This window comes from Streptomyces nogalater, assembly GCF_039532885.1.
In the GTDB taxonomy this organism is placed as follows: domain Bacteria; phylum Actinomycetota; class Actinomycetes; order Streptomycetales; family Streptomycetaceae; genus Streptomyces; species Streptomyces nogalater.
The window spans coordinates 105719-219275 of sequence record NZ_BAAASM010000010.1; the positions used below are offsets into that span (position 1 = coordinate 105719).

The 113557-nt window shown below is 71.3% G+C and carries 99 protein-coding genes, 1 pseudogene and 1 riboswitch; of the genes and pseudogenes, 56 read left to right on the forward strand and 44 right to left on the reverse strand.

The window, feature by feature from the left end; translation table 11 throughout:
• Positions 1-53: 53 nt before the first annotated feature.
• The gene (locus ABD350_RS10135) at positions 54-284 is read right to left on the reverse strand and encodes a DUF7455 domain-containing protein (protein WP_030785372.1); all 231 of its coding nucleotides are present in this window, start codon (positions 282-284) and stop codon (positions 54-56) included.
• Positions 285-725: 441 nt separating this feature from the next.
• On the opposite strand from ABD350_RS10135, the gene ABD350_RS10140 reads away from it, so the two are divergent.
• A complete protein-coding gene (locus ABD350_RS10140; RefSeq protein ID WP_344347532.1) occupies positions 726-2849 on the forward strand; it encodes a DNA gyrase/topoisomerase IV subunit B in 2124 nt (707 codons plus the stop codon).
• 238 nt (positions 2850-3087) lie between these two features.
• Here the strand turns inward: ABD350_RS10140 and ABD350_RS10145 are convergent, their stop codons facing one another.
• The 4 genes from ABD350_RS10145 to ABD350_RS10160 all read right to left on the reverse strand — a co-directional run bounded on the left by ABD350_RS10145 (position 3088) and on the right by ABD350_RS10160 (position 7763).
• Positions 3088-3768, reverse strand: coding sequence for a response regulator (locus tag ABD350_RS10145; RefSeq protein ID WP_344347533.1), 681 nt, complete (start codon positions 3766-3768; stop codon positions 3088-3090).
• On the reverse strand, positions 3768-5414 hold the full coding sequence (locus ABD350_RS10150; protein ID WP_344347534.1) for an ATP-binding protein: 1647 nt from the start codon (positions 5412-5414) through the stop codon (positions 3768-3770). The genes ABD350_RS10145 and ABD350_RS10150 overlap by 1 nt, the downstream gene beginning before the upstream one ends.
• Positions 5415-5511: 97 nt before the next feature.
• Positions 5512-6453: a ferredoxin family protein gene (locus ABD350_RS10155; RefSeq protein WP_344347535.1), complete on the reverse strand. Its 942-nt coding sequence runs from the start codon at positions 6451-6453 to the stop codon at positions 5512-5514.
• A gap of 53 nt (positions 6454-6506) precedes the next feature.
• On the reverse strand, positions 6507-7763 hold the full coding sequence (locus ABD350_RS10160; RefSeq protein ID WP_344347536.1) for a citrate/2-methylcitrate synthase: 1257 nt from the start codon (positions 7761-7763) through the stop codon (positions 6507-6509).
• Positions 7764-7979: 216 nt separating this feature from the next.
• On the opposite strand from ABD350_RS10160, the gene ABD350_RS10165 reads away from it, so the two are divergent.
• Complete coding sequence (locus ABD350_RS10165; protein WP_382466718.1) at positions 7980-9062, forward strand: CobW family GTP-binding protein; 1083 nt, start codon at positions 7980-7982, stop codon at positions 9060-9062.
• Positions 9063-9078: 16 nt separating this feature from the next.
• On the opposite strand, the gene ABD350_RS10170 is transcribed toward ABD350_RS10165, so the two are convergent.
• Positions 9079-11535: a DNA gyrase/topoisomerase IV subunit A gene (locus tag ABD350_RS10170; protein ID WP_344347538.1), complete on the reverse strand. Its 2457-nt coding sequence runs from the start codon at positions 11533-11535 to the stop codon at positions 9079-9081.
• A 327-nt stretch (positions 11536-11862) separates the two neighbouring features.
• Here ABD350_RS10170 and ABD350_RS10175 point away from each other — a divergent pair, with 327 nt between their 5' ends.
• The 4 genes from ABD350_RS10175 (at position 11863) to ABD350_RS10190 (ending at position 16681) form a co-directional block, all read left to right on the forward strand.
• Entirely contained in the window at positions 11863-13266 is a 1404-nt protein-coding gene (locus ABD350_RS10175; RefSeq protein WP_344347539.1) for a M16 family metallopeptidase, read from the forward strand.
• A complete protein-coding gene (locus tag ABD350_RS10180; RefSeq protein ID WP_344347540.1) occupies positions 13263-14651 on the forward strand; it encodes a M16 family metallopeptidase in 1389 nt (462 codons plus the stop codon). The genes ABD350_RS10175 and ABD350_RS10180 overlap by 4 nt, the downstream gene beginning before the upstream one ends.
• A 227-nt stretch (positions 14652-14878) precedes the next feature.
• A riboswitch (cyclic di-AMP (ydaO/yuaA leader) is annotated at positions 14879-15039 on the forward strand.
• 12 nt (positions 15040-15051) lie between these two features.
• Complete coding sequence (locus tag ABD350_RS10185) at positions 15052-15798, forward strand: M23 family metallopeptidase (protein WP_344347541.1); 747 nt, start codon at positions 15052-15054, stop codon at positions 15796-15798.
• A 196-nt stretch (positions 15799-15994) separates the two neighbouring features.
• A complete protein-coding gene (locus ABD350_RS10190) occupies positions 15995-16681 on the forward strand; it encodes a GntR family transcriptional regulator (protein WP_344347542.1) in 687 nt (228 codons plus the stop codon).
• A 235-nt stretch (positions 16682-16916) separates the two neighbouring features.
• On the opposite strand, the gene ABD350_RS10195 is transcribed toward ABD350_RS10190, so the two are convergent.
• The gene (locus ABD350_RS10195) at positions 16917-17198 is read right to left on the reverse strand and encodes an HPr family phosphocarrier protein (RefSeq protein ID WP_030609104.1); all 282 of its coding nucleotides are present in this window, start codon (positions 17196-17198) and stop codon (positions 16917-16919) included.
• 176 nt (positions 17199-17374) lie between these two features.
• On the opposite strand from ABD350_RS10195, the gene ABD350_RS10200 reads away from it, so the two are divergent.
• The 4 genes from ABD350_RS10200 to ABD350_RS10215 all read left to right on the forward strand — a co-directional run bounded on the left by ABD350_RS10200 (position 17375) and on the right by ABD350_RS10215 (position 23134).
• Positions 17375-20560, forward strand: a complete 3186-nt coding sequence (locus ABD350_RS10200; RefSeq protein WP_344347544.1) for a bifunctional acetate--CoA ligase family protein/GNAT family N-acetyltransferase — start codon at positions 17375-17377, stop codon at positions 20558-20560.
• A gap of 96 nt (positions 20561-20656) precedes the next feature.
• Positions 20657-21244 (forward strand): DUF5998 family protein, encoded by a 588-nt coding sequence (locus tag ABD350_RS10205; protein WP_234335867.1) that lies wholly within the window; start codon positions 20657-20659, stop codon positions 21242-21244.
• Complete coding sequence (locus ABD350_RS10210) at positions 21244-22440, forward strand: alkaline phosphatase family protein (protein WP_344347546.1); 1197 nt, start codon at positions 21244-21246, stop codon at positions 22438-22440. The genes ABD350_RS10205 and ABD350_RS10210 overlap by 1 nt, the downstream gene beginning before the upstream one ends.
• Before the next feature lie 43 nt (positions 22441-22483).
• Positions 22484-23134, forward strand: a complete 651-nt coding sequence (locus tag ABD350_RS10215) for a thymidine kinase (RefSeq protein WP_344347547.1) — start codon at positions 22484-22486, stop codon at positions 23132-23134.
• Between the two features lie 36 nt (positions 23135-23170).
• On the opposite strand, the gene ABD350_RS10220 is transcribed toward ABD350_RS10215, so the two are convergent.
• Positions 23171-23962 carry a VOC family protein gene (locus ABD350_RS10220; RefSeq protein WP_344347548.1) on the reverse strand — a complete coding sequence of 264 codons (792 nt, stop codon included), beginning with the start codon at positions 23960-23962 and terminating at the stop codon, positions 23171-23173.
• Positions 23963-24280: 318 nt separating this feature from the next.
• On the opposite strand from ABD350_RS10220, the gene ABD350_RS10225 reads away from it, so the two are divergent.
• Positions 24281-25132, forward strand: coding sequence for a sulfurtransferase (locus ABD350_RS10225; protein ID WP_344347549.1), 852 nt, complete (start codon positions 24281-24283; stop codon positions 25130-25132).
• A 99-nt stretch (positions 25133-25231) separates the two neighbouring features.
• Here ABD350_RS10225 and sepH read toward each other — a convergent pair whose 3' ends face one another.
• A complete protein-coding gene (gene sepH / locus ABD350_RS10230; RefSeq protein WP_344347550.1) occupies positions 25232-26272 on the reverse strand; it encodes a septation protein SepH in 1041 nt (346 codons plus the stop codon).
• 479 nt (positions 26273-26751) lie between these two features.
• Between sepH and ABD350_RS10235 the strand changes: the two genes are divergently transcribed.
• Complete coding sequence (locus ABD350_RS10235; RefSeq protein ID WP_344347551.1) at positions 26752-27534, forward strand: hypothetical protein; 783 nt, start codon at positions 26752-26754, stop codon at positions 27532-27534.
• Here ABD350_RS10235 and ABD350_RS10240 read toward each other — a convergent pair.
• Together ABD350_RS10240 and ABD350_RS10245 are read right to left on the reverse strand one after the other, a co-directional pair.
• Positions 27458-28777 carry a D-arabinono-1,4-lactone oxidase gene (locus ABD350_RS10240; protein WP_344347552.1) on the reverse strand — a complete coding sequence of 440 codons (1320 nt, stop codon included), beginning with the start codon at positions 28775-28777 and terminating at the stop codon, positions 27458-27460. The two genes, ABD350_RS10235 and ABD350_RS10240, sit on opposite strands and share 77 nt — an antisense overlap.
• The gene (locus ABD350_RS10245) at positions 28737-29975 is read right to left on the reverse strand and encodes an MFS transporter (protein ID WP_344347553.1); all 1239 of its coding nucleotides are present in this window, start codon (positions 29973-29975) and stop codon (positions 28737-28739) included. The genes ABD350_RS10240 and ABD350_RS10245 overlap by 41 nt, the downstream gene beginning before the upstream one ends.
• 198 nt (positions 29976-30173) lie before the next feature.
• On the opposite strand from ABD350_RS10245, the gene ABD350_RS10250 reads away from it, so the two are divergent.
• Together ABD350_RS10250 and ABD350_RS10255 are read left to right on the forward strand one after the other, a co-directional pair.
• Positions 30174-31301 (forward strand): ferrochelatase, encoded by a 1128-nt coding sequence (locus ABD350_RS10250; protein ID WP_344347554.1) that lies wholly within the window; start codon positions 30174-30176, stop codon positions 31299-31301.
• 8 nt (positions 31302-31309) lie between these two features.
• A complete protein-coding gene (locus ABD350_RS10255; protein WP_344347555.1) occupies positions 31310-32125 on the forward strand; it encodes an inositol monophosphatase family protein in 816 nt (271 codons plus the stop codon).
• 88 nt (positions 32126-32213) lie between these two features.
• Here ABD350_RS10255 and ABD350_RS10260 read toward each other — a convergent pair whose 3' ends face one another.
• Positions 32214-32387: a hypothetical protein gene (locus ABD350_RS10260; protein WP_344347556.1), complete on the reverse strand. Its 174-nt coding sequence runs from the start codon at positions 32385-32387 to the stop codon at positions 32214-32216.
• A 409-nt stretch (positions 32388-32796) separates the two neighbouring features.
• Between ABD350_RS10260 and ABD350_RS10265 the strand changes: the two genes are divergently transcribed.
• The 4 genes from ABD350_RS10265 (at position 32797) to ABD350_RS10280 (ending at position 36327) form a co-directional block, all read left to right on the forward strand.
• Positions 32797-33450, forward strand: coding sequence for a response regulator transcription factor (locus tag ABD350_RS10265; protein ID WP_085566949.1), 654 nt, complete (start codon positions 32797-32799; stop codon positions 33448-33450).
• 5 nt (positions 33451-33455) lie between these two features.
• Positions 33456-34709, forward strand: a complete 1254-nt coding sequence (locus ABD350_RS10270) for a sensor histidine kinase (protein WP_344347557.1) — start codon at positions 33456-33458, stop codon at positions 34707-34709.
• 393 nt (positions 34710-35102) lie between these two features.
• Positions 35103-35399, forward strand: coding sequence for a DUF4193 domain-containing protein (locus ABD350_RS10275; protein ID WP_005481602.1), 297 nt, complete (start codon positions 35103-35105; stop codon positions 35397-35399).
• 13 nt (positions 35400-35412) lie between these two features.
• Positions 35413-36327: a hypothetical protein gene (locus tag ABD350_RS10280; protein WP_344347559.1), complete on the forward strand. Its 915-nt coding sequence runs from the start codon at positions 35413-35415 to the stop codon at positions 36325-36327.
• Between the two features lie 67 nt (positions 36328-36394).
• Here ABD350_RS10280 and ABD350_RS10285 read toward each other — a convergent pair whose 3' ends face one another.
• Positions 36395-36859: a DUF3093 domain-containing protein gene (locus ABD350_RS10285; RefSeq protein ID WP_344347560.1), complete on the reverse strand. Its 465-nt coding sequence runs from the start codon at positions 36857-36859 to the stop codon at positions 36395-36397.
• A 57-nt stretch (positions 36860-36916) separates the two neighbouring features.
• Here ABD350_RS10285 and ABD350_RS10290 point away from each other — a divergent pair, with 57 nt between their 5' ends.
• The 7 genes from ABD350_RS10290 to ABD350_RS10320 all read left to right on the forward strand — a co-directional run bounded on the left by ABD350_RS10290 (position 36917) and on the right by ABD350_RS10320 (position 43579).
• Complete coding sequence (locus ABD350_RS10290) at positions 36917-37501, forward strand: PaaI family thioesterase (protein WP_344347561.1); 585 nt, start codon at positions 36917-36919, stop codon at positions 37499-37501.
• Positions 37498-38049, forward strand: a complete 552-nt coding sequence (gene dut / locus ABD350_RS10295) for a dUTP diphosphatase (RefSeq protein WP_344347562.1) — start codon at positions 37498-37500, stop codon at positions 38047-38049. Before ABD350_RS10290 ends, dut begins: the two co-directional genes overlap by 4 nt.
• Before the next feature lies 1 nt (position 38050).
• Positions 38051-38812, forward strand: a complete 762-nt coding sequence (locus ABD350_RS10300; RefSeq protein WP_344347563.1) for a DUF3710 domain-containing protein — start codon at positions 38051-38053, stop codon at positions 38810-38812.
• A gap of 263 nt (positions 38813-39075) precedes the next feature.
• Complete coding sequence (locus tag ABD350_RS10305) at positions 39076-41631, forward strand: ATP-binding protein (RefSeq protein WP_344347564.1); 2556 nt, start codon at positions 39076-39078, stop codon at positions 41629-41631.
• Positions 41628-42314: a response regulator gene (locus tag ABD350_RS10310; RefSeq protein WP_344347565.1), complete on the forward strand. Its 687-nt coding sequence runs from the start codon at positions 41628-41630 to the stop codon at positions 42312-42314. The genes ABD350_RS10305 and ABD350_RS10310 overlap by 4 nt, the downstream gene beginning before the upstream one ends.
• Before the next feature lie 59 nt (positions 42315-42373).
• Positions 42374-42772: an OB-fold nucleic acid binding domain-containing protein gene (locus tag ABD350_RS10315; RefSeq protein ID WP_078844252.1), complete on the forward strand. Its 399-nt coding sequence runs from the start codon at positions 42374-42376 to the stop codon at positions 42770-42772.
• A 3-nt stretch (positions 42773-42775) separates the two neighbouring features.
• Complete coding sequence (locus tag ABD350_RS10320) at positions 42776-43579, forward strand: DUF3159 domain-containing protein (RefSeq protein WP_344347566.1); 804 nt, start codon at positions 42776-42778, stop codon at positions 43577-43579.
• Positions 43580-43809: 230 nt separating this feature from the next.
• Here the strand turns inward: ABD350_RS10320 and ABD350_RS10325 are convergent, their stop codons facing one another.
• Positions 43810-44478 carry a potassium channel family protein gene (locus ABD350_RS10325; protein WP_030609167.1) on the reverse strand — a complete coding sequence of 223 codons (669 nt, stop codon included), beginning with the start codon at positions 44476-44478 and terminating at the stop codon, positions 43810-43812.
• A complete protein-coding gene (locus tag ABD350_RS10330; RefSeq protein WP_189997226.1) occupies positions 44478-45149 on the reverse strand; it encodes a potassium channel family protein in 672 nt (223 codons plus the stop codon). The genes ABD350_RS10325 and ABD350_RS10330 overlap by 1 nt, the downstream gene beginning before the upstream one ends.
• Positions 45150-45532: 383 nt before the next feature.
• On the opposite strand from ABD350_RS10330, the gene ABD350_RS10335 reads away from it, so the two are divergent.
• Both ABD350_RS10335 and ABD350_RS10340 read left to right on the forward strand, forming a co-directional pair.
• Entirely contained in the window at positions 45533-47581 is a 2049-nt protein-coding gene (locus ABD350_RS10335) for an APC family permease (protein ID WP_344347567.1), read from the forward strand.
• A 211-nt stretch (positions 47582-47792) separates the two neighbouring features.
• The gene (locus ABD350_RS10340; RefSeq protein WP_344347569.1) at positions 47793-49133 is read left to right on the forward strand and encodes a class I SAM-dependent RNA methyltransferase; all 1341 of its coding nucleotides are present in this window, start codon (positions 47793-47795) and stop codon (positions 49131-49133) included.
• Between the two features lie 249 nt (positions 49134-49382).
• Here ABD350_RS10340 and ABD350_RS10345 read toward each other — a convergent pair whose 3' ends face one another.
• Complete coding sequence (locus ABD350_RS10345; RefSeq protein WP_344347570.1) at positions 49383-49970, reverse strand: sigma-70 family RNA polymerase sigma factor; 588 nt, start codon at positions 49968-49970, stop codon at positions 49383-49385.
• Positions 49971-50416: 446 nt separating this feature from the next.
• On the opposite strand from ABD350_RS10345, the gene ABD350_RS10350 reads away from it, so the two are divergent.
• Together ABD350_RS10350 and ABD350_RS10355 are read left to right on the forward strand one after the other, a co-directional pair.
• Positions 50417-51844, forward strand: coding sequence for an NAD(P)/FAD-dependent oxidoreductase (locus ABD350_RS10350; RefSeq protein WP_344347572.1), 1428 nt, complete (start codon positions 50417-50419; stop codon positions 51842-51844).
• A 77-nt stretch (positions 51845-51921) separates the two neighbouring features.
• Complete coding sequence (locus ABD350_RS10355) at positions 51922-52494, forward strand: TetR/AcrR family transcriptional regulator (protein ID WP_382466720.1); 573 nt, start codon at positions 51922-51924, stop codon at positions 52492-52494.
• An 11-nt stretch (positions 52495-52505) separates the two neighbouring features.
• Here ABD350_RS10355 and ABD350_RS10360 read toward each other — a convergent pair whose 3' ends face one another.
• Both ABD350_RS10360 and ABD350_RS10365 read right to left on the reverse strand, forming a co-directional pair.
• On the reverse strand, positions 52506-54587 hold the full coding sequence (locus ABD350_RS10360; RefSeq protein WP_344347574.1) for an ATP-binding protein: 2082 nt from the start codon (positions 54585-54587) through the stop codon (positions 52506-52508).
• A gap of 324 nt (positions 54588-54911) precedes the next feature.
• Positions 54912-55616, reverse strand: a complete 705-nt coding sequence (locus tag ABD350_RS10365; RefSeq protein ID WP_344347575.1) for a type 1 glutamine amidotransferase domain-containing protein — start codon at positions 55614-55616, stop codon at positions 54912-54914.
• Between the two features lie 106 nt (positions 55617-55722).
• Here ABD350_RS10365 and ABD350_RS10370 point away from each other — a divergent pair, with 106 nt between their 5' ends.
• On the forward strand, positions 55723-56631 hold the full coding sequence (locus ABD350_RS10370) for a LysR family transcriptional regulator (RefSeq protein WP_344347576.1): 909 nt from the start codon (positions 55723-55725) through the stop codon (positions 56629-56631).
• A 169-nt stretch (positions 56632-56800) separates the two neighbouring features.
• Here ABD350_RS10370 and ABD350_RS10375 read toward each other — a convergent pair whose 3' ends face one another.
• A complete protein-coding gene (locus tag ABD350_RS10375) occupies positions 56801-57457 on the reverse strand; it encodes a TetR/AcrR family transcriptional regulator (RefSeq protein WP_344347577.1) in 657 nt (218 codons plus the stop codon).
• Between the two features lie 178 nt (positions 57458-57635).
• Between ABD350_RS10375 and ABD350_RS10380 the strand changes: the two genes are divergently transcribed.
• Both ABD350_RS10380 and ABD350_RS10385 read left to right on the forward strand, forming a co-directional pair.
• On the forward strand, positions 57636-58667 hold the full coding sequence (locus tag ABD350_RS10380) for a medium chain dehydrogenase/reductase family protein (RefSeq protein ID WP_344347578.1): 1032 nt from the start codon (positions 57636-57638) through the stop codon (positions 58665-58667).
• A 302-nt stretch (positions 58668-58969) separates the two neighbouring features.
• A complete protein-coding gene (locus ABD350_RS10385; protein ID WP_344347579.1) occupies positions 58970-59536 on the forward strand; it encodes an ester cyclase in 567 nt (188 codons plus the stop codon).
• 155 nt (positions 59537-59691) lie between these two features.
• On the opposite strand, the gene ABD350_RS10390 is transcribed toward ABD350_RS10385, so the two are convergent.
• From ABD350_RS10390 to ABD350_RS10405, 4 genes are all read right to left on the reverse strand, one after another.
• Positions 59692-60789, reverse strand: a complete 1098-nt coding sequence (locus ABD350_RS10390; RefSeq protein WP_344347580.1) for a CU044_5270 family protein — start codon at positions 60787-60789, stop codon at positions 59692-59694.
• Positions 60786-61505, reverse strand: a complete 720-nt coding sequence (locus ABD350_RS10395) for an RNA polymerase sigma factor (RefSeq protein WP_344347644.1) — start codon at positions 61503-61505, stop codon at positions 60786-60788. Before ABD350_RS10395 ends, ABD350_RS10390 begins: the two co-directional genes overlap by 4 nt.
• A 182-nt stretch (positions 61506-61687) precedes the next feature.
• Entirely contained in the window at positions 61688-62683 is a 996-nt protein-coding gene (locus ABD350_RS10400) for a YdcF family protein (protein WP_344347581.1), read from the reverse strand.
• A 57-nt stretch (positions 62684-62740) separates the two neighbouring features.
• Positions 62741-63223: an RICIN domain-containing protein gene (locus tag ABD350_RS10405; protein WP_344347582.1), complete on the reverse strand. Its 483-nt coding sequence runs from the start codon at positions 63221-63223 to the stop codon at positions 62741-62743.
• A gap of 174 nt (positions 63224-63397) precedes the next feature.
• Between ABD350_RS10405 and ABD350_RS10410 the strand changes: the two genes are divergently transcribed.
• The gene (locus tag ABD350_RS10410) at positions 63398-63859 is read left to right on the forward strand and encodes an acyl-CoA thioesterase (RefSeq protein ID WP_344347583.1); all 462 of its coding nucleotides are present in this window, start codon (positions 63398-63400) and stop codon (positions 63857-63859) included.
• 56 nt (positions 63860-63915) lie between these two features.
• Here the strand turns inward: ABD350_RS10410 and ABD350_RS10415 are convergent, their stop codons facing one another.
• Positions 63916-64446: a sigma-70 family RNA polymerase sigma factor gene (locus tag ABD350_RS10415; protein WP_344347584.1), complete on the reverse strand. Its 531-nt coding sequence runs from the start codon at positions 64444-64446 to the stop codon at positions 63916-63918.
• 417 nt (positions 64447-64863) lie between these two features.
• Here ABD350_RS10415 and ABD350_RS10420 point away from each other — a divergent pair, with 417 nt between their 5' ends.
• Positions 64864-66684 (forward strand): ATP-binding protein, encoded by a 1821-nt coding sequence (locus ABD350_RS10420; protein ID WP_344347646.1) that lies wholly within the window; start codon positions 64864-64866, stop codon positions 66682-66684.
• 128 nt (positions 66685-66812) lie between these two features.
• On the opposite strand, the gene ABD350_RS10425 is transcribed toward ABD350_RS10420, so the two are convergent.
• From ABD350_RS10425 to ABD350_RS10435, 3 genes are all read right to left on the reverse strand, one after another.
• Positions 66813-67193: a hypothetical protein gene (locus tag ABD350_RS10425; protein WP_344347585.1), complete on the reverse strand. Its 381-nt coding sequence runs from the start codon at positions 67191-67193 to the stop codon at positions 66813-66815.
• Between the two features lie 95 nt (positions 67194-67288).
• Positions 67289-68188 carry an SGNH/GDSL hydrolase family protein gene (locus tag ABD350_RS10430; protein ID WP_344347587.1) on the reverse strand — a complete coding sequence of 300 codons (900 nt, stop codon included), beginning with the start codon at positions 68186-68188 and terminating at the stop codon, positions 67289-67291.
• 188 nt (positions 68189-68376) lie between these two features.
• Positions 68377-68976 (reverse strand): VanZ family protein, encoded by a 600-nt coding sequence (locus ABD350_RS10435; RefSeq protein WP_344347588.1) that lies wholly within the window; start codon positions 68974-68976, stop codon positions 68377-68379.
• Between the two features lie 150 nt (positions 68977-69126).
• On the opposite strand from ABD350_RS10435, the gene ABD350_RS10440 reads away from it, so the two are divergent.
• Both ABD350_RS10440 and ABD350_RS10445 read left to right on the forward strand, forming a co-directional pair.
• Positions 69127-70329, forward strand: coding sequence for a sensor histidine kinase (locus ABD350_RS10440; RefSeq protein WP_344347589.1), 1203 nt, complete (start codon positions 69127-69129; stop codon positions 70327-70329).
• Between the two features lie 8 nt (positions 70330-70337).
• Positions 70338-70988 (forward strand): response regulator, encoded by a 651-nt coding sequence (locus tag ABD350_RS10445; RefSeq protein ID WP_344347647.1) that lies wholly within the window; start codon positions 70338-70340, stop codon positions 70986-70988.
• 63 nt (positions 70989-71051) lie between these two features.
• On the opposite strand, the gene ABD350_RS10450 is transcribed toward ABD350_RS10445, so the two are convergent.
• Genes ABD350_RS10450 through ABD350_RS10460 form a run of 3 tightly spaced genes read right to left on the reverse strand, consistent with a single transcriptional unit; the run spans position 71052 to position 73305 of the window.
• Entirely contained in the window at positions 71052-71612 is a 561-nt protein-coding gene (locus tag ABD350_RS10450) for a CGNR zinc finger domain-containing protein (RefSeq protein WP_344347590.1), read from the reverse strand.
• A gap of 35 nt (positions 71613-71647) precedes the next feature.
• Entirely contained in the window at positions 71648-72841 is a 1194-nt protein-coding gene (locus tag ABD350_RS10455; RefSeq protein WP_344347591.1) for a MalY/PatB family protein, read from the reverse strand.
• Entirely contained in the window at positions 72838-73305 is a 468-nt protein-coding gene (locus tag ABD350_RS10460; RefSeq protein WP_344347592.1) for a DinB family protein, read from the reverse strand. Before ABD350_RS10460 ends, ABD350_RS10455 begins: the two co-directional genes overlap by 4 nt.
• A gap of 344 nt (positions 73306-73649) precedes the next feature.
• Here ABD350_RS10460 and ABD350_RS10465 point away from each other — a divergent pair, with 344 nt between their 5' ends.
• From ABD350_RS10465 to ABD350_RS10490, 6 genes and pseudogenes are all read left to right on the forward strand, one after another.
• Positions 73650-74357: a DUF4232 domain-containing protein gene (locus ABD350_RS10465; protein ID WP_344347593.1), complete on the forward strand. Its 708-nt coding sequence runs from the start codon at positions 73650-73652 to the stop codon at positions 74355-74357.
• A 325-nt stretch (positions 74358-74682) separates the two neighbouring features.
• The gene (locus tag ABD350_RS10470) at positions 74683-76026 is read left to right on the forward strand and encodes a carotenoid oxygenase family protein (protein WP_344347594.1); all 1344 of its coding nucleotides are present in this window, start codon (positions 74683-74685) and stop codon (positions 76024-76026) included.
• Between the two features lie 145 nt (positions 76027-76171).
• A pseudogene (locus ABD350_RS10475) lies at positions 76172-76285 on the forward strand (hypothetical protein); the annotation flags it as partial.
• Positions 76286-76373: 88 nt separating this feature from the next.
• Positions 76374-77561 (forward strand): MFS transporter, encoded by a 1188-nt coding sequence (locus ABD350_RS10480; RefSeq protein WP_344347595.1) that lies wholly within the window; start codon positions 76374-76376, stop codon positions 77559-77561.
• A gap of 72 nt (positions 77562-77633) precedes the next feature.
• A complete protein-coding gene (locus ABD350_RS10485; RefSeq protein WP_344347596.1) occupies positions 77634-78074 on the forward strand; it encodes an SRPBCC family protein in 441 nt (146 codons plus the stop codon).
• Positions 78075-79102: 1028 nt separating this feature from the next.
• Positions 79103-79228: a hypothetical protein gene (locus ABD350_RS10490; RefSeq protein WP_344347597.1), complete on the forward strand. Its 126-nt coding sequence runs from the start codon at positions 79103-79105 to the stop codon at positions 79226-79228.
• Positions 79229-79276: 48 nt separating this feature from the next.
• Here the strand turns inward: ABD350_RS10490 and ABD350_RS10495 are convergent, their stop codons facing one another.
• Both ABD350_RS10495 and ABD350_RS10500 read right to left on the reverse strand, forming a co-directional pair.
• Positions 79277-83170, reverse strand: coding sequence for a caspase, EACC1-associated type (locus tag ABD350_RS10495; RefSeq protein ID WP_344347599.1), 3894 nt, complete (start codon positions 83168-83170; stop codon positions 79277-79279).
• A gap of 6 nt (positions 83171-83176) precedes the next feature.
• Positions 83177-83560: an effector-associated constant component EACC1 gene (locus ABD350_RS10500; protein ID WP_344347600.1), complete on the reverse strand. Its 384-nt coding sequence runs from the start codon at positions 83558-83560 to the stop codon at positions 83177-83179.
• Positions 83561-83973: 413 nt separating this feature from the next.
• Here ABD350_RS10500 and ABD350_RS10505 point away from each other — a divergent pair, with 413 nt between their 5' ends.
• The 6 genes from ABD350_RS10505 to ABD350_RS10530 all read left to right on the forward strand — a co-directional run bounded on the left by ABD350_RS10505 (position 83974) and on the right by ABD350_RS10530 (position 92324).
• Positions 83974-85443, forward strand: coding sequence for a hypothetical protein (locus ABD350_RS10505; protein ID WP_344347601.1), 1470 nt, complete (start codon positions 83974-83976; stop codon positions 85441-85443).
• Positions 85444-85504: 61 nt separating this feature from the next.
• Entirely contained in the window at positions 85505-86770 is a 1266-nt protein-coding gene (locus ABD350_RS10510) for a GmrSD restriction endonuclease domain-containing protein (RefSeq protein ID WP_344347602.1), read from the forward strand.
• Complete coding sequence (locus tag ABD350_RS10515; protein ID WP_344347603.1) at positions 86767-87915, forward strand: AAA family ATPase; 1149 nt, start codon at positions 86767-86769, stop codon at positions 87913-87915. The genes ABD350_RS10510 and ABD350_RS10515 overlap by 4 nt, the downstream gene beginning before the upstream one ends.
• A gap of 31 nt (positions 87916-87946) precedes the next feature.
• Positions 87947-88879 (forward strand): hypothetical protein, encoded by a 933-nt coding sequence (locus ABD350_RS10520; RefSeq protein WP_344347605.1) that lies wholly within the window; start codon positions 87947-87949, stop codon positions 88877-88879.
• A 582-nt stretch (positions 88880-89461) separates the two neighbouring features.
• A complete protein-coding gene (locus ABD350_RS10525; RefSeq protein WP_344347606.1) occupies positions 89462-90895 on the forward strand; it encodes an endo-1,4-beta-xylanase in 1434 nt (477 codons plus the stop codon).
• Positions 90896-91025: 130 nt separating this feature from the next.
• Positions 91026-92324 (forward strand): RICIN domain-containing protein, encoded by a 1299-nt coding sequence (locus tag ABD350_RS10530; RefSeq protein ID WP_344347648.1) that lies wholly within the window; start codon positions 91026-91028, stop codon positions 92322-92324.
• Positions 92325-92511: 187 nt separating this feature from the next.
• On the opposite strand, the gene ABD350_RS10535 is transcribed toward ABD350_RS10530, so the two are convergent.
• Positions 92512-92943, reverse strand: coding sequence for an ATP-binding protein (locus ABD350_RS10535; protein ID WP_344347607.1), 432 nt, complete (start codon positions 92941-92943; stop codon positions 92512-92514).
• A 100-nt stretch (positions 92944-93043) separates the two neighbouring features.
• Entirely contained in the window at positions 93044-93406 is a 363-nt protein-coding gene (locus ABD350_RS10540) for an STAS domain-containing protein (RefSeq protein WP_344347608.1), read from the reverse strand.
• Positions 93407-93613: 207 nt separating this feature from the next.
• On the opposite strand from ABD350_RS10540, the gene ABD350_RS10545 reads away from it, so the two are divergent.
• Together ABD350_RS10545 and ABD350_RS10550 are read left to right on the forward strand one after the other, a co-directional pair.
• Positions 93614-94057: an ATP-binding protein gene (locus tag ABD350_RS10545; protein ID WP_344347609.1), complete on the forward strand. Its 444-nt coding sequence runs from the start codon at positions 93614-93616 to the stop codon at positions 94055-94057.
• Positions 94058-94509: 452 nt separating this feature from the next.
• A complete protein-coding gene (locus tag ABD350_RS10550; protein ID WP_344347610.1) occupies positions 94510-95934 on the forward strand; it encodes a non-reducing end alpha-L-arabinofuranosidase family hydrolase in 1425 nt (474 codons plus the stop codon).
• A gap of 105 nt (positions 95935-96039) precedes the next feature.
• Here the strand turns inward: ABD350_RS10550 and ABD350_RS10555 are convergent, their stop codons facing one another.
• Entirely contained in the window at positions 96040-97080 is a 1041-nt protein-coding gene (locus ABD350_RS10555) for a hypothetical protein (protein WP_344347611.1), read from the reverse strand.
• A 246-nt stretch (positions 97081-97326) separates the two neighbouring features.
• Between ABD350_RS10555 and ABD350_RS10560 the strand changes: the two genes are divergently transcribed.
• Positions 97327-97833: a hypothetical protein gene (locus ABD350_RS10560; RefSeq protein WP_344347612.1), complete on the forward strand. Its 507-nt coding sequence runs from the start codon at positions 97327-97329 to the stop codon at positions 97831-97833.
• 58 nt (positions 97834-97891) lie between these two features.
• Here ABD350_RS10560 and ABD350_RS10565 read toward each other — a convergent pair whose 3' ends face one another.
• The 3 genes from ABD350_RS10565 to ABD350_RS10575 form a co-directional block, all read right to left on the reverse strand.
• Positions 97892-98347 (reverse strand): DUF3618 domain-containing protein, encoded by a 456-nt coding sequence (locus ABD350_RS10565; protein ID WP_344347613.1) that lies wholly within the window; start codon positions 98345-98347, stop codon positions 97892-97894.
• Positions 98344-98772, reverse strand: a complete 429-nt coding sequence (locus ABD350_RS10570) for a phage holin family protein (RefSeq protein WP_382466723.1) — start codon at positions 98770-98772, stop codon at positions 98344-98346. Before ABD350_RS10570 ends, ABD350_RS10565 begins: the two co-directional genes overlap by 4 nt.
• A gap of 90 nt (positions 98773-98862) precedes the next feature.
• Positions 98863-99318 carry an ATP-binding protein gene (locus ABD350_RS10575; RefSeq protein WP_344347614.1) on the reverse strand — a complete coding sequence of 152 codons (456 nt, stop codon included), beginning with the start codon at positions 99316-99318 and terminating at the stop codon, positions 98863-98865.
• A 168-nt stretch (positions 99319-99486) separates the two neighbouring features.
• Between ABD350_RS10575 and ABD350_RS10580 the strand changes: the two genes are divergently transcribed.
• Both ABD350_RS10580 and ABD350_RS10585 read left to right on the forward strand, forming a co-directional pair.
• A complete protein-coding gene (locus tag ABD350_RS10580) occupies positions 99487-100356 on the forward strand; it encodes a helix-turn-helix domain-containing protein (RefSeq protein ID WP_344347615.1) in 870 nt (289 codons plus the stop codon).
• On the forward strand, positions 100353-100538 hold the full coding sequence (locus ABD350_RS10585) for a DUF397 domain-containing protein (protein ID WP_344347616.1): 186 nt from the start codon (positions 100353-100355) through the stop codon (positions 100536-100538). Before ABD350_RS10580 ends, ABD350_RS10585 begins: the two co-directional genes overlap by 4 nt.
• Before the next feature lie 44 nt (positions 100539-100582).
• On the opposite strand, the gene ABD350_RS10590 is transcribed toward ABD350_RS10585, so the two are convergent.
• Positions 100583-101455, reverse strand: coding sequence for a GDSL-type esterase/lipase family protein (locus ABD350_RS10590; protein WP_344347617.1), 873 nt, complete (start codon positions 101453-101455; stop codon positions 100583-100585).
• Positions 101456-101472: 17 nt separating this feature from the next.
• On the reverse strand, positions 101473-102561 hold the full coding sequence (locus ABD350_RS10595; RefSeq protein ID WP_344347618.1) for a dienelactone hydrolase family protein: 1089 nt from the start codon (positions 102559-102561) through the stop codon (positions 101473-101475).
• A 358-nt stretch (positions 102562-102919) separates the two neighbouring features.
• On the opposite strand from ABD350_RS10595, the gene ABD350_RS10600 reads away from it, so the two are divergent.
• From ABD350_RS10600 to ABD350_RS10610, 3 genes are all read left to right on the forward strand, one after another.
• On the forward strand, positions 102920-104809 hold the full coding sequence (locus tag ABD350_RS10600; protein WP_382466724.1) for a rhamnogalacturonan lyase: 1890 nt from the start codon (positions 102920-102922) through the stop codon (positions 104807-104809).
• A 300-nt stretch (positions 104810-105109) separates the two neighbouring features.
• Positions 105110-105550 (forward strand): MarR family winged helix-turn-helix transcriptional regulator, encoded by a 441-nt coding sequence (locus tag ABD350_RS10605; RefSeq protein WP_344347619.1) that lies wholly within the window; start codon positions 105110-105112, stop codon positions 105548-105550.
• 82 nt (positions 105551-105632) lie between these two features.
• A complete protein-coding gene (locus ABD350_RS10610) occupies positions 105633-106718 on the forward strand; it encodes an FAD-dependent oxidoreductase (RefSeq protein ID WP_344347620.1) in 1086 nt (361 codons plus the stop codon).
• A 111-nt stretch (positions 106719-106829) separates the two neighbouring features.
• Here ABD350_RS10610 and lpdA read toward each other — a convergent pair whose 3' ends face one another.
• From lpdA to ABD350_RS10630, 4 genes are all read right to left on the reverse strand, one after another.
• Positions 106830-108230, reverse strand: a complete 1401-nt coding sequence (gene lpdA, locus ABD350_RS10615; protein ID WP_344347622.1) for a dihydrolipoyl dehydrogenase — start codon at positions 108228-108230, stop codon at positions 106830-106832.
• Positions 108231-108328: 98 nt separating this feature from the next.
• The gene (gene meaB / locus ABD350_RS10620) at positions 108329-109333 is read right to left on the reverse strand and encodes a methylmalonyl Co-A mutase-associated GTPase MeaB (protein ID WP_344347624.1); all 1005 of its coding nucleotides are present in this window, start codon (positions 109331-109333) and stop codon (positions 108329-108331) included.
• Positions 109334-109337: 4 nt separating this feature from the next.
• Positions 109338-111512 carry a methylmalonyl-CoA mutase gene (gene scpA, locus ABD350_RS10625; protein WP_344347625.1) on the reverse strand — a complete coding sequence of 725 codons (2175 nt, stop codon included), beginning with the start codon at positions 111510-111512 and terminating at the stop codon, positions 109338-109340.
• Positions 111512-113326 (reverse strand): methylmalonyl-CoA mutase family protein, encoded by a 1815-nt coding sequence (locus tag ABD350_RS10630; RefSeq protein ID WP_344347627.1) that lies wholly within the window; start codon positions 113324-113326, stop codon positions 111512-111514. The genes scpA and ABD350_RS10630 overlap by 1 nt, the downstream gene beginning before the upstream one ends.
• Positions 113327-113557: the final 231 nt, after the last annotated feature.

The window sequence follows — 113557 nt, forward strand, 5'->3', positions numbered from 1 at the left end:
CGGCCGCCCGATCACCGGCCTGTGCCGGGGCTGGCTCGTCGTGTGTGCGAGATTCAGCGCTCTTCTTCGGAAGCGGTGCCCGGAACGGACGTCAGTCGCTCGGTCTCGTCCTGTATCTCAGCGGCGATCTTCTTGAGTTCCGGCTCGAACTTGCGACCGTGGTGGGCGCAGAAGAGCAGTTCTCCGCCGCTGAGCAGGACGACGCGCAGGTATGCCTGGGCGCCGCAGCGGTCGCAGCGATCGGCGGCCGTCAGCGGGCTCGCGGGGGTCAGAACAGTAGTCACGTCGCCTCTTCTCTAGCTCGACGAGCTGTCGTACCAGGGTCAACATCCAACCAGCCCGAAAACGTTCCCGCTCGTGGCCGTTTCGCGAAAATTTTTTCCGGGGACGGTTGTCTGTTGCCCGTTGGCGGCGAATGTGCCGTATTGCGTGTCTTGTATGCGGTACGGGTTCGCGCTCTCTTGCTGTCTCGTCCTCCCGGCTGGGTTGCCGGTTGTTCATGAGGACGTGCCCGGAGCCTAAATGGTTCATGCCCCAAAGGGAACGTGATATGTGCTTCACTCCATCGAGGGATCGAACAAGCATGCGAGGCTGGACTAGTGTGAGGTGCCGCCGAGGGTGGCGTTACACCGGCTCTACCAGGGCTCGGTACCCTCTGAGCGGCGACCGAAGCCGCCCCCTTACCCAGAGGGGGGCCATCTGAAATTCAGCGAGGAGCGAACCGCGTGACCGCCGACACGTCCGTGCCGTCCACAGCGCTGCTGGCAGGAGCAGACCGCGACGGTTCCAACTACACCGCGCGGCACCTGCTCGTCCTTGAGGGCTTGGAGGCCGTGCGCAAGCGCCCCGGCATGTACATCGGCTCGACCGACAGCCGCGGTCTCATGCACTGTCTGTGGGAGATCATCGACAACTCGGTGGACGAGGCCCTCGCGGGGGTCTGCGACCGCATCGAGGTGATCCTCCACGACGACGGCTCCGTGGAGGTGCGGGACAACGGCCGCGGCATCCCCGTGGACGTGGAGCCGCGGACCGGCCTGTCCGGCGTCGAGGTCGTCATGACCAAGCTGCACGCGGGCGGCAAGTTCGGCGGCGGCTCCTACGCCGCCTCCGGCGGCCTGCACGGCGTCGGCGCCTCCGTGGTCAACGCGCTCTCCGCCCGCCTCGACGTCGAAGTGGACCGCGGTGGCCACACGCATGCCATCAGCTTCCGGCGGGGTGTGCCCGGCGCCTTCGCCGCCGACGGCGCGGAAGCGAGGTTCGAGGCCAAGAGCGGCCTGCGCAAGACCAAGAAGATCCCCAAGACGCGCACCGGCACGCGTGTGCGCTACTGGGCCGACCGCCAGATCTTCCTCAGGGACGCCAAGCTCTCCCTGGAGACCCTGCACCAGCGCGCCCGGCAGACCGCGTTCCTGGTCCCCGGCCTGACCATCGTCGTCCGCGACGAGTTCGGTCTCGGCGAGGGCGGCAGCAAGGGGGAGGAGTCCTTCCGCTTCGACGGCGGCATCAGCGAGTTCTGCGAGTACCTGGCGAACGACAGGGCCATCTGCGACGTCCTCCGCTTCTCGGGCAAGGGCACCTTCAAGGAGACCGTCCCGGTCCTGGACGAACACGGCCAGATGACCCCGACCGAGGTCACCCGCGAACTGGGTGTAGACATCGCGCTGCGCTGGGGGACCGGCTACGACACGACGGTCAGGTCGTTCGTCAACATCATCGCCACCCCCAAGGGCGGTACGCACGTCGCCGGTTTCGAACAGGCACTCACCCAGACGCTGAACGACGTCCTGCGCGCCAAGAAGCTGCTGCGCGTGGCCGAGGACAACGTCGTCAAGGACGACGCCCTGGAGGGCCTCACCGCCGTCGTCACGGTCCGTCTGGCCGAGCCGCAGTTCGAGGGGCAGACCAAGGAGGTGCTCGGCACCTCGGCGGCCCGCCGCATCGTGAACAACGTCGTCGCCAGCGAGCTGAAGGCATTCCTGACGGCCACCAGGCGGGACGCCGCCGCCCAGGCCCGGGTCGTCATGGAGAAGGTGGTCGCCGCCGCCCGGACCAGGGTCGCGGCCCGCCAGCACAAGGACGCCCAGCGCCGGAAGACCGCCCTGGAGTCCTCGTCCCTGCCGGCCAAGCTCGCCGACTGCCGCAGCGACGACGTCGACCGCAGCGAGCTGTTCATCGTCGAGGGCGACTCCGCGCTCGGCACGGCCAAGCTGGCGCGGAACTCCGAGTTCCAGGCCCTGCTGCCGATCCGCGGCAAGATCCTGAACGTGCAGCGGTCGTCGGTGACCGACATGCTCAAGAACGCCGAGTGCGGGGCGATCATCCAGGTCATAGGAGCGGGCTCCGGCCGCACCTTCGACATCGACCAGGCCCGGTACGGCAAGATCATCATGATGACCGACGCCGACGTGGACGGCTCGCACATCCGCTGCCTGCTGCTCACGCTGTTCCAGCGTTATATGCGGCCCATGGTCGAGGCCGGCCGGGTCTTCGCCGCCGTGCCGCCGCTGCACCGCATCGAGCTGATCCAGCCGAAGAAGGGCCAGGAGAAGTACGTCTACACGTACTCCGACCGCGAGCTGCGCGACAAGCTCATGGAGTTCCAGAGCAAGGGCATCCGGTACAAGGACTCCATCCAGCGCTACAAGGGCCTGGGCGAGATGGACGCCGACCAGCTGGCCGAGACCACGATGGATCCGCGCCACCGCACCCTGCGCCGCATCAACCTCTCCGACCTGGAGGCTGCCGAACAGGTCTTCGACCTGCTGATGGGCAATGACGTGGCTCCCCGCAAGGAGTTCATCTCCAGCTCGGCGGCGACGCTGGACCGGTCCCGCATCGACGCGTAACCGCCGCGCCGGTCATCGGCCGACAGGGCGGAAACGGCTCGCCGCTGGACGTGAAGCGGCTCGGCCGACGGGGGGAAGCGCCTGAGCGGCGGGGGCTGGTGACTGGCGGGGCGGTGGAGGGCCTGGCCGGGAGCGGCCGGGCCCGCCCGAGGCCGCACGGTCAGGGCCGGGCAGGGGGCCGGGGCCGGGGGCGCCGGACGGCACCGTGTGGGTCACGTGACCGCCGTCCGCCTCGCGCTCAGGCGCGGGTCGCCCATACATAGCGGTGTTCCGGGCGGCCCGCGTCGCCGTACTTGAGGGTCAGCCGGGCCCGGCCGGTGCGCTCCAGCAGCTTCAGGTACCGCTGGGCGGTCTGCCGGCTCACCCCCGTCCGTTCGGCGATCTCCTGCGCGGACAGCGGGCGTTCGGCGCTCAGCAAAGCCTGGCGTACCAGCTCGGCCGTCGTGGGCGAGTGCCCCTTGGGCAGCTCGGGTTCCGACGGGGCGGACAGCGCGCCGAAGATCCGGTCCACCTCCGCCTGCTCCGCCTCGCCGCCGCCGTCCAGGGTGCGCCGCAGCTCGGCGTACGCCTCCAGCTTGGCCCGCAGCCCCGCGAAGGCGAACGGTTTCACCAGGTACTGCAACGCCCCCTGCCGCATGGCCGCCTGCACGGTCGACACGTCCCGCGCCGCCGTCACCATGATCACGTCGGCCTGGTGGCCGCGCCGCCGCAGCTCCCGGACCACCGCGAGACCGGTGTCGTCGGGCAGGTAGTGATCCATCAGGACCAGATCGACCCGCGGCAGGCTCTCCACCCGACGCAGCGCCTCGGCCGCGCTGTGCGCCTCGCCCGCCACGTGGAAACCGGGCACCTTCTCGACGTAGGCGGCGTTGACGCGGGCCACGCGGGTGTCGTCGTCCACGATCAGGACCTCGATCATCACGCCTCCTCCTCGGAACCCGCGGGCACCGGTTCCGGCTCGGTCAGCGCCTCGGGCAGCACCACGGTGAACTCCGCGCCGCCGCCGGCCGCCGGTCCCACGGTCGCGCCGCCGCCCTGCCGTTCGGCGAGCCGCCGGACCAGGGAGAGCCCGATGCCCCGCTTGCCGTGCGCGGGCGGCTGCTTGGTGGACCAGCCCTCCGTGAAGATCAACTCGCGTTGCTCCGCCGGCACTCCGGGTCCCGTGTCGCGCACCTCTAGGACGACCGTACGGCCCTCGGTGCGCAATTCGACCTCCACGCGCGCGTGCGGGGTGCCCGCGACCGCGTCGAGGGCGTTGTCCACGAGGTTGCCCACCACCGTGACCAGTCCCCGCGCATCGATCAGCCGGTCCGGGAGCCGGGTGCGCTCCGACACCCGCAGGGCGACCCCGCGCTCCGCCGCCACGGTCGCCTTGCCCACCAGGAGCGCGGCCAGCAGCGGATCCTGGATCCGCTCCGTGACCTGCTCGGCGGTGGCCCGGTGGTCCCCGACCACCTCGCCGACGAACTCCACGGCGTCGTCGTACATCTCCAGCTCCAGCAGCCCCAGCAGGGTGTGCATGCGGTTGGCGTGCTCGTGGTCCTGGGCGCGCAGCGCGTCGATCAGCCCACGGGTGGAATCCAGTTCGCGCCCCAGCTGCTCCAGCTCGGTGCGGTCGCGCAGGGTGGCCACGGCACCGCCGTCCCCGGTGGGCATGCGGTTGGCGATCAGGACGCGCTGGCCGCGCACGGTGAGCAGGTCGGTGCCGGTCACCCGGCCGGCCAGCACATCCGTCGTACGGCCCGCGCCGAGCGCCTCGTCCGGGGTCCGTCCAAGGGCCTCGTCACCGATTCCCAGCAGCCGCCGTGCCTCGTCGTTGAGCAGCCGGATACGGCCGCCCCGGTCCAGCGCGACCACCGCCTCCCGGATGCCGTGCAGCATCGCCTCGCGCTCCGCGAGCAGCGCCGAGATGTCGGAGAAGGCCAGGTCCCGGGTCTGCCGCTGGACCCGCCGGGAGATCAGCCAGGCGGCCAGCGCGCCCACCGCCAGGGCACCGCCGGCGTACGCGAACAGCCCCGGGATGGCACTGATCAGCCGTGCCCGCACACTGTCGTAGGCGATGCCGACCGACACCGCGCCGACGACGTGGTGCCCGGCGTCGTACAGCGGCACCTTGCCGCGCGCCGAGCGGCCCAGGGTGCCCCGGTCGATCTCCATGACCTCCTTGCCGGCCAGGGCGTCGGAGGGGTCGGTGGAGACGCGCCGGCCGATCTCCGAGGGCGTGGGATGCGACCAGCGCACCCAGTTCCGGTCCAGCACCACGATGTACTCGGCGTGCGTGGCCCGCCGGATCCGCTCGGCCGCCCGCTGCACGGGGCCGTTCCCGTTCGGCGCGGTGGTCCGCACGCCCTCGGCGATCCGCGGGTCCTGCGCCGTGGTCTCGGCGATGGCGAGCGCCCGCCGCATCGCCTCCTGGTCCAGCTGCTTGCTCAGCGGCGCCAGGAAGAGCCCGGTCGCGAGCACCGCGACCCCCGCGGCGATCGCCACCTGCATCAGCAGCACCTGGGAGAACATCCGCCGGGGCAGACCGAGGCGCAGACGGCGTACGGGGGGAGTGGAGCGCATACCCATGACGGTACGTGGGACGGCCGGAAGCCCCCAGCGGGTGTGGTGTGGATCTCTTGATCAGCTATTGATCAACATTGACGGCGTCGTGCCCTGGTCAGCTCGCCAGCGCCGTCGGCCGCAGTGCGCGCACCTCGACCACGTCCATCCGCGCGGGCGTGCCGAGCACCTCCGCGCCGCAGCTCTCCGGGCGGGGCGGCAGCGACGTGCCCTGTGCCACGGTGACCCGCCACCGGCGGCCGTCGGCGTGGGTGACGGTGACCTCCCAGCGCGGCGCCGCGCCCTCGGTCCGTGCGACGCTCAGCACACCCGCCCGGTACTCGTCCGCGGCCGTCCGTACGGCCAGCTCCGCCGCCTGGCCGGGCCGCTCCCACGCGGAGCACCCCCGGCACCCCTCGACCAGCACACGTCCCTCCTGGGCGCCGTGCAGGGCCTCCTTCACGGTGTGGGCCCCGGCGCGGCCGTAGGCGTAGCCGTACGGCAGGACGAGCACCGTGGGCGCGAACCGATGACCACCCAGATGGGTGACCTCCCAGACACCGGGCACCCCCGAGGCGACCAGCTCCGTGGCGAGGGGGCGGCCCAAAAGGGCGCAGCAGCGGTCACGCTTGCCGTTGGTGCACACCAGTGCCAGTGGCTCACCCCGGTGGGGCCGCCCGCCGAGCACCGCGCCGAAGGACCGGTGGTCGCCCGCGCCGAGCGCGGCGAAGTCCAGGTCCAGCAGGCGCCGCGGATCGACGGTGGTGGCCCCGTGCAGCCACACCCGCCCGGGGACGGTGTGCGCGGCGTACACGTGCCGCACCGGAGGCGGGCCGGGATCGGCGTGGCGCCCGGGGCGGCGGATCAGCGCGATCCGCACGCCGGTGCCGTCGGCGGCGGCCTCCAGCGCGCGGCCCAGCGCGGGGTCGAGATGGCTGGACGTGAGCGCCCTGGCGCCCCACGGGCCGGGCTGTTCCAGCAGCAGCCACGTCGTCGCCGTGGCAGCCGTACCGGAAACCGGCTCGTCGAGTCCGCGGGAGACGGTCGCACACCTACTCACACAGGTGAGCCTAACCTGACTTGCCCCGCGGTGACTTGCGGGCCCGCCGTGCCCTACTCCGCCAGGGCCCGGGGCGGGCGCGGACCGACGTAATGGCCGCTGGGGCGCATGCGCAGCGGGCGTTCGCCGTACTCCTCCAGGGCGTGCGCGATCCAGCCCGCGGTCCGCGCGACGGCGAAGATCGTCTCGGCGGCCGTGGCCGGCATGCCGCAGGACGCGGTGAACACCGCGAGGGCCAGGTCGACGTTGGCGTGCAGCGGGGTGTGCCGGGCGGTGGTGGCGACGATGTCGCGGGCGGCGAGCAGCGCGGACTCAGCGCGCGGGATCCGCTCCAGCAGGTCGAACAGCGCCCGCGCGCGCGGGTCCTCGCCGGTGTACAGCCGGTGGCCCAGACCGGGGACGCGGCGGCCCGCGCGCAATTCCTCGGCGATCACCGGGACCGCCGTGCCCTGGTCGAGCACGTCCAGGAGCATCCGGTGGGCCAGGCCGCCGGCCGCGCCGTGCAGCGGGCCCTCCAGCACGCCGAGCCCGGCCGAGACGGCCGCGTACGCGTGCGCGCGGGCCGAGGCGGCGACCCGGACGGCCAGGGTGGACGCGGCCAGGTCGTGGTCGGCCAGCAGGGCCAGCGCCGTGTCCAGCACGCGCAGGGAGGCGTCGTCGGCCGGGCGGCCGGTCAGCCGCCCCCACAGGCGGTGGGCCAGCGGGCCGTCGTCCCTGTGGTCGTACCGGACCGGCGGCAGCGCGGCGACGAGGGTGGGGACGAGGGTGCGCGCCGTGTGCAGCACGGCCTCCTCGGACAGGTCGAAGCGCAGCGGGTCCTCGGCCGCCGCGGCGATCGCCGCCACCCGCAGCCGGTCGACCGGGGAGGCGTGTTCGGACAGGGCGTCCACCGCGCGGCGGGCGACCTCGACGGTGGCCTCGGGCGCGGTGAACGCCGCTCCCGGCGCGGGCCGGCCGGTCCACAGCCACTCCGCGACCTCCTCGTAGGAGTGGCGGGCGGCCAGCTCGACCGCGTCGACACCGCGGTAGTAGTACCGGTCCTGCTCGATCAGCGTGATGCGGGTGCGGACGGACAGGTCCCCGCCGGTGCCCGGACTCCCGGCGGCCTCCCGGCGGTTGCGGCGGGCGAGCGCCTCGACCTCCCCGGCCTCGAAGGTGCTGGCCCGGCCGCCGGGCTCGCGTCTGCTGCTGAGCAGGCCGCGGCTCACATACGCGTAGACCGTCTCGGGCTTCACACCGAGCAGTTCGGCGGTCTCCTTGGTGGTCAGCCGGCGCCCGGGGCGGTGGGGAGCGGTGTCGTGATCGCGCATGGGGGCCACCGTAGCCGCGTCCGCACATGTTGACGGCCATCTATTGAGCCGAGCAACGTTGATCGGGAAGTGATCGAGTCTTGACGGTGGGATCAAGTATGGGGGCGCGGGCCCGGAGGGGTTGACGAGCCGCTCGTATCCTGGACGCTCCGTCCATGCCCGTCCGCGCACCGGGCACGAGCCGTGTGCGCACTGGTACGTCTGAGAGGTCGCCCGTTGGGGAACAGCTTGGCAAGCGGCGGCAGCCCGCAGCAGATCCCGGTCGTCGTACTCGCCGGTTTCCTGGGCTCCGGGAAGACCACGCTCCTCAACCATCTGCTGCACCGCAGCGGAGGCAGCCGCATCGGGGCCATCGTCAACGACTTCGGCGCCATCGAGATCGATGCCATGGCCGTCGCCGGAGCCCTCGGCGACTCGACCGTCTCACTCGGGAACGGCTGCCTGTGCTGCGCCGTGGACACCGGCGAACTCGATCTGTACCTGGACCGGCTCGCCGCACCCGCCGCCGGTATCGACGTGATCGTCATCGAGGCCAGCGGGCTGGCCGAGCCGCAGGAACTCGTGCGCATGGTCCTCGCCAGCGAGCACCCGGACATCGTCTACGGCGGTCTGGTCGAGGTGGTCGACGCCGCCGAGTTCGACGACACGCGCGCCAAGCACCCGGAGATCGACCGGCACCTCGCCCTCGCGGACCTGGTCGTCGTCAACAAGCTCGACCGCGCCGGCGACGCCGACCGGATCCTCGGGCTGGTCCGCTCGCTCACCGACCGCGCGGCCGTCGTCCCCGCCACCTACGGCCGCGTCGACCCCGAGTTCCTCTTCGACTGCCGGCCCACCGAGGAGCGCGTCGGCCAGCTGTCCTTCGACGACCTGCACGACCACGACGACCCGGACCACGCCGGCCACCTGCACACCGGCTACGACAGCCTGTCCTTCACCTCCGCCGTCCCCCTGGAACCCCGGCGGCTCATGCGGTTCCTGGACAGCCGGTCCGAGGGGCTGTACCGGATCAAGGGCTACGTCGACTTCGGACCGTACGACGCGGTCAACCGCTACGCCATGCACGCCGTCGGCCGGTTCCTGCGCTTCTACCCCGAACCCTGGGCGCCCGGCGACGAACGGCTCACCCAGCTCGTGCTGATCGGCTCCGGCATCGACGCGGACGCCCTCCGCAAGGAACTGGAGGCGTGCGGGAACGACGCCCCGCACGCCGACGAGCACGGCATGTGGGGCGTCCTGCGGTACGTACAGGGACCGGACGAGCCGGAAGCCGGCCTTGAGGAGCCGCCGCCCGCCTAGCCCCTGCCCGGACCGGCTAGAGCACCGGCCCCGCCACCACCGCCACCGTCTTCGGCAGCGACGTGCCCGAGCCGTCCCGGCGCGGGTCCGGCTCCGGCAGCTCCACCGGGGTGCCGTTCTTCTGCGCCGCCCGCGCCGGCGCCGGACCCGCCCAGGCCAGCGACAGGCAGTCCTCACCCTTCAGGAACCGCTGGCAGCGCACGCCGCCCGTGGCCCGGCCCTTGCGCGGGTACTGGTCGAACGGGGTCAGCTTGGCCGTCGTCTGCACCGAGTCGTCCAGCGTGCCGCGCGAGCCCGCCACCGTGAACACCACCGCGTCGGCGGCCGGGTCGACCGCCGTGAAGGAGATCACCTTCGCGCCCTCGGCGAGCTTGATGCCCGTCATGCCGCCCGCCGGACGGCCCTGCGGGCGGACGATGGAGGCCTGGAAGCGCAGCAGCTGCGCGTCGTCCGTGATGAACACCAGGTCCTCCTCGCCGGTGCGCAGCTCCACCGCGCCGACGATCCGGTCCCCCTCCTTGAGCGTGATGACCTCCAACTCGTCCTTGTTGGACGGGTAGTCGGGCACCACCCGCTTGACGACACCCTGCTCGGTGCCGAGCGCCAGGCCCGGCGACGACTCGTCCAGCGTGGTCAGGCAGACCACCGTCTCGTCGTCCTCCAGGGAGACGAACTCCGCCAGCGGAGCCCCGCCCGAGAGGTTCGGCACGGTCGTCGGCTCGGGCAGCTGCGGCAGGTCGACCACGTTGATCCGCAGCAGCCGGCCCGCCGAGGTCACCGCGCCGATCACCCCGCGCGCGGTCGTCCGCACGGCCGAGACGATCACGTCGTGCTTGACCCGCTTGCCGCCCGCCGCCCGCGGCAGCGGCGCGTCGGTCGCCGTACGGGCCAGCAGCCCCGTCGAGGACAGCAGCACCCGGCACGGGTCGTCGGCCACCTGCAGCGGGACGGCGACCGGCGTGGCCGCGGACTCCAGCAGGACCGTACGCCGGTCGGTGCCGAACTTCTTCGCCACGGCGGCCAGTTCGGCCGAGACCAGCTTGCGCAGCTCCGCGTCCGACTCCAGGATCCGGGTCAGCTCCTCGATCTCCGCGGTGAGCTTGTCCTTCTCCGCCTCCAGCTCGATCCGGTCGTACCTGGTGAGCCGGCGCAGCGGCGTGTCGAGGATGTACTGCGTCTGCACCTCGCTCAGCGAGAAGCGCTCGATCAGGCGCTCCTTGGCCTGCGCGGAGTTGTCGCTGGACCGGATGATCCGGATGACCTCGTCGATGTCGACCAGCGCGGTCAGCAGGCCCTCGACCAGGTGCAGCCGGTCGCGCTTCTTGCCGCGGCGGAACTCGCTGCGCCGCCGGACCACGTCGAAGCGGTGGTCCAGATAGACCTCCAGCAGCTCCTTCAGACCCAGGGTGAGCGGCTGGCCGTCGACCAGGGCGACGTTGTTGATGCCGAAGGACTCCTCCATCGGGGTCAGCTTGTACAGCTGCTCCAGGATCGCCTCCGGCACGAAGCCGTTCTTGATCTCGATGACCAGACGCAGGCCGTGCTCGCGGTCGGTGAGGTCCTTGACGTCGGCGATGCCCTGGACCTTCTTCGCGTTGACCAGATCCTTGATCTTCGCGATGACCTTCTCGGGGCCGACGGTGAACGGCAGTTCCGTGACCACCAGGCCCTTGCGGCGGGCGGTGACGTTCTCGATGGAGACCGTCGCGCGGATCTTGAAGGTGCCGCGGCCGTTCGCGTACGCGTCCCGGATGCCGTCCAGGCCGACGATCCGGCCGCCGGTGGGCAGGTCGGGGCCCGGGACGTGCTTCATCAGCGCGTCCAGGTCGGCGTTCGGGTGCCGGATCAGATGGCGGGCGGCGGCGATGACCTCGCGCAGGTTGTGCGGCGGCATGTTCGTCGCCATGCCGACCGCGATGCCCGAGGCGCCGTTCACCAGCAGGTTCGGGAAGGCGGCGGGCAGGGCCACCGGCTCCTGCTCCTGGCCGTCGTAGTTCGGCGCGAAGTCGACCGTGTCCTCGTCGATCGACTCGGTCATCAGACCCGTCGCCTCGGCCATCCGGCACTCGGTGTACCGCATGGCGGCCGGCGGGTCGTCGTTGCCCAGCGAACCGAAGTTGCCGTGGCCGTCGACGAGCGGCACGCGCATGGAGAAGGGCTGCGCCATGCGCACCAGCGCGTCGTAGATCGACGCGTCGCCGTGCGGGTGGAGCTTGCCCATGACCTCGCCGACGACCCGCGCGCACTTCACATAGCCGCGTTCGGGGCGCAGGCCCATCTCGTTCATCTGGTACACGATCCGGCGGTGCACCGGTTTCAGTCCGTCACGGGCGTCCGGCAGGGCGCGCGAGTAGATGACCGAGTACGCGTACTCAAGGTAGGAGCCACGCATCTCGTCCACGACGTCGATGTCGAGGATCCTCTCCTCGAACGAATCGTCGGGCGGCGGGGTCTTCGTGCTGCGGCGGGCCATCGCTGCCTGGCTCCTTCTGATCTGGTCGCTCGCCTACGGGGCGCTCTGTGCTGAAGCGTTTGACGGATCTGACGCGGACCATTGTGGACCGAGGCACTGACAACCCGTGCACGACCCGGTCCGGGCGGCCTGGGCAGGCGCCGGCGAGCGGGGCGCCCCCGGCGCCGGAGAACCGTCCGGGAGGGGATGCGACGCAGGGTACGCGATCCGCTGTCGGCGTACGTCCGCGGGAACTTCGCGAAGGCCCCGCACGCTTTGCATACAGTGGCAGGAACGGCAGCACAACCGCGGTTTCCATCAACCGCCTCCGCTCGCGAAGGGACGTACATGCCCATGGGTCACACGACCACAGCCGAGGCAGGCTCCGGGGGCCTGGCAGCGACCGAGCACCGCCTGGCCAACGGTCTGCGCGTGGTGCTCTCCGAGGACCACCTGACCCCGGTGGCGGCGGTCTGCCTCTGGTACGACGTCGGCTCCCGCCACGAAGTCAAGGGGCGTACCGGCCTTGCTCACCTCTTCGAGCACCTGATGTTCCAGGGCTCCGCACAGGTCAAGGGCAACGGCCACTTCGAACTGGTGCAGGGTGCCGGCGGCTCGCTGAACGGCACCACCAGCTTCGAGCGCACCAACTACTTCGAGACCATGCCCGCCCACCAGCTGGAGCTGGCGCTCTGGCTGGAGGCCGACCGCATGGGCTCGCTGCTGGCCGCCCTGGACGAGGAGTCCATGGAGAACCAGCGGGACGTCGTCAAGAACGAGCGCCGCCAGCGCTACGACAACGTGCCCTACGGCACCGCCTTCGAGAAGCTGACCGCCCTCTCCTACCCGGAGGGCCACCCGTACCACCACACGCCGATCGGCTCCATGGCGGACCTGGACGCGGCCACCCTGGAGGACGCCCGCCGGTTCTTCCGCACCTACTACGCGCCGAACAACGCGGTGCTCTCCGTGGTCGGCGACATCGACCCCGAGCAGACCCTCGCCTGGATCGAGAAGTACTTCGGCTCCATCGCCTCCCACGACGGCAAGCCCGCGCCCCGCGACGGCTCCCTGCCGGACATCATCGGCGAGCAGAAGCGCGAGGTCGTCGTGGAGGAGGTCCCGGCGCGCGCGCTGATGGCCGCCTACCGGCTCCCGCACGACGGCACGCGCGCGTGCGACGCGGCCGACCTCGCCCTGACCATCCTCGGCGGCGGCGAGTCCTCCCGTCTCTACAACCGCCTGGTGCGCCGCGACCGCACGGCCGTCGCCGCCGGCTTCGGCCTGCTCCGCCTGGCCGGCGCGCCCTCCATGGGCTGGCTGGACGTGAAGACCTCCGGTGACGTCGAGGTGCCGGTGATCGAGGCCGCCATCGACGAGGAGCTGGCCCGGTTCGCCGAGGAGGGCCCCACGCCCGAGGAGATGGAGCGCGCCCAGGCCCAGCTGGAGCGCGAGTGGCTGGACCGGCTCGGCACGGTCGCCGGCCGCGCCGACGAACTGTGCCGGTTCGCCGTCCTGTTCGGCGACCCGCAGCTCGCCCTGACCGCCGTCCAGCGCGTCCTGGAGGTGACCCCCGAGGAGGTCCGGGAGGTCGCGGGGGCCCGCCTGCGGCCCGACAACCGCGCGGTCCTGGTCTACGAACCGAAGTCCCCGGAGACCGCCCCGGACGCCGATGTCCCGGAGGACCCGGAGCAGGAAGCGACCGTAGAGGCGGGCCGCGACGAGACCGAGAACGAGGAGACGGCCAAGTGACCGAGCTCGCCACCATGGAGTTCCACCCCCAGCCGCAGCCCGGCGAGGCCAGGCCCTGGGCGTTCCCGGCCCCCGAGCGCACCGCGCTCGACAACGGCCTGACCGTGCTGCGCTGCCACCGCCCCGGCCAGCAGGTCGTCGCCGTCGAGGTGCTGCTGGACGCGCCCCTGGACGCCGAGCCGGCCGGCCTGGACGGCGTCGCCACGATCATGGCGCGGGCCTTCTCCGAGGGCACCGACCGGCACTCCGCCGAGGAGTTCGCCGCCGAGCTGGAGCGCGCCGGCGCCACCCTGGACGCGCACGCCGACCACCCCGGCGTCCGGCTCAGCCTGGAGGTCCCGGTCTCCCGCCTGGCCAAGGGCCTCGGCCTGCTCGCCGACGCGCTGCGCGCGCCCGCCTTCGCCCCGAGCGAGGTCGAGCGCCTCGTCCGCAACCGCCTGGACGAGATCCCGCACGAGCTGGCCAACCCCTCCCGCCGGGCCGCCAAGGAACTCTCCAAGGAGCTGTTCCCGGCGACCTCGCGCATGTCCCGGCCGCGCCAGGGCACCGAGGAGACCGTCGAGAAGATCGACGCGGCGGCCGTACGCGCCTTCTACGACCGCCATGTGCGGCCCGCCACGGCCACCCTGGTCGTCGTCGGCGACCTGACCGGCACCGACCTCGACGCGCTGCTCGGCGACACCCTGGGCGCCTGGTCCGGTACTCCGGGCGAGCCGCGCCCGGTGCCGCCGGTGACCGCCGACGACACCGGACGCGTGGTCATCGTGGACCGGCCCGGCGCCGTCCAGACGCAGCTGCTCATCGGCCGGATCGGCCCCGACCGGCACGACCGGGTGTGGCCCGCCCAGGTGCTCGGCACGTACTGCCTCGGCGGCACCCTCACCTCCCGCCTGGACCGCGTCCTGCGCGAGGAGAAGGGCTACACCTACGGCGTGCGCTCCTTCGGGCAGGTCCTCAGGTCGGCGCCGGACGGCACGGGCGCGGCGATGCTCGCCATCAGCGGCTCCGTGGACACGCCGAACACCGGCCCGGCGCTGGACGACCTGTGGAAGGTGCTGCGCACCGTCGCGGCGGAGGGCCTGACCGACGCCGAGCGGGATGTCGCCGTGCAGAACCTCGTCGGGGTGGCGCCGCTGAAGTACGAGACCGCGGCGGCCGTCGCGAGCACGCTGGCCGACCAGGTCGAGCAGCACCTGCCCGACGACTTCCAGGCGACGCTGTACCGGCAGTTGGCCGCCACGGGCACGGTGGAGGCCACCGCGGCCGTCGTGAACGCCTTCCCGGTGGACCGCCTGGTGACCGTCCTCGTCGGCGACGCCTCGCAGATCAAGGCGCCGGTCGAGGCGCTCGGCATCGGTGAGGTGACCGTGGTGACGGCCGAGTAGCGGCCCGGCGCCACCGGCGCACGCGCGCGTGGGGCCCTGACGGCTTACCGGCCGTCAGGGCCCCACGCTGTTCCACTCGGTCCCTCAGATGCCCGTTTTGGGGCGGAGGTTGCCTGTCTGACCTGTGGGATGCGCTACAAAACTCCGGATCCGTTTGAGGATCGAAAGCGGGCCGCCGTAGCGTCGTCCGGGCTGTTCGTCAGGCAGTGCGCCGCACCCGCGGCACCGGACAGCCATCGCCGAGTCCCCGTACGGCGCGAGCCAGGGGAGCCGGGGACCCACCGTCCCTGGGGTGAATCGGGCGCCCGCGCGAGCGCGAGGGGGCCCGTAGGAGACCTTCCTGCTCCGAACCCGTCAGCTAACCCGGTAGGCGAGAGGGAAGGAAAGGACCAGCCACTTCATGGCGTTCATGTGCGCCACCGGGAAGCACCGCAAGCCCGGCCGGGTCAAGCGCACCACCGCTCAGGCGGCCGGCGTCGCGGCCCTGACCACCACCGGTGTCATCGGCACCCTCGCCGCCTCCCCGGCACTCGCCGCCGACAACCCCGTGGACCAGACCGGCCTCACGCCGGTCCTCGCCGCCACCGAGGACGTCGCCGCGCAGATCGAGGCGCAGGCCACCGCCCAGCAGGAGGCCGCCGACCGCAAGGCGGCCGAGGAGGCCGCGGCGAAGGCGGCCGCCGAGCGGGCCGAGGAGGAGCGGGTCCGCGCCGCACGCGAGGCCGAGCGCCGCCGGCTGAACACCTTCGTCGCGCCCATCGCGCACTCCTACGTCTCCACGGCCTACCAGGCCTCCAGCTCCCTGTGGTCCTCCGGCTCGCACACCGGCATCGACTTCCACGCGGCCAGCGGCACCACCGTGCACGCGGTGGGCTCCGGCACGGTCGTCGCCACCGGCTGGGGCGGCGCCTACGGCAACCAGGTCGTGATCCGGATGGCCGACGGCATGTACACGCAGTACGGGCACCTGTCCTCCATCGGCGTCACGGTGGGCCAGCAGGTCGAGCCGGGCCGGCAGATCGGGCTGTCCGGCGCCACCGGCAACGTCACCGGCCCGCACCTCCACTTCGAGGCGCGCACGAGCCCCGAGTACGGCTCCGACATCGACCCCGTCGCCTATCTGCGCGGGCACGGCGTGCACATCTGACGCCCCGCGCGTTCCCCGGCGGCCCCGGCTCACCGAGCCGGGGCTTTCGTCGTTTTTCACGGTGTCCGCCGGACTCGTTGTCCAAAAAAACTCCATGGATTACCGCCCGCCGTCGGAAATTCCGGGCCATTGGAATAGAGTCACGGAACACGCGTCCATCGTCGGCGTTTCACGGGGATTAAGGCGGAGGTCGGTCATGCGTATTCCGGCGCACTCGGTGTGCACCGCTGTCCGGGACGACATCGTCGCGGGTGTCTACGAGCGCGGCAGCCGGCTCACCGAGGAAGTGCTGGCCCGCCGCTACGGCGTCTCGCGCGTCCCCGTCCGCGAGGCGCTGCGCACGCTGGAGGCCGAGGGGTTCGTGGTGACGCGCCGGCACGCGGGCGCGTGCGTGGCCGAGCCGACCGAGCAGGAGGCCGCCGACGTGCTGGAGATGCGGACGCTGCTGGAGCCGCTGGGCGCCGCGCGGGCCGCCCAGCGGCGCACGGAAGCCCATCTGAAGGTGCTGCGCGGCCTGGTCCGGCTGGGCCAGGAGCGGGCCAGGAAGGGCAACAGCGAGGATCTGCGCTCACTCGGCGGCTGGTTCCACGAGACGCTCGCCCAGGCCTGCGGCAGCCCCTCGCTGACCTTGATGCTGACCCAGCTGCGGCACAAGGTCGCCTGGATGTACACGGTGGAGGCCCCGGTGAGCCCGGTGGAGTCCTGGGCGGAGCACGGCGCGATCGTGGACGCGGTGGCGCGCGGGGACGGCGAACGCGCGCGGGCGCTGACGGCACTGCACGCCGAGCGCGCGACGGGCGCGCACCGGCTCCGCCCGGCCGGCGCCGGGGAACGTGTGAGGACTTCGCAACACCCCGTAAACATGTCGGGTCTGCGGCATTAACACGGGCGCCGTATACAAAGAAGGGTAATTCCAGAGCGGGGTTTTTTCCGCTGCCCTTTTCCGGTTCCGGTAATTCTCTGCGCCGTGTGTTTCGGGCGTACTGGCGTCCTGGCGACCCGGCCCGGACGAACACCCGCGAAGAATTCCGCCGGCCGGAACCGAGCGACTGCGAAACCGGTTCGACAACGCGGAAGCCGCGCCGCCCGGTGCGGACGACGCGGCTTCCCGGCCCTGCTCAGACGGTCTCGGGCAGTTCCTCCAGGCCCTCGGAGACCAGCTTGGCCAGACGGTCGAGGGCGGCGTCGGCGCCCTCGGCGTCGGAGGCGAGGACGATCTCCTCGCCACCCTGGGCGCCCAGGCCCAGGACGGCCAGCATCGAGGCCGCGTTGACGGGGTTGCCCCCGGCCTTGGCGATCGTCACCGGGACGCCTGTGGCCGTGGCGGCTCGGACGAAGAGAGAGGCGGGGCGGGCGTGGAGACCCTCGGCCCAGCCGACGTTGACGCGGCGCTCAGCCATGTGTTGCTGCCCTTCAGTGCTCAGGGTTGTCTAGACCAGTTTCCCATACCGTGAAGCGTGCCCGGAGCGGGCCCGTGGGACCGCCCCGGCGCGACCCCGGACCGCGGCCTCGGTCCGGCGTCGCCCCCATAGACTGCCTCGCGCCGTTGTCGTACGCGAGCCTTACGCTGGGGCGCATGCGGAACTCGGCGGACCGGCAGGACCGGCACCAGTACCCCGCCCACTGGGAGGCGGACGTGGTGCTGCGCGACGGTGGCACCGCGCGCATCAGGCCCATCACCGTCGATGACGCCGACCGCCTGGTCAGTTTCTACGAGCAGGTCTCGGACGAGTCGAAGTACTACCGCTTCTTCGCGCCGTACCCACGCCTGTCCGCCAAGGACGTCCACCGCTTCACGCACCACGACTTCGTGGACAGGGTGGGACTCGCGGCCACCGTCGGCGGCGAGTTCATCGCCACCGTACGCTACGACCGCATCGGCACCGACGGCCTGCCCGCCCCCGCGCCCGCCGACGAGGCCGAGGTCGCCTTCCTGGTCCAGGATGCCCACCAGGGCCGCGGGGTCGCCTCCGCCCTGCTGGAACACATCGCGGCCGTCGCGCGCGAGCGCGGCATCCGCCGCTTCGCCGCCGAGGTGCTCCCCGCCAACACCAAGATGATCAAGGTGTTCACGGACGCCGGCTACACCCAGAAACGCAGCTTCGAGGACGGCGTCGTACGTCTGGAGCTGGACCTGGAACCCACCGACCGGTCCATGGCCGTGCAGCACGCCCGGGAACAGCGCGCCGAGGCCCGCTCGGTACGGCGGCTCCTCGCGCCCGGCTCGGTCGCGGTCGTCGGCGTCGGCCGCGCCCCCGGCGGGGTGGGCCGCGGCATCCTCGGCAACATCCGCGCGGCCGGTTATCCGGGCCCGCTGCACGCGGTGAACAAGGCGTTCCCCGAAGACCTCAAGGAGATCGACGGGGTGCCCGCGTACCGCTCGGTGCGCGACATCGACGGGCATGTCGACCTCGCCGTCGTCGCCGTACCGGCCGAGCACGTGCCCGCCGTGGTCGCCGAGTGCGGCGAACACGGCGTCCAGGGGCTGGTCGTCGTCTCCGCCGGATACGCCGAGAGCGGACCCGAGGGACGCGAACGGCAACGCGCGCTCGTCCGGGCCGCGCGCGCCCACGGCATGCGGCTCATCGGCCCCAACGCCTTCGGGATCATCAACACCGCCGGGAACGTGCGGCTGAACGCCTCGCTCGCCCCCGAACCGCCCCGCCCGGGCCGCATCGGACTCTTCGCCCAGTCCGGCGCCATCGGCATCGCCCTGCTGTCCCGGCTGCACCGGCGCGGGGGAGGGGTGACCGGCGTCACGGGCGTCTCCACGTTCGTGTCCGCCGGCAACCGCGCCGACGTCTCCGGCAACGACGTCCTCCAGTACTGGTACGACGACCCGGACACCGATGTCGTCCTCATGTACCTGGAGTCCATCGGCAACCCCCGCAAGTTCACCCGGCTCGCCCGGCGCACGGCCGCGGCCAAGCCGCTGGTCGTCGTGCAGGGCACCGGTACCGCCCCGCAGGGGCACGCGGTGCGCGCCACCCGGCTGCCGTACGCGACCGTGTCCGCGCTGCTGCGGCAGGCCGGGGTGATCCGGGTCGACACCATCACCGAGCTGGTCGACGCGGGGCTGCTGCTCGCCCGGCAGCCGCTGCCCGCGGGACCGCGCGTGGCCATCCTCGGCAACTCCGAGTCGCTGGGCGTGCTGACGTACGACCGGTGTGTGGCGGAGGGGCTGCGGCCGGCCCGGCCGGTGGACCTGACCACCGGGGCGACGGCGGAGGACTTCCACCGGGCGCTGGCCGGCGCGCTGGCCGACGACACGAACGACGCCGTCGTCGTCACGGCGATCCCCGCGATCGGGGAAGGCTCGCCGGGGGACGCGGAACTGGCGGAGGCGCTGCGGTCGGCCGCGGCGGCGGTGCCGGGGAAGCCGGTGCTGGTGGTCCATGTCGAGCTGGGCGGGCTGGCGGAGGCGCTGTCGGCGGCGACGAGCACGGCACCGGGCGCCACCGGCAAGGCACCCGGCGCGGAGAGCGGCACCCACCCGCCCCACCACACGGAACGCCTGCCCGGCGCGGGGGCGGGCCGAGAGCCCGAGGCGGGGGCGGGTCGACCGCTCACCGCCGCGGGAGAGCGGCCGTCTGCCGGGGCAGCGGGGCGTCCGTCCGCCGCCCACGCGGAGCGGCCATCCGCCGGGACCGCAGGGCGTCCGTCCGCTCCGGCAGCGGGACTGCCGGCCGCCGGAATATCCGGACGACCGCCCGCCACTCCGCCGGCACCGGCACCCGAAAACCCGGGACCCCCGGGATCCCCCGCACTCCGGGGATCCCCGGGATCCCCTGCATTCCCCGGATCCTCGGGACCCCCCGCACCCCCCGCACCCCCCGCACCCCCCGCACCCCCCGCACCCCCCGCACCCCCCGGGTCCCCCGCATCCCCCCAGACCGGCACCCGTCTCATCCCCGCCTACCCCGCCGCCGAGCGTGCGGTGCGGGCGCTCGCCGAAGCCGTGAGGTACGCGCGGTGGCGGCGGGAGGCGGCCGATCCGGGGAAGGTGCCGGAGTTCGACGACATCGACGAGAAGGGGGCCGCCCGGCTGATCGGCGAACTGCTCGCCCGCGGGGAAGGGCTCACGATCTCCGCCGAGCACACCTGCGAGCTGCTCGGCCGCTACGGCATTCCCGTGCGCCGCGCCCTGCCCGCCCCCGGCCCGGACGCCGCCGTGGACGCCGCCCGCGCGCTCGGCTACCCGGTGGCCCTCAAGGCGACCGCCCCGCACCTCAGGCACCGCGCCGACCTGGGCGGGGTCCGGCTGGACCTCGCGGACGAGGAACAACTGCTGCGGGCGTACGCCGAGTTGACCGAGCTGTTCGGGCGGCCCGAGGAACTGCGGCCGGTGGTGCAGGCGATGGCGCCCCGGGGCGTGGACACCGTCGTCCGCGCGGTGATCGACCCGGCGGCCGGGGCCGTGCTGTCCTTCGGTCTGGCCGGCGCCGCCTCCCAGCTGCTCGGGGACATGGCCCACCGGCTGATCCCCGTCACGGACCGGGAGGCGACCTCGCTGGTGCGCTCCATCCGCACCGCACCGCTGCTGTTCGGCTGGCGCGGCTCCACGCCCGTGGACACCCCCGCCCTGGAGGAGCTGCTGCTCCGGGTCTCCCGGCTGGTCGACGACCATCCGGAGGTGGTCGCGGTCACCCTGGAGCCGGTCGTCGTCGCCCCGCACGGCGTGAGCGTCCTCGGCGCCACGGTACGGCTCGCGCCCCCGCCCGCCCGTGACGACCTCGGCCCGCGCACGATGCCGGCCTACTGAGAAGCCCCATCGCCTCCCGGAACCCTTGGGCCACGCCCGCCTCCGGTCCGTCCGACTGGCCCGGAGTGCCCTTGTCCACGGATTAGGATGGACGCCATGGCCAAGACCAGTACGACGACCCAGGGGCTGCGCGCGGCGATCGAGCGCAGCGGCTACTACCCGGCCCTCGTGGCCGAGGCGGTGGAGGCCGCTGTGGGCGGCGAGCCCGTCCGGTCGTACCTGGTCCACCAGGAGACGACGTTCGACCAGAACGAGGTCCGCCGGCACGTCACCGTGCTGGTCCTCACCGGCAACCGCTTCATCGTCAGCCACACCGACGAGCAGGCCGCCGACAGCACCTCCCCGACGCCGTACGCCACCACCTCCACCGAGTCGGTGAAGCTCGACCGGATCTCGTCCGTCGTGGTCAGCCGGGTGGTCGCCAACCCCGAGCAGTACACGCCGGGCACGCTGCCCCGCGAGGTCGTGCTGACCATCGGCTGGGGCGCGGTCAGCCGCATCGACCTGGAGCCCGCCGCCTGCGGCGACCCGAACTGCGACGCCGACCACGGCTACACGGGCAGCTCCACGGCGGACGACCTCAGCCTGCGCGTCAGCGAGGCCGGGGACGGCCCGGAGACGGTGCGCCAGGCGCTCGCCTTCGCGCAGGCCATCTCGGAGGCGACCGCGGACCTCACGCGCTGATGTCCCAGCTCTCCGCCTGGGACCACCCGGAACCCCTCGCCCTGGACACCGCGCCGCTGCCCGAGTACGGCAGCGGCTCCCTGGCCGACCTGCTGCCCACCCTGGCCGCCGGCCTGGGCGTCCCCGGCCTGACCGCCACGATCGGGGAACTGGCCCCGGCCGACCGGGTCTGCGTCTTCCTGGTCGACGGACTCGGCTGGGAGCAGCTCGCCGCCCACCCGGACGAGGCTCCCTTCCTGACCTCCCTGCTCGGCAGCTCCCGCGGCGGCACCGGCCGCCCGCTCACCGCCGGCTACCCGGCGACCACCGCGACCTCCCTCGCCTCCGTCGGCACCGGCCTGCCGCCCGGCGCCCACGGCCTGCCCGGGTACGCCGTGCGCAACCCGGCCACCGGCGAGCTGATGAACCAGCTCCGCTGGCAGCCGTACACCGAACCGGGCGCCTGGCAGCCGTACCCCACCGTCTTCCAGCGGGCCCACCAGGCCGGCGTGCACACCGCCCAGGTGACCTCGCCCGCCTTCGAGCACACCCCCCTCACCAAGGTCGCGCTGAGCGGCGGCACCTTCCACGGGCGGCTCACCGGCGAGGAGCGCATGGACCTCGCGGCCGGGCAACTGGCCGCCGGCGACCGCTCGCTGGTCTACACGTACTACTCCGAACTGGACGGCGCCGGGCACCGCTACGGCATCGCCTCCGACACCTGGCGCGGCCAGCTGATGAACGTCGACCGGCTCGCCCAACGGCTGGCCGAGCAGCTGCCCCCGCGCAGCGCCCTGTACGTCACCGCCGACCACGGCATGGTCGACGTGCCGTTCGACGAGCGGCACCGCATCGACTTCGACGAGGACTGGGAGCTGCGGGCCGGTGTCGCGCTGCTGGGCGGCGAGGGCCGGGCCCGGCACGTGTACGCGGTGCCGGGCGCCGAGAACGACGTGCTGGCCGTGTGGCGCGAGGTGCTCGGGGAGCAGTTCTGGGTGGCCTCGCGGGACGAGGCGATCGCGGCCGGCTGGTTCGGGCGGCCCGGCGACTGCGACGAGCGCGTGTACGAGCGGATCGGGGACGTGCTCGCCGCCGCGCACGACGACGTGCTGATCATCGCCTCCGAGCGGGAGCCCAAGGAGTCGGCGCTGGTGGGCAACCACGGCTCGATGACCCCGGCGGAACAGCTCGTCCCGCTGCTCGAAGTACGTTCCTGACCCCCTGCCCCCTCCCTTTTCGCCGAAAGGTGCTCAACTCCTCATGCCCGAGCTGGTGTTCTTCTCCGGAACGATGGACTGCGGGAAGTCGACGCTGGCTCTGCAGATCGAGCACAACCGTTCCGCGCGGGGCCTCGCGGGCATGATCTTCACCCGGGACGACCGCGCGGGCGAGGGCAAGCTGTCCTCCCGGCTGGGCCTGGTCACCGAAGCGGTGGAGGTCGAGGACGGCCAGGACCTGTACGCGTACCTCGTGGACCATCTCTCCCAGGGCGGCCGGGCCGACTATGTGATCGCGGACGAGGCGCAGTTCCTCGCACCCGAACAGATCGACCAGCTCGCGCGCGTGGTGGACGACCTCGGCCTGGACGTCTTCGCCTTCGGCATCACCACCGACTTCCGCTCCAAGCTGTTCCCCGGCTCGCAGCGGCTGGTGGAGCTGGCCGACCGGATCGAGGTGCTCCAGGTGGAGGCGCTGTGCTGGTGCGGCGCCCGGGCCACGCACAACGCCCGCACGATAGGCGGCGAGATGGTGGTCGAGGGCGCCCAGGTGGTCGTCGGCGACGTCAACCAGTCCGCGGGCGAGGTCGGCTACGAGGTGCTGTGCCGCCGCCACCACCGGCGCCGGATGACCGCCGCGACGGCCCGCGCGGCGGCCCTGTCCCCGGACGTGCTGCCCGTCTCGCCCTCCTGAAGGCCCGGCGCGGGCCCTGGGCCGCCGCCCGGGGGCTCAGCGCGGGTCCTGGACCACCGAGAACTCGGCGCCCTCCGGGTCCGCCACCGTAGCCACCCGCCCGTGCGGGCCGTCGTGCGCCGGTGCGAGGACCCGGCCGCCCAGCTCGGCGACCCGGCGCAGCGCCGCGTCGAGGTCGGCGACCTCGAAGTACGTCCGCCAGTGCGGTCCCCGGTCCGGGGGCAGGCCCTGGCCCACGCCGTGCAGCCCGGCCACCGGGCGGCCGTCCAGGAGCAGGGTCAGTCGGTCGTCGCCGGCGGTGGCCGCCGGCTCCTCCTTGTAGTGGAAGACGCTCTTGTAGAACTTCGCGACGCTTTCCGTCTCGAAGGTGAGCAGTTCGTTCCAGACGGGGGTGCCCGGTTCACCGGTCAGGGCCGTACCGGAATGCGCGCTGCCCTGCCAGATCCCGAACACCGCCCCGGAGGGATCGGCGGCGATCGCCATCCGCCCGGCCTCGGCGGCGTCCAGCGGGCCGACGGCCACCGTGCCGCCGCACAGCCGTACCGTGTCGGCGGTCCGGTCCACGTCGTCCGAGGCGAGGTACGGCGTCCAGGCGACCGGCAGCCGGCGGTCCGTCGGCAGCCGGCCCACGCCCGCCACCTCCCGCCCGTCGAGCAGCGCCCGCACATACGGGCCGAGCTGCTGCGGGCCCGGCCGGAAGTCCCAGCCGAACAGCTCGCCGTAGAACTCCTCGGTGGTATCCAGCCCGTGCACCATCAGGCTCACCCAGCAGGGTGTGCCGGGCAGGCGCCGCGCGTGCGGACCGGCCGGCTCCCGTGCCTCGGTCATCGATTCACTCTCTCCCCGGCCCCTCGCGGTGGCCGTGTCGCTTCCGCTCCCCGGAAGGGGTGTCCGCGCCGTCGGCGCGCACGCCCGTGCCGGTCCCCGCATCCTCCGGGTGCCGCGGGGCCGTACCGCGCCGCCCGCCGTACTCCCGAGAGGATGCCCGATCCGCCGTCTTCCGCCGCTTCTTGACGATGGCTGACGTGTGTCCGTCAGTGGTACACCATGTGCTCGATCCCGTACGCCTCGTGACCGAGCCTGTCCGGCCGAGCAGAGTAGTCGGACCTGGACGCCGCGGCCACCCCTGGCGTATGGATGGACCCCATGACAGCCATCATCACCGCATCCGCACTCCTGCCCGCGCTGACCGGCGGCAACCCGCCCGTTCTGCTGGACGTGCGCTGGCAGCTGAGCCTGGCCGGGGCGGCGGGCGCGCCGCCCTTCGACGGGCGGGCCGAGTACGCGGCCGGACACCTCCCCGGCGCGGTCTTCGTCGACCTGGACCGGGAGCTGGCCGGCGTGCCGGGCGCTGGGGGCCGCCATCCGCTGCCCGACCTCGCGGAGTTCGGTGCCGCCATGCGCCGCGCGGGCGTGTCGGCCGGCCGGCCGGTCGTCGTGTACGACGGCGGGCAGGGCTGGGCGGCGGCGCGCGCGTGGTGGCTGCTGCGCTGGACGGGTCACCCGGACGTGCGGGTCCTCGACGGCGGGTTGCCGTCCTGGCGGGGTGAGCTGTCCACCGAGGTGCCCCTCCCGGCCGAGGGCGACTTCACGCCGGTGCCGGCGGCCGGGGGGATGCTGGACGCGGACGCGGCCGCCGCGCTGGCCCGCACGGGTGTGCTGCTGGACGCCCGCGCGGGGGAGCGGTACCGCGGTGAGGTGGAGCCGATCGACCGGGTCGGCGGGCACATCCCGGGCGCGGTGTCGGCGCCGACGACGGAGAACGTGGGCCCCGACGGCCGCTTCCTGCCCGCCGCGGAGCTGAGGGACCGCTTCAAGGCCCTGGGGGTGTCAAAGGACACCGAGGTGGGCGTGTACTGCGGTTCGGGCGTCTCCGGCGCCCATGAGGTGCTCGCGCTGGCGGTGGCGGGCATCCCGGCGGCCTTGTACGTCGGTTCCTGGTCGGAGTGGTCCTCGGACCCGTCGCGCCCGGTGGCGGTCGGCGCGGACCCGCGCTAGCGCCACCGGCGGGAAGCGCGGCGACGCCAGGGCAGCAGAAACGGCAATGAAAAAGGGGGCACGCGCGCGTGCCCCCTTTTTCATTGCCGTTTCTGCTGCCTACTCCTGCTTCTTGCGGCGGGTGCCGAACACGATCTCGTCCCAGCTCGGCACGGCGGCGCGGCGGCCGGGGCGGACGCCGTCGGCCTCGGCCTGGCGGTCGGTCGCGCCGACGAGCCGGTCACGGTGGCTGCCGACGGAGCGCGGCATGAGGACATCGGCGTAGGCGGAGCCGGCCGAGGCGGCGGGCGCCGGCGGTTCCTCGGCGGCGGGCTCGTCGTCGGGCTCCTCCGTGGCCTCCGACGGGCGCTCCGGGACGACCAGGTCGCCCCGGAAGCTCGGCACGGCCTCCAGCAGGCTGGTCAGCGAGTCGCGCTCGCCCGCGCTCTCCTCGGCCGGCTCCGACGGTTGCGCGGGCAGGCCGGGCCGCTCCCGGTCCACCCGTTCGAGCGCACGGTCCATCGAGCGTTCACGGGGCAGCCGGGCGATCCGCGGGACGAACGGGAAGCTCGGTTCGGGCGCGGCGAGGTCGTCGGACTCGCCGATCAGCGAGCGCGCCTCGTCGTCGACGGCCTGGACGAGCCGCCGGGGCGGGTCGTACGTCCAGCTCGCCGAGTGCGGTTCGCCCGCGACCCGGTAGACGAGGAGCACCTCCCAGGTGCCGTCGTCGCGGCGCCAGGAGTCCCACTGCACGGTGTCCTTCTCGGCGCCGCGCAGCAGCAGCCGCTCCTGAACGGCCTCGCCGAGCAGCGGGCCGGAGTTCTCGCCGGGGCGGCGGACCGGGGTCTTGCGGGCGCGCTCGGCCATGAAGGCGCGTTCGGCCAGCACGGGCCCCTCGAAGCGCCGCACCCGGTCGACGGGGATGCCGGCGAGCTGGGCGACCTCTTCCGCGGTGGCACCGGCTCGTATCCGGGCCTGGATGTCCCGCGGGCGCAGATGGCTCTCGACCTCGATCTCGATCTGGCCGAGGCGTGGCCGGTCGCCGCGTACGGCGGCGCGCAGCCGTTCGTCGATCGGAAGTGTGTACTCCGTGGAGTCGGCAGCCTTCAGCACCAGCCGTGTGCCGTCATTCGAGACGGCCACGACACGCAGTTCGGGCATGGGGACCTCCCGGGTGGTGCCTGCCGACGTCACGTGCGTCGCTGCTTCCGCTAGTCGAGTGTGGCCTGCCCGGGTGCAGCCTGCCACAACCTTGCCGAGTTGCCCGGCGTGTCGGGCGCGGGCCCGGGACCGCCGTTATGGCACGGTTACCTGTTCGCCACGCTAAGTGACCAACTCCGTCACCCTGTGCAACTAATCCCCTCCCGGTGATCCAGCGGGGCCGCGGACACCCTGGTGGGAGACCGGACCCAGGGCTCGCAACAGTACTCCATTCGGGCCACGTGCGTGGATTGGCGCGCTGGCCAACTTCTCGCAAGGGGTGCGACTTGGCCGTTCGCAACCGGTTTTGTCGATCATGACGTGGTGAACTTCACGCAATCGCCAGAAACGGAACTAATGGTTTCGTCCGTACGTCCCCTTCTCGTGCAGTCGGTCGGTCAATGTCGATCAAGTACGGGAAAGGCAGGCAAGTTCCGGGTATGCGTGAGACACCCGATACGGGGCGGAAGCGGATCGATCTGAACGTCCACCAGGTGGCGGGCAGTGCCCTGGCGGCGGTCGTGGCGGCCAAACTGGCTTCGTATTTCGGGGTGTACGGCACGATCCTCGGCGCCGGCGTGGTCAGCGTCCTCGCCACCTGCGGCGGCTCGGTCTTCCAGCACTTCTTCAAGCGGACCGGGGAGCAGCTGAGGGAGAAGACGGTGGTGGCGGTCCGGCCGCGGGAGCGGACGGCGTCGGCGCCGACGCCGGGGGAGTTCACCGAGGGCACCGTCTATCGTGCGCGGATCAAGAGCTGGCGCCGCCCGCTGGTCGCCGCCGCCCTGGTCTTCGGGGTCACCATGGCCGGTATCACGGCGTACGAACTGATCTCCGGCAACAGCTTCAGCGGCGGCAAGGGCACGACCGTGAGCGACGCCGTCACCGGCCGGAACTCCTCCGGCGCCCGGTCCGACGACACGCCCGCCCCGTCGGACACGCCGTCCCCGCGGCACACCCCGGCCGGCGGCGGGGACACGGACCACAGCACGTCCCCGACGCCCGGCGGCTCGCCGAGCGGTGCGCCGGGCGGCGGGTCCGCCGGGACCCCGAGCGGTACCCCGGCCACGCCGGCCACCCCGTCCGTTCCGGTCGGCTCCGCCACGCCGAGCCCCACGCCCAGCGCGCCCGGGCCGTCCGCCACGGCGCCTACGCCCCCAGGACCCTCCGCAGATAGTCGTTCCGGAACACCCGATCCGGGTCGAGACGGTCCCGCAACGCCGTGAACTCGCCGAAGCGCGGGTACACCCGGGAGAAGTACTCGGCGTCCCGCGTGTGCACCTTGCCCCAGTGCGGACGCCCCTCGTGCGCGGTGAAGATCCGCTCGGCGGCCGTGAAGTACGCCTGGTACGGCGTGCCCCGGAACATGTGCACGGCGATGTAGGCGCTGTCCCGGCCGGAGGCGGATGACAGGGTGATGTCGTCGGCCGGGGCGGTGCGCACCTCCACCGGGAAGCTGATCCGCAGCCCCGAGCGGTCGATCGCGGCCCGCAGCTCGCGCAGGGTCTCCACCAGGGCGGCGCGCGGGACGGCGTACTCCATCTCCACGAAGCGCACCCGGCGCGGCGAGGTGAAGACCTTGTAGGGGATGTCGGTGTACGTCCGCGCGGACAGGGCCCGGCTGGAGATCCGGGCGATGGCCGGGATGGTGGCCGGCGCGGCCCGGCCGGCCCACTGGGCCACCTGGAACACCCCGTTGGACAGGAACTCGTCCTCGAACCAGGCGGCCGGCTGCCGCACCGGCCGCTCGGGGCCGGCGCTGCGGTTGTTGCGCTTGGTGGTGGTGTTCCCGGTGTGCGGGAACCAGTAGAACTCGAAGTGCTCGTTCTCCGCCCATAGTTGGTCGAACTCCGACAGAACCCGCTCCAGCGGCATCGGTTCCTCCCGCGCGGTGAGCAGGAAGAGGGGCTCGACGGCGAAGGTGATCGCCGTGACGACGCCCAGGGCGCCGAGGCCGATCCGGGCGGCGGCGAAGACCTCGGGGTTCTCCTTCTCGGAGCAGGTGAGCACCGAACCGTCGGCCGTGACGAGTTCGAGCCCCTTGATCTGGGCGGCGATGGAGCCGGAGGTGCGGCCCGTGCCGTGGGTGCCGGTGCTGGTGGCCCCGGAGACGGTCTGCTCCATGATGTCGCCCATATTGGTGAGCGACAGACCCTCGCGCGCGAGGGCGACGTTGAGCCTCTTGAGCGGGGTGCCCGCCTCCACCGTGACCGTCATGGACCGCCGGTCGATGTCGCGGATGCCGGTCAACAGGTGAGGGCGTATCAAGACGCCGTCGGTGGCGGCGATCGAGGTGAAGGAGTGCCCGGTGCCGACCGCCTTCACCGGCAGGCCGTCCTCCCGGGCCCGGCGCACCGCCGCGGCCACCTCCTCCACCGAGGCCGGCGCGACCTGCCGGGCGGGCCGCGCGGAGATGTTGCCGCCCCAGTTACGCCAGGTTCCGTACGTCCCGCTCGCTGTGCTGCTCAACGGTGCCTCCCCGCCCCGCCGCCGGCCTGCGCAGCCGGCGGTACCCGAGGAAACCGACCAGGACCGCGACGGCCCCGGACACGGCCGGAACCCCGTACCCGGCCCGTGCCCCGGCCGCGTCGATCACCCAGCCGGCCGCGGAGGAGCCGAGCGCGACACCGACCGCCAGGCCGGTGCTCACCCAGGTCATGCCCTCGGTGAGGCGCGCGCGAGGTACGTGCTCTTCGATGAGGGACATCGTCGTGATCATCGTCGGTGCGATGGACAGCCCCGCAACGAACAGCGCCACGGCCAGAAGCGGCAGGTTTCCGACCAGTAGGAGGGGGATCATACTCACGGCCATCGCCGCCACGCCCAGCAGCCAGCGACGTTCCGGCGCCCCGCCGAAGCGCAGCAGCCCGAAGACCGCGCCGGCCACACAGGAACCGGCCGCGTACAGCGCGAGGACGACGCTCGCGGCGCCCTTGTGGCCGCGTTCGTCGGCGAAGGCGACGGTGACCACGTCCACGGCGCCGAAGATCGATCCGGTCGCCACGAAGGTGGCCACCAGCACCCGCAGCCCCACCGAGCGCAGGGCGCTGCCGCCGCCGTGCCGCTCGCCCGGGTGCGGCGCCGGTTCGGTGGCCTGCTGGGCGGTCAGCCAGAAGACGCCGGCCGCGAGGAAACAGGCCGCCAGCAGCGGGCCCGCCTCCGGGAACCAGGCCGTGGACAGGCCGATGGAGATGATCGGCCCGAAGATGAAGCAGACCTCGTCCACCACCGACTCGAACGAGTAGGCGGTGTGCAGCTGGGGCGTGCCCCGGTACAGCGCGGCCCAGCGGGCCCGGATCATCGCGCCCAGGCTCGGCACCGAGCCGGTCCCGGCGGCACAGACGAACAGCACCCAGTCCGGCCACTGGAACCGGGCCGCGAGCAGCAGCCCGGCCGCCGCGGTCAGGGCCACCAGGGTCGCCGGGCGCAGCACCCGGCGCTGTCCGTGGCGGTCCACCAGCCGGGAGACGCGCGGCCCGATGGCGGCGGCGGACAGCGCGAGGGTGGCCGACAGGGCGCCCGCCAGGCCGTACCGGCCGGTGACCTGGGAGACCATCGTGACCACGCCGATGCCCATCATCGACAGCGGCATCCGGCCGAGGAATCCGGCGGCGGAGAAGGCCTTGGTGCCGGGCGCGGCGAACAAGGCTCTGTAGGGGCTGGGCACGGGGTCTCCGGGAGCGGTTCGGTAAGGCGCGAATGTAGCCGATACAGCTTACAAATAAGGGCACCCTAACTGAAGCCGTGGCGGCGGTCCGGAATGCGCCAATATGGAGTGCGCGGATAAATTGCCGATAACGTCCCGAACCCGACTCGGCGCACCGCTGTTTCCCCGCTGTCAGTGCCGGGTGGCAGGATCGGCACCATGCCAGACGCGCTCGATGCCACCCCGTACGACGCCCTGCTCCTGCTCTCCTTCGGCGGCCCCGAAGGCCCGGACGACGTGGTCCCCTTCCTGGAGAACGTCACGCGCGGGCGCGGCATCCCCAAGGAACGCCTCAAGGAAGTGGGGCAGCACTACTTCCTCTTCGGCGGGGTCAGCCCCATCAACGACCAGAACCGCGCCCTGCTCCAGGCCCTGCGCGAGGACTTCGCCGAACACGGCCTGAACCTGCCCGTCTACTGGGGCAACCGCAACTGGGCGCCGTATCTGACCGACACCCTGCGGGAGATGACCGCCGCCGGCCACCGCCGCGTCCTGGTCCTGGCCACCAGCGCGTACGCCTCCTACTCGGGCTGCCGCCAGTACCGGGAGAACCTCGCCGACGCGCTGGCCACCCTTCGGGCCGAGGGCCTTGAACCGCCGGCCGTGGACAAGCTCCGGCACTACTTCAACCACCCCGGCTTCGTCGAGCCCATGATCGACGGTGTGCTGCGCGCCCTGGCCGATCTGCCGGAGGACGTCCGCACCGGGGCCCACATCGCCTTCACCACCCACTCCATCCCGACCGCCGCCGCCGACACCTCCGGCCCCGTCGAGTCCCACGGCGACGGCGGCGCCTACGTGGCCCAGCACCTGGACGTGGCCCGGCTGATCGCCGACGCCGTCCGTGAGCGCACCGGCGTCGACCACCCCTGGCAGCTCGTCTACCAGTCCCGTTCCGGCGCCCCGCACATCCCGTGGCTGGAGCCCGACATCTGCGACCACCTTGAGGAGCGGCACGCGGCCGGCGTCCCGGCCGTGGTCATGGCCCCCATCGGCTTCGTCTCCGACCACATGGAGGTCCTGTACGACCTCGACACCGAGGCGAAGGCCAAGGCCGAGGAGCTGGGCCTGCCGGTGCGCCGCTCGGCGACCGTGGGCGCCGACCCGCGGTTCGCCGCCGCCGTCCGCGAACTGATCCTGGAGCGGGCCGCCGCGGAGCGCGGCCGGGAGGTCACCCCCTGCGCGCTGGGTGCCCTCGGCCCCAGCCACAACGTCTGCCCCGTCGGCTGCTGCCCGGCCCGTGCCCCCCGCCCCGCCGCCGCGGGCGCCGACAGCCCCTTCGCGTGAGGAGAGCCGTGACCGACCCCCTGCACCGGGACCTGCTCGCCCTCGCCCGCGAGGCCGCCCGCCGGGCCGGCGAGCTGCTGCGCGACGGCCGCCCCAGCGACCTGGCCGTGGCGAAGACGAAGTCCAGCCCCGTGGACGTCGTCACCGAGATGGACATCGCCGCCGAGAAACTGATCACCGATCTGATCTCCGCCCGGCGCCCCGACGACGGCTTCCTCGGCGAGGAGGGCGCCTCGGCCGAGGGCACGAGCGGCGTCCGCTGGGTCGTCGACCCGCTGGACGGCACGGTGAACTACCTGTACGGGCTGCCGACCTGGGCGGTGTCCATCGCCGCCGAGCAGGACGGCGAGACCGTCGTCGGGGTCGTCGCGGCGCCGATGCGCGGCGAGACGTACCACGCGGTGCGCGGCGGTGGCGCGTGGGCCACGGGCGCGTGGGAGGGCGAGCGGGCGCTCGCCTGCCGGCCCGCGCCCCCGCTGGACGAGGCGCTGGTCTCCACCGGTTTCAACTACGTCGCCGAGGTCCGCGCCCACCAGGCCGAGCTGGCCGCCCGGCTGATCCCGCTGGTGCGGGACATCCGGCGCGGCGGCTCGGCGGCGGTCGACCTGTGCGACGTGGCCTGCGGCCGGCTCGACGGGTACTACGAGCGGGGTCTGCACCCGTGGGACTTCGCGGCCGGGGACCTCATCGCCCGGGAGGCCGGCGCGCTGACCGGCGGACGGCCCGGAGAGCGCCCTTCGCGGGAACTGACGGTGGCGGGCACGCCGGGGGTCTTCGAGCCGCTCCAGCGGCTGCTGGAGGACTTCGGGGCCTGGCACGACTGACCGGGCCGGGGCCCGGCACGGCCGACGGGCGCACACGAAGGGACCCCGGCGCTGGATCCGCCGGGGTCCCTCGTCGTGCTCGGGCCGATCAGACGCGTGACGCGCCGACCTCCACACCGTGTTCGGCGGCGAGGCGTCGCAGGTCGTCGAGTTCCGCCTGCTCCACTTCGACGAGGAAGTCGTCGCCTTCGTCACGAGCCCGCGAAAGGTCGTACTCGGTCGCCCTTATGCGCTGCAGAAGTCCTGAGGTGAAAGCGTCCATGCTGCGCCCCCTCGTCCTGGGTCGTGGGTCGGTGGCACGGGGGTGTGCCGTATGGAAGGGGCGATCACGTCTCTCGCGGGTGCCCAGCGCTGCCCGGCCGGGCGGCGACGGTGCCGGACACCCACGCCCGCTCGGCGCGGAAGGCGGAGTGCCGCATGGTGTTGCGGCACATGCAGAGCGTGATCGCGGGGTGTAAAGCCGTCCTCCCCCCGCACCCCTCCGGGGAAACCTAACCGCAGGAGAAAATCTCGTATTCCCGCCCCGCAACCTCCGTCCCTGCGGTCCCGGGGGCCGCCTTACAGCCGACTTATGGCCGAAAAGGGCAGGATGGGGGTCACACCCCAACGCAGACCCCTGCCCGCACGCGCCCTGGCGCGCCACGCGGGTGGACACAGGAAGGACAAGCGACGTGCGCGTACTCGTCGTCGAGGACGAGCAGCTGCTCGCCGATGCGGTGGCCACCGGACTGCGCCGGGAGGCCATGGCCGTCGACGTCGTGTACGACGGTGCGGCCGCCCTGGAGCGCATCGGCGTCAACGACTACGACGTGGTCGTCCTCGACCGCGACCTCCCGCTGGTGCACGGCGACGACGTCTGCCGCAGGATCGTGGAGCTGGGCATGCCCACGCGCGTGCTGATGCTTACCGCCTCCGGCGACGTCAGCGACCGTGTCGAGGGCCTGGAGATCGGCGCCGACGACTATCTGCCCAAGCCGTTCGCGTTCAGTGAGCTGATCGCGCGCGTGCGGGCCCTCGGCCGCCGTACCAGCATGCCCCTGCCGCCGGTCCTGGAGCGCGCCGGCATCAAGCTCGACCCCAACCGCCGCGAGGTCTTCCGCGACGGCAAGGAGGTCCAGCTCGCGCCCAAGGAGTTCGCGGTGCTGGAGGTGCTGATGCGCAGCGAGGGCGCCGTCGTCTCGGCGGAGCAACTGCTGGAGAAGGCCTGGGACGAGAACACCGACCCGTTCACCAACGTGGTGCGGGTGACGGTGATGACCCTGCGCCGCAAGCTGGGCGAGCCGCCGGTCATCGTCACCGTCCCCGGCTCCGGCTACCGGATCTGATCCCGGTGGCCGCGACACCCGCGCCGCCCCAGGCGCCGCCGAAGCCCACCTGGGACCCCAGGCCGCAACCTCCCTTCCCGTGGCTGCGTCCGACCATCCGCATACGGCTGACGCTGCTGTACGGCGGCATGTTCCTGATCGCCGGCATCCTGCTGCTGTCGATCATCTATCTGCTGGCCGCGCAGGCGATCAGCACCGGCAACCAGCCGCTGTTCAAGATCGTGAGCGGTACGTCGATCCGGGTCACCAGCGACAACTGTCCCGCGATCACCGCGATCAACACCGCCAGCCTGCCGCTGTCGGACTTCAACGAGGCGATCGCCCACTGCGTCGACCAGCAGCGCCAGGCGGCCCTGGACAACCTGCTCAGCCGCTCCCTGCTGGCCCTGCTGGGGCTGGCCGTGATCGCGTTCGCGTTCGGGTACGCGATGGCCGGCCGCGTGCTGTCCCCGCTCGGCCGGATCACCCGCACCGCCCGCCAGGTGGCCGGCTCGGACCTGTCCCGCCGCATCGAGCTGGACGGCCCCGACGACGAGCTGAAGGAGTTGGCGGACACCTTCGACGACATGCTGGAGCGGCTCCAGCGGGCCTTCACGGCGCAGCAGCGCTTCGTCGGGAACGCCTCGCACGAGCTGCGCACCCCGCTTGCGATCAACCGCACGCTCCTCGAAGTGCACCTGTCGGACCCGAACGCGCCGGTGGAGCTCCAGCAGCTCGGCAAGACGCTGCTGGCCACCAACGAGCGCAGCGAACAGCTGGTCGAGGGGCTGCTGCTGCTGGCCCGCAGTGACAACCAGATCGTGGAGCGCAAACCGGTCGACCTGGCCGAGGTCGCCACGCAGGCCATCGACCAGGTGCACGGCGAGGCGGAGGCCAAGGGCGTCCTCATCCGCGGCGAACGCAAACCGGCCGTGGTCCAGGGCAACGGCGTACTGCTGGAGCGGATCGCGCTGAACCTGGTGCAGAACGCGGTGCGGTACAACGTGTCCGACAAGGGCTGGGTCGAGGTGACCACCGAGGCCGAGCACGGGCAGGCGGTGCTGACGGTCACCAACACCGGGCCGATGGTGCCGGCGTACGAGATCGACAACCTCTTCGAGCCCTTCCGCCGGCTGCGCACCGAGCGCACGGGCAGCGACAAGGGAGTGGGGCTCGGTCTGTCCATCGTCCGGTCCGTGGCCCGGGCGCACGGCGGCCACATCCATGCCCGTCCCCGGGAGGGCGGCGGCCTGGAGATGCGCGTCACTCTGCCCATGTGAGACGGACGGACACACGCGGGTCGTGTTCGCTCTACGCGGAATTTTTCGGCGGCCGAACGGACGCTCGCCTGTGTGATCAGTCACATGTGCGGATTTCCGGCCATGCACGCAGAGTGATCATGGCTGCGACTGGAAAGCCGGGAATGTCCTGGTTTTCAGGGGCGTTGATCACGGGAAGTACACGGAGGGGCGCCTTTGAGGTGCGGCATCGGGACCGTGTACGGTCCTCACCGCCATCCAAGCCGATCACTCCTGAGGGGTCGGATTGGGTGTCGATTGAGTAACAGACCTTGATGTGAGGCAAAATCTCCGCTTCAGGTCGGGCACAAGTCCGGCCTCTCACGCGTTACGTGCGCTGGAGAACACCGCAGACACCCAGAGGGGGAGAGCGATATGGCAACCGATTACGACACTCCACGCAAGACCGACGACGACGTCGACTCGGACAGCCTTGAAGAGCTGAAGGCCCGGAGGAACGACAAGTCCACCTCGGCGGTGGACGTCGACGAGTTCGAGGCCGCAGAGGGCCTGGAACTGCCCGGCGCCGACCTCTCGAACGAGGAACTGGCCGTCCGGGTCCTGCCCAAGCAGCAGGACGAGTTCACCTGCATGAGCTGCTTCCTGGTGCACCACCGCAGCCAGCTGGCCCGGGAGAAGAACGGTCAGCCGATCTGCCGCGACTGCGACTGAGGACGGGTCGGCCATGTCTGGCTCGACCCCTCCCCGGAAGCGCCGCTTCCCCCTGGGGAAAGCGGACCAAGGGCCGCACGGCGGCCCGCACGGCGCGCGTGACGACGAGCGGGGCTCACCCGGCGCGGGAGCCTCGCTCGGACCGGCGGCGGACCGGGACGGCCTCCCGGCGCCGGACCGGCACCCCGCACCCGTCGCCCGGAGCCGGGCGCGGGTGATCCGCGACAAGGCCCGGGATCTGGCCCGGGAAGGCGCCCACAGGGGCGGCAGCCGGGCCCGTGCGGGCCTGGCGTACCTCGCGGACCGCGTCATCGACATCGCCCCGCGTATCCCCGTACGCGACCTCGCGACCCTGCGCCGCCAGTTTCCCGGCCTGGGACCCGAGGAACTGGCCGACAAGCTGGTGGCGGGCGCGGCGGCCGGCACCTCTACGGTCGGCGCCGGAATCGGGGCGGCGGCGATGCTGCCGGTACCCCCGGCCATGCCCACCGAACTCGCCGCGGAGATCACCGGGGTCGCCGCGATCGAGCTGAAGCTGATCGCCGAACTGCACGAGGTCTACGGCGTCCGCCCGCCCGGCGACCTCAAGGCGCGTACCGCCGCGTATCTGTCCTCCTGGTCGGGGGAGCGCGGCATCGACGTGACGAAGCCGTCGACGTACGACACGGCCCTCGGTGGCCGGATGAAGCGCGAACTGCGCCAGCGGATCATGAAGCGGATGGTCCGCAACCTGCCCAACCTGACGCCGTTCCTGGTCGGGGCCGCGGTCGGGGCGGTCATGAACCGCCGGGAGACCAGAAAGCTCGCCGCCCGCATCCGGGCCGATCTGCGCAGGACCCGGGTGTCCTGGGACGAGCTGCCGGAGCTGCCGCCGCTGGAGAAACCGGCGAGACCGCTGGAGCTGCCCGAGCGCCCCGAGGAGCCTTAGCCGGGACTTCGACAGCCGGGACCTCTGCGGCCGGGACTTCCACAGCCGGTGCTTGCGGTCGGTGCTTCTACGCGTTCGCCTTGCGCGCCGCGTCGATCGCCGCGGCGAGCTTCCGCGGCTCCCGCGTCGACAGGTACAGGTACGGCGTCGGGTCCTGGGGGTCGGTGACCTCCACGCGCAGCGCCGTCGGGATGTAGGCGCGCAGCAGCAAGAAGGCGCGGGTGTCGGCCTTGTACGTCCGCCAGGCGCGGGCCTCCTCGGCGTCCAGGATCTCCGTCGCGCCCAGCGCCGACACCGGAAGCTTCGCCTCGCCCGCGATCAGCGAGTCCCCCACGACCCGGATGCGCGGGGAGCCGTAGGCGCTCGCCACCACGGCCGCCGCGGCGGTGCCGCCGACCAGGCCGCCGAGCAGCGGAAGGGTGCCGAACGGCAGCAGGATCAGGGCGAGCGAGACGCCCACCAGGACGCTGATCACCCACCACGAGCGGGGAGCCGTGAGACGTTCTTCGTAGGGGGTGGCGGAGAGCTGCATGAAACTAGCTTGGCATGGGATCCGTAGAGGACGGATGCGCGGGTAAGGTCTGCGGCTGTGAGTGGTAGTTCCGCAGCTCTTCAGCCTCCCGCCGACGCGGGCAAGCCCATACGGCACCCCGACGCGCCCGCGCCCGGGGAACTCCTCGGCGCCCATTACGCACACTGTTTCGGCTGCGGCCCCGGCCAGCCGCACGGACTCCACCTGGAGGCCCGGGCCGGCGAGGGCGTCTCGCTGACCGCCGAGTTCACCGTGCGGCCCGCCCACCAGGGCGCCCCGGGGCTCGCGCACGGCGGAGTGCTCGCCGCGGCCCTGGACGAGACCCTCGGCTCGCTGAACTGGCTGCTGCGCACGATCGCCGTGACCGGACGGCTGGAGACGGACTTCGTCCGGCCCGTGCCCGTCGGCGCCACGCTGTTCCTGGAGGCCGAGGTCACCGCCGTCGCGGGCCGCAAGATCTACTCCACCGCCACCGGACGCCTCGGCGGCCCCGACGGTCCGGTCGCCGTCCGCGCCGACGCCCTCTTCATCGAGGTCAAGGTGGACCACTTCACCGACCACGGCCGCCGGGAGGAGATCCAGGCCGCCATGAACGACCCGGACCAGATCCGGCGTGCCCGCGCCTTCGAGGTGAACCCGTGAACCGTAGCCCTCTCGACGTACTGATCCGCCGGGTGGACCCCGACGTCCCGCTTCCGGCGTACGAACACCCGGGTGACGCCGGAGCCGATCTGCGGACCACCGAGCCCTGCGAGCTGGCGCCCGGTGAGCGCGCCGTGCTGCCCACGGGAGTGTCGATCGCCCTCCCGGAGGGGTACGCGGCGTTCGTGCACCCGCGGTCCGGCCTCGCCGCCCGCTGCGGTGTCGCCCTGGTGAATGCCCCGGGGACGGTTGATGCCGGGTACCGTGGGGAGATCAAGGTGATCGTGGTGAATCTCGACCCGCGCCAGAGCGTGCGGTTCGAGCGCTTCGACCGGATTGCCCAACTGGTCGTCCAGCAAGTCGAGAGGGTCCGCTTCCAGGAGGTCGCGGAACTTCCCGGCTCGGCGCGGGCCGAGGGGGGCTTCGGGTCCACCGGCGGCCATGCCGCGGTGGGCGGGGACAGCGGCACAAGCGGTCAGGCCGCCGTAGGCGGTCCGACGGGTGGGAATCGATACGCTTCGGTCGTATCCGACCGGGAAGGACAGTGACGTGTTCGGACGTCGCAAGAAGAAGGGTGCCGCCGAGGACGCGGCCGGCGAGGCCGAGCAGGTCGTCGACAGCGTCGACACCGAGGCGGACGAGGAGGAGGCCGGGCGCGGGCGCGTCCGGCTGGAGCCCGGGCCCCGGCCCGACGGGCCGTGGGACAGCAGCGAGGTGCGCGACCCGGCCGAGGGCCGCGTGGACCTCGGCGGGCTGTTCGTGCCGGGCGTCGACGGCATGGAGCTGCGGGTCGAGGTCGCCGGGGACGCCATCGTCGCCGCCACCGTCGTGCTGCGCGACAGCGCCATCCAGCTCCAGGCGTTCGCCGCGCCCAAGCGCGAGGGCATCTGGGGCGAGGTACGCGAGGAGATCGCCTCCGGCATCACCCAGCAGGGTGGCATCGTCGACGAGGTCGAGGGCCCGCTCGGCTGGGAGCTGCGCGCCCGGGTACCGGTGCAGCTGCCCGATGGCACCGGCGGCTTCCAGGTCGTCCGGTTCGTCGGCGTGGACGGCCCGCGCTGGTTCCTGCGCGGTGTGATCTCCGGGCAGGGCGCGGTGCAGCCGGAGGCCGCCGGGCTGCTGGAGCAGATCTTCCGCGACACGGTCGTGGTCCGCGGCGAGGGCCCGATGGCTCCGCGCGACCCGATCGTCCTCAAGCTGCCGAACGACGCGCAGATGGTGCCCGAGGGGGTCCAGCAGGAGGAGGGCTCGCGTTTCTCCGGCGGGATGGGGCAGTTGCAGCGGGGGCCGGAGATCACCGAGGTCCGCTGACGGCTTCAGCGGAGATACACGGGCCGTGCCCCTCAGGGGCGCGGCCCGCTTTTTGCGGGGGCGCGCCGTCGGGGGGTGCCTGTCCGTTGCCGGGTGCGGGGCCGTCGTGTCTGCTCGCGCAGTTGCCCGCGCCCCGTGGGGGCGCTTGTCGTCAGGGTTGCGTCAAAGTTGGCCCTTGTTCGTCCTTCCGGTCCTGATCGGCGGGGCGGGCGGCCGTAAGGTCGACGCTGCTCGGACCTCAGGCACGGAAAGACAATGTAGGCATGGCACGCGGCACGCTTCGGATCTACCTCGGTGCGGCACCGGGCGTGGGCAAGACCTACGCCATGCTCGCCGAGGGACACCGCCGTACCGAGCGGGGCACGGACTGCGTGGTCGCGTTCGTGGAACACCACGGCAGACCGCGCACCGAGGTGCTGCTGCACGGCCTGGAGCAGGTGCCGCGCAGGGCGCTGGAGTACCGGGGCGGCGTCTTCGAGGAGATGGACGTGGACGCGGTGCTGCGCCGGGCCCCCGCCGTCGCCCTCGTGGACGAGCTGGCCCATACCAACGTCCCGGGCTCGCGCAACGCCAAGCGCTGGCAGGACGTGGAGGAGTTGCTGGCCGCCGGCATCGACGTCGTCTCCACCGTCAACATCCAGCACCTGGAATCACTCGGCGACATCGTGGAGTCGATCACCGGGGTGCGCCAGCGCGAGACCGTCCCCGACGAGGTCGTACGCCGGGCCGACCAGATCGAGCTGGTCGACATGTCCCCGCAGGCGCTGCGCCGCCGCATGGCGCACGGCAACATCTATGCGCCGGACAAGGTCGACGCGGCCCTGTCCAACTACTTCCGGCCGGGCAATCTGACCGCGCTGCGCGAGCTGGCGCTGCTGTGGGTGGCCGACCGGGTCGACGAGTACCTGACCCAGTACCGCAGCGCGCACCGGGTCTCGGCGATATGGGGCTCCCGGGAACGGATCGTGGTGGGCCTGACCGGCGGCCCCGAGGGGCGCACCCTCATCCGCCGGGCCGCCCGGCTCGCCGAGAAGGGCGCCGGCGGCGAGGTCATGGCCGTCTACATCGCCCGCAGCGACGGGCTGACCTCGGCCTCCCCCAAGGAGCTGGCCGTCCAGCGGACCCTGGTGGAGGACCTCGGCGGAACGTTCCACCACGTGGTCGGCGACGACATCCCGGCCGCCCTGCTCGACTTCGCGCGCGGGGTGAACGCCACCCAGATCGTGCTGGGCTCCTCGCGCCGCAAGACCTGGCAGTACGTCTTCGGGCCCGGCGTCGGCGCCACGGTCGCCCGGGAGTCCGGCCCCGACCTGGACGTGCACATCGTGACCCACGAGGAGGTCGCCAAGGGCCGGGGACTGCCCGTGGCCCGCGGCGGCCGGCTCGGGCGGGCGCGGATCCTGTGGGGCTGGGCCGTCGGTCTGGCCGGCCCCGTCGTCCTCGCGCTCGGCCTGAACACCGCCGGCCTCGGCCTCGCCAACGACATGCTGCTGTTCCTGGCCGTCACCGTCGCCGCCGCCCTGCTCGGCGGCCTGCTGCCCGCGCTGGCCTCGGCGGCCTTCGGCTCGCTGCTGCTGAACTACTTCTACACCCCGCCGCTGCACCGGCTCACCATCGCCGACCCCAAGAACATCGTCGCCATCGCGATCTTCTTCGGAGTCGGCATGTCCGTCGCCTCGGTGGTGGACCTCGCCGCCCGGCGTACCGACCAGGCGGCCCGGCTGCGCGCCGAGTCGGAGATCCTCTCCTTCCTCGCCGGCAACGTGCTGCGCGGCGAGACCAGCCTGGAGGAGTTGCTGGAACGGGTCCGCGAGACCTTCGCCATGGAGTCCGCCGCCCTGCTGGAGCGGGAGAGCGACGTGGCGCCCTGGACCTGCGCCGGCCGGGCCGGCTCGGGGCCGCCGCTGGAGCGCCCCGAGGACGCCGACGTGGACATGCCCGTCGGCGACCACATGGCGCTCGCGCTCACCGGCCGGGTGCTGCCCGCCGCGGACCGCCGGGTGCTGGCCGCCTTCGCCGCCCAGGCCGCCGTGGTGCTGGAGCGCCGACGCCTCCAGGAGGAGGCCGACCAGGCCCGTGCGCTCGCCGAGGGCAACCGCATCCGCACCGCCCTGCTGGCCGCCGTCAGCCACGATCTGCGCACCCCGCTGGCCGGCATCAAGGCCGCCGTGACCTCCCTGCGCTCCGACGACGTGGCCTGGTCCGAGGAGGACCAGGCCGAGCTGCTGGAGGGCATCGAGGAGGGCGCCGACCGGCTCGACCACCTCGTGGGCAACCTCCTCGACATGTCCCGCCTCCAGACCGGTACGGTGACGCCGCTGATCCGCGAGATCGACGTGGACGAGGTCGTACCGATGGCGCTGGGCGGCGTACCCGAGGACAGCGTCGACCTGGACGTGCCCGAGACGCTGCCGATGGTCGCCGTGGATCCCGGGCTGCTGGAGCGGTCGGTGGCCAACCTGGTGGAGAACGCCGTCAAGTACAGTCCATCCGGGCGGCGCGTCCTGGTGGCCGCGAGCGCCATCGCCGACCGGGTCGAGGTGCGCGTGGTGGACCGCGGGCCGGGCGTGCCGGACGAGGCCAAGGAGCGGATCTTCGAGCCCTTCCAGCGCTACGGCGACGCCCCGCGCGGCGCGGGCGTCGGACTCGGCCTCGCGGTCGCCCGGGGCTTCGCCGAGGCCATGGGCGGCACCCTCACCGCGGAGGACACACCGGGCGGCGGGCTCACCATGGTGCTGAGCCTGCGCGCGGCGGGACCGCGCCCCGAGCCGCTCCCCGCCGGGGAGTTTCGTACCGAACCGGAAAGGCACACCATATGACCCGGGTGCTCGTGGTCGACGACGAGCCGCAGATCGTGCGCGCCCTCGTGATCAACCTCAAGGCACGCGCGTACGAGGTGGACGCGGCCCCCGACGGCAGGACCGCCCTCGAACTCGCCGCCTCCCGCCACCCCGACGTGGTCGTCCTCGACCTGGGCCTGCCCGACATGGACGGCGTGGAGGTGATCCGGGGCCTGCGCGGCTGGACCCGGGTGCCGATCCTGGTGCTGTCCGCCCGGCACTCCTCCGACGAGAAGGTGGAGGCGCTGGACGCGGGCGCCGACGACTACGTGACCAAGCCGTTCGGCATGGACGAGCTGCTGGCCCGGCTGCGGGCCGCGGTGCGCCGCGCCGAGCCGGCCGGGCCGGGCGAGGACGACCTGACGACCGTGGAGACCGAGGGGTTCACCGTCGACCTCGCCGCGAAGAAGGTCCACCGCGACGGCAAGGACGTCCGGCTCACCCCGACCGAGTGGCACCTGCTGGAGGTGCTGGTGCGCAACACCGGCCGCCTCGTCGGCCAGAAGCAGCTGCTGCAGGAGGTGTGGGGGCCGTCGTACGGCACCGAGACCAACTACCTGCGGGTGTACATGGCCCAGCTGCGGCGCAAGCTGGAGGCCGACCCGTCGCATCCGAGGCACTTCATCACGGAGCCGGGGATGGGGTACCGCTTCGAGAAGTGAGCCGGCGGGCGCTCTCGGTGGCCTGTCGGCCCTGTCGGCGGCCCCGGTACGCTTCACATATGACTGCTGTTCCTCGTTCCGAAAAGCCGGCCGGCCGGTTCCGGCGCATGCTCGACCGGCTCTCCTCTTCGCAGGAGGACCTGGAGTCGGAGGAGCTGCGCGAAGACGCGGAGACGGCGGGCTGCATCAAGATAGGCGACTGCCACGACCGGCAGATCGTCACCGTAACTGGTACCTTGCGCACGGTCACCCTGCGCCCGCGCGCCGGAGTCCCGGCCCTGGAGGCCGAACTCTTCGACGGCTCCGCGGCCCTGGACGTCGTGTGGCTCGGCAGGCGCTCCATCGTCGGGATCGAACCGGGGCGCAAGCTGATCGCATCGGGCCGGATCTCGATGAGCCGGGGCCGCCGGGTGCTGTTCAACCCCAAATACGAACTGCGACCCCTCGGACGGGAGTAGCCGGTGACGTCCCTCGACAAGCCGACCGAAGACACCGACCAGACTCACCCACAAGACGCCCGCGCGGTGACCGAGGCGGCGCTCTTCGAGGCCTTCGGCGGGGTCCGCGGCATGGTCGAGACGGTCGTGCCGGGCCTGCTCTTCGTCGCGATCTTCACGGTCAACAAGGACCTGCACCTGTCCGCGATCGCCGCGCTGGCGGTGTCCCTGGTGCTGGTCGTGGTCCGGCTGGCCATGCGGGACACGGTCAAGCACGCCTTCAGCGGTGTCTTCGGCGTGGCCTTCGGTGTCGTCTTCGCGATGTTCACCGGCAACGCCAAGGACTTCTACCTCCCCGGCATGCTCTACACACTGGGCCTGGCGCTGGCGTACATCGTCACCGCCCTCGCCGGGGTCCCCCTGATCGGCCTCATCCTGGGCCCGGTCTTCAAGGAGAACCTCTCCTGGCGCACGCGCAACCCGGGCCGCAAGAAGGCGTACACCAAGGCGAGCTGGGCCTGGGGCCTGATCCTGCTCGCCAAGTGCGCGATCCTCTTCCCGCTGTACTGGTGGGCCGACACCACCCAGCTCGGCTGGGTCCTGGTCGCCCTGAAGATCCCGCCGTTCCTGCTCGCGGTCTGGCTGACCTGGGTCTTCCTGGCGAAGGCGCCCGCGCCCATCGACGTGTTCGCCGAGATGGAGGCACAGGAGAAGGCCGAGAAGGCCGAGAAGGAGCGCAAGGCGGCCCTCGCCGCCGGGACCGCGGCGGCGGCCGAGACCGGCGAGCCCGGCGAGCCGGCCGCGGGACGGCACCGCCGGGAGGCGTGAACGGCCGTCGTACGGCGGCAAGCCGGGAGACGTGAGCGGGCCCTCGTACGGCGGGCGGCAAGCCGGGGGAGGCGTAAGCGGCCCTCCTCCGGCGAGCCGGGAGACGTGAGCGGGCCTCCTGCGGCGACAGCCGGCAGGCGTGAGCGGTCGGCCTACGGCGACGTGAGCTGCCGGCCTACGACGACGAAGGGCGCCCTTGTTCGGCAAGGGCGCCCTTCCGTGTGCCGGGGTCAGCTCTCGCGCCGCACCGACAGCAGTTCCTCCAGCTGCTCCTCCCGGGCCTGGGCGGCCACGAACAGCAGCTCGTCACCCGGCTCCAGGGAGTCCTCCTTGGAGGGGGTCAGCACCCGGGTGCCGCGGATGATCGTGACCAGGGAGGTGTCCTGCGGCCACTCCACGTCCCCCACCTGCGTGCCGGCCAGGGCCGACTCCTCGGGCAGGGTCAGCTCGACCAGGTTGGCGTCGCCGTGGCTGAAGCGCAGCAGCCGGACCAGGTCGCCGACGCTCACCGCCTCCTCGACCAGGGCGGACATCAGCCGCGGCGTGGAGACGGCCACGTCCACGCCCCACGCCTCGTTGAACAGCCACTCGTTCTTGGGGTTGTTCACCCGGGCGACGACGCGCGGGACGCCGTACTCGGTCTTCGCGAGCAGCGAGACGACCAGGTTCACCTTGTCGTCGCCGGTCGCGGCGATCACGACGTTGCAGCGCTGGAGCGCCGCCTCGTCCAGGGAGGTGATCTCGCAGGCGTCGGCGAGCAGCCACTCCGCCTGCGGGACGCGCTCGACCGAGATGGCGGTCGGCGCCTTGTCGATCAGCAGGACCTCGTGGCCGTTCTCCAGCAGCTCGCCCGCGATCGAGCGGCCGACCGCGCCGGCCCCGGCAATGGCGACCCTCATCAGTGACCGCCCTCCTCTTCCGGGCCACCGGCGAACGCCGCCTCGACCTTGTCCACGTCGTCCGTCCGCATCATCACGTGCACGAGGTCGCCCTCCTGCAGCACCGTCTGGGAGGTGGGCAGGACCGCCTCGCCCAGCCGGGTCAGGAACGCCACCCGGACGCCCGTCTCCTCCTGGAGCTTGCTGATCTTGTGACCGACCCACTTCGGGGAGGCGTGCACCTCGGCGAGCTGCACCCCGCCGGTGGGATCGCGCCACAGCGGCTCGGCGCCCGAGGGCAGCAGCCGGCGCAGCATCTGGTCGGCGGTCCAGCGGACCGTGGCCACGGTGGGGATGCCCAGCCGCTGGTAGACCTCGGCGCGCCGGGGGTCGTAGATGCGGGCCGCCACGTTCTCCACGCCGAACATCTCGCGGGCCACGCGCGCGGAGATGATGTTGGAGTTGTCACCGCTGGAGACCGCGGCGAAGGCGCCGGCCTCCTCGATGCCCGCCTCGCGCAGGGTGTCCTGGTCGAAGCCGACGCCGGTGACCCGGCGGCCCCCGAAGCCCGGGCCCAGCCGGCGGAAGGCGGTGGGGTCCTGGTCGATCACGGCGACCGTGTGGCCCTGTTGCTCCAGGGTCTGGGCAAGAGCGGAACCCACTCTTCCACAGCCCATGATGACGATGTGCACGACCGTCCTTCCGGTGTCCAAAAGTTACTGCTCAAGCATCAGGGTCTCAGACAGAGGCCCAAAGCTACACACGGGCGCCACGCGCTCCGTACCCCCTGCCCGGCGCGGCGCGAGCCGCCGACGAGTGGTACGGCGAGTGATCCTGAGCACGCCGCACGGGTCTGGATTCCGAGGCCGGGTGGGGCGGGTGGTGTCCCGATCGGCACCGCGGGCGCGCGCGGGCGCGCCCCGGGGCGCGACGACAGGCGGCGTTTGCCACCCGGGCACGGCGGGCACCCACCACCACGGATTCCGAAGTTCCGCGTGCCCCCGATTTCACTCGTGAGGCAGATACAGCACGCCGGGTGGGCGGGGGCCAGTTCGAAGGCTTACGATCCTCTCTCGTGTCCAAACTGACCGACGTGCCCAAACGGATCCTGATCGGGCGCGCACTGCGCAGTGACCGGCTGGGCGAAACCCTGCTGCCGAAGCGCATCGCACTCCCCGTCTTCGCCTCCGACCCGCTGTCCTCCGTCGCCTACGCGCCGGGGGAGGTCCTGCTGGTCCTGTCCATCGCGGGCGTGTCGGCGTACCACTTCAGCCCCTGGATCGCCGTCGCGGTCGTCGTGCTGATGTTCACCGTGGTCGCCTCCTACCGGCAGAACGTGCACGCCTACCCGAGCGGCGGCGGTGACTACGAGGTCGCCACCACCAACCTCGGCCCGCAGGCCGGCCTCACCGTGGCCAGCGCCCTGCTGGTGGACTACGTCCTGACCGTCGCCGTCTCCATCTCCTCCGGCATCGAGAACCTCGGCTCCGCGGTGCCCTTCGTGGTCGAGCACAAGGTGCTCTGCGCGGTCGCCGTGATCGTGCTGCTGACGCTGATGAACCTGCGCGGCGTGAAGGAGTCCGGCAAACTCTTCGCGATCCCGACGTACGTGTTCGTCGGCGGCGTCTTCATCATGATCCTCTGGGGCGCCTTCCGGGGCCTGGTCCTCGGCGACACCATGCGCGCCCCGACCGCCGACTACCACATCAAGGCCGAGCACCAGGGCCTCGCCGGCTTCGCGCTGATCTTCCTGCTGCTGCGCGCCTTCTCCTCCGGCTGTGCGGCCCTCACCGGCGTCGAGGCGATCTCCAACGGCGTCCCGGCCTTCCGCAAGCCCAAGTCGAAGAACGCGGCGACCACGCTCGCGATGATGGGCCTGCTCGCCGTCACCATGTTCTGCGGCATCATCGCCCTCGCGATGACCACGAAGGTCCGCATGGCCGAGACCCCGGCCACCGACCTGCTGCACCACGGCGTCCCGGTCGGCCCCGACTACGTCCAGAACCCGGTGATCTCGCAGGTCGCCGAGGCGGTCTTCGGCAAGGGCAGCCTCCTGTTCATCCTGCTCGCCGCCGCCACCGCGCTGGTACTGTTCCTGGCCGCCAACACGGCCTACAACGGCTTCCCGCTGCTCGGCTCGATCCTCGCCCAGGACCGCTACCTGCCGCGCCAGCTGCACACCCGCGGCGACCGGCTCGCCTTCTCCAACGGCATCGTGCTGCTCGCCGGCGCGGCCGTGCTGCTGGTGTTCATCTACGGCGCCGACTCCACGCGCCTGATCCAGCTGTACATCGTCGGCGTGTTCGTGTCCTTCACGCTCAGCCAGACCGGCATGGTCCGGCACTGGAACCGCCACCTCGCCGCCGAGAAGGACCCGGCCAAGCGCAGCCACATGATCCGCTCCCGCGCGATCAACGCGTTCGGCGCCTTCTTCACGGGCCTGGTACTGGTCGTCGTACTGGTCACCAAGTTCACGCACGGCGCCTGGGTGGCCCTGCTCGGCATGTGCATCTTCTACGCGACGATGACCGCGATCCGGAAGCACTACGACCGGGTCGCCGAGGAGATCGCCGCGCCCGAGGGCCCGAGCGACGACATGGTCCGCCCCTCCCGCGTCCACTCCGTCGTCCTCATCTCCAAGATCCACCGGCCCACCCTGCGTGCCCTGGCCTACGCCAAGCTGATGCGCTCGGACACCCTGGAGGCGCTGACCGTCAACGTCGACCCGGCCGAGACGAAGGCGCTGCGCGAGGAGTGGGAACGGCGGGGGATCGACGTACCGCTGAAGGTGCTGGACTCGCCGTACCGGGAGATCACCCGGCCGGTGATCGAGTACGTCAAGAGCCTGCGCAAGGAGTCCCCGCGCGACGCGATCTCCGTGATCATCCCCGAGTACGTGGTCGGGCACTGGTACGAGCACCTGCTGCACAACCAGAGCGCCCTGCGCCTGAAGGGCCGCCTGCTCTTCACGCCCGGTGTGATGGTCACCTCCGTCCCCTACCAGCTCGCCTCCTCCGAGGCCGCCCGGGCCCGCGCCCGCAAGCGGCAGGAGTGGAACGCACCGGGCGCGGTCCGGCGCGGCCCGGCCGTGGAGCGCCCCAAGGAACCGTCGGGCAAGGACTGAGGCGGGACGTCCGGCGGGGGCCCGGGGGAGACGTCCGGCAGGGACCGGAGGGGAGATGCCCGCAGGGACCGGAGGGAGACGGGGAGGACGTAGACTGGTGGGCTGTCGACCGGCCCACCGGCCCTCAGGCCCACGGCCACCGGCTGCCGGCCGCTCCCGTCTGTCGTCCCTTGTCCTCCCCGTACTCTCTTCGATCTGGAGTCATCCCACCATGCAGGCAGAACCGACCAAGTCTCCGGTGTCTCTGGTGGGTGAGGAGTACGAGGTCGAGATCGGCCCCGTCGCCCACGGCGGCCACTGCATCGCCCGTACCGCCGAGGGACAGGTGCTGTTCGTCCGGCACGCGCTGCCCGGTGAGCGGGTGGTGGCCCGGGTGACCGAGGGCGAGGAGGGCGCGCGTTTCCTGCGCGCCGACGCCGTACGGATCCTGAACCCGTCCAAGGACCGCATCGAGGCGCCCTGCCCCTTCGCCGGCCCCGGCCGCTGCGGCGGCTGCGACTGGCAGCACGCCAAGCCGGGCGCCCAGCGCCGGCTCAAGGCCGACGTGATCGCCGAACAGCTCCAGCGGCTGGCCGGCCTCACCCCCGAGGAGGCGGGCTGGGACGGCACGGTGGTCCCGGCCGAGGGCGACAAGCTGCCCGCCGGCGAGGTGCCGCAGTGGCGCACCCGGGTGCAGTACGCGGTCGACGCCTCGACGGGCAAGGCGGGCCTGCGCCGCCACCGCTCGCACGAGGTCGAGCCGATCGACCACTGCATGATCGCGGCGGCGGGCGTGAGCGAGCTGGGCATCGAGAAGCGGGACTGGACCGGCATGGAGTCGGTCGAGGCGATCGCGGCGACCGGCTCGCAGGACCGCCAGGTGGTCCTCACCCCGCGTCCCGGCGCCCGCCTGCCGCTGGTCGAGCTGGACCGGCCGGTGTCGGTCCTGCGGGTGGACGAGAAGTCCGGCGGTGTGCACCGCGTCCACGGCCGGCCCTTCGTCCGCGAGCGCGCGGACGGCCGTACGTACCGGGTGGGCGGCGGCGGTTTCTGGCAGGTCCACCCGAAGGCGGCGGACACGCTGGTCACGGCGGTGATGCAGGGCCTGCTGCCGCGCAAGGGCGAGATGGCCCTGGACCTCTACTGCGGCGTGGGCCTGTTCGCCGGCGCCCTCGCCGACCGCCTCGGCGAGCAGGGCGCGGTGCTCGGCATCGAGTCGGGCAAGCGGGCGGTGGAGGACGCGCGGCACAACCTGGCCGACTTCCCGCGGGTACGCATCGAGCAGGGCAAGGTCGAATCGGTCCTGCCGCGCACCGGCATCACCGAGGTCGACCTCATCGTCCTCGACCCCCCGAGGGCGGGCGCCGGCCGCAAGACGGTCGCCCACCTCTCCGGCCTGGGCGCCCGCCGCATCGCCTACGTCGCCTGCGACCCCGCCGCGCTGGCCCGGGACCTGGGGTACTTCCGCGAGGGCGGCTACCGAGTACGGACGCTGCGGGCGTTCGATCTGTTTCCCATGACGCATCATGTGGAGTGCGTCGCGGTCCTCGAACCGGTCGCAAAGGGCGCCTGACGTGCGGTTTGGTGAGTGCGCGTGATGTCCCCATGGGCGTTACAGGCGATATCTCGACGCTCATTTGACGCTCGTCCTGATGGGGTGTCAGCCTGATTGCACGGCTGATCTGGCACGCCCGGCACCTTCCGGAGTGAGGGGCGATCGGTCCGGCGGTGCCACCGTGCCGTCAGTGGGGTCTTGGTGGTTCCGGTCGCCGTCACTGTCGCCCTGGCTTCGTAAGAAACACCGGCGTGGGGTACGCGCCGGTCAGCCGAGGACGCCGCGGGCGGCCAGGGCGCGTTGGAGCGCGCGCATCGCGTAGAAGGTGCGCGACTTCGCCGTGCCCGGTGGAATTCCCAGGAGTTCCGACACCTGGTTCACGCTGAGACCGCGGAAGTACGTGTGGTGCAGGATCTCCCGCTGCTGCGCGGTCAGATCCGTCAGTGCTTCCCGTACCACCTGGACGGTCAGGGCACGGTCCGTGCCGTCGCCGACCGGCATGACGGCGTCGTCCAGTTCGTGGAGAACGTCGGGGCGCGCGGCTCGTGCCCGGTGCTCGTCGATCACCAGGTTGCGCAGGACCCGGAACAGCCAGGGGCGAATGCCGTCCGCGGAGAGGGTGAGCGAGGGGCCGTGGCGCCAGGCCCTTACGGCGGTTTCCTGCACCAGGTCCTGGGCGCGGTGGTGGTCGTTTCCCAGGCCGCGGGCCGCGTAGGCCAACAAGGCCGTCCCGTGCTCGGCGTACAGCTCGCGTACGAACTGATCGGTGCTCGCGGCAGCGCGCGGTGTGGCGGGCCCGGGGATCGTGGAGGCGACGTGCTCGGCGGTCAGGACAGACGTCTGCTGGGTGTTCATGATCTCTTCCCGTGATGATCGGGCATCCGTTCGCGGGTGCCGTGTGAGGTCCGGACGGCTGCTTGCGGCGGTCGTCGCCGGGGGGCCGGACGCGGCGCCGGAACCCGGCCGCTGTGAGGCGAGTGGCTCGGCGGTTGCGTCGTGACCAGCCTGGGGCAGTCCTTGTCCCACTCGCCATGTCTGCCGGGGAATCCGGGACGGCTGGAACGCGAAAAGGCGTCTGACCTGCGCAGACGCAATCGTCGTGGGATGGCCGGACGGAACGCGGAACCGCTGCTCCCGCCCTGCCGGGACGGCGAGACGGGTTTTCACCCCCTCAACGGATCACGCGTGTCGAGAGTTCGATGAGCAAAGAATGGCCAGGGAATCGCCAGTCGACCGATCTGCCAGGTGAGCACCGCTTCACCACATCATGAGCCCGTCGTCGACCGGGAGAGGTGAAAACGATGCACGTGCTGGTGATCGGAGCGGGCCCGACGGGACTCGCCCTGGCAGTGATGCTGGCCCGGGACGGGAATCGTGTGACCGTGCTGGAACGGGATGCCGGGCCGCCGCCGGGCGGTGCTGAGGCCGCCTGGGAGTCGTGGCGGCGTCCCGGAGTCAGCCAGTTCCGTCACCCGCACCTCTTGCTGCCCGCGGTGTTCCGCACCCTGCGGACGGAGGTTCCCGAGGTTCTGGACGAGCTGACCGGGATGGGGCTGCGGCAGGGCAACCTGCTGGACGGTGCCCTTCGCTCCGGCATCCTGGACGGGCCCCGGCCGGGAGACGAGCGCTTCACGATGATGGACGTCCGCCGTCCTCTCTTCGAGGCCGCCCTTGACACCGTTGCCGGCCGGACAGCCGGTGTGACCGTCCGTCGGCGTACCGCTGTCAGGGCACTGCTGGCAGGGCGGGAGCGGCTGCCGCGGCAGCCGCATGTGGTGGGAGCCGTCACGGCGGACGGGGAGGCCGTGTTCGCCGACCTCGTCGTGGACGCGGCGGGCCGCAATTCGCCGGTGGGACGCATGCTGCGTGAGCTGGGCGCCCCGGGGCCCGTGGAGGAGCGTGACGAGTACGGCTTCCTCGCGTACACCCGCTACTTCCGCGCCGCACCCGGGACGGAGTCGCATGTGCCGCCGTGGCCCACCACTCACTATGAGAGTGTCTCCACCGTCTCCTGCGCCGGTGACGCCGGCGTCCGCTCGGTGTCGTTCTTCGTCTCCGGCCAGGACCGGGCGCTGCGAGCGCTGCATCGCGAGCAGACGTGGGACGCGGTGCTGCGCCTGTTCCCCGCCGAGTCTCACTGGGCCGAAGGGGGGCGGCCTGTCACCGGGGTCGTCGCCATGTCGGGCATGGAGGGGCGGCATCGCTGCTTCGTCGTGAACGGGAAGCCCGTGGCCACGGGAATCGTGAGCGTCGGCGATGCCTGGGCCACTACCAATCCGCTGTTCGGTGTGGGTATCTCCTCAGGGCTGCTGCATGCCGCGCTGTTGCGTTCCCTGCTCCGCACCCAGGATGCCGACGATCGGCACAAGCTCGCTGTCCGCTTCAGCGAGGCCACCGAAGAGGTTCTGGGGCGGGTGCGCCGGCACCTCGGTGTGTGGGACCGGCACCGGCTGGCCGAGGTGGAACGGCTGACACACCGGCCTCCCGGGGCCTCGGCGCCCGTGGACTCCGACTGGCATTTCAGGAGGACGCTGGAGACCGCGAAGCTGCGTGATCCGGACATCTTGCGGGCAGTCGCCGCCACGGCCGCCCTGTTGGCCACACCGGCGGAGGCGTTCGGAGATCCGAGGCTGGTGGAACGGGTCCTCGCTCTCGGCCGGCCGGCCGAGCGTCCGTGGGCATCCGGGCCGTCGCGCTCGAAGCTGCTGGCCGCGGTAGGTGCCGGTTGAAGCCGGGACCCGGTCCGGGGCGTCGGCGGCGACGGACCCGGGCCCGGCTGCTGGCGGCGGCTTTCCAGGCGTTCGCGGTGAACGGCTATGGAAGGGTGTCGATCGCGGAGATCTGCGCCGACGCCGGTTTCAGCCGGGGTGCCTTCTACTCGAACTTCGAGAGTGTCGACGAGCTGTTCCTGGCGCTGTACGAGGAGCGAGCGGCCGAGCTGCGCCGTCGCGTCGCCACCGTTCTTCCCCATGCGCGTACGGCGGCGTCCGGCTCGCGCGACAGGTCGCTGCTCACCGAACAGCTGTCCAGGGTGATGCTGTCGGAGCCGGACCGGCTGCTGTTCGAGACCGATGTCCGGGCGTACGCGGCCCGTCGGCCGGCGGCGGCGCGAGTGCACCGCGCCGTGCGCCGGGAGTTGGCCGAGACCGTCCTGGACGCACTGACCGCACCGTGCGACGCGCCGCTTTCCCCCGGCTGCCGGGAGGGGGCCATCCGCTCGGTCCTGGAGGCGTACGACGCGGTGACCGCGCAGTTGGTCCTCGACGGTGACGCGGACCGGGCTCGCGAGCGCCTCGCGCAACTGCTCCTCGCCGCCGCGAGCCTGGCGGAATCAGCGGCGAGCCGGCCCGCGGGACCACCGGCCGCACAGGGTGGGTGATCGCGCGGGTCTCAGACCGCGGGGTGCGGCCGGTCGGCCGGTGCCGGGTCCCCGTATATCTCCTGCCGCCACAGCGCGTCACACACCCGGGCAATGCCTCCTGCCAGGTGTCTGCGGTACGTACTGAACGGCAGGCCGAGCCGTTCGGCGACCGACTGCTGGGTGGGCATTCCCTTGGTGAGGTACGTCCGTGACACTGCCCTGTAGTACTTCTCCCCGCCGGCTTCCGTACGCAGTCCCTCGACCGCGTCCGTCAGGATCTGCGGCAATGTGCGGTTGGTGCCCGCCGTCAGTCTGCTGCGTGTGAGCGGGTTCGCGGACCACTCCTGCGGGCGGAAGAAGCCGCGGAGCGCGTCGCGCAGCGCGGCGTCGAACTCGGGACGGGACAGCACGGTGAACTCCGTTCCCCGCCGTGCCTCCGCGCCGTCCGCCTGCACGGTGCGGCTCCGGTCCCGGACGTGGGACAGCATCAGCCGGGTCTTCTCCTCGGCCCAGGCCCACACCGGCTGGACCCGCCAGTCGATGGCGAACAGCGTGTACGTCAGAGCACCCACCCGTGGCCGCTCCGCGATGGGATGCAGACCGAGGCTGGCCATGTACGGCGTCCAGAACGTGCCCGCCCGCACGACGACGTACATCCAAGCGACCCGGCCCTCGGTTCTCGCGGCCTCGGCCAGCGTCCGCCACTGGTGGAGGTTCTCGACCGGGGAGATCTTCGGGTACTCCGGCGACGTCACGGAGAAGCGGGCCACCGCTATGTGCTCGCCCTCACGGAGGGGCTGGGTGGCGCGCGCGTGGTTCCAGGCCGCCTCGGCCACGGGGTCGTGGAACGCCTGTGGGGCTTCGGTGAGTTGCAACCAGACGGAGAAGCCGACCGCCTTGTTCTCACGCGCGGTGCGGCAGACCCTGAACGCCTCCGGCCCGCGTTCCAGCCACGCCCCCGCCAGGGCGGCCGATTCCTCGCCCTCGACCTCGCCCGCCAGCGATCGGATCCTGTCGCGGTCGTCCGCCTCGCACGCGGTCAACCGGACCTCGCCCGCTTCCCGCCAGCTGTTGAAGTCGGACATGTACCGGTCGTCGCGGTACAGGAAGAGGAAGGAACGTACCGCGGACAGCGTGCCGGTCACCGGTGAGGTGCGAATCTGCTCGAACAGGTGGCGGCCGAGCCGCCCGTGCAGTTCGGCGTAGCCGTCCGGATCGCGCCAGCGCAGATCCTCCTCCAGCGCCTGCCGGACAACGTCGTGCGGGAAGAGGCCGTCCTGTGTCGACTCGATGAAAGGCAGTTCGCGCAGCCAGGCGAACATGACCGTGGCGTCGTCGCCGAGGACGACCCGGAGCAGTGGCTCGGTGGTCATGTGAACGCGCGCGCACACCTCCAGGGCCCGGCGGTGCAGAGGTGAGGGCACCTCGCCGACCAGCCGGGACAGCAGTGTCGCGACGACGTCCATGCTGGGTTTCCATTGGGCGGTGCGGGCGGGTTCCCGGACCGCCACCGCGGCTGCCAGGGCCAGGGCGAGCGGATGTCCGCCGGTGAAGGCCAGGAGCGGGGCCTGGCTGTGCCGGGGCACTCCCCAGGCGTGCAGCAGGGCGGTGGCCTCGTCGGGTGAGAGATTGCGCAGTGCCATGCGGTACAGCAGGTCGGCCCACCCGGGGTCGGAGGTCCACTCCGCGTCCGGTGCCTGCCGCCCGGCGATCACCGCCACTCCGCCATGGGGCAGTCTGGGCAGGAATTTCTCCCTCAGCCATCCCTCCAGTCCCTGACAGCGTTCGAAGGTATCGATGATCAGGACCGTGCCGTCCTCGGCGAAAGCCGCCCCGGCCTCCCTTTCGAACGCCTCCGGCGTCGGCTGAACCGTGCGGCCGTCGATGTCCAGCACGGGCCGGCCCATCGCCCGCGCCTCGGCCGCGAACCGCCGCAGCAGCATCGACTTGCCGATACCCCCGGGGCCGTGCACGAAGAGCACCGCCGGCGCCCCCTCGTCCCCGGACAGAGCGGCGCGGAAAACGGCCAGTTCCGCTGCTCGCCCGGTGAACATCCGGTCGCGTCCGCGCTGAAGGCGGCCCGCGATGTCGTTGGGAACACTGCCGGTCACGTGGGACTCCTCCTACCGTCGCCGTCTCTCCGCACGACGACGCCTTGCTGAACGCGGGGGCATGCTCACCCGCCGGTCGGCGCACCGACGCGTGCACCATACACCGTGTAAAGCGGTTACTCATCGGTCGTAACTCGGCCGCTTTTCATGACCTTTGGTCTATGTGATCACGGGGAACGAGGAAGCGAGCACACCTGCCTGAGGAGTGTCCTTGTCGGTTCGTTGAGCCCGGGCCCAGCCGCGATGGACGGACGGTGCCGCCTTGGAGACACCGCCGCCGGGCCCGTGCGTCCCGGCCCGATCCGTGGCGGGACATCTGGTGGTTCAGTCGTTCCTCAGGGCTGCGAGGACTTCCTTGGCGGTGGTCACGCTGGACTGCGGGTTCTGCCCGGTGATCAGGTTGCCGTCGACGACGACGGTGTCCGACCACGGCGCGCCTGCCTTGAAGTGCGCGCCGCGCTCGACGAGGCGGTCTTCGACCAGCCACGGCACGGCGTCCCCGAGGCCGCCTTGGCGCTCCTCCTCGTCGGTGAAGCCGGTGAGGCCGCGGCCGGCGAACAGGAACGTGCCGGTGGCGGTGGTCGCGCTGAGCAGGGCGGCTACGCCATGGCAGAGCGCCGCGACGACGCGGCCCCGCTGGTCGGCCTCGGCGAGCAGCGCGCCCAGCGCGGGATCGTCGGCCAGGTCGGCCATCGGGGCGTGGCCTCCGGGCAGATAGAAGGCGTCATAGTCGGCGGCCCGGACCGCGGCGAGGTCGAGCGGGGCGTCGAGGCTCGCGGTGATCGAGTCCAGGTAGGCGCGGAATACGGCGCCGTCGGCAGGCTGCACGCCGCCGCGCTCGTCCAGCGAGATGGGGTCCACGGTGGGGCGGGCCCCCGCGGGGGTGGCGATGTCCACCTGGTGGCCTGCCTCGACGAGCACCTTGTGGGACGCGGCCACCTCCTCCGCCCAGTAACCGGTGGGGTGGACGCTGCCGTCGGCCAGCGCCAGGGTGTCTGCGGCCGAGATGATCATCAGGATCTTCGCCATGACGGTTCTCTCCAGTGGGTCGGGTTCTCCGGGCGCCACCCACTTTCCATCAAAAACTTATCGGTGTCCGACCAGGTCCATAAGAATTCTTATGTAACCTCCTTGCGTGAGCGATCTCGATCTGCTGGCGACCTTTCTGGAGATCTACCGACGCGGTTCTCTGACCGCCGCTGCCGCCGCCCTGGGTGTGTCCCAGCCGGCGGTCAGTGGTCAGCTGGCGCGTCTGGAGGGCCAGTTGGACGCGGTGCTCTTCGAACGTTCCAGGCACGGGGCCACACCGACGCCTCGTGCACACGAGCTCGCCCGGCACATCGCCGCGCCCCTGGACCAGTTGCGTGGCGCCCTGGCCCAGGACGCCGACCGTCAGGCCCATCAGGGCACGGTCCGGCTCGGTGCGGCGGCGGAGCTGACCGCTTCGCGGTTGGTCCCGGCTCTGGCCCCCCTCGTCAGCGGCGGCCTACGCCTGGACTTCACGCTCGGCCTGGCCGATGACCTGCTGTCCGCCCTGGTTGAGGGGGAGTTGGACGTGGTGGTGTCCTCGGTGCGGCCCTCGGCGGGCAGGCGCGGGCTGGTCGTCATGCCGTTCGTCGACGAGGAGTTCGTCCTGGTGGCGACTCCTACGACGGCCCGCTCGGTCGACCAGGACCGGCTGGCCGAGGACCCCCTCGCGGCCCTGGCCCATCTGCCGCTCGTGGCCTACGGCCCTGAACTGCCGATCGTCCGCCGCTACTGGCGAAGCGAATTCGGCCGCCGGCCGTCCAACCCGGTCTCGATGGTCGTGCCCGACCTGCGGGCGGTGCTGGCCGCCGTCGTCGCCGGAGCCGGCATCTCCGTCCTGCCCCGCTACCTGGCCGATCCCGCGCTGGCGGCCGGCTCCTTGGAGGTGCTGCACCACACGCAGGTCCAACCGCTCAACACTCTCTATCTCGTCACGCCCTCCGGCCCCACCCCGGCATCCGTGACGCTGGTGCAGCGTCAGCTGCACCGGCAGGCCGAGACGTGGGGGCCGCTGTGAGCGGTCGCCGCGAAAGAGTCCGAGCACACACCGCACGCCGCACACGCCGACTGCTTGGGCGGGTGGGTCGGAGGGGCGCCGCGAGGGTGAGTCGGAGTTGCCCGGCCGCGCGGTCGGCCGCGCCCTCTCATGCCACCTGTGGCCCCGGTGTCATCGCCGTGGAGCTCCCTCACTGCGTCAGGTGTCGCAGCTCGTTCTCGTACAGTTCGGCCGGGTCGAATCCCATGCCGGTGAAGTGGCCTGCCAGTTCCAGGGAGAGGATGCCGTGCAGGCGGGTCCAGAAGTGCAGGGCGCGGCGCAGGGCCGCTGGGGAGGCGGGGTGGTCACCGGCCCACTCCCGGTGTTCGGCGAGGTGGGATTCGAGGCGGGCCACCTCGGCCGCGGGAGGGGCTGAACCGGCGGTCGGCTGGGCGGCGTCGAGGAGGACGTTCATGATCTCCGAGGCGATCGCGGTGATGTCGTCGGGCGCGCGGTAGCCCGGGACGGGTGTGCCGTAGACGAGGAAGTAGCGCTGGGGGTCGGCCAGCGCCCAGACGCGCAGTGCGCGCCCGAGGCCGGCCGGATCGGCACCCGACGCGGCGGCGGTGCGGATGGTGTCGGCGAGGCTGCGGTAGGCGTCGCGGATCAGCTCGGTGATCAGTTCGTCCCGGCCGGCGAAGTACCGGTACAGCGCGGGTCCGCTCATTCCCATCTGTTTGGCGATGGCGTTGAGGGAGAGACCCGGCGCTCCGGCGGCGGCGATCTGCTCCCAGGCGCGTTCCTTGATTTCGGCGCGAAGCTGGGCGCGGTAGCGCTCGCGTGGGGTCTCCTTGCCCGCGGCGGTCATGCGGATGTCCCTTCCGTGGTGGGGGCGCCCGGCTGCGGGTGGCGGCCGGGCGAGCCGTTCGCACAGGCTCTTAGTTAGACCCTATTACGAATGTTCTTGACCGTCACTCGCCGTTCGAGTTATAACTTCTAACGAACACACCAGCCACTAACAGAGCTGGCGGTCGAGGGAGGGTCTCATGAACGCCGAAACGATGGTCGAGGTCGTGCTGCCGGGCAGGGTCGAGCCTGAGGGGCTCGAGGTGCGGCACGGGGCCGTTCCGGCCGCGGGTCCGGGCCAGGTCGTGGTGCGTATGGAAGCCACCGGAGTGTCCTTCGCGGAGCAGCAGATGCGCCGCGGCCGCTATTACGACCAGCCGCCCTTCCCGTTCGTCCCCGGCTACGACCTGGTCGGCACCGTGGCGGCGACCGGTGAGGGTGTCGACGCGGGCCTGGTCGGCACACGGGTGGCCGCGCTGCTGAAGGTCGGCGGATGGGCCAGCCACGTGATCCTCGACGCCGCCGACCTGGTGCCCGTCCCGGACGGGATAGGCGCCGCCGAAGCGGAGACCGTGGTGATCAACGGCATCACGGCCTGGCAGATGCTGCACCGCAAGGCCCGGGTGCGCGCCGGCCAGACCGTACTGGTGCACGGCGCCAACGGGGGTGTGGGGTCCGTCCTGGTCCAGCTCGCCCGGGCCGCGGGCGCGCGGGTGATCGGGACCGCCTCCGCACGTCACCACGCCGCCCTGCGGGAACAGGGGGTGACCCCGATCGACTACCGCACCGAGAACATCCCCGCCCGTGTCCGCGAACTCGCCCCGCACGGCCTGGACGCCGTCTTCGACCACGTCGGCGGCCGCGGCATCGTCGACTCCTGGAGCCTGCTCGCCCCCGGCGGAACGCTCGTCTCCTACGGCAGCGCCTCCACCCGCGACGACGAAGGCTCCAAGCAGTGGCCCGTCCTCAAGCTGCTGGCCCGGGTGTGGCTGTGGAACACGCTGCCCAACCGCCGCCACGCCTACTTCTTCAACGTCTGGGCCGGCCGCGCCCTGAACCGCGACCGCTTCCGGGCCCGGCTGCGCAACGACCTCACCGAGGTCTTCGAAGCTCTGCGCCGGGGTGAGATCACCGCCCGGATCGCCGCCGAACTTCCCCTCACCCAGGTCGCCGAAGCGATGCGGCTGGCCGAATCCGGCACCGTCGCCGGAAAGGTCGTCCTGCACGCCTGACACTCAAGCACTGGCACATCACCGCACACTCGCATCCGGCGCTCCCCCGACCGCGCGGCCTCCGCCACCCCGGCCACCCTCGCCGCCCCGGCGCGGCACCAGACAGCCGCCCCCGCGAGCCGGACCAGTTGGAGCTCCCGCTCCGAAACGGAGTCCCAGGGCATGCGGTGCGGCACCCTGCGGGTCCGCCCGGCCACACCCGCGCGCGACGCCACCAACCGCTGCCCGACCACCCGCGCCCTGCCCGCCCCGGGCACCATCCGCACCGACCCCACCACCACACCGATATGTGAGGAACCCTCATGACCGGCACCACCCGCCCCCGGATCCGCCTGCTGCTCCCTGCCGCCCTGGCCGCTTTGGCCGTCACCGCCACGACGGCCGCAGCATCGACCTCGCCCACCACCACGGCCCCTCACCCGGTCACCTCACCGGACCACCGGTCCCACGCCAAGAACCCCAAGGCGATGCTCGACGCCTGGCTGCGCCTCTGGAACGGCGACCACACCAAGGCGCCGGGCATCATCTCCCCGGAGTTCACCGTTCACGCCGCCCTCCTCGACGGAGGCGACGGCAGCGGCATCCACGGCGCGGACGGCCTGGTGGCCTGGATCGCCCAGACCCGCGCCGCCTTCCCCGACCTGCGCTTCTCCCTCCAGACCGACCCACTGATCGCCGGTCGCCGCGCCTCCGTGCGCTGGACGGCCACCGGCACCTACGCCGGCGGCTTCCCGGGCGCCAAGGCCGAGCCAGGCACGAGGGTCACCTTCACCGGCACCGACACCCTGCGCATCGAGGACGGCGAGTTCGTCGAGTACTGGCTGAACTCCGACACCCTCCAGCTCCTCACCCAGCTCCGCGCACTGTAAGCGTCTCCCGCGGCACCCGGTGTCGACGCTGCCACGCGTCAGCCAGTGGTCCGTTCGTGCTCCACGCCCGTTGCCCTCTGTTGCGGGGACGTGATCAGCCACGGGAACGCGGGGAGCTGCCCCAGACAGATCCCTGAAGCAGCTCCGCGGGTGTGTCAGCTGCCTTGCGCGGGCACTTGCTTGATGCCGTCGACTATGGCTCGCTGCGTGACGGCGCTGGTGAACAGGACGGTTCCGGGCTTGATGAGTTCTTCCGGACCGTCGGCCTTGCTCACCTGGACGGTTCGCTCGCCCAGGAAAACGTGCGTGTTCTTGTCGAAGATCCATTCCTCACGCGCGCCGCTCTTCTCGTCCAGCCGGGCGACCGCCACGCCGTGCCGGCCGACCGCGTCGACGGCGTCGTTCACGGTGACGACGCCGGGGATCTTCGCGGCGGCCTTGAACAGGGCCTTGGTCAGGGCGGGCGGCGGGTAGCTCTCGCCGAGCAGGTCACCGATCGTGGCGAACGCCTCCTGGGCCGGTGAGTTGCCGTGCCCCTTGGTCTCCTTGTAGATCTTGGCGAGGAGCGCGTCCGGGTCGGTGGGCAGACTGGCCAGGTAGTCGTACGACGGATGGTTCAGGCCGGCGACGGGGGTGTTGCCCTGCTCGTCGGGGAGGCTGAGGGTTTCCCCTTCGGGACTGTCGTTGACGGCGGGGTCGATCAGCCATCCCTTGGTTCCGTCCGACGAGTACCACACCTGGCGCTTGTGCAGCGCGTGGCTGGCGAGGCTGCTCTTGTCGTCGACGGTCTTCACGAATGTGTCGGCCGTCTTGGACTCGATGTACACGTACTGGCCCGCTTTGAGGGCCGGGTGCTCCTCCTGGGCCGCGACCAGGGTGACCTGGTCGAGCAGGCGGCTCACCCCGTCGGGGCTGGCGGTGCCGATCTGCGTGGTCAGGGCCGGACCGGTGGCGAGCCGGGCGGGTCCGTCCCCGTTGCCGCCGGTCATCGCCGTCCCGGCGATGACGGCGGCGGCCACGGCGGCGGCCAGGGCGGGCAGAGCGATCGCCGGGCGGAGCAGTCGCAGCCCGCGCGCCTTCGCGGTGCCGGGGGGGATCTGCTGCGTGCGCTGTGCCTGCTCGATTCCTGCCATCAGAAGCTCCTTGTGGTACTCATGGCGGCCCGTCGGCAGGTCACGCGCAGTGCGGGACAGCAGCTGTGCGGCGGCTTCCTCCCAAGCGCCCGGCCTCTGCCGGGGCGTGTTCGCGCTCATCGGTTTCCTTCCTGTGCGGGCCGGACAGTGTTCATGCGGTCACCTGGTATCTGTCGGCCGGCCGCCCCGGCTTCCCATCTGCCTCGAACTTTTTCGGATCCATCCGTGCTTCTCGTCCGCGGCGCACGGGGAACGCGGCCGCTCACCACGGGCGGGCCGGCCACCGCGGCATCGTCGTGCTCTTCGAGCTCGGCCTTTGTGAGGGTGCGGAGTTTCTTGCGGGCGCGGGACAGCCGGGAAGCGACTGTGCCCACCGGAATCCCCAGTGCCTTCGCCGCCGCCTCGTAATCGAGCCCTTCCCCCAAACAGAGCGCGACGACCTCACGTTCCGTCCTGCGCAACGCGCCGAGCGCCCGAAGTGTCGCCGCCAGCCTGCGCTGGTCGTCGATCTGGTTCGTGACCTCGTCGGCGTGGTCGGGAACGGGCAGTACGGCCGCCGCCGTGGCCACCGCCGCCCGGCGGTATCCCCGGTTTCCGCGAATCTGGTTGCGTGCGGTGTTGGTGGCGATGCCGAGCAGCCATGGCCGCAGCGAGCCGCCCTCGGCATCGATCCTGTCTCGGAGCCGCCACGCCTCCATGAACGTGGTGGCCATGACGTCCTCGGCCGTCGACCAGTCGGCGGTCAGACGGAAAGCGTGGTTGTACACGCCACGGGCGTAACTGTCGAACAACTCGGCGAACGCGGCCGGCTCCCCAGCCCGTAGTCGGGCACGCATGTCAATGCTCACCTCTATGAGCTGTCTGCTCCCCGCTCCGACTTCCAGTGACGTGCCTCACACGCGGGGCGTCGGGTATGCCGTCCTTGCCGTCATCAACGACCAGGGGAGCGCCTGACGAGTGTCATGGGCGTGTGCGGTCCGGTGCGGTGGCGGCCTTCCGGTCAACGGCCTCGGTGCCGTTACAGGAGGATCAGCCAGCAGGTGAGGGCCAGGAACAGACAGACCGCGAGGTGGAGCCACCGGTGATGCAGGACGACGGCGGCGAACTCCCGCATGGTCGCGCTGGGCCGGAAGTAGCGGGCCGTGGGGGAGCCAAGGACGTGGGCGTCGATGCCCATGCTCCGGGCGATGATCGCGGTCCGGAAAGCGTGGAAGTCGTTGGTCACGATCGCGCAGCGGTAGCCGGTGCCGCGCTCGTCCATGAGGGCCTTGCTGTTGCGGAGGTTCTCTTCGGTGGTGGCGGACTCCGCCTCACGCAGCAGACTCTCCGCCGGCACCCCGCGTGCGGCCAGATAGTCGGCCATCGCATGCGCCTCGGGGACGGTCTCGTCCGGCCCCTGCCCACCGGACGTGATCAGAACGGGCTCGCAGCCCCGGGCCGGCTGGGCCTGGAAAAGCACGTACGCCCGGTCCAGTCTGCCGGCGAGCAAGGGCGGCACCCGGTCACCGCCGATCAGACCCGACCCGAGGACGATGATGTAGTCGAGGCCGGACGGTGCGGGCAGGCGGCTGTAGACGTACCCGTACACGCTGAAACAGACGAAGAGGCAGACGAAGTAGGAGGTGATGAGCGCCGCGACAAGGACCGCGGCGGTCAGGGAGCGCAGCTCGGCCACGTACGCCACCACCGTCAGCAGCAGGAGCGACAGGAGCCCGAGACCCGCGACGAGTGTCAGAAGGTTGCCCGGGCGACTGCCCTCCTTGCGTACCATCCGCACCCCGTTGCCGATCAGGAGGCAGCAGACCAGCAGCACGACCAGCCCTTCCAGGACAGGGCCGGCCAGCCAGGTGTCGTCCAGGGCGTGGTGAACGGCCAGGAGCTCCCTGCCGTGGGCCACCGCCATCAGGATGAGGAAGACGCCGAGCAGCACGGCGTTCGCGAAGCGCCTCGCGTCGACGATGACACCGATGACGAACAGCAGCAGCGCGACGGCCGCGCATATCTCGATCAGCACCCTGGACCTCCTCGATGGGTCGGACCCGGACTCGCTCCGGCGTGGACGAGACGGCCGTCAGATGGTTGCCCAGAGCTGCTTCTCACGGCGGGAGTCGAGGATGGTGTCGAAGCTCACCGAACCGGTGTTCCATCCGGTGAGCCGCATCTCGCTGTCGAAGGGGGCGACGACGTTCCGGTTGCCGCCGTGAGAGTACAGCCCCATGAGCTGGCCGTAGTCCTCAGCGCTGCACGGGGACAGGTATACCTCCTTGTAGGCCACGTCGGTGTTCTGGTCCAGGCACATGCCCGTGGCCACGTTCACCAGCATGGGGGCGTCCTCCATATGGCTGCTGTGGCGGTAGACCGGCATCCACTTGGCGTTGGCGTCGCACGGGCCCTGGCGGACGGTGCGGTCGGCCTGCCCGGACAGGCACCGGCCGCCGGCGACGTTCTGCAGGGTGTACTGCTGTTCCGCGTGCGCGGGCGCCGCCGCCAGCACGGTGGAGAGAGCTGCGCCGGCCAGAGCGGTTCCCAGCAGAGCGCTGAACTTCTTTTGCACGGTGACCGACTTCCTTTCCGGGGTTGCTCACCGCCTTCAACGGCGAGCCGGACCGGTCGGTTCACCCAGGGAACGCCTGCCGTTCTCACGACCGCTCCGGTGAACGGCACGTCCTGATTCACCGTTGTCCGGGATGACACAGGCACCCCTCGTACACGCTGCTGGAGGATCATCGTGAGTTCTGTCGCCACGTCCGCCGCCCTGTCGACCGCCGCCGTCGGAGTGCTCGTTCCGGTCGAGGTCCACTTCGACGAACTCGATGCCATGGGACTGCTGCACAACAGCCGCTACCAGGTATTGGCCGAGCGTGCCTGGACCGCGTTCTGGTACGCGCGGGGATTCGGCGGCTCGAACGCTCTGGAGAACGACGCGTTCAACGTCGTCAAAGCCTTCACCATCACCTACGACGCCCCCCTGTCCGCGCCCGGGACCTACGCCGTCAACCTGTGGATCGACCGTCTCGGCACCACCTCGGCCACGGCCGGTTACCGGGTCTGCTCCGTCGACGGCGGGACGACGTACGCGCACGGCACCCGCACCGCCGTCCGCCTCGACCAGGTCACCCTGCTGCCCACGCCGTGGTCCGACCGCGCCCGCGACGTCGCTCGCACGATCACGGCGCCGCGGAAGGACTGAGCCGGCCCGGCAGGAGGCCGGCGTCGGCGGATCACACGCGGGGACATCCAGGCGTCTCAGAACCGGACACCGCGGTCGTGCAGGGCCGACCTGAGTGCCCGCAACGCGTAGTACGTACGCGATTTGACGGTTCCCTCGGCGATTCCGAGCACCTGCGCCGTCTCGGTGACGCTGCGGCCCTGGAAATACGTATGGTGCAGGATCTGCCGTTGCTGAGGTGTCAGGTCGTCCAAGGTGTCGTGGACGACCTGACGCGTGAGGGCCCGTTCGATGCCGTCGTCGACGGGGATGACGAGTTCGTCGACGGTGCAGGCGCTGACAGGACGGACGAGGCGCGCCCGATGCTCGTCGGTCACCAGGTTGCGCACGACGGTGAACAGCCACGGCCGGACCCCGTCCTTCCCCTGCCGCGCCAGCAGGCCGGTGTGCCGCCAGGCGCGGATCGCGGCCTCCTGGAGGATGTCCTCGGCCTTGGTCCAGTCCCCGCCCAGCAGCCGTGCCGCGAAGCGTCTGAGCGCGTCGCCGTGCTCGTCGTAGATCACGCGGATGAAGCGCTCGCAGTCCGATTCGACGCTGGTGGCCCCCATGCCCTCTCCCCACTGACTCCCACCGCGTCCTTCGTCGGTGGCAGCGCCAGCGTCGGCGGGTCTCTTTGCCGGGGCCTTGTCGTCCTCTTGCCGGGGTGCCACCGGGCAGGGGCAGGCCCTGCTGCGGCCGTCTGCCCGCCGCCCCGCTTGCGACGATGGGCTTGGCCATCCGGTTCGGTTACCGCGCGGTGAACCGGCGGCGGCCACTTCTCGTAGAAAGGGCACAGGCGCTGTAGGCCGGTCGGAGAGCCGGTGAGGTGACCGGGCACCGAATGAACGGAAGCGATACGACTGTGAGCAGTGCCGAGCCGGTGATGAGCAGCGTTCGGACTGTCGAGTGAGCACATGAGCGGGTGAGGGTGACACCGATGCGAGAGAGGTGTCACCGTGGAATTTCGTTTGCTGGGTCCTCTGGAAGTGCGGCGGGACAGCGAGGTAGTCGGTCTGGGACCGCCCAAGCGGCGTGCCCTGCTCCTGAGGCTGCTTCTGGAGAACGGTCGCACCGTCGGAGTCGATCGTCTCTGTGACGATCTCTGGAACGGCCGTCCTCCGCCCAGCGCCGTTTCCTCCGTCCACGCGAACATCAGCAGACTGCGCGCCGCTCTGGAACCCGGCCGCGGGCGGCGGAAGCAGCCTCAAGTGCTCCGCACCACCCCCACCGGATACGCCCTGGCCTTCCCGCCCGAGCTACTGGACTCGGTGCGTTTCGAACGGTCCGTGCGGCAGGCACAGGCGCTGGCTGACACAGGCCGTGCCGGTGAAGCCCTTCAGGAGGTCGAGCACGGGTTGGCCATGTGGCGGGGGACTCCGCTCGTCGACGCCCGCGACCACCACTTCGTGGCGGGTGAGAGCGGACGGCTCCAGGCCCTGAAGCTGTCGGCCGAGGAACTGCGAGCCGCTCTGCTGCTCCAGGAAGGCCGGATCAACGAGGCGATCACGAGTGCGGAACGGCTCGTGGAACAAGATCCCCTGCGCGAGGCATCCTGGGTCGTGCTCATGCGAGCCCTGTATTTCGCGGACCGGCCCGCCGAGGCGCTGCGCCGCTATGCGGAGGTGCGTGCCCTTCTGGCCCGTGACCTGGGCCTCGATCCGGGTCCCGGTCTGCGTGAGACGCAGATGGCCGTTCTGCGGCACGACTCGGTGTCACTGCGCCCGCCGCTTCGCCATGCTCGGCTCGGCACACACAGCGTGCCCTCGGAGCGGTCGGCCGACGCCCGGCCGCACCTGCCGGGCCGGGAACGCGAACTCGCACGGCTGTCCGAGCTGTTGCGGAAGGCTGCGACCGGCCGCGCCGGCTGGGCCGTGGTGTCCGGGGAGCCGGGGGTGGGCAAGACCCGATTGGCCGAGGAGGCGGCACGGCAGGCTTCCGACGCCGGCTGGCAGGTGCTGCGGATCCGGTGTGCCGAACAGGGTTTCGCGGGCTCTCGGTTCCCGGACCGGCAACTGCGGCAGCTCGGCGACCGGTTGGGAAAGCTCGCCGAGAACGTCGGCGTCGCGGGGCCCATGCTGTGCGTCGTCGAGGACGTCCACCTCGCCTCGAACGACGTACGGGGCTTGCTGCTCAGCTACGCGCGGGAGCTGCCCGAGGCGCCGCTCGCGGTGGTGTGCACCGTGGCGGACGAACCTGGGCCTGCCATCGAACGGTTCCTGGCCGAGCTGGCGGGACGGGGTGCCGACGTGATGCCGCTCCCTCCTCTGACAAAGGCCGCGGTGCGCTGCGTCCTGTCCGCCGCCACGAGCGGCCCTGTGCCCGCAGACGCGGCACGCCGACTGCACGAACTGAGCGGCGGGAATCCCTTCCTGCTGCACCAGGTGCTCACGCATGTCCGGCGCCTCGGGCCGGCACTGCACGCCGACTGGCCCTGGGCCCCTGTGCCGCCGGCCGTCCGCAGCATCGTCAGGGCCCGGCTCGCCGAACTGTCGCCTGCCGCGCGGCAGGTCGTCGAGCGGGCGGCCGTGCTCGGTGACCGGCCGGACATGCGCCTGGTGGCCCGGCTGTCCCGGATGCCGCTCGAAGAGGTGTCGAGACTGGCTGACCAGGCGGTTGCGGTACGGCTGCTCGCCTGGATCGAAGCGGCCTCCCCGGGCGACGGCCAGGGCTACGGCTTTCCGGCAGGAGTGCTCCGGTATGCGGTGCTCGGTGAACTGAGCCCCGCGCGCCGCCGGGCCCTGCGCGCGGACGCCACCACGGTGCGGGCGGTGGCGACGCTGCGGGGCGGAACCGGAGAGGGCCGCTGAGTGGGCACGCTGGCGGCCGGAGCCGGTGTCCGTCCTGAAGTGTCACCGCCGGCCAGGGACGGCCCTGAAGCGACGGGGCCTCGCCGCCGGAATCGGGTCGAGGCCCCCACGCTTGCATCTCCAGGCTGCTACAGGTCGCGCATAACGCTTTTACATTGCTCCACGAAGGTGTTCATGGCCGAGTTCGCAGCCCAGAGACTCACACGCAGTTCCGTCTCCGCTTGGTTGGCTGCCCGCAGTGCTTCGACGGTGTCCGCCTCGGCGACCTCCTGGATCGCGATCTGGTAGTTCAATTCCATTTGCATCACCCGTTGCAGCAGCTCGTTGATGATCCTCTGAGTGCAGTACGTACTGTTGGCAGGCGGGACGAACGGAGCGGTCCCGCTATTGGAATTGGGCAGGGTCGCGTTTCCGCCGTCGGCCATCGCCGGCGGTGCCACCGCCAACCCCAGCCCGGCAGCCGCAGTCACTGCCACCACTGAAGTCGCGAATTTCCGTGCGAGTCTCATGACTTGTCCTTCTCCTGTTCGACTGGACCATTGCTTGAGGAGTGTCAGGCGTCCCGTCGGCGAAAGAAGCCGCCGACGGCAACGTCGGGGCCGTGCTACGGCTTGAGGATCGCCTCGTACGCGGCTGCCGCCATCGCGAACTGGCCGACCGAGTTGGGGTGGGCCGCCAGGGTCTCCTCGCCCGGGTTCAAGGACTCGATCCACCGCCTGTCGCGCGGTTGGCACATGTCGTGCCCGACGGTGACCGCATAGGTGTCGGCGAACCGCACGGCCCTGTCACCGGCCGTGGCCCGGCGCTGCAACGCCCTGTTGAGCTTCTTCGTAACGTCGCGCAGGAAGGCGAAATCACCCTTGGCGAAGGGAACCTGGGCGCATCCGACGCCGCTGTCGGGGAAGAGGGCCGGGTAGCCGACCACGATCACCTTGGCGTCGGGGCTGCGCCGTCTGATGTCGGTGAGGGCGTCGCGGACCCGGCCTTCAACCGTGTTGATGCGTTCACCGAGCACGTCCCTGCCGCCGGCCGTGAAGTACTTCTCGCACGGGCTTCCGGCCGGGTCCGAGGAGGCCACGAGCGCGCAGGTGGTCAGCACGTTGGTGAAGCCGACGTCGTTTCCGCCCAAGGTCAGGGTGACGAGCTTGGTGTTGGGGGTGAGGGCGTTCAACTGCGGGGGCTTGGAGCCCTGCGTGTTCCACAGGGCGGCCGTGGTGGCGCCGGTGCAGGTGACGTTCTTGAAGGTACGGCCCTTGCCCGCCGACGTGCGGGAGACGACGGCGGCGTAACCGGCGGTGGTGCGATCGCACTCGGCGTCCGTGACGCCGGGAAGCCCGGCGCCGGAGGCGTAGGAGTCGCCGAGCGCCACGTAGTTGGGGCCGTCCGCCGTGGACGCGGCGAACGCGGAGGGGGCGGCTCCGGCGGACAGCAGCGTGGCCCCGGCCACGGTGATCGCCGCGAGGGTCCGGTACACGGGCAGCGGTCGGCCGGTGAAGTGCGTCATGACGCCTCCGAGTCGTGTGGTCGATGGGGGAGCGTCCCTGGCCGGGCGGGGACGGTGCCTGCACCGTTCGGCGTACGCCCGATGTCCGGGCCCACGGTGGTCCACCCGCCGTCGGCGCTCCGTCCCCCACAACGGTGACGAGCCGGGCGGGGTTCACCGGCGGTGCCGGCCCGTCGGCGCGTGCCCCGTCACCCCACCTGGCATACGGCCGCCGTCCCGGCAGGCCGGCCCACGGCCGACCGGGGCAGCGCGTAGCCGTACAGCAGCTCGCCTGCCGACGGCGTGCCGAGGGCGAGGCGCACCAGGAGGTAGCCGAACAGCCCGCCCAGGGTGTTGGCGAGCAGGTCGTTGACGTCGACGGCGCGACCGTTGTGGAAGAGCACGTACGACAGCAGCTGCGCCGTCTCGATGCCCAGGCTCGCCGACGCGCTCACCCCGATGGCCCGGGCCGTGCTGTTCACACGCGTGAGGAGGGGCAGCAGGACGCCGAGCGGCACGAACATCAGGGCGTTGGGCACCGCGGTCACGTCGGCGGTGATCAGGGGCACGTAGTTGATCTGGTTCGTCCACGGCATCTGGTTGGCGTACCTGCCCCAGGTGATCTCCAGGGGGAAGACCGTGATCGACAGCACGGCCATGGCGTAGAGGCACGCGGTGGTGCGCAGCACCAGGTGCCGGCCCGTCCAGCCCGGCCGCGCACGGCGGTGGCGGACGGCGGCCACACCGAGGAAGACGGCGAAGGTGGGGCCCAGGACGTACGGCGCTTCGATGGTCAGGTTCACGTTCATGGATCGGCTGCTCCGGGTTCCGGCGGGGTATCGGCGGCAACCCTCCCGGACGCGGTCACTGTGCGGATCCGGCGAAGGACAGGTCTCCCGGACGATCGCTACGACTTTCGGCAGAGGGCGGGACGAGCCGGCTGTCCTACCCTTCACCGCATGCCCTTCGATCGCCCCCTGCCGTCGGCCCTTCCGCGCGGTGCGGCCGCACTGCGGTGGCCCGCCCTGCTCCTTCTCGCGGTGGCCGCCGCGCGGCTGGACCTGCGATGGGGGACCTTCCGTCAGCCGGTCACCGGTCCGTTGCTGGGGCTGTCGGCGATGACGGTGGCAGTCGTCGTAGCCGCCCTGCCCCTCATCACGCGGCGTGGCGTGAGAACTCGGGTCATGGCCTGGTCGGGGCTGGCAGCCGCCGTGGCGTCGCTGGCCTGCACCGCGGCGGTGCACCTGCGCGCGGGTCACGGCGCGTCCACGGCGTACGGCGCCTTCGAACCGGTCGCGCTGCTGATCGTCCTGGCGTTCACGGCCCGGCGCGGTGCGGTGGCCCCCGCGGCGGTGGGCACGGTGGCGTTGATCGCCGCGGTGGTGTGGCGCCCCCTCGCGGTGGAGGTCCGCGAGGGCAGCGTCGTCGTCGCCTTCGTCTCGACTCTGATCGCCGTGGCCGTGGCGGGCGCCGCGGTGACCGCCCGGCTCGTCGCGGCCGACCGGCGGCAACGGGAGTACCGCATCCGCCTCGAACAACGTGTGCGGCTGGCCCGGGACCTCCACGACTACGTCGCCCATCACGTGACGGGCATCGTGGTCCAGGCCCAGGGGGCCGGCGCCATCGCCGACAAGCGGCCCGAGCTCGTGCCGGCCGCCCTGCGGCGCATCGAGGACACCGGCGCGGAGGCGCTCGTGTCCCTGCGCCGTATGGTCGGCGCGCTGAGGGCGGACGATCCCGGAGCCCCGCTCGCCCCGCACGGCGGCATGACCGCCGTGCGCGCCCTGGTGGCGGACTTCGGAACCACCGGCGTGTCCGTGCGACTCGTCGAGGACGGGCCCACCGAGCGGCTTCCGGCGGATGTGGCCGACATCGTTCACCGGGTGGTGATGGAAGCCCTGACCAACATCCGCAAGCACGCTCCCGCCTGCCGCACGGCGTCCGTGTGGGTACAGGTCGGCCGTCGGCACGTCGCCGTCTGCGTCGCCAACGACGGAGCGGCCCCGCCCACGGCCCCGCCCGGCTACGGTCTCACGGGCCTGAAGGAGAGGGTGACCGGCGCGGGAGGCAGTCTGCGCACCGGTACCGGGAGCGACGGCACCTGGCAGGTCCGCGCGCGTGTGCCGTTGCTTCCCCCGCTGTCCCGGGTGGAGGCCGCGTGATCCGGACCATGATCGTGGACGACCAGGCCATCGTCCGCACCGGCATGGCCATGATCCTTTCCGTGGAGGACGACATCACTGTGGTGGCCGAGGCCGAGGACGGCGTGCGGGCCGTCGCCCTGGCCGCGCACCACCGTCCCGACGTCGTCCTCATGGACATCCGCATGCCCCGCCTCGACGGACTCGACGCCCTGCGGGCCCTGACCCCGCCCGGAGCGCGTCATACGCCGAGAGTCGTCATGGTGACCACGTTCGATGACGACGAGTACGTCACCCGGGCCCTGCGGTCCGGGGCCTGCGGCTTCATCCTCAAGGACGCCGGCCCGCGGCTCCTGGTCGAGGCGGTACGTGCCGCGGCGGCCGGCGACTCGCTCATCAGCCCTTCCATCACCGTCCGTCTGCTGGAGCGGATGATGCGGACGCTTCCCGCACCGGATGAGGAAACAGACCTCTCACCGCGTGAGTCGGACGTGGTTCGCCTGGTGGCCCAAGGGCTGACCAACGCCGAGATCGCCGAGGCGCTTCGCATCACCGTGGGCACCGTGAAGACGCACCTGACCAACATCCAGGCCAAGTTGGCGACTCGCAACCGCGTGGAGATCGCCGCATGGGCGTGGCGGAACGGCTACGCCCGTCATGAGACCGGCGAATCACCGTGAGCGGATTTGGTGTCTCTGAAATGTGTAGGTGAAAGGAGGCGCCCACGAGGGCCGGAAGAACGGTCAGCGGGCCGCCTGTTGCCGCCGCTTGCGGTAGGTGGCCACCTTGTGCCGGTTCCCGCACTCGGCCATGCCGCACCAGCGACGGTTCGCGGACCGGGACAGGTCCACGAAGAGCCGGGTGCAGTCCTCGTTGAGGCACTCCCGTACGCGAGCGAAGTCGGAACCGCCGAGCAGACCCACGGCGTCCCGGGCCACCGCGCCGAGCACCTCGTCGACGCCTCCGGTACGGATCAGCCGGCCGCCCTCGTCGAGCTGGTGCCTCGGCAGCGGCAACCGGGCTGCCTCGTTCACCTCGGCGAGCGCTTCGCGCACCTCGTCGTCCGCGGCCGGTGTCGGCGGCCACGCGCGAACCAGCGCGTACACGGCTTCCCTGAGACGGCACGTCCGGGACAGGGCGCGGGGGTCCAGCGGGCCGGGAGCGTCGAGCAGGCCCGCCTGCCGGATCCAGCGCCCCAGGTCGTCGGGGGAACGCAGCAGCTCGATGCGCCGGCTCCGCCGCCACAGCAAGGTGCCCGCGAGGTCCAGGGACAGCCGCCCGCTGACGAAGACGAAGTCATCCACACCCTCATGGTGCCAGCCGCTCTCCGGCACCGTCGTCACCCCTCCTGCCCGCCCAGCACCCCGGCGACCCGGTTCAGGATCTCCTCCAGTACCTGCCGGGAGGTGGCGAAGTTCAGTCGCAGGAACCCGTCGGCGTCCGGGCCGAAGGGCGTTCCGCCGTCGAGCAGGACCCGGCCGTCCCTGAGCACCTTCTCCACCGGCGGTTCGGCCGGACCGAGCGGCCGGGTGTCCAGCCACGCCAGGTAGGTGGCCTCGGGCAGGTGGTGGCGGAGCAGCGGGAGCCGGTCGCGCAGCACTGCGTGGACGCGCCGGCGATTGCGGTCCAGCACGGTCAGCAGATCACGCTGCCAGGCGTCGCCGTGCTCCCACGCGGCCAGGGTGGCGACCACACCGAGCGGTGAGACGGTGCCGTACAGGTCGGGCGGCTGCGCGTCGCGCAGCGCGAGCAGGCGGTCCGGGCCGTAGTGCGTCACGGCACAGCGGATGGCCGCCAGGTTGAACGCCTTGGTCGCGGAGGTCAGGGTCACCGTGCGGCGGGCGGCGTCATCCGACAGGCTCGCGAAGGGGATGTGCCGGTGGGGGGCGTAGGCCAGCTCGGCGTGGATCTCGTCGCTGACCACGAGCAGATCGTGCCGTCGCGCGACGGCGGCGATCTCGCCGAGCTCCTCGCGCGTCAGGACCCGGCCGGTGGGGTTGTGCGGGTTGACCAGGACGAGTGCCTTGCAGCTGGCCCGCTTCACCGCGGTGTCCAGGGCGGCGAAGTCCATGCGCCAGCCGTCGTCCGTGTCCCGCATCGGGACGGGTACGGCACGCCGGTTCATCGTCCGCAACGTGGCGAGGAACGGCGGGTAGTTGGGCGTCTGCACCGCCACCGCGTCGCCGTCCGACGTGGCGAGGTGGAGGACGAGCTGCAGGCACTGGATGAGGTCGGTCTGCTCGCGCACGCGGTGCGCCGACGCGGCCCACCCGAACCGCTCGGCCATCCGCTTGGCGAAGGCCGTGCGCAGCGGGCTGCCGTCCGGCCAGTCCGGATACCCGAGATCGCGGCCGTCAACGGCCTCGCGCAGCGCGTCCACCACCGGCGGCGGGGTGGGGAAGTCCATGTCGGCCACCCACGCGGGCAGGACGTCCCGCTCCGGGCGGTGCCACTTCACGCTGCCGCGGGCCCGCAGCCGGTCGAGGCCGAGATCGTCGAAGCCGGGAACGTCCCGGGCCGGTGCGGTGTTCACGCGGGCTCCTCGGCTCGCAGGAGATCGCGGGTGATCTGCACCTGCCCGTGGTGCTGGGCCAGTTCCTCCAGTACGTGGAGCCGGACGCCCCGCACGCTCAGGGGACGGCCCGGACCCTCGAACTCGGCCGGAGGCGCGTTGCGCGGCGATGCGGACGGCGGCGCTGTGCGAAGGTCCGCCTCCAGGCGCGCGAAGAGCGCGTCGACCTCCCTCCGCAGGCTTTGTGCGTCCCCCTTCGCCGTGAACTCGGCGGGCCGGTCGCGGGCGACGCGACGTCCCGCGACCACGTGGCCCAGCCAGTAGTCGGCCACGCCGACGCAGTGGTACGCGATGGCGTAGGGGGAGTTGGCGCCGGGCAGGGGCGGCGCGGTGTTGCCGAGGTCGTCACCCAGTTCTTCCAGCGCGCCGAGCATCCCGTCGAAGGCGCGGCGGAGGAAGTACAGGTACTCGTCGTGATCGTGCACGGTGCCTCCTCATCGGTCGGAGCGACAGCTTCACCGCGACAGTGACACCTGTCAAGGAGGTGTCTTGATGTGCCTCGCTTAGCGAGCAGTGGCACGAGTCGCTGACAAAGGCGTCAATTTTGAGGCGTGAAGTAACTGTCCTGCATGGTGTCTCAGGGCGGGGTGCGCCGAGGCGACCGGTGACATCGCGTCCGCATCCGGCGGGTTCTGTAACAGCCGTGTGCCGGAGCCGTCGCGAACGTGCCACCGCATCGAACTGATCCGGTGGGCCGTCCGTCGTGCTGATCGGACGAGGCAATCACACAAGGGCGCTCCCAAGCGCTCGCCGACCGAGAGGACATCTCATGAACCACCGCTTCCGCGCCGCCATCGCCGCTTCCGCCGCACTCGGTGCCGGACTGCTCCTGACGGCCTGCCAGGAGGGCTCCGGCTCCGCCGCCGACGCCACGGCCAAGACCACCGCCACTTCGGCGGCAACGCCCACCCCCCGGCCGGTGGCCGACGCCACCGAGACGGCCGCTTCGGGCGGTGGCCAGAAGAGCGGGTCGACCGGGGCCACGGCCGGTGCCACCCACAGCGGCGGCGGCACGAAGGCGAGCACCGGCGAGGGCCGGACCTCCGACGACGGCGCCGCCGCCGACAAGACCGGCTACGGCCAGGGTTGCGGGTCCAACGACCTGCGCTGGTCGGCCAAGTCGATGACCCAGGCGGGTGGTTACATCCAGATCAGCGTCAGCGCGAAGCCCGGTATCACCTGCGTGCTGCCCGCGGGGCTGCCGGTCGTCGCCTTCGGCTCCGGGGGCACGCAGGCTCATCCCGCGGAGCAGTCCGCGGGGAGCGAGATCACCCTCAGCGGCGGCACCACCGTCTACGCGGGCGTCAACCCCAAGACCACGAACGACGACAACGGCACCGAGTACAGCACGGTCATCGTGTCCGTCAGCGACGGTGACCCCCACCCCGTCTCGCTGCCGGTGGGGAACACCGTCGTGGACAAGCCCGTGGTGACCAACTGGCACACGAACCCGGCGGACGCCGTGCCGGCGGGCTGAGCGGGCGCGACACGACCCATGCGGTCACCTCGGCGGCGTACTCAGACGCCGCCGACAGTCGTGAACCGCCCGACCGGCCCCGGGACGTTGCCGCCACCTTCACGGCGATGAGCACCAGTGAGCACCAGTGAGCACTGGTCCGGACACGATCTCGAGCGGACCCGGGCCACATCATGGAGCCGGCCAAGACGACGCGGCCCGGCGCACGGTGCACCGCCGGGTGCCGCGAACTCCCCTTGTCCCGGCCGGAACACGCTCGCGCGACCGTCCGCGCAGGTCTTCCCCCGCCGTTCATCACCACGCTTCAGGAACAGAAGGAACCTTCATGAAGCCGTACCTCTCGGGGCACTACACCCCGCACGTGGACGAGATCACCGCCTACGACCTCGTGGTCGAGGGACAGCTGCCGCCGGAGCTGTCCGGCCGTCTGGTCCGCAACGGCCACAACCCCAAGCCCGGTGTCACTCCCACCCACTGGTTCAAGGGCAGCGGCATGGTGCACGGCATCCGCCTGCGGGACGGCCGGGCGGAGTGGTACCGCAACCGCTGGGTACGCACGCCGGCGCTGGAGGGCGCGCCGTACATGACCGAGAACGGTCCCGATCTGACGGCGAGCACCGCGGGTACGCACGTCATCGAGCACGCCGGAAGACTGCTGGCCCTGTGCGAGTCGAACCTCCCCTTCGAGCTGACCGACGAACTGGCGACCGTGGGAGCCTACGACTTCGACGGCAAGCTCACCAACGTCATGACGGCCCACCCCAAGCACGACCCGGTCTCGGGAGAGCTGCACTTCTTCAGCTCGTCCCCGTTCCCGCCCTACCTGACCTACCACGTCTCCTCGGAGAAGGGCGAGTTGGCGCACAGCGAGGAGGTGCCGGGTGCTACGGCGGCCCTCAAGCACGACTTCGCCATCACCGAGCGATACGTCGTCTTCGTCGAGGGAACGGTGACCTTCGACCACACGGAGACGTCCGGGATCCCGTACGCCTGGAAGGACGAACAGCCCGCCCGGATCGGCGTGATGCCCCGTGGGCGGGGCGGCGCGACGGCGATCCGCTGGTTCGACATCGAGCCGGGATCGATGCTGCACGCCGCCAACGCGTACGAGGACACCCAGGGCAGGGTCGTCCTTGAGGGGCCGACCGTGGACCGGGAGGGGTTCCGCACCTCCTGGAACTGGTGGGTCGGATCCCCGGACAGGGGGGCCGTCCCCAACTCCCGCTCCCACAACCGCCAGTGGGTGGTCGACCTGGCAGCGGGAACCGTGCGCGAGCGGATCGTGGACGACCTGGTGGTGGAGTTTCCCACGATCAACGAGGACGTCATGGGCCGTGAGCACCGCTTCCAGTACGCGGTCTCGTTCCCCGATGAGCGGGGTGTCGGCAATTTCGGGGTGGTCAAGTACGACCGGGCCACCGGTGGCCGGCAGGTCCGGCACGTCGGCGACGGACAGCTCCCCAGCGAGGCGGTCTTCGTACCGGCCGGGGGCGGCACGTCCGAGGACGACGGGTACCTGCTGACGGTGGTCAGTGATCTGCACGCCGACGCCTCCAGCCTGCTGGTCCTGGACGCCTCGGACATCCTGCGCGGCCCGGTGGCGACCGTTCACCTGCCGCGCCGGGTCGTAGCCGGTATCCACGGCTCCTGGATAGCCGACCGCGACTGACCCGGCACGCCGGGGCGCCCCTCCCTGCCCGCCCCTGCTCGCTGAGTGGTCAACCACACACGGAGTCAGCATGTCCAAGTCATCAAGGTCCGCAACCGGCCCGGGTGCCGCTCTCGCGGCCCTGGCGGCAGCCCAGTTCACCGTCATGCTGGCCACCTCGATCGTGAACGTGGCGCTGCCGCAGGTCCGGTCCGGCCTGGGCCTGTCGGACAACGGCACGACGTGGGTGGTCAACGCCTACGGCTTGGCCTTCGGGGCGTTGCTGCTGGCCGGCGGCCGGGTGGCGGACCTGCTGGGGAGGCGTCGCGTCCTGCTCGCAGGGGGTCGCACTGTTCGGTGCGGCCTCGGTGGCGGCGGGACTGGCGGGCTCGCCGGCCGCTCTGATCGCCGCTCGTGCCGCGCAGGGAACAGGCGCCGCGGCCATCGCGCCCGCGGCCCTTGCCCTGGTGATGGACCTGTTCCCGCCCGGCCCGGGCCGTGGCAGGGCGCTGGGGGTGTGGGGAGCGGTCTCGGGCGCCGGCGGAGCGGCCGGCGTCCTTCTGGGCGGCGCCCTGACACAGGCGTGGGGCTGGCCCTGGATCTTTTACGCCGTCGGGATCGGAGCGTTCACGGTGCTGGCCGCGGCAGCGGCGTTCATCCCCCGGCAGACGTCCGGTTCGGGCACCGGCAAGTTCGACCTGCCGGGCACCGCCACCGTGACACTGGCCCTGACCGCGCTGGTGTGGGGGCTGACGACCGCACGCGGCTCCGGCTGGACGGACCGTGTGGTCCTGGGATCCCTCGGCCTGGCCGCGACGCTCACGCTCGCGTTCCTTCTGATCGAGCTTCACCATCCCCGCCCGCTGCTGCCGCTCCGACTGTTCCGCACCGGTCGTGTCACCACCGGCAATGTCCTGATGGCACTGCTGGGTTCGGTGTGGATCGCCCTGTTCTTCTTCCTGCCGCTCTACCAGCAGCAGGTGCTCGGCTCCGGTCCACTGATGACCGGTCTCGGGCAACTTCCCCTCGCCGCGTCCAACATGCTGGGCTCGACGCTGGCGCCACGTATCGCGCGCCGTATCGGTGCGACCGCGACCGTCTGTGCGGCTCTGCTGTCCGAGGCCGCGGGGCTGCTGTGGCTGTCAGGCGTCAGCGCGCACGGCAGCTATGCGGTGGACGTTCTCGGCCCGAGCGTCCTGGTGGGCCTGGGACTGAGCATCGCCTTCGTCCAGCTGACCGCCCTGTCCGTCGAGGGTGTCGCCAAGGAGGACGCCGGTCTGGCCGGCGGCCTGGTCAACACCTCCCGCCAGGTCGGCGGTGCGATCGGTCTCGCGGTCCTCGCCACTCTCGCCGGCACCGTCACGAGTCACGCGTCGGTTCACCAGACGAGTACGGAGGCGCTGACCGTGGGCTATCGCGTCGCCTTCGGCGTCTCCGCCGCCGTACTGACCGCGACCGCCCTGGTCGGCGTCCTGCTCATCCGGCGCCGTCCCCGGGCCTCGACCTCGATTCCCACCACGACGCCGGCTTCCGCGGTCAACGCCCGCACCCGGTGACCGATACACCACCGACCGCCCGCACACCGCGGCACACCCGCCGCGGTGAACCATTCGAAGGGATATGCCGAAATGTTCTCCATTGACGAGGATGCCCCTGTCGTCGTCCGTCTGTCGACCGTGATCGACGCGCCGATGGAGAGGGTGTGGGCTCTGCACGCCGACGTCGACTCCTGGGCGGAGTGGAACGCGGACGTGGATGAGGCGAAGCTGGACGGTCCGCTGCTGCCCGGCAACTCGTTCAGATGGAAGACCCACGGCCTTGACATCACGTCGACCGTCCAAGAGGTCGTTCCCGGAGAGCGGATCGTGTGGGGCGGCCCGGCCAATGGCATCGACGGCGTCCACGTGTGGACCTTCGAGCGGACGGGAAGCCAGGTGACGGTCCGTACCGAGGAGTCCTGGAGCGGTGCCGTCGTGGACGCCGCCGCCGACGAGCTCGGCCGGGCCCTCCACGAGTCCCTGACCGCGTGGCTCGCGGCGCTCAAGGCACGCGCCGAGCGGACCGGCTGACGACTACGTCGGCTGCCCGAGGCGTTCGCTCGCGTCGTCCCTCGAACCCTCCGCCCTGTCCCCGCTCCCCACGACGGTTCCTCGAACCCCTTCCTAAGGCCGGCCTCATGCGCGTCACCACCGCGGCCAAGTCCGCCATCCTGACCACTACGCTCATCCTTGCGGCTACCGGCACCGCCGCCGCCCTCACCGACGAGGGCCCCGCCAGGGCCGTCGCCGCCACCCACCACACCGCTGATGTGCGGTCTTCCGCTGGAGCACCGAGGGCCTGGACATCACCTCCACCGTCAAGCAGGCCGACTACGGCAAGCGCCTGGCCTGGGGCGGCCCGGCCCAGGGCATCACCGCCGTCCACGTATGGACCTTCACCCCGACCGGGAACGGCGTCATCGTCCACACCGAGGAGTCCTGGACGGGCGCCCCCGTCCTCGCCCATCAGGCAGCCCTGCAGTCCGCGCTCGACAACTCCTTGCACAACTGGGTCAACAACCTCAAGCACGAAGCGGAGACACAGGCGGCCAGGTAGCCGCGCATCGGGCGAGGGCCGGCCGGTCGGGCAACGGGACCGCATCTGACCTGCGGGTACTCCCGCCTCAGCCCCATGTGACGTGTTTCCGATGACGCATCATGTGGAGTGCGTGGTGATTCTGGAGCCTGCCGAAAAGGGCAGCTGACCTGCGGTTTGGTAGGTGCGCATGATGTGCGTCGACCAGCAGGAATGAGGGCTGGCGGGGATCGGTTCCGGGGCACTGGCCCGTGTCTGGCCCGGATCTTGACCGTGGGTTAGTCAAAGCCGGAGTGTGCCTGTTCGCACGGGCGCTGATACTGCGGCGACGAGCCGGTTGGATTTGTTGCGGCACCCGGGCCAGTGGAGCGAGCACGGACAGGCGGTTCTCGCGAGAGTACCCCCGGCATATGTGGTCCCACCCCCGACGGCGGCTGGCAGAGGCCACCTCCGCATGTGCGGGAACCACGTCGCCGCCTCACGGTTGGCTCCTCGGAAAGGGGTTCCGAGGAGAAGTCCGAAAGTGGCGGAGCGACTGCGCGAACGCCCGCTCTCGACGAGCGGGGGCGTGGGCGGCCCCAGGGAGTGGCTGCGCGCGGGAAACCTCCAGCACATAACGTGCGTCGTACAGAGCCTGTCCTGCGGCTGAGCGAGCCGCCGGGACAGGCTCTGTGGAGCCTGCCGTCCTGTGCCTGGCTCAGTCGAACAGCGGTGCCAGCGCGGTCTCGCCCGCCAGGATCCGCCAGGCGGGCACCCGCACCGTCCGGCTCACCAGGCAGGCCTTGGCCCCATGGCCCCCGGAGGGCAGTCCGGTGAGCAGGTCGCCTCGCGCGTGGATGAGCCTGAGGTGCCGCGCGGGGTTTTCACCGGGCCGCGGTCCGGGGTCGATCAGCACCGCTGTGTTCTCGCCGGCGTCGGTGAACACCAGGTCCACAGGGTGTCCGCCCACCAGGGCGGCCCGCTCAAGATCGGTGATGCCACGTCCGGTGAAGTACTGCTGAAGGCGGTCGGCGAGGTCTTCGCGGGCCTCGGTCACCGGGCCGGTCGGGCCGGTCTCGGCCGTCGTGCCGCCGTCGCCCGCCCCCAGTGGCGCCGAGCGCGCGGCGAGGAGGGCCGGCAGGCCGCTCTGTTCCTGCCAGAAGGCGAGGTCGCCCACGGTGATCAACTGCGACTTGGCCCGGGTGACCGCCACGTTCCACAGGTTGACCTGGCTCGCGACCCAGTGCGTCGTGCGGGGCGGTGTGTTGGGCGCCGCCACCGGGCTGAGCACCATCACGTCGCGCTGTCCGCCCTGGAAGGTGTGGACGGTGCCGACCCGGACCCGGTCGTCGTCCTGCCACATCCGGGCCAGTGTCTCCTTCTGCGCCCGGAACGGCGTGACCACTCCCACGGTCGCGTCCGGCGCGAGCCCCGCCAGCAGCCCGTCGACCACGCGCCGCACGGCCTCCGCCTCGGCCGTGTTCCGCCAGGATCGCCCGTCGCCGCCACGCGTCGATTCCCCGGAGGGTACGTCGACCCAGCCGAGCACCGGTGCCGGGTCGGCCGCTCCCACCGGGTCGTGTCCCGGTACCTGCCGCCGCACGTCGGTCAACACCCGCAGACGACCGCCGTAGCAGTGGCCGTTGACCACGTCCGCGATCCGCGGGTGGCAGCGGTAGTGCTCGTCGAGGAGCAGCGCGCCGTCGCCGTGCTGTTCGGCGGCGTGGTACGAGGAGTACACGTGGTAGGCGAGGCGGTGGTGCTCCAGTTGCGCGGCGCTCAGCCCGGCCCGCGCCCGTGCCTGCTTCTCCTGCTGTGGTGACACGCCCGGGATGTGCCCGAGCTGCATGGGGTCACCGATGATCAGCGCCCGGCGGGCCCGGAACAGCAGGGGCAGCACCGACGGGATGGAGCACTGGCTGGCCTCGTCGATGACGACGAGGTCGAACAGCTTCGGGGCGAGTTCGAGCTGCCGCACGGAGTGGGTGCTGACGGCCCATCCCTTGATGTGGGTCATCAGGTTCTTCTGGCTGCGCTGGTAGCCGGAGCGGCGGCGGAGCGCCTGGAGCCGCTGGTTCATGAGCCCGGTGGCCTGCTCCAGGGTCTCGGCGGACAGCGCGCGGGACAGTTCCGCCGACAGACCGGACAGCGCATTCGCCGTCGCGGCCCTGGAGGCCTTGAGCCCGTCCTCATCCCATTCCTCGTGCCGGTGGACGAGTTCCCGCACCTCCCGCTCCACGGACACGATGCCGGCCAGGGACTCCAACAGCTCGGGCGGTACCGGACGTCTCGTCGCCCAGGCCGGCCACGCCGGTCCCGACCCCCCGGGGTGCTCCGACACGGCCGCGACCAGCGCGGCGAGCGCCCGCCCACGTCGCCACTCCCCGAGTTGCCACCAGGGGGCCCCGGCCGTCCTCCGTGCTCGCTCCGCCCACCGGTCCAGCGTGTCCGCGTCGTCCGCGTCCGCCGCCCAGGCCCCTTCGAGGAGAGGCAGGGCCAGCTCCAGCTCGGCGGCCCGTTCCTCCCGGTCGCGGAGCAGTTCCAGCAGCCGCGTCTCCTCACCGACGCGGTGGGCTGCCTCCGTCCGCAGCCGCCGCGCCGTGCCCCGGGTGTTGCGCAGCTCGCCGCCCACGGTGGCCGATCCGCGCGGCGGCGCCTCGACCGGTTCGGCCAGCAGCCGTTCCAGTTTGGCCGCCTCCCGCTCCAGTGCTTCCGCGTTGCCCGTCCGCATCAGCAGACCGGGCGCGATGTCGTCGCAGCGCTCGGCGACGACGTTCACGGCCTCGTTGTTCGTGGAGGCGACCAGCACCGACTGCCCCGCGGCGACGCAGGTGGTGACGACCGCCGTGACGACCTCGCTCTTCCCCGTGCCGGGCGGCCCGGTCGCCACGGTCAGTGGCTGGGTCATCGCCGAGGAGATCACCTGCTCCTGGCTCTCGTTGCACGGCCCCGGAGCGACGGGTGGCACCGGGTCCGACGCGGTGGCGGTGGTGGCCGCTGCCTGCCCGGCAAGCAGCGCGCCCAGCGCGGTGCCCGGGATCTGCCCGGTCCGCGTGGAGATCTGAAGCAGGTTGTCCACCAGCGCCTGGGTGGCCATGGCCTCCGCGCCGGACGGCACCAGCAGCACGGCCGCGTTGTGCGCGCCGGGCCGCAGCGCCTGCATGACCGTGCGCTCGCTGAGCGCGGACGGGTCCAGCGGTTCGAGTTCCGGCAGCCCCAGCTCCTCCAACAACTCCCTTATGGCGCGCAGCATCTGCGCGTCGTTGCCCTCCTGCCAGGCCGGCTGCCAGCGGGCCACCAGGTCGGCGGCGTCGCCCGCGTCCAGGAGTTCGGAGACGACACCGCTGTGCAGGGACGGCACACCACTGGGTCGGAGCACGTCCCGGCCCTCCTCGTCCGGCGCCAGCTCCATCTGCTGGACGAGCAGCGGCGCCAGCTCCACCGTCGCGCGCCGCCCCCGGCCGCCATCCCGCGCGGGCAGCGTGATCGCCGGATACCCGTACCAGTACTCCTGCCGCGTCCCCGCCTCGGTGCCCGACCCGGCCCGTCTGTCCCGCGGTCGGGGCAGCGATCCGGGCGCGACGATGTGCGGTCCACGGCCCGACTGGATGGTCTCCTCGCCCTGGGCGAGCAGGAAGTACTTCTCGTTCCGGCCGCTGTCCCGGTCGGGCCGCATGCCGGCCGCCGCCTGCGCGGTGAGGCAGTCCGCGTAGTAGCGCAGCAGCCGCTGCGCATCGACGCCGTCCCGTTCGTCCGCCTCGGCCAGCTCCCGGGCCTTCAGCAGCGCGGGGGAGCGCCGGGCGGCGTCGCCGACGCCGTGGGGCAGTGCGGGAAGCCGCACCGGTCGTGCCACCGACCGGGCGAAGGGGAGGCTGCGGGTGGCCCTGATCGTGGACTTGGTGGGCCGCTGCTCCTCCGGTACGCCGTTGCGGGCCATCTGCGCGGTCAGGTAGTCGAAGAGATCGTCCGGGGTGATCCAGCCGCCGTCTTTGATCCGGCCGTTGCGCAGCCCCTCGACGATTTCCCCGGTGAACCGGGAGGTGCCTAGGCTGGAGCCGGGTGGCGCCATCGCGGAGGCGGCTTGGAGAGCGTCGGACGCGGTGATGAAGTACACGCCGGTCGGCCGCAGCAGTGTGCTCGCCGCGGGCCGGTCCGGTTCCGCCGAAGGCCCCTTGGCGGTCCAGCCCTGCACGACGGAACCGCTGGAGCAGCAGTCCAGCAGGACCACTTTGGAGGCGGCCCGGCAGGTCTGCAGCATCCGCTCCAGGAACTCCGCCGGTACGGCTGTACCCGGCAGGTCGGCCGGGTCGGTGTCCCGGGTCAGGAAGTACAGCTGGCCGTCCTGCTCGCAGTACTCGCCGTGCCCGCTGAAGTAGAGCAGCGCGGTCTCACTGGGCTGCCGGGCCTCCAGGAACGTCTCCACGGCGTGCAACATCTCCGCGCGCGTGGGCTCGGGGGCCATCGCGCACTCGTTGTACATGCCGATCTCGGTGTTCTCCAGGACGGCCCGCATGTAGTGCAGATCGGCGCGTACGGCCGGGAGGTCGGCGTACGCCTGGCTGTCGTACGTGGAGACGCCGATGAGTAGGGCGTGACGGTCGTTGTCGGTCATCGTCGTTCAGCCTGCCGTCGTGCCCTCGTCGCCGCCGTCCGTGAGGAACCGCTCGATCAACGTGGCGTCCTCGCGTGCCTCCTTGCCGGTGATGTGCAGGACCGCGCCGTCGGGCCGCTTGACGACGATGGTCCGCTGCGGGACCCGCGCCAGCCATGTCTGCACCAGGGCGACGACGAAAGAACCGGCGCTCAGCAGCAGCCCGACGGTCTCGGCTGACGGGCCGCCCTTGTCGCCTGCTCCCACCGGGCCGCCAGGCGTGGGCAGGTCAAGCCTGGCCGTGGAGTCCGCCTCGGCGAGTACGGCGAGCAGTTCGCGTGCCTCCTTGCGGGCGCGCAGCGGGTCTTCGTCGACGACGGAGATCCGGTATCCGGTGTGGTGGTCGGGCATGGCTTCTCGTGCTCCCCGTGAGTTCCCCGGCTCCTTGCCGGGCGAACGACACTAGCGCCCGGCACTGACACCGCAGCGCCCGTTCGGCCTTGCCTCACAGGTCGTTGGCGTGAAAGTGCTTGCCGATGGCCGGGGCCCGTGCGTTCCCTGCCGGGTCAGGTCACGCGCGATTCCGGGCGGTTCCAGGTCGGAGAGCACAGGGACGCGTGCGGTCCGGGTGTGGATGACCTCCATACGGAGGGTGTCGGAGCCGCGGGTGAGCCGGACGTGGGAGTCCCGACCGGCGACGTGCCCATGCCGTACGGCCTCGGCGGCCGGCCCGGCGGTGATGAGCGTGAGAGTGTCGTTGACCCAGCCGCCGTACGGGCGTCCCCATGTGCAGAGCCGGTGGAAGAGCAGCCTACGGGCGAGGCGTGCGCGAGGTGCTGGACGCGGGCGGGGTCCTTCCGGAGATGAAGGAGGAAGTGGCCCGGGGCTCTACTCGACTCCGTGTCCACAGCGGACCCGAAGCCGATCGCCTGCGGTCCGTTCGGGCCGGACAGCACGTTGGTCGGCTTCAGATCACGGTGCGGGGAGCGGGTCGTGGGCGGCCACGTCCCGGCTCGGCGAGCGGCGCCTGCGTCGGCGGCGCCTGCGTCGGCTCGGGCCGGGCGCCGATGTCAGTGCCGTCTGCCACGCTGCCGTGCATGACGTGGACGGCATTCAAGGAGCTTTCCTTCTACTGGACTACCTGGACCCTGTTCGAAGCCCTGTGGATCGGCATGCTGTGGTCTACACGCAGCCGCGTACCCGGGCGCGCTGTCTACTGGTTCCGGCCGGCGAGGCGCATCCGGCGCCGGGCCTGCGAGAGGCGTGCCGGCAGACTTCTCGAACAACTGGAGCGGCAGGGAGTACCGGAGCAGGACCGGCCGGACAAGGATCAGCTCGTCGACCGGTGGCACCGGATCGTCGCCGGTCGATGTGCCGCCGTCCCCTTCCAGGTGGGGCCTCTCCTCCTCGCCGTCGCACCCTTCTGGCCGTTGAGGCCGACGCCCGAAGGGGACACTGCCGGGTCGCTGAAGATGTTCGTCGCGCTCGCGGTGTACAGCGTCGTATCCATCGCCCTCATGGCCGCCGACGAACGGGCCACGGCCGTCTCCGACCCGGCCGGGCTGGTGACGTCGAGGGCGGCGCTCTTTCTTGAGGTACTGCTGGAGAGGCCGGGCGAACGGCGCTCCCAGGATTCGGCTCTCGACAGCCATGGCAAGGCCTTCGGCCGGTTGTGCAGCGCCCTGCGTACTCAAGCCCGGCACCTCACGCGCGAGGCGTCGGCCACGGTGCGGGAGAAAGTCCGCCAGGACACGGAACGGCTGATCGCGGCGCTCACCCAGTCGAACGAGCGCTGCCTTCTCTCCGAGGGAACGGACCGTGAGACGGCCGTATCCGAACTGGCCCGCCTGGTCTCCAGCGCTCTGCGTCACAGCTGCCGTCCCCGGAACAGCCGCGACACTCTGCTCGTCGTCGGACCGCACGTGCTGCCGGACGCCCCGGCACCGGAGACCACGGCTGATACGACGAAGGAGCCCCTGCCCAACCGCCTTTTGCGCTGGACCGGGTGGCTCGTCGCAGCTGCGGCCCTGTTCACCGGCGCGGTGGTACTCCCGGGCGGCGGAGCCGCCGCGGACGTGCTCCTCCTCGCGGGCACGTTCAGTGTCGCGGCCGTCTTCCCGCCCCTGCGGGCGGTCCTTGGCCGAGCGGTCGCCGGGATGTCCGGCTCAGTTCCGGCCGGCACCGAGGCGGTGCCGGACCAGGCGCCACGGCCGCCGACTCCGTCGTCGTCCTCCGCCTGTCCTCACTGTGCTGACCGGTCGTCCGTCACCGTGGGATCACCAACGGTAAGGTGACGACTGATCGGGGCGGGCAGAACGATCCCGCATGGCATGAGGGGGAGGGCGACGAGACGACATGGCCGCGCTGGAAGAGAGCCAGGGGCGCACCCGGGACCAACGGTCGGTGTTCGAGCGGTATCAGGACGCGGCGGCCGATGCCGGTGAGCTGGAGTCCTCTCTGTTCTCCGTCGAGGTCACCGCGGACGGCCGGCCGACCGACATCGAGCGTGAGGAGACCGAGGGCGGGGTGATCGAGGACATCACCTCCCCCTTCGACCCCGAGCACATCGACATCGACACCCGGACGACGACCGTCGATCTGCTGCTGTCTCGGCTGCGCAACGAGATGATCGACCTCGCCCCGGACTTTCAGCGCAAGGCGGGCATCTGGACCGACGGCAAGCAGAGCCGTCTCATCGAGTCACTGCTGCTCCGCATCCCCATCCCGTCCTTCTACGCCGCCGAGAACAAGGACGGCAGCTGGGCCATCGTCGACGGCATCCAGCGCCTCACGTCCATCGCGCGTTTCGTGGAGCCGCAGACGGTCGGCGCCGATCCACTGGAGCTGACGGGCCTGGAGTACCTGCGCAACTTCGACGGGGCGGGTTTCGCGGACCTCTCCGGAAAGCTCCAGATCCGGCTGCGCGAGACAGAGGTCGTCGTCCACGTCATCCGGCGTGGCACGCCCGAACCGGTCATGTTCAACGTCTTCGCGCGCATCAACACCGGAGGCGAGCCCCTCACCCGGCAGGAGATCCGGCACGCTCTCATCCCGGGACGGGCCCGCACGCTGCTCGCGGAGCTGGCGGAGACCGAGGAGTTCCGGCGGGCCACCGGGCACAGCGTTGTCGGCGACCGGATGGCCGACCGCGAGATGGTCCTTCGCTTCCTGGCTTTCCGGATGACCTCCCCGCACGCGTACAGGCCCGGTGACTTCGACGCATTCCTCGCCGAGGCGATGCACCAGGTGAACCGTCTCGACAGCGCGGAGGAGGATCGGCTGCGGACCGAGTTCGTCACGGCGATGCTGGCGGCCGAGGAGATCTTCGGCCACCATGCCTTCCGGAAGTACCGCCGGAACCAGCAGCGCAAGTCACCCATCAACAAGGCCCTCTTCGAGGCGATCGCCGTCAATCTCGCGAGCCTCGATGACGACGATCGGGACGTGCTGCGGCAGACCGACGTCCTCGACGCCTTCGCGGAACTCATGGAGGACGCGGAGTTCGAACGCGCCATCTCCGTCGGCACCGGTGATGCCAGGAAGGTACGGAAGCGGTTCGACGCCGTCCAGGAACTCTTCGGGAACGCGCTCGACGAGACACGGAGAGATCCCGCGCTGTGATCAACCACATCAAGCTGATCAACTTCAAGGCGTTCCGGCGCCTGGAACTCCCTCTCGGCTCGCTGACGCTCCTGACCGGCCTCAACTCTTCTGGTAAGAGCAGCGTGTTGCAGGCCCTGGGGCTGCTGCGGCAGTCGTACGAGACTCAGATGCTCATCCGGACCAGGCGCGCCGGGGGCGGATTGCTGCTCAACGGCGATCTCGTGGCCCTGGGCACCGCACAGGACGTGCTACACGAGGACTTCGGGCCCGTGGAAGAACTCCCCACCGTCAGCGAGCCGCTCGTCGGCCTCGTCATCGAGGAGGACGGCGAGCAGCGCACGTGGGCCGCCGCGTACGACATCCGCCATCCCGACCAGGACGTCATGCCGCTGGCAGAGGGGTCGGTCCGCTCGCACCTGGCCGAGCAGCCTTTTCAGTACCTGCACGCCGACCGCATCACCCCTGCGGTCACGTACCCCCGGTCCCACCAGATCGCCATCGCGCGGGGATTTCTCGGCGTGCGCGGTGAGCACACCGTCAATTACCTGCGACACCACACGGAGCAGGAGGTGCCCCGAGAGGTGCCCGACGGTCCGCTGCGTCATCGAGCCGCCACGTCGCCCCAGCTTCTGGACCAGACGATCGCCTGGATGCAGGAGCTGTGTCCGGGCGTCAACATCGAGGCGGACCCGATCGAAGGCACGGACTCGGTCCGTCTCTCCTACGGCTTCGGCGGCACCGCCGGCATCAACGCCACCCGGCGCCGCCGCCCCACCAATGTCGGTTTCGGTCTCACCTACGCACTGCCCGTCGTCGTCGCTTGCCTCACCGCGACCCCCGAGAGCCTGATCCTGCTGGAGAACCCTGAGGCCCATCTGCATCCGAAGGGGCAGAGCAGGATGGCAGCACTGCTCTCCGCGGCAGCGGCCACCGGGGCCCAGCTGATCGTCGAGACGCACAGCGACCATGTGCTGAACGGCGTCCGCATCGCCGTGAAACGGGGCGTGCTCCAACCGGAGGACACGGTTGTGCACTACTTCAGCGGAAACGGAGCGGGCACCGAGGTCGTCACCCCCCGCATCGACAAGGACGGCATGGTCGAACAGTGGCCCGAGGGGTTCTTCGACGAGTGGGAGAACTCGCTCGACCAGCTGCTGGACTGACGGCACAGGGCGACACAGGGGGGAGAAAAGCGTGCCACTGCTGTTTCTGAACGAGAAGTCCTGGGGGACGGCCTGTGACCCAGCCCGGGCCGAGCGGGCCATGGCCGACTTCGTGGACGCCGTCCGTGCCGCCGCCGCCGCGGACGGTCCGGGTACGGCCCTGGTGAGCGAGGTCGACGTCAAGGCACTGGAGATCGCCGAGGGGTATCCCGTCAACAAGTGGATCGGCGTCAGTCCGCGCCATCGCGTCCTGTGGCAGCGCCTCCGCGGCTTGCAGGGCAGATCCCCCGTGCGGAGCGTCTTCCCGACGGAGAACGCCGCCGACCATCTCGAATACCGCCACGACGGCGAAGTCGTCCTCGGACTGGGTGCCGCGCACTTCATGGACGGCATCGCGGTCAGTCTTCCGGTGGCGCGGCAGTGGCAGGCCGACAGCGTCGCTCTGGAGCGCGGCGAACTCGTCGAAGACGATGACGGCACTCTGGACATGCGGCACGACACCGTCGTCGTCCGTCATCTGTCCGCGGAGCCACATCTCGACGGACACCTGGAATGGATCCGGAAGACGCGCAGCGAGGGCGTCACCACCGGCCCTCGTATCTGGGACAGCCGGGCCGACCTCTACCCCCACCTCACGTTCCTGCCGCGTGTCGAAGGCCAGCTCGGCAGCCTGAACCCGCACTGGGTCCTCTCCGTACGGCGAGCCCTGGAGCGGCTGGAGGAAGCCGTCGCCGCATGGGATCCGGCGACCATGGCCGAGCCCGAGTGGCGGACCAAGGTCAGCCCGGAGGGCGAGACCCGCAAGCGCGTGTGCCGTTTCACCGATCTGGACGGCGAAACCCGCACGTTCGACCTGCATGCCCGGTTCACTCCGGGCGCCGGCCGCATTCACTTCCGCCTGGTCCCGGAAGAACACACGATCCGCCTCGCGCATATCGGCGGCAAGATCCGGCCGGACCTCTGAGTTACACCCGCCGGCATCACCGCCCCTTGCTCCCGGCGGCCATATCGAAAGTTTCGTGGCGGCCTCGAATGTCGGACGCCATAAATTAGGAACCTGGGGTCCTCTCGTCAAGGCTTGTCGCCGGAACTGATGGCAAACGACGCCTGCCTCGGGGCTTGACAAGCAGCCAGATTCCGCCTGGCTCGCTGGTGTTCGAAATATTTCGGGAAGCGAATCGAAATTGCCTCTGTGGAGAGTGTTGACGATCCACCGTCAACCCCCAATCATCCCTGTCTGAGGCATCGGCCGAAGTTCGAGATAACGAACAACGCTGCCGCGTGCCGGTTCCTCGGCTGAGCCGCGATGGAGTCCCCATGCCAGTGTCGAAACACCGCCGCTGCCCGCCGGGCGACACCCGACGGCCGCCCGGGTGCCGTCCGTGCCGGTGGGGATCACCGGGTCCCGTGACGGCCGTAGCCGCGGTGTCCGGTGATTCCGTGTTGTCCCGGTTCCGGCCCGCCCCGTCCGGCTGCCGAGTGGGGGCGGACGACGCGTCCCCCCGCGCCTCAGTCCTTCCGTGATCTCTACCCTGGAGGCACAGTCATGGGCTCGTACGCCCTTCCCAGAGCCGTTATCCACCGGAAGACCCGCGGCCTGCTGTTGGCGCTGTTCGTCGGCGTCCTCGGTGTGGTCACCGCACTGGTCGCGCCGCCGACCGCACACGCCGCCGAGACCACGCTCGGTGCCGCGGCGGCGCAGAGCGGCCGCTACTTCGGCACCGCCATCGCCTCGGGCAGGCTCGGCGACTCGGTGTACACGTCGATCGCCAATCGTGAGTTCAACATGGTGACGGCCGAGAACGAGATGAAGATCGACGCCACCGAACCGCAGCGGGGCCAGTTCAACTTCACCTCCGCTGACCGCGTCTACAACTGGGCGGTGCAGAACGGCAAGCAGGTGCGCGGTCACACCCTGGCCTGGCACTCCCAGCAGCCCGGCTGGATGCAGAGCCTCAGCGGCAGCTCACTGCGCCAGGCGATGATCGACCACATCAACGGCGTGATGGCCCACTACAAGGGCAAGATCGCCCAGTGGGACGTGGTGAACGAGGCCTTCGCCGACGGCAGTTCGGGAGCCCGGCGCGACTCCAACCTGCAGCGCACCGGCAACGACTGGATCGAGGTCGCCTTCCGCACCGCGCGTGCCGCGGACCCGGCCGCCAAGCTCTGCTACAACGACTACAACATCGAGAACTGGACCTGGGCCAAGACCCAGGGCGTGTACAACATGGTCCGGGACTTCAAGCAGCGCGGCGTGCCGATCGACTGCGTCGGCTTCCAGTCGCACTTCAACAGCGGCAGCCCGTACAACAGCAACTTCCGCACCACGCTGCAGAGCTTCGCCGCCCTCGGCGTCGACGTGGCCATCACCGAACTCGACATCCAGGGCGCCTCGTCCTCGACCTACGCCGCGGTGACCAACGACTGCCTGGCCGTCCCGCGCTGCCTCGGCATCACCGTCTGGGGGGTGCGCGACAGCGACTCCTGGCGGTCCGGTGACACGCCGCTGCTGTTCAACAACGACGGCAGCAAGAAGCCCGCCTACACCGCCGTCCTCAACGCCCTCAACGGCGGCTCCACCACCCCGCCTCCTTCTGATGGCGGACCGATCAGGGGCGTCGGCTCCGGCCGCTGCCTGGACGTGCCCGGCGCCGCTACCGCCGACGGCACCCAGCTCCAGCTGTGGGACTGCAACAACGCGACCAACCAGCAGTGGACCTACACCGACTCCGGCGAACTCAGGGTCTACGGCAACAAGTGCCTGGACGCTGCCGGCACCGGCAACGGCACCAAGGTCCAGATCTACAGCTGCTGGGGCGGCGACAACCAGAAGTGGCGCCTCAACTCCGACGGATCCATCGTGGGCGTCCAGTCCGGTCTCTGCCTCGACGCCGTCGGGGCCGGCACCGCCAACGGCACCCTGATCCAGCTCTACTCCTGCTCGAACGGCAGCAACCAGCGCTGGACCCGCACCTGACGGGACCTGCCACGAAGAAACCTGCCACGAAGAAACCTGCCACGAAGAAGAGGGTGAGTCGATGAAGTCCTACGGTGCGGCTCCTCCCGCGCCTCCACGAGAACATCGCTGGTGGTCCCGGGTCGCCGCCGTGGTGGCGGCGGCGCTCGCGATCGGCATGCTCTCCGCGGTGAATCCGGCGCCCGCCGAGGCGGCGACGGTGGACACCAATGCCTGGTACGTCCTGGTCAATCGCAACAGCGGCAAGGCGCTGGACGTCTCCGGGGCGTCCACGGCCGACGGTGCGCGGGTCAGCCAGTGGACGCGCAGCGACGGAGCCAACCAGCAGTGGCAGTTCGTGGCCTCCGGCGACGGCTTCTACCGCCTCAAGGCCCGGCATTCGGACAAGGTTCTCGACGTGGCCGGCGCCTCCACCGCGGACGGTGCCGCGATCCAGCAGTGGGCCGACCACAACGGGGCCAACCAGCAGTTCCGCCTGGCCGACTCCGACGCGGGATACGTGCGGCTGATCAACCGCGCCAGCGGCAAGGCGGTGGAGGTGCAGGGCGCCTCCACCGCCGACGGCGGCAACGTCGTCCAGTACACCGACTGGGGCGGCGCCAACCAGCAATGGCAGGTGGTCAAGCTGTCGTCCGGTGGCGGCGGATGCGGCAGCGCCCCGACGCTGGCGAGCGGGACGCACACGATCCAGAGCGGCGGCAAGACCCGCAGCTTCATCCTGAGGGTTCCCGCCGACTACGACAACAGCCACCCCTACCGGCTGATCTTCGCGTTCCACTGGCGGGGCGGAACCGCCGGCGACGTCGCCTCGGGCGGCACGAGCGGGAACGCCTGGTCCTACTACGGCCAGCAGGAACAGTCGAACAACAGCGCGATCCTCGTCGCCCCTCAGGGCCTCGGCAACGGCTGGGCCAATGCGGGCGGTGAGGACATCACGTTCGTCGACGACATGATCCGGCGCATCGAGGGCGGCCTCTGTGTCAACCCGGCACAGCGTTTCGCCACGGGATTCAGCTGGGGCGGCGGTATGAGCTACGCACTCGCATGCAGCCGGGCGAACGTCTTCAGGGCCGTCGCGGTCATCTCCGGCGCCGAGATCAGCGGGTGCGGCGGCGGCACCCAGCCCATCGCCTACTTCGGCATCCACGGCGTCAGCGACTCCGTCCTCAACATCGCGCAAGGACGGTCCCTGCGCGACAGATTCGTCGGCAACAACGGCTGCACCCCCCAGAACCCACGCGAGCCCGCGCCGGGCAGCCGAACGCACATCACCACCACCTACTCGGGCTGCCGTGCCGGATACCCGGTCCAGTGGGCCGCGTTCGACGGAGGCCACATACCCGGCCCGGTCGACGGCTCCTCCGGTGAAAGCGGCGTCGCCACCTGGACCAAAGCAGAGATCTGGAGGTTCTTCGCACAGTTCCAGTGACACGCCCGCACCATGGAGGGGAGCCAGGACGGTGATCCCGGCTCCCCTCCTGCGACGACCGGTACACGGTCGCCCAGGCCGCGGCGGTCCGGTGGGCTTACCCGCGAGCCGTCACTGGTCCGCGGTGAGCTTCCCGGCCGAAGACGGCGCGCGCTGACCGGGGAGGGGAAGAGAGAGCCCGGCCCACTCACCCCCCTTGCGTTCCCTCCGCCGATGGCGGTGGCTGGAAGCAGGCGGTGACGTCCTTGCCGCGAGGGCAGCGGCGGACCTGCCAGTCGTCGGCGAGGGCGTCGACCAGGAACAGCCCGCGCCCCCCGAGGGCGCCCTGATCGGCCTGGCGTTGCTCGGGCAGCCGCGGTGAGGCGTCGTGCACCGTCACGTGCAGGCACTGCTCGTCCCAGGTGAGGATGAGCTGTGCGGCGCTGTGGGCGTGGACATGGGCGTTGGTGACCAACTCCGAGACGGCCAGCACCACCGAGTCCACCAGAGCCGGTGCCCTCCGTTCCCAGCCGAGGGCGCACATATGCGCACGCGTCCAGTCCCTGGCTTCCTTCACTCCGGCGCTGACCGGCAACGAGCGCGCCCACCCGACCGCCTTCATGGATGAATCGTCCGCCATGGTCTCCCCTTCAGCCGACCCACGGTTTGTTGTCCCGTCTGCCCCGGTACGCGGCAGCTCAACGTGAACCGGCGGTGATGCTCCGTGGAGCCGGCGTCCGTCAGGCGGCGAGGGCCTCGCGGAGGCTGGGGTAGCAGGGGATGAGGGTGTCGACGCCGACGATCTCCAGGGTGCGCATGACGGAGTCGCGCGGGCCGGCGAGGCGCAGCCAACCGCCGGTCGAGGCGAGGTCGAGGCGGGCGGCGAGCAGGACGTTGATCCCGCTGGAGTCCATGAACGTCACATCCCGCATGTCGATGACGACGCGGGGCCGGGTGCCGAGGGCACCGGTGTCCAGGGCCTGGACGAGGGGGTCGACGCTGGTGTGGTCGATCTCGCCGCTCACCGTGACGACGCTGACGCCGTCGGCGGCGGTGGACACGACTTCCAGCGGCTCGGGGCGGTGCCCCTTCTCGATTTCCACGACGGTTACCCGGCATCCTCGGTCTCGGCTACGACCTGCATTCTGTCCTGCGCCATGCCCGGCATCGTACGAGGCGACGCCGTCGTGTGGCATAGCCAACAGTCCGATTACCCTGGCTTGTCCGGACCGATCGGGGGTATTCGCGTCCACAGGCATGAGGGAGCAGAGGCGGTGCGGATGGTTCGGGCCTTGGTGGGCGAGGACAGCATGACGGTCCACTCGGATGACGCTCTACTGAGCGCTGTGGTGGCTCTGGACGGGCAGGGATCCTGCATCGCCAAGGCCCGTCACGCGGCTGCCGGGTTCCTGACCCGGATGCGTTCCGAGCGTGGGGTGGCGGTCTCCCGGCGGGCCGTGGAGCTGACGCAGTTGGTGGTGAGCGAGCTGGTCACCAATGCGCAGAAGTACGCGGCCGGGCCGATCCTGATGGATCTGCGGATCGTCGGCGATCTGGTGGAGGTCCAGGTGTGGGACTCCGATCCCGTGCTGCCGGTGGCCCGGGCCGCCGATGTGGGCCGGGTGGGGCAGCACGGTCTGGAGATCGTCATGGCCGTCTGCCAGGGCTTCGAAGCGATGCGGGAGCCGGTCGGCAAGCGCATCACCGTCCGCCTGGCCCTGACGGACGATCCGCTCGGCGGCGGCGCCTACTAAAAGCCTTCTCGACCGCTACAAGGGCCTCCTCGTGGAGGCCCTTCTTGTGCTGGTCAGCCGGGCGCCGTCGGGTGCCGTGGGGAAGAGGGGCGGAATTTCCGGCGGCGTTCGGAAAGCGGTGTCTCCGGCCGAATCCCGACGTCGTGTGCCAGTCGCTCCGTTGTGGCGCCGAAGCGTGGTGCGCCCCGCTATGAGCTGCCCTGACGTGCGTCTTTTCACTGTCTGGACCCTCGAATGTTTCGGGCCGCCAGGCGACACGTGCGAGAAGTATTGACGCCGTTCCCTGGTTCCCTATTCTTCAGTTGGCCGAGATTGCGGCTGGCGTTCGATATATCGGACATGCCATGGCGTGCCGGGCTCGCAGAAGGCCGCGGACGACCGGCCGTTCACCACAGTCCGGACAACCTCTGACGAGGCCGACCGGAACCGCCTACAAGGTTGAGGAAGTCCCCATGCACAGAGGAAGTTTCAGCCGCAGGCATCCGACCGCGGCGCTCGCCGCCGTGGTCGCGGCCCTGGCCGCGCTGGCGGCCTTGCTCGTCGCCACCCCGGCCCAGGCGGCCGGCAGTGGCGCCTTGCGTGGTGTCGGGTCGAACCGGTGTCTCGATGTACTGGGCGGGAGCCAGACCGACGGCACGGCCCTGCAGCTCTACGACTGCTGGGGCGGGACCAACCAGCAGTGGACGCTGACGGACGCCAACCAGCTGACCGTGTACGGCAACAAGTGCCTCGATGTCCCGGGCCAGGCCACCACGCCCGGTACCCGGGTGCAGATATGGACCTGTTCCGGCGGTGCGAACCAGCAGTGGCGGGTGAACGCCGACGGCACCATCGTCGGCACGCAGTCCGGGCTGTGCCTGGAGGCCGCGGGTGCCGGCACGGCCAACGGCACGGCGGTGCAGATCGGAACGTGCAACGGCGGCGGCCACCAGAAGTGGACCGGCCTTACCGGGACCCCGCCGACGGACGGCTCCTGCGCCCTTCCGTCGACGTACCGGTGGTCGTCGACGGGCGTGCTGGCGCAGCCGGCGAACGGGTGGGTCGCGGTGAAGGACTTCACCACCGTCACGCACAACGGCAAGCACCTCGTCTACGCGTCGAACGTGTCGGGATCGTCGTACGGCTCGATGATGTTCGGTCCGTTCACGAACTGGTCGGACATGGCGTCGGCCGGCCAGACCGGCATGAGCCAGGCCGCGGTGGCGCCCACGCTGTTCTACTTCGCGCCCAAGAACATCTGGGTGCTGGCCTACCAGTGGGGTGCCTGGCCCTTCATCTACCGCACGTCGAGCGACCCCACCAACCCCAACGGCTGGTCCGCCCCGCAGCCGCTGTTCACCGGGAGCATATCGGGCTCCGACACCGGCCCCATCGACCAGACCCTGATCGCCGACGACAAGAACATGTACTTGTTCTTCGCCGGTGACAACGGCAAGATCTACCGGGCGAGCATGCCGATCGGGAACTTCCCGGGCAACTTCGGCACGTCGTACACCACGATCATGAGCGACACGAAGGCCAACCTCTTCGAGGCCGTACAGGTCTACAAGGTCCAGGGCCGCAGCCAGTACCTCATGATCGTCGAGGCGATGGGGGCGAACGGGCGCTATTTCCGCTCCTTCACGGCCTCCAGCCTGAACGGGACGTGGACCCCGCAGGCCGCCAGCGAGAGCAACCCCTTCGCGGGCAAGGCCAACAGCGGTGCCAACTGGACCAACGACATCAGCCACGGTGACCTGGTCCGCAACAACCCCGACCAGACGATGACCATCGATCCCTGCAACCTGCAGTTCCTCTACCAGGGCAAGTCCCCCACCGCGACGGGCGAATACAACCGACTGCCGTGGCGCCCGGGTGTCCTCACCCTCCAGCGCTGACCCGACCGGCGTGGACCGTACCGCCCGCTGACGGGCACTCACCACCTTCAAGAACCCCGGCCGTGCGACGGCCGGGGTTCCTCTTCGAGCTGCGCCGGGCGGCTTTCAGGTGGTGAGCCGTGCGCGGTGGGCGCGCTCGTCGTTCTCCGGGGTGCGGTCCCGGTCCTTCCGCTTGGGGGCGGCGAGTTCCGTCTCCTGGTGGTGGTAGACGCCGATGGGCTTCGGGGCCAGCTTCTGCTTGTTCTCGGTCACCTTCGCGCGGGTGCGTACCACGGCGTAGAGGCCGGAGTCCGTGGCGGAGCCCGTCTTGTACTGCTCGTACTCCTCGGGGGAGAGGTACTTCGCCTTGAAGACCCGCAGGACGGCCTCCGCGCCGAGCCCGCCGCGCACCACGACCTCCTGGGAGGCCTTGGCGAAGTTCTCCGCGCTGCCTCCGTTGTCGCCGAAGACGGCCGCGAGCTGCACGGGGTCGGTGGTGTCGTAGACCCTGCCCTCCTCGACCCTGGCTCCCTCGGGCAGCCGCACCTTGGCGATGCGCGACTCGTTCTCCGCCGCCCAGGCCGCGGCCGTCTTGAGGCTGCGGGTGAAGGAGACCCAGGACGACTTGACCTTCGCCCTGCTGCCGGCGCGGATGTGATCGGCGGCGGACTTGGTGGCGTCGTGGCCGACCGGCGGGCGCAGGCCGTTGCGCAGGGGCAGTTCCTCGGGGCGGAGCGTGCGGTAGAAGACGTTGGGGTCCTCGCTCTCCGACTCTCCCTCGGATTCGGGGTGGACGTCCCGGTAGCGGGGCATGATGGCGCGCAGCGCCCGCTCGGACAGGCTGTCCCGCTCGTCGGGGTGCGCGGCGCGCAGGCGCTCCAGCTCCTTGGTCTTCTTGGCGCGCAGCAGTTGGGCCGCGAGCGTGACGCGCTGCTCGGGGGTGAGGGTGCCGGTCTCCACGGACTGCCTGGAGCGCGGGTCGGTCACCGCGACCCGCTGTACCACGGGGGCGAGGGCCCGGACGGCCGCCGCGTTGCCCGCGGTCCGCTGGAGGTGGAGCAGCGTCCCGGGGCCCGGCGGGAGGGTGCCCGGCCGTGGTCCGCGCGCGAGCGTCTGCCGCTCGTCGTCCTGTGCGCTCCGGCGCGCTCGACGTCCCTGGGCGTACATGCACCGCTCCTTTGCCGGGTCAGCTCCCGCGCAGCGTATCGGGCCTCTCGGCGGCCCGAACACCCGGTTCCGCCCCGCATGGTGCGCCCGCGGTACGTCGCGGTGCCGTCGCCGTAGTGTCACGAACGTGTCCTGGGCGCGAGCGCGAGGCAACCCGGGCAACCTCGGCGACTATCCAAGAGGTCAGAAAGCCACACGGGTGAAACAGTCACCCGGACCGCTCGCCGGCAGAGGACGGACACCAGCATGCGCACTCGGAAGATCTCGGCACTGACCATGACCGCCGTGGCCCTCGGCCTGGCACTGACGGCATGCGGCGGCGACGGTGACTCCACGACGTCCCCGTCCGCCACCGCGGGCAGCTCGTCGGCCACGGCCACGGCCACGGCCACGGCCACGAGCACTCCGCGCTCCGACGGCGCGGAGACCAAGCCGTCGGACGAGGTCACCTTGTCCGCCACCGCGAAGGGCGAGCCGTCGGGCACGTCCTCGAAGGGCAAGCCGTCGGGCGCTCCCGCCAAGTCCGGCCTGAAGTGCACGGACAAGATCAACTACGCGGGTGACGCGCGGTCCAACGCCGAGATCAACTCCATCGGCGAGGAGACGGGCACCTGCCCGCCGGTGCAGAAGCCGGCGTCCGACGACAAGAAGTGCACGGACAAGATCAACTACGCGGACGACGTGCGGTCCAACGCGGAGATCAACTCCATCGGCGAGGAGACGGGCACCTGCCCGCCGGTCAAGCGGAAGTGAGCACGAAGCCGGAAGGGGCCGGCACCCACGGGTGACGGCCCCTTCCGGCTTCCTCCGGCTACCTCTTTCGGCGCCAGACCAGCAACAGCACGGCCACCGCGCCGCCCGCGAGCAGCAGGGCGCGGTTGTTGCTCCGGGCCCACCGCGCACCCTGCGCGGTGGTCTCCAGTACCGGGTCGGGCAGCCGGTCCTGTGCCTGGTGCGCGAGGCCACCCGCCTTGTCCTTGAGCCGTACGGCCTTGGCGGCCGCCTGTTCCTTCACCTCCGCGGCCTTGACCGCGGCCTGTTCCTTCACCTCGGCGGCCTTGACCGCGGCCTGTACCTTGACCTCGGCGGCCTTGGTGGCGGCCTGTTCCTTCACCTCGGCGGCCTTCTCCTGGGCGCGGGCCTTGACATCCGTCTTCGCCGCGAGTGCCTCGACCGTCTCGCCCAGCTCGTGGCGGGTCTGCTCGACCTGGTCGCGCAGTTCCTCGGGGCTGGACGCGGTGGGCTCGTCGTGGGGCGGCTGGGTCATCGGTGCGCACTCTCCTTGATCTCGGTCACATCGGCCTTCACGTTCCGGATCGCCTGCTCCGGTGTGGGCGGCGCCGCCTCGGCGATCTGTTTCTTCCCGGTCAGCGCCATCACCGCGGCGATCACACCCAGCGCGGCGGTGACGATCAGGGCCGCGGCCCACACCGGCAGCGCCACGGCCAGAGCCGCGATCACGGTGGCGACCAGGGCCTGGAGCGTCAGGAACCCGAACAGCCCGGCGCCGCCGAACAGCCCGCCGCCCTTGCCGTAGCGCTTGCCTTTCTCCTTCATCTCCGCCTGCGCCAGACGGAGCTCGCCCCGCACCAGCTCGGTCAGCTGCTGCGAGGCCCGCTGGACCAGCTCGCCCACCGGTTCGGATCCGTGCGCCTGATGGCCTGCCTCGTAGTGGGGCTGCGTACGGGACACGGCGATCACCTTCCAGATGTGCTGTGCATGGCATGCGGTCTTTCCGTCGTGCACACGCGGGTACCCAGGTGCGGGCGGTTCACCGTCCCGTCATCGGTGACCGGTCGGGGCTACGGCGTCCAGCTCGGCCCACACCGTCTTGCCGGACGGGGGATACGGTTCGGTGGCCCACCGGTCGGCCAGCGCGGCGACCAGGAGCAGGCCGCGGCCCGACTCCGCCTCCTCCGGCCGGGCCGTCGTGGCGGGCGCGGGGAGCCGGTCGCCGCACGCGTCACTGACCGCGACGCGAAGGGTTCCGGAGGTGCCGTCGAGGACGAGGGCGAGCCGGAAGCTCCGCCCCCGCACCCGGCCGTGCACAGCCGCGTTCGCCGCGAGTTCGGCGACCACGTGCTCCGCGCGGTCGATGACGGTCGGTGACAGCCCCCAGGCGTGCAGCTCTCCGACGGCGAGCAGTCGGGCCAGGCGGGCGCCCCGGCGCGTGGAGGACAGCAGCTGGGAGAACGAATGTGCGGAAGCGCTGGGGAGTTGGGGTTTCGTGGGGGTCATGGGACCACCGTGGCGGGCGCGCGCGGCGATGTTCCAGAGGCTCACCCCGTACGCTGTGTCAGCGTACGGGCACATTCGGTAGACAGTACGCACTCCCTGACGTCACTCTGGGTGCTGTCGAGCGCGGGGGACGCAGCACGGTACGTACGCACCTGGAGGTGGCCGCGGATGACACACGGCGGCGCGAGCGAGAACGAGGACGACCTGACGGCCTGCGAGGCGGAGCGGGAGCCCGATCCCTCCGACAGTCTGCGGACGTTCGGAGCGGTCGTCCAGGCCTTGCGCGAACACGCGGGACTGAGCAGGGAGGAGTTCGGGCGGCTGGTCCAGTTCTCCAAACACACCGTGGAGTCGGTGGAGTTGGGCAGGCGGATGCCCGACGAGTCCTTCGTGGAACGGGCGGAGGAGGCGACGGGGAACACGGGCGCGCTCCGCAAGGCCGCGAAGTACCTGACGCGGGGAGAGGCGGGACTGGCGGCGTGGTTCCGACGCTGGGCCAAGCTGGAGAAGGTCGCGGTGAGCCTGTGCACGTACGAGTGCCGGTTGGTGCCGGGGCTTTTGCAGTCGGAGGGGTATGCGCGGACGCTGTTCGAGAACCGAATCCCCCTGCTGACCGATGATCAGATGGAGGCGCAGGTGGCGGCGCGTTTGGAGCGGCAGAGAATGTTGTACGAGCGGCCGACCGTACCGTTTCACTTCATCGTCGAGGAGCACGTCTTCCTGCGGAAGCTGGGCGGTGCCGAGGTGATGCGCGCTCAACTGGACCACGTGCTGGACTGCACGGCGCCCCGTAACGTGACGCTGCAGATCATGCCGGTCGATTCCGAGACCCACCCTTGCATGGACGGCCCTCTGCGGTTGCTGGAGACACCGCAGGGGCGGCGAATCGCGTACTCGGAGGGGCAGGAGAACGGTCGGTTGATCGCCGACCCGAAAGACGTGAGGCTTCTGTACCAGCGCTATGACACACTGCGGTCGCAGGCCCTGAACCCCACACTCTCACGGGGTCTGTTGGAGCAACTGCGAGGAGAGCTATGAGCACGACCGAACTGGCCTGGTTCAAGTCCAGCTATAGCGGCAGCTCGGGTGACGACTGCGTTGAGGTCGCCGTCACGGAGCAGGCCGTGCACGTGCGCGACTCCAAGGACGTCACGCGCCCGGACTTCGCCGTCGGCCGGGACGGCTGGGCTCGGTTCGTGCGGTACGCGGCCGGAGGCTGACGCGCGGGGGAGGCGTGCCGTCCGCGTCGGTACGCCTCCTCCGCTCACTTCAGGTGCGTGGCCAGCGGCAGGTTCTGGCGGCGTATGTCCGTAGCCACCAGGCCCGCGACGCGCTGTGCGCCGTAGGTCTCGAAGTGTGTGTGGTCGTCGCAGAAGAACGCGCCCACGGGCCCCGAGCCGTAGTCGCCGTTGTTCGGGCAGAAACCCAGGCTGTTGTAGAGCGAGACGCTGAGCGACTGCAGGTCGATGACCGGCGCTCCGGTGGCCGCACCGGCGGCGAACGTCTCGGTCACGAAGCCGCGGTTCTTCGTCGCCGTGCCGCCGGAGCAGGTGATCGCGGCGACCGGGGTGAGCAGCACCGGGTGGGCGCCCCGGGCCAGGGCGGCCCGCGCCATCATGGTCGCCAGCTGCTGGTAGCGGGCCGTGCCGACGTGCCGGGGGCAGGTGCGGGAGGAGTCGTTGATGCCGAACTGGATGAACAGGTAGTCACCGGCCTTCATGCCGGTGGTCGCGTCCAGCATCCCTTGCCAGCGCGCCGAGTACGACGGGGAGTTGAGGACGCACTCGCCGTCGGAACCCATGGTGCCGCTCACGTTCGACTCGTACAGCCAGGTCTGGATGGAGCGGCCGGCCACCGCCTGGTTCCTGACGGTCACCTCGCCGTCGAACAGGGCGCCGAACCGGCTGCCCCAGCCGACCGGGCAACGGCCGCCGGGATTGGCCATGGTGGAGTCGCCGGCCAGCCAGACCGTGATCGGGGCCGCCGTGGCCGTGGCCGTGGCCGTGGACGTGGCGCGGGGGGCGCTCGCGCAGCCGGGTCCGGGCCGGGGGCCGTCGGCCGCCGAGGCGAGGCCGGTGCCCAGGCTCGACAGGGCCAACGCCAGGACGGTGCTGACGAGGATGCGTAAGGTCTTCATCGAGGCCCTCCGGGGCGTCAGGGACGCGTGGACGGCTGCGGCGAACCGGTCGCCGTACCGGCCGGCAGCAGCGGGCAGGTGGCCCGGTACTTCGAGACGCCGGACGGGTCGGCCAACGTCGGGCACAGGAACGGGGAGTAGCGGGCGTCCTGGTCCACGAACGTCTTCAGCCAGGGGATCAGGATCCGCATCTCCAGCGTGTTGGGCCGGGTGGGGAAGAGGTGATCCGCCCCGGCGAGCTGGAGGTACGCGCTCTTGGTCGTGGCCGGGAGGGTGGCGGACAGGCCGTCGAGGTAGGCCGGGGTGACCGTGGTGTCCGCCGTACCGCCCATGATCATCGTCGGTACCCGGTCGGCCGTCGGGTTGCCGGAGGGCTTGAACGGCGCCAGGGCGACGGCGGCCTTCAGCGACGGACGCCGCTCGGCCGCGACCAGCGCGCCGCCGCCGCCCATGGAGTGGCCCACCACCGACAGCCGGGCGGGGTCCACCCGGTCGCGTACCGGGCTCTTCTGGGTGAGGTAGTCCAACGCGGCCAGCAGTTGCGTGCCCCGGGCGGTGTCGAAGTCGGTGCGGCTGTTGGTCTCGACGCCGATCACGACGAAGCCGAACGAGGCCAGCCAGTGCCCCATCCACGCCTCCTCGTCGGCGAAGCGGGCGGTGTAGCCGGGCACGATCGCGACCGCGCCCCAGGTGCCCTGGCCGGTGTCGGTCGGGTAGTAGATCATGCCGCCGTTGAAGCCGTTGCCGGGCGGCACGGTCAGCTGGGCGGTGGCGAACGTTCCCCGGGTGGCCGAGACACTGGCGAGCGTGGGGTCCGGGCCCCGCTGGTACGGGCTGCCGGCGGTCGTCGCGAGGCCGGTGTGGTGCGGGCTGCCGACGGCTGTCGCCGGGGCCGTGTGGTGCGGGTTTCCGGCGGGCGTCGCCGAGGCCGTCGTCGCCGTGGTGGTGAGCAGTCCGAGGACCACCACAGACAGGACGGCGATCTGCCGCCACGACCTCCGGACCGGCAGGACCGGATGGACCGGCCGGACCGGATGGACCGGATGGACCGGCCGGGCGGCCCCGGATCCTGCTGACGCGTGGGCTTGTGCGGGTTCAACGGGCATGAGCGTGAGCCTCCTTGACCGACAAGGGAGCGCCTGGTGGGCGAGGCGTGAGAGCAGGGCGCGGCCCGAAGGGCTTGTGTGAGCGCTCCCGGAAGGTGGGGGGTGGGGGCGGGCGAGCGGGTACGAGCCGGTGTGCGGGAAGCCGGGCCGCAGCGCCTCAGGCAGTCTCCCGACGGTCCTCCGGCCCTGTCAATCGGGGGGCCAAGAGAAAGACACGCATCTGAACATTGCCGAACACGAACTCTGACAGAATCCTTGACCGGGGCATCAGGGGATCCCTAACCTCACACGCCGTGGGAGCGTTCCCATCCCGCGTGAGCGCATTGCCGTCCGAGCCCCCCACCCCTCGGAGGTCATCGTGACCGACGCACACCCGTCTGCCCGCCCCCCACAGCGCTCCCGGAGGACGAGACACCGGCTGACCGTCGGCCTGGCCGCCGCCACGCTGGCCGCCACCGCGCTCGCCGGACTGCCGGGGACCGCCCACGCGGCGACCGCGCGGCAGGTGGAACGCCTCGACCGGGGCCTGACCAGCGTCCACACCGGCGGCGGCAACCTGGTGTCCTGGCGCTGGCTCGCCACCGACCCGGACGACGTGGCGTTCAACGTCTACCGTGGCGGCACCAAGCTCAACTCCTCACCCGTGACCGCCTCGACGAACTACTTCGACCCCGGCGCCCCCGACTCGGCCGACTACACGGTGCGCGCGGTGGTGGGCGGCACCGAGCAGCCCGCCTCCGAGCACGCCCTCCAGTTCCGGCCCGGCCATCTCGACGTACCGCTCTCCCCGCCGGCCGGCGGCACCACCCCGGACGGCGTGGCGTACACCTACGAGGCCAACGACGCGAGCACCGGCGACCTCGACGGCGACGGCCGGCTCGACCTGGTCCTGAAGTGGCAGCCGACCAACGCCAAGGACAACTCCCAGTCCGGCTACACCGGCAACACCTACATCGACGGCATACGGCTGGACGGCACCCGGCTGTGGCGTATCGACCTGGGCCGCAACATCCGCTCCGGCGCGCACTACACCCAGTTCCAGGTGTACGACTACGACGGCGACGGCAGGGCCGAGGTGGCGATGAAGACCGCCGACGGCACCCGGGACGGCACCGGCGCGGTCATCGGCGACGTCTCCGCCGACCACCGCAACTCCGGCGGCTACATCCTGTCCGGGCCCGAGTACCTGACCATGTTCGACGGGCGGACCGGCAAGGCGATGCAGAGCGTCGACTACGTCCCCGCCCGCGGCACGGTCTCCTCCTGGGGCGACTCCTACGGCAACCGCGTCGACCGCTTCCTCGCCGGCACCGCCTACCTGGACGGCGCCCGCCCCTCCCTGATCATGGCGCGCGGCTACTACACCCGTACCGTCATCGCCGCCTGGGACTGGCGCGACGGTCGGTTCACCCGCCGCTGGACCTTCGACACCAACTCCTCCACCAACACCGGCAAGGGATACGACGGCCAGGGCAACCACTCCCTGTCCGTCGGGGACGTGGACGCCGACGGCAAGGACGAGATCGTCTACGGCGCGATGACCGTGGACGACAACGGCGCCGGCCTGTGGACCACGCGGCTGGGCCACGGCGACGCGGCCCACCTCGGCGACCTCGACCCCTCCCGGCCGGGCCTTGAGTACTTCAAGGTCGACGAGGACTCCGGCAAGCCGGGCTCCTGGATGGCCGACGCCCGCACCGGACAGATCCTGTGGCAGACGGCCTCCGGCTCCGACAACGGCCGGGGCGTCGCCGCCGACATCTACGCCGGCAGTCCGGGCGCCGAGGCGTGGTCGGCCTCCGACACCACCCTCCGCTCGGCGACCGGCGCGTCCCTGGGCCGGGAACCCTCCAGCGTCAACTTCCTGTCGTGGTGGGACGGCGACACCGTCCGCGAACTCCTCGACGGCACCCGCATCGACAAGTACGGCACCTCCGGCGACACCCGGCTGCTCACCGGCTCCGGGGTCTCCTCCAACAACGGCACCAAGTCCACGCCCGCCCTGTCCGGGGACCTCCTCGGCGACTGGCGCGAGGAGGTCGTCTGGCGCACCGCCGACAACCGTGCCCTGCGGATCTACTCGACCCCGCACCAGACCGGCACCAGGATCACCACCCTGCTCCACGACACCCAGTACCGCACGGCACTGGCCTCGCAGAACACCGCCTACAACCAGCCGCCCCACCCCGGCTTCTTCCTCGGCGCCAACATGCCCACCGCACCGCGTCCCACCGTCTACACGCCGTGAACGGCGGGCACGGGCGGACCCGCCGGGGGTCCACGGGACCGCTCGTGGTGAGACGGTGGTCAGCCGGGGGCGGGGCGGTCCCGGTGGGTCACGGCGTGAGGAGGGTCTTGATGGCGCGACGCTCTCCATGGCCCGGTAGCCCTCGCGGGGCCGCGCGGCCGGGATGCGTCACGTCTTCCAGGTAACCGGCTTTCCGGCGCCGCACTCCGCCGGCTGACCCGCACCTGCCTCGAATAAACGAACCGCACCCAAGCCCAACGGGACTTGTTTGTTAGCGCTGCAATAGTTAGCGTGTTAACTATGGAGGGTGTGCAGCGGGAAAGCACGTTGGAGCTGATGCGGTGGGTTGTGTGGGGGCAGCGACGCATCGCTGACGACTGGATACGGGAACGCGGCCTCACGCACGAGCAGAGTGCTGTGCTGGCGTACTTGTCGAAGAACCCGGATGCCATTCAGCGGGATGTCGCGCGGGCCATGCGCACCAGCGCGCCGAGCGTCTCGCGGCTCCTGGCCGGACTGGAGCGGCGGGGACTCGTAGAGCGCCAGACGCAGGAGGATGACACGCGAAGCCGTCGGGTGCATGTCACTCAAGCGGGCTCCGAACTGATCCAGGGTTTCGAAGAGGCCATGGACCGCGTCGAGGAGTCGATCCTCGCGCCGCTGGGCGCCGCAGAGCGGGCTCGACTCCATGCGCTGCTGGAACAGCTCGCCTCCCGGATCGAGCCACCCAGCACTCCCTGACCCGGCTCCACTGCTCCGCACGGCGGCCGGAAGCCCGCGGTCAGGACCGCGGGTTCATTCACCAGCAGTAAGGAACGCGTGTATGACTCACATCGCGATCATCGGTGCCGGTCTTGCGGGACTGACACTGGCGCGAACCCTGGCAGTTCATGGAATCCCGTCCACGGTGTACGAGGCGGAGACGTCCGATCGGGCCCGGAGTCAAGGCGGCATGCTCGACATCCATGAATACAACGGACAGCACGGGATCCGTGCCGCCGGTCTGATGGACGGCTTCCGTTCCCTCGTCCTCGAAGGCCGCCAGGCATCCCGCGACGTGGCGCCTGACGGCACCGTCCTGGCGGACCGACCCGATGACCCCGCCGGAGGCCGTCCCGAGGTGCAGCGTGGCGAGCTGCGACAGTTGCTGCTGGAATCCCTGCCTGCCGGGAGGGTCGTCTGGGGTCACAAGACGCGGAGCGTCCGGACCCTCGCCGACGGCCGTCACGAAGTGACCTTCGCCAACGGATCGACGATGGTCACCGACATCCTCGTCGGTGCCGACGGCGCCTGGTCGAAGGTCCGGCCGCTGCTCTCCGATGCCACGCCCGCCTATGCCGGACGCTCGATGGTCGAGACGTACCTGTACGAGAGCGACACCCGGCACCCCGCCACCCTGGCGCTGGTCGGCGGCGGGTCGATGACCGCCTACGACGAAACCACCCGCATCGGTCTCGGCGTGCACCGCGAGCGCGGGGACACCCTGCACTCCTACGCCATGTTCGACCAGCCGCTCGACTGGTTCGACGGCATCGACTTCGAAGACGGCCCCGTGGCCGCCCGCACCGTCGCGGCGATGTTCGAGGGGTGGGCGCCGGAGCTCGTCGCCCTGGTCGCGGACAGCGACATCCCGCCGGTTTTCCGCCCCCTGTACGGGCTGCCGATCGGGCACCGCTGGGACCATGTCCCTGGAGTCACACTCATCGGAGACGCCGCCCACCTGGCACCGCCGGACGGCGAAGGAGCGAACTGGGCGCTCTTCGACGCGGGCCGGCTCGGCAACGCCATCGCCGAACAGCCCGAGGACATCGACGCGGCCATCCGCGCCTACGAAGCCGAGCTCTTCCCACGGAACATCGACACCGCGACCGCCGCCGCGGCCTACTACCCCGACTTCCAGCCCTGCTGACCACGGCGACTCAGGCGGGCGGCGGGAGCCGTCCCGTGCACATGGATGCCGCGGCCTCCCCGTCCGACCCGCCTCATCGCACGTCGGACAGGGTGCCGCGGTACCGGCGAATCACATGTTGATCATGTGGCCGGCCAGGCCGTGGATGGCCTCCTTGACCGCCTCGCCGAGCGTCGGGTGCGCGTGCACGTTGCGGGCGACCTCGTGGACCGTCAGGTCCCACTGCTGGGCCAGGGTCAGCTCCGGAAGGAGCTCGGTGACCTCGGGGCCGATGAGGTGGGCGCCGAGCAGCTCGCCGTGCGTGCCGTCGCTGATGACCTTGACGAAGCCGACGGGGTGACCCAGGCCGTGCGCCTTGCCGTTCGCGGTGAAGGGGAACTTGGCCACCTTGACGTCGAAGCCCCGCTCGCGGGCCTGGGCCTCCGTCCAGCCGAAGCTCGCCACCTGGGGCTGGCAGTAGGTCGCCCGCGGAATCATGGTGTAGTCCAGCTCCATGGTCTCCGCGTCGGCGATAGTCTCCGCGGCCACCACGCCCATGGACTCGGCGGCGTGCGCCAGCATCAGCTTGGCGGTAACGTCACCGATCGCGAAGATGTGCGGCACGCTGGTGCGGCACCGGCCGTCGACGTCGATGGCGCCGCGCTCGGTGAGGCGGACCCCGGTGTTCTCCAGGCCGTAGCCCCGCACGTTCGGCGCGAAGCCGATGGCCTGGAGCACCTTGTCGGTCTCCAGCGTCCGGCGCTCGCCGTTCTTGTTGACGGTCACCCGCACCCGCGGGCCCGAATCGTCGATGCTCTCCACGGCCGTGCCGGTCAGCACCTCGATGCCGAGCTTGCGGTAGTGCTTCGCCAGCTCCTTGGAGATCTCCTCGTCCTCCAGCGGGACCATGCGGTCGAGGAACTCGACAATGGTGACGTCCACGCCGTAGCTGCGCAGCACATAGGCGAATTCCACACCGATGGCGCCGGCGCCCGCGATGACGATGCTGTCCGGCAGCGTCTCGCTGAGGATCTGGCTCTCGTAGGTGACCACGCGGTCCGACAGGGAGGTGCCGGGCAGCAGCCGGGGCGTGGCGCCGGCGGCGATGATGCAGTGGCCGAACGTCACCTCCTCCGTGCGCCCGTCCGGGGAGGACACCGTCAGGCTGTGGTCACCGGTGAAGACACCCCGCCCCTCGAACTGGGTGATGGCGTTCTTCTTCATCAGGTAGTGAACGCCCTTGACCCGGCCGTCGGCGACCTTGCGGCTGCGCTCGTGGGCGACCCGGTAATCCGCGGACACGCTGTCGCCCACGGTGATCCCGTACGCCTTGGCCTCGTTGGTGACGAACTGCACCATCTCGGCATTGCGCAGCAGCGCCTTGGAAGGGATGCAGCCGACGTTGAGGCAGACCCCTCCCCAGTACCGCTCCTCCACCACCGCGGTGGACAGGCCGAGTTGTGCGCTGCGGACCGCCGCGGTGTAGCCGCCCGGGCCCGCTCCTAGAACAACGACATCGAAATGTTGGCTCACAAAAAGTCGATCCTCGTCCGACCGTGGCTTCCCGCGCAACCCCTTCAGGTGCCGGGTGGTCCCGGAGACACACCCCCGGGACCGCGCGCCTTGCCTGTTCAGCTTCCGGCCGCCGGGTCCGTACGCCCCTCGAAGGCGGCCAGGATCCGCTCCGCCGCCAGCGTCGCCGTCAACTCCCCCTCCCGGACCCGGCGTTCCAGATCCGGCGCGGCCGCGCGGACCGCCGGATCGGCGTGCAGCCGGCCCAGCAGCTCGTCGCGGACCATCGCCCACACCCAGCCGACCTGCTGGTCCCGGCGCCTGTCCGCCAGCCGCCCGGTGCTCTCCAGCAGCCGGCGGTGCTGCTCCAGCCGCTCCCACACCGTGTCCAGACCGGCCGACTCCCGCGCGCTGCAGTGCAGCACCGGCGGCGTCCAGAAGGCGTCCTTGCCGTGCATCAGCCGCAGCGCGCCCGCCAGTTCCCGGGCCGCGGCCCGCGCGTCCCGCTCGTGCGGGCCGTCCGCCTTGTTCACGGCGATCACGTCGGCCAGCTCTAGGACGCCCTTCTTGATGCCCTGCAACTGATCGCCGGTGCGGGCCAGGGTGAGCAGCAGGAAGGAGTCGACCATGCCGGCGACCGCCGTCTCCGACTGGCCCACCCCGACGGTCTCCACCAGGACCACGTCGTAGCCGGCCGCCTCCATCACCACCATCGACTCCCGGGTGGCCTTGGCGACCCCGCCCAGCGTGCCCGCGCTGGGGGAGGGCCGCACAAAGGCCGCCGGATCCACCGCGAGCCGCTCCATCCGCGTCTTGTCACCGAGGATGGAGCCGCCCGTGCGGGTCGAGGACGGGTCGACGGCGAGCACCGCGACCCGGTGGCCCAGCGAGGTCAGCATCGTGCCGAACGCGTCGATGAACGTCGACTTGCCGACACCGGGCACCCCGCTCACCCCGATCCGCCGCGCCCGGCCGCTGTGCGGCAGCAACTCGGTCAGCAGCCGCTGCGCCAGCTCCCGGTGCTGTGGCCGGGTGGACTCCACGAGCGTGATGGCACGGGCCACCAGGGCCCGCTTCCCGTCGAGCACACCCTTCACATACGTGTCGAGATCGATCGCTGCCATCGGCTTACAGCTCGTGACCCAGGTCGGCCGCCAGCCGCTTCACCAGGTCGTGGGCCGCGTCCGGGATCACCGTCCCGGGAAGGAACACCTCCGCCGCGCCCATCTCCCGCAGGGTCGGCACGTCCTGCGGCGGGATCACCCCGCCCACCACGATCATGATGTCCTCGCGGCCCTCCTCGGCCAGCTTCTCGCGCAGCGCCGGCACCAGCGTGAGGTGCCCGGCGGCCAGCGAGGACACCCCGACCACGTGCACATCCGCCTCGACCGCCTGCCGGGCGACCTCCTCGGGCGTCTGGAACAGCGGGCCGACGTCCACGTCGAAACCGAGGTCGGCGAAGGCGGTCGCGATCACCTTCTGGCCGCGGTCGTGGCCGTCCTGGCCCATCTTCGCGACCAGGATGCGCGGCCGGCGCCCCTCGGCCTCCTCGAACGCCTCCACCAGGGCCCGGGTGCGGTCCACCGACGCCGACTGTCCTGCCTCGTTGCGGTACACACCGGAGATCGTACGGATCTGCCCGGCGTGCCGCCCGTACACCTTCTCCAGGGCGTCGGAGATCTCGCCGACCGTCGCCTTGGCGCGGGCCGCGCGCACCGCCAGCTCCAGCAGGTTGTCCGTGCCGTCGGCCGCCCGGGTCAGCGCGTCCAGCGCGTCCCGGCAGGCGGTCTCGTCCCGCTCCGCCCGCAGCCGCCGCAGCTTCTCGATCTGCTGGGCGCGCACGGAGGAGTTGTCGACCTTCAGCACCTCGATCTGTTCGTCGCTGTCCACCCGGTACTTGTTCACGCCGATCACCGGCTGCCGGCCGGAGTCGATGCGGGCCTGGGTACGGGCCGCAGCCTCCTCCACGCGGAGCTTCGGGATGCCGGCGTCGATGGCCTGCGCCATGCCGCCCGCCCGCTCGACCTCCTGGATGTGCGCCCACGCCTTGCGGGCCAGGTCGTACGTCAGCCGCTCCACGTACGCGCTGCCGCCCCACGGGTCGATCACCCGGGTGGTGCCCGACTCCTGCTGGATCAGCAGCTGGGTGTTGCGGGCGATGCGCGCCGAGAAGTCGGTCGGCAGCGCCAGCGCCTCGTCGAGCGCGTTGGTGTGCAGCGACTGGGTGTGGCCCTGGGTGGCCGCCATCGCCTCCACACAGGTGCGGGTGACGTTGTTGAACACGTCCTGAGCGGTCAGCGACCAGCCCGAGGTCTGCGAATGGGTGCGCAGCGACAGCGACTTGGGGTTCTGCGGGTCGAACTGCCTCACCAGCTTCGCCCACAGCAGCCGGGCCGCCCGCAGCTTGGCGACCTCCATGAAGAAGTTCATGCCGATCGCCCAGAAGAACGACAGCCGGGGCGCGAACGCGTCCACGTCCAGGCCGGCCTCCCGCCCCGCCCGGATGTACTCCACACCGTCCGCGAGGGTGTACGCCAGCTCCAGGTCGGCCGTCGCACCCGCCTCCTGGATGTGGTAGCCGGAGATGGAGATGGAGTTGTAGCGCGGCATCCGCTGCGAGGTGTACGCGAAGATGTCGGAGATGATCCGCATCGACGGCTTCGGCGGATAGATGTAGGTGTTGCGGACCATGAACTCCTTCAGAATGTCGTTCTGAATGGTCCCGGCCAGCTTCTCGGGCGGTACGCCCTGCTCCTCCGCCGCCACGATGTACAGCGCCAGCACCGGCAGCACCGCGCCGTTCATCGTCATCGACACGGTCATCTTGTCCAGCGGGATGCCGTCGAACAGCTGCCGCATGTCGTAGATCGAGTCGATGGCCACGCCCGCCATGCCGACGTCACCGGTCACCCGCGGGTGGTCGCTGTCGTAACCCCGGTGCGTGGGCAGGTCGAAGGCGACCGACAAACCCTTCTGACCGGCCGCCAGATTGCGCCGGTAGAACGCGTTGGACTCCTCGGCGGTGGAGAAGCCCGCGTACTGCCGGATCGTCCAGGGCTGGTTGACGTACATCGTCGGGTACGGGCCGCGCAGATACGGCGCGATGCCCGGGTAGGTGCCCAGGAAGTCCAGGCCCTCCAGATCGCGTCCGGTGTACAGCGGCTTGACCCCGATGCCCTCCGGGGTCTCCCACACCGATTCCGCGTCCCCGGTGGCCCGCCGCAGCGCCGCGCGCCACTCGTCCTCGGTGCCGCCCGTGACCGGGGTGCCCAGCTCGATGCCGGAGAAGTCGGGGATTCCCATCAGGACACTCCCATGCGGTCGAGGGTCGCGGACAGCACATCCACGGCGTCACAGCCCGCGAAGACGTACGAGTCGATGCCGGGGTACTCGCCCCGGCCCGCCAGGAACACATGCCGGGCCCCGGCCGCGCGCAGCGACTCGGCCACCTGCCCGGCCTGTTCGGCGTAGAGCGCGTCGCTGGAGCACACCACGGCCTCGGTGGCGCCGCTGCCGGCGAAGCCGCCCTCGGTGACCGGCTCGATACCGCCGGCCTGGAAGAGGTTGGCGGCGAAGGCCGCACGCGCGGTGTACTCGGCCGGGGAACCGATCGTGGCCAGATAGATCCGGGGCCGGGCGCCGGTCTTCGCCAGATGGGCGTCGGAGCGGGCGCGCAGCTCCTCGTACGCCTCGTCCCGGCGCACCCGGGGCAGCCCGCCCGAGGGCGGCTCGGGGGCGGCCGGCCGCTCGACCGGCTTCTCGGCCAGCAGCGGGAACTCGCTGACCCCGGTGATGGGTTCGCGGCGCCTGGCGAGCCGCTTGGAGCGCTCCGCCCAGGTCGTGGCGAGGTCGGTGCGCAGCCGGCCGGAGCGCAGCACGGCCGCCTGGCCGCCGTCGCGCTCGACGGACCGGAAGTACCCCCAGGCGGCCTCGGCCAGGTCGGCGGTCAGCCGCTCCACGTACCAGGAGCCGCCCGCCGGGTCGACGACCCGGGCCAGATGGGACTCCTCGATCAGGATGGCGGAGGTGTTGCGGGCGATCCGCCGGGCGAACGCGTCGGGCAGCCCCAGCGCGTGGTCGAACGGCAGCACCGTCACCGCGTCCGCGCCACCCACCCCGGCGGCCAGCGCCGCGACCGTGGTGCGGAGCATGTTCACCCACGGGTCGCGTCGGGTCATCATCACCGGCGAGGTCACCACGTGCTGCGTCTGCGCGCCCGCCCCGGGCGCCCCGCACACCTCGGCGACCCGCGCCCACAGCCGGCGCGCCGCGCGCAGCTTGGCGATGGTCAGGAACTGGTCGGTGGTCGCCGCGTACCGGAACTCCAGCTGGGCGAGGGCCTGTTCGACGCCGAGCCCGGCCTCGGTCAGCTCCCGCAGATAGGCCACACCCGTGGCCAGCGAGGCACCCAGCTCCTGCGCGGCCGAGCCGCCCGCCTCGTGGTACGGCAGCGCGTCCACGGTCAGCGCGCGCAGCCCCGGGTACCCCTCGGCGCAGCGCACGGCCAGTTCGGCGTACGGCGCGAAGGGCAGCGCGGTGCCGGTACGGGCCTCGTACCCGAGCGGGTCGCCGCCCAGGTTGCCGCGCACCGCCCCGGCGTCCACGCCCTTGTCGGCGTACAGCCGCAGCAGGGCCTCGGCGGCCCGCCCGGTGTCCCGGCCGGCGTCCAGCACGACAGGGGCCAGGTCGAGGTACACGCCGTGGAGAGCGCGGCCCAGCTCCGTGACCGGGATGCCGCCCTCGCCCAGCACCAGCCAGAGCGAGGTGCCGCCGTTCTCCAGGTCGGCGAGCACCGCGTCCGCCGGGCCGTCGCCGAGCGCCGTGTGCCGCTGGCGCACGTCCCAGCCGCTCGGGCCGGTGCCTCCCGGGCGGCCACCCCGCACGAAGGGGGCGAAGCCCGGCAGGCCGGGGTCGGGCGCGCCGTCGCGCGCGGTGTACAGGGGGCGGGTGCGCAGCCCGTCCTCCAGCGTCGTGGACAGGGCGTCTTCCGCTGCCTCGCCGGACAGTTCCCCGCCTGACCTGCGCAGTACGCCCTCCACCAGGCGTTGCCACTGCTCGTGTGTCGCGTCGGGGAACTCGGCGGCCAGGGAGAGCCCGTCGTCAGGCAGGACCGTCATGGTGCGGATGCTAGGGCAGGGCGCTCAAACGGGGGTGAAGCACGGGCTGTGAGGTTTCTCTTCTTGCGAGGGTGATCTGTGCCATCCCCAGGGGTCGGAGGGCGCCGCCCGGGCGTTGCCGGGGCGCCGGCGGCTGCGGACGGTGACCCCGGCGGCCCGGGCCGATCCAGTGAAACCGCGGAATGAAGCGGACTGAACGGTGCTTATGCCGCGAACCGCGACCGGGAGGGC

What these genes read in the sequence shown, in the direction of transcription:
- ABD350_RS10385 (WP_344347579.1), top strand. Translation starts at nt 58,970, where the DNA reads ATGACCGGCACCACCCGCCCCCGGATCCGCCTGCTGCTCCCTGCCGCC.
- ABD350_RS10175 (WP_344347539.1), top strand. Translation starts at nt 11,863, where the DNA reads ATGCCCATGGGTCACACGACCACAGCCGAGGCAGGCTCCGGGGGCCTG.
- ABD350_RS10185 (WP_344347541.1), top strand. Translation starts at nt 15,052, where the DNA reads ATGGCGTTCATGTGCGCCACCGGGAAGCACCGCAAGCCCGGCCGGGTC.
- ABD350_RS10435 (WP_344347588.1), bottom strand. Translation starts at nt 68,976, where the DNA reads ATGAACGTGAACCTGACCATCGAAGCGCCGTACGTCCTGGGCCCCACC.
- ABD350_RS10545 (WP_344347609.1), top strand. Translation starts at nt 93,614, where the DNA reads ATGACGGTCCACTCGGATGACGCTCTACTGAGCGCTGTGGTGGCTCTG.
- ABD350_RS10375 (WP_344347577.1), bottom strand. Translation starts at nt 57,457, where the DNA reads ATGACCGCCGCGGGCAAGGAGACCCCACGCGAGCGCTACCGCGCCCAG.
- ABD350_RS10365 (WP_344347575.1), bottom strand. Translation starts at nt 55,616, where the DNA reads ATGGCGAAGATCCTGATGATCATCTCGGCCGCAGACACCCTGGCGCTG.
- ABD350_RS10415 (WP_344347584.1), bottom strand. Translation starts at nt 64,446, where the DNA reads ATGGGGGCCACCAGCGTCGAATCGGACTGCGAGCGCTTCATCCGCGTG.
- ABD350_RS10590 (WP_344347617.1), bottom strand. Translation starts at nt 101,455, where the DNA reads ATGAAGACCTTACGCATCCTCGTCAGCACCGTCCTGGCGTTGGCCCTG.
- ABD350_RS10160 (WP_344347536.1), bottom strand. Translation starts at nt 7,763, where the DNA reads ATGCGCGATCACGACACCGCTCCCCACCGCCCCGGGCGCCGGCTGACC.
- ABD350_RS10340 (WP_344347569.1), top strand. Translation starts at nt 47,793, where the DNA reads ATGCAGGCAGAACCGACCAAGTCTCCGGTGTCTCTGGTGGGTGAGGAG.
- ABD350_RS10275 (WP_005481602.1), top strand. Translation starts at nt 35,103, where the DNA reads ATGGCAACCGATTACGACACTCCACGCAAGACCGACGACGACGTCGAC.
- ABD350_RS10150 (WP_344347534.1), bottom strand. Translation starts at nt 5,414, where the DNA reads ATGCGCTCCACTCCCCCCGTACGCCGTCTGCGCCTCGGTCTGCCCCGG.
- ABD350_RS10280 (WP_344347559.1), top strand. Translation starts at nt 35,413, where the DNA reads ATGTCTGGCTCGACCCCTCCCCGGAAGCGCCGCTTCCCCCTGGGGAAA.
- ABD350_RS10585 (WP_344347616.1), top strand. Translation starts at nt 100,353, where the DNA reads ATGAGCACGACCGAACTGGCCTGGTTCAAGTCCAGCTATAGCGGCAGC.
- ABD350_RS10350 (WP_344347572.1), top strand. Translation starts at nt 50,417, where the DNA reads ATGCACGTGCTGGTGATCGGAGCGGGCCCGACGGGACTCGCCCTGGCA.
- ABD350_RS10525 (WP_344347606.1), top strand. Translation starts at nt 89,462, where the DNA reads ATGGGCTCGTACGCCCTTCCCAGAGCCGTTATCCACCGGAAGACCCGC.
- meaB (WP_344347624.1), bottom strand. Translation starts at nt 109,333, where the DNA reads ATGGCAGCGATCGATCTCGACACGTATGTGAAGGGTGTGCTCGACGGG.
- ABD350_RS10395 (WP_344347644.1), bottom strand. Translation starts at nt 61,505, where the DNA reads ATGCGTGCCCGACTACGGGCTGGGGAGCCGGCCGCGTTCGCCGAGTTG.
- ABD350_RS10510 (WP_344347602.1), top strand. Translation starts at nt 85,505, where the DNA reads ATGGCCGCGCTGGAAGAGAGCCAGGGGCGCACCCGGGACCAACGGTCG.
- ABD350_RS10485 (WP_344347596.1), top strand. Translation starts at nt 77,634, where the DNA reads ATGTTCTCCATTGACGAGGATGCCCCTGTCGTCGTCCGTCTGTCGACC.
- scpA (WP_344347625.1), bottom strand. Translation starts at nt 111,512, where the DNA reads ATGGGAATCCCCGACTTCTCCGGCATCGAGCTGGGCACCCCGGTCACG.
- ABD350_RS10225 (WP_344347549.1), top strand. Translation starts at nt 24,281, where the DNA reads ATGACAGCCATCATCACCGCATCCGCACTCCTGCCCGCGCTGACCGGC.
- ABD350_RS10285 (WP_344347560.1), bottom strand. Translation starts at nt 36,859, where the DNA reads ATGCAGCTCTCCGCCACCCCCTACGAAGAACGTCTCACGGCTCCCCGC.
- ABD350_RS10440 (WP_344347589.1), top strand. Translation starts at nt 69,127, where the DNA reads ATGCCCTTCGATCGCCCCCTGCCGTCGGCCCTTCCGCGCGGTGCGGCC.
- ABD350_RS10315 (WP_078844252.1), top strand. Translation starts at nt 42,374, where the DNA reads ATGACTGCTGTTCCTCGTTCCGAAAAGCCGGCCGGCCGGTTCCGGCGC.
- ABD350_RS10430 (WP_344347587.1), bottom strand. Translation starts at nt 68,188, where the DNA reads ATGACGCACTTCACCGGCCGACCGCTGCCCGTGTACCGGACCCTCGCG.
- ABD350_RS10550 (WP_344347610.1), top strand. Translation starts at nt 94,510, where the DNA reads ATGCACAGAGGAAGTTTCAGCCGCAGGCATCCGACCGCGGCGCTCGCC.
- ABD350_RS10220 (WP_344347548.1), bottom strand. Translation starts at nt 23,962, where the DNA reads ATGACCGAGGCACGGGAGCCGGCCGGTCCGCACGCGCGGCGCCTGCCC.
- ABD350_RS10195 (WP_030609104.1), bottom strand. Translation starts at nt 17,198, where the DNA reads ATGGCTGAGCGCCGCGTCAACGTCGGCTGGGCCGAGGGTCTCCACGCC.
- ABD350_RS10190 (WP_344347542.1), top strand. Translation starts at nt 15,995, where the DNA reads ATGCGTATTCCGGCGCACTCGGTGTGCACCGCTGTCCGGGACGACATC.
- ABD350_RS10445 (WP_344347647.1), top strand. Translation starts at nt 70,338, where the DNA reads ATGATCGTGGACGACCAGGCCATCGTCCGCACCGGCATGGCCATGATC.
- ABD350_RS10495 (WP_344347599.1), bottom strand. Translation starts at nt 83,170, where the DNA reads ATGACCGACAACGACCGTCACGCCCTACTCATCGGCGTCTCCACGTAC.
- ABD350_RS10260 (WP_344347556.1), bottom strand. Translation starts at nt 32,387, where the DNA reads ATGGACGCTTTCACCTCAGGACTTCTGCAGCGCATAAGGGCGACCGAG.
- ABD350_RS10470 (WP_344347594.1), top strand. Translation starts at nt 74,683, where the DNA reads ATGAAGCCGTACCTCTCGGGGCACTACACCCCGCACGTGGACGAGATC.
- ABD350_RS10425 (WP_344347585.1), bottom strand. Translation starts at nt 67,193, where the DNA reads ATGAGACTCGCACGGAAATTCGCGACTTCAGTGGTGGCAGTGACTGCG.
- ABD350_RS10200 (WP_344347544.1), top strand. Translation starts at nt 17,375, where the DNA reads ATGCGGAACTCGGCGGACCGGCAGGACCGGCACCAGTACCCCGCCCAC.
- ABD350_RS10145 (WP_344347533.1), bottom strand. Translation starts at nt 3,768, where the DNA reads ATGATCGAGGTCCTGATCGTGGACGACGACACCCGCGTGGCCCGCGTC.
- ABD350_RS10310 (WP_344347565.1), top strand. Translation starts at nt 41,628, where the DNA reads ATGACCCGGGTGCTCGTGGTCGACGACGAGCCGCAGATCGTGCGCGCC.
- ABD350_RS10210 (WP_344347546.1), top strand. Translation starts at nt 21,244, where the DNA reads ATGTCCCAGCTCTCCGCCTGGGACCACCCGGAACCCCTCGCCCTGGAC.
- ABD350_RS10170 (WP_344347538.1), bottom strand. Translation starts at nt 11,535, where the DNA reads ATGGCCCGCCGCAGCACGAAGACCCCGCCGCCCGACGATTCGTTCGAG.
- ABD350_RS10575 (WP_344347614.1), bottom strand. Translation starts at nt 99,318, where the DNA reads ATGACCCCCACGAAACCCCAACTCCCCAGCGCTTCCGCACATTCGTTC.
- ABD350_RS10390 (WP_344347580.1), bottom strand. Translation starts at nt 60,789, where the DNA reads ATGAGCGCGAACACGCCCCGGCAGAGGCCGGGCGCTTGGGAGGAAGCC.
- ABD350_RS10610 (WP_344347620.1), top strand. Translation starts at nt 105,633, where the DNA reads ATGACTCACATCGCGATCATCGGTGCCGGTCTTGCGGGACTGACACTG.
- ABD350_RS10250 (WP_344347554.1), top strand. Translation starts at nt 30,174, where the DNA reads ATGCCAGACGCGCTCGATGCCACCCCGTACGACGCCCTGCTCCTGCTC.
- ABD350_RS10380 (WP_344347578.1), top strand. Translation starts at nt 57,636, where the DNA reads ATGAACGCCGAAACGATGGTCGAGGTCGTGCTGCCGGGCAGGGTCGAG.
- ABD350_RS10565 (WP_344347613.1), bottom strand. Translation starts at nt 98,347, where the DNA reads ATGACCCAGCCGCCCCACGACGAGCCCACCGCGTCCAGCCCCGAGGAA.
- ABD350_RS10215 (WP_344347547.1), top strand. Translation starts at nt 22,484, where the DNA reads ATGCCCGAGCTGGTGTTCTTCTCCGGAACGATGGACTGCGGGAAGTCG.
- ABD350_RS10595 (WP_344347618.1), bottom strand. Translation starts at nt 102,561, where the DNA reads ATGCCCGTTGAACCCGCACAAGCCCACGCGTCAGCAGGATCCGGGGCC.
- ABD350_RS10465 (WP_344347593.1), top strand. Translation starts at nt 73,650, where the DNA reads ATGAACCACCGCTTCCGCGCCGCCATCGCCGCTTCCGCCGCACTCGGT.
- sepH (WP_344347550.1), bottom strand. Translation starts at nt 26,272, where the DNA reads ATGCCCGAACTGCGTGTCGTGGCCGTCTCGAATGACGGCACACGGCTG.
- ABD350_RS10555 (WP_344347611.1), bottom strand. Translation starts at nt 97,080, where the DNA reads ATGTACGCCCAGGGACGTCGAGCGCGCCGGAGCGCACAGGACGACGAG.
- ABD350_RS10580 (WP_344347615.1), top strand. Translation starts at nt 99,487, where the DNA reads ATGACACACGGCGGCGCGAGCGAGAACGAGGACGACCTGACGGCCTGC.
- ABD350_RS10325 (WP_030609167.1), bottom strand. Translation starts at nt 44,478, where the DNA reads ATGAGGGTCGCCATTGCCGGGGCCGGCGCGGTCGGCCGCTCGATCGCG.
- ABD350_RS10500 (WP_344347600.1), bottom strand. Translation starts at nt 83,560, where the DNA reads ATGCCCGACCACCACACCGGATACCGGATCTCCGTCGTCGACGAAGAC.
- ABD350_RS10235 (WP_344347551.1), top strand. Translation starts at nt 26,752, where the DNA reads ATGCGTGAGACACCCGATACGGGGCGGAAGCGGATCGATCTGAACGTC.
- ABD350_RS10345 (WP_344347570.1), bottom strand. Translation starts at nt 49,970, where the DNA reads ATGAACACCCAGCAGACGTCTGTCCTGACCGCCGAGCACGTCGCCTCC.
- ABD350_RS10535 (WP_344347607.1), bottom strand. Translation starts at nt 92,943, where the DNA reads ATGGCGGACGATTCATCCATGAAGGCGGTCGGGTGGGCGCGCTCGTTG.
- ABD350_RS10205 (WP_234335867.1), top strand. Translation starts at nt 20,657, where the DNA reads ATGGCCAAGACCAGTACGACGACCCAGGGGCTGCGCGCGGCGATCGAG.
- ABD350_RS10630 (WP_344347627.1), bottom strand. Translation starts at nt 113,326, where the DNA reads ATGACGGTCCTGCCTGACGACGGGCTCTCCCTGGCCGCCGAGTTCCCC.
- ABD350_RS10560 (WP_344347612.1), top strand. Translation starts at nt 97,327, where the DNA reads ATGCGCACTCGGAAGATCTCGGCACTGACCATGACCGCCGTGGCCCTC.
- ABD350_RS10305 (WP_344347564.1), top strand. Translation starts at nt 39,076, where the DNA reads ATGGCACGCGGCACGCTTCGGATCTACCTCGGTGCGGCACCGGGCGTG.
- ABD350_RS10605 (WP_344347619.1), top strand. Translation starts at nt 105,110, where the DNA reads ATGGAGGGTGTGCAGCGGGAAAGCACGTTGGAGCTGATGCGGTGGGTT.